This is a genomic window from Botryobacter ruber (assembly GCF_003347595.2).
Classification (GTDB): Bacteria; Bacteroidota; Bacteroidia; order Cytophagales; family Hymenobacteraceae; genus Pontibacter; species Pontibacter ruber_A.
Map to the genome: position 1 here is coordinate 57,672 of NZ_QCZK02000029.1, position 99,109 is coordinate 156,780.

General features: G+C 49.5%; 55 protein-coding genes and 1 pseudogene (1 of these 56 running past the window's edge). 40 read left to right on the forward strand and 16 right to left on the reverse strand.

Annotated elements, in window-relative coordinates; all coding sequences use genetic code 11:
• The 3 genes from DCW36_RS08305 to DCW36_RS08315 all read left to right on the forward strand — a co-directional run.
• A protein-coding gene (locus DCW36_RS08305) for a SusC/RagA family TonB-linked outer membrane protein (protein WP_114781867.1) crosses the window boundary here: on the forward strand, nucleotides 1–2,671 show its 3' portion. The gene continues 440 nt to the left of window position 1, outside the view; only the last 2,671 of its 3,111 coding nucleotides appear in the window; its start codon lies beyond the left edge, outside the window; the stop codon is at nucleotides 2,669–2,671.
• A 15-nt stretch (nucleotides 2,672–2,686) separates the two neighbouring features.
• Entirely contained in the window at nucleotides 2,687–4,414 is a 1,728-nt protein-coding gene (locus DCW36_RS08310) for a RagB/SusD family nutrient uptake outer membrane protein (protein WP_114781868.1), read from the forward strand.
• Nucleotides 4,415–4,553: 139 nt separating this feature from the next.
• Nucleotides 4,554–6,347, forward strand: coding sequence for a c-type cytochrome (locus DCW36_RS08315; protein ID WP_114781869.1), 1,794 nt, complete (start codon nucleotides 4,554–4,556; stop codon nucleotides 6,345–6,347).
• Nucleotides 6,348–6,428: 81 nt separating this feature from the next.
• On the opposite strand, the gene DCW36_RS08320 is transcribed toward DCW36_RS08315, so the two are convergent.
• Together DCW36_RS08320 and DCW36_RS08325 are read right to left on the reverse strand one after the other, a co-directional pair.
• The gene (locus DCW36_RS08320; protein WP_114781870.1) at nucleotides 6,429–9,179 is read right to left on the reverse strand and encodes a TonB-dependent receptor; all 2,751 of its coding nucleotides are present in this window, start codon (nucleotides 9,177–9,179) and stop codon (nucleotides 6,429–6,431) included.
• Between the two features lie 217 nt (nucleotides 9,180–9,396).
• Complete coding sequence (locus tag DCW36_RS08325; RefSeq protein WP_114781871.1) at nucleotides 9,397–11,142, reverse strand: glycoside hydrolase family 28 protein; 1,746 nt, start codon at nucleotides 11,140–11,142, stop codon at nucleotides 9,397–9,399.
• A gap of 305 nt (nucleotides 11,143–11,447) precedes the next feature.
• On the opposite strand from DCW36_RS08325, the gene DCW36_RS08330 reads away from it, so the two are divergent.
• Both DCW36_RS08330 and DCW36_RS08335 read left to right on the forward strand, forming a co-directional pair.
• Nucleotides 11,448–13,376 carry a glycoside hydrolase family 97 protein gene (locus DCW36_RS08330; protein WP_114781872.1) on the forward strand — a complete coding sequence of 643 codons (1,929 nt, stop codon included), beginning with the start codon at nucleotides 11,448–11,450 and terminating at the stop codon, nucleotides 13,374–13,376.
• 54 nt (nucleotides 13,377–13,430) lie between these two features.
• The gene (locus tag DCW36_RS08335; protein ID WP_125185364.1) at nucleotides 13,431–14,465 is read left to right on the forward strand and encodes a glycoside hydrolase family protein; all 1,035 of its coding nucleotides are present in this window, start codon (nucleotides 13,431–13,433) and stop codon (nucleotides 14,463–14,465) included.
• A gap of 142 nt (nucleotides 14,466–14,607) precedes the next feature.
• On the opposite strand, the gene DCW36_RS08340 is transcribed toward DCW36_RS08335, so the two are convergent.
• Nucleotides 14,608–16,764, reverse strand: coding sequence for a discoidin domain-containing protein (locus tag DCW36_RS08340; protein WP_114781874.1), 2,157 nt, complete (start codon nucleotides 16,762–16,764; stop codon nucleotides 14,608–14,610).
• Between the two features lie 439 nt (nucleotides 16,765–17,203).
• Between DCW36_RS08340 and DCW36_RS08345 the strand changes: the two genes are divergently transcribed.
• The 3 genes from DCW36_RS08345 (at nucleotide 17,204) to DCW36_RS08355 (ending at nucleotide 21,544) form a co-directional block, all read left to right on the forward strand.
• Nucleotides 17,204–18,073 (forward strand): AraC family transcriptional regulator, encoded by an 870-nt coding sequence (locus DCW36_RS08345; protein WP_114781875.1) that lies wholly within the window; start codon nucleotides 17,204–17,206, stop codon nucleotides 18,071–18,073.
• 234 nt (nucleotides 18,074–18,307) lie between these two features.
• Entirely contained in the window at nucleotides 18,308–19,963 is a 1,656-nt protein-coding gene (locus DCW36_RS08350) for a UxaA family hydrolase (protein ID WP_114781876.1), read from the forward strand.
• A 228-nt stretch (nucleotides 19,964–20,191) separates the two neighbouring features.
• Entirely contained in the window at nucleotides 20,192–21,544 is a 1,353-nt protein-coding gene (locus DCW36_RS08355) for a polysaccharide lyase 6 family protein (RefSeq protein ID WP_205702894.1), read from the forward strand.
• 165 nt (nucleotides 21,545–21,709) lie between these two features.
• Here DCW36_RS08355 and DCW36_RS08360 read toward each other — a convergent pair whose 3' ends face one another.
• Nucleotides 21,710–23,818, reverse strand: a complete 2,109-nt coding sequence (locus tag DCW36_RS08360) for a hypothetical protein (RefSeq protein WP_114781877.1) — start codon at nucleotides 23,816–23,818, stop codon at nucleotides 21,710–21,712.
• 343 nt (nucleotides 23,819–24,161) lie between these two features.
• Here DCW36_RS08360 and DCW36_RS08365 point away from each other — a divergent pair, with 343 nt between their 5' ends.
• A complete protein-coding gene (locus DCW36_RS08365; protein WP_164891072.1) occupies nucleotides 24,162–25,022 on the forward strand; it encodes a transposase family protein in 861 nt (286 codons plus the stop codon).
• A 222-nt stretch (nucleotides 25,023–25,244) separates the two neighbouring features.
• Here the strand turns inward: DCW36_RS08365 and yabQ are convergent, their stop codons facing one another.
• Nucleotides 25,245–25,691: a spore cortex biosynthesis protein YabQ gene (yabQ, locus tag DCW36_RS08370; protein WP_125185365.1), complete on the reverse strand. Its 447-nt coding sequence runs from the start codon at nucleotides 25,689–25,691 to the stop codon at nucleotides 25,245–25,247.
• A 596-nt stretch (nucleotides 25,692–26,287) separates the two neighbouring features.
• Here yabQ and DCW36_RS08375 point away from each other — a divergent pair.
• The 25 genes and pseudogenes from DCW36_RS08375 (at nucleotide 26,288) to DCW36_RS08490 (ending at nucleotide 71,382) form a co-directional block, all read left to right on the forward strand.
• Nucleotides 26,288–27,742: an alpha-L-fucosidase gene (locus DCW36_RS08375; RefSeq protein ID WP_205702895.1), complete on the forward strand. Its 1,455-nt coding sequence runs from the start codon at nucleotides 26,288–26,290 to the stop codon at nucleotides 27,740–27,742.
• A 14-nt stretch (nucleotides 27,743–27,756) separates the two neighbouring features.
• On the forward strand, nucleotides 27,757–29,388 hold the full coding sequence (locus tag DCW36_RS08380; RefSeq protein ID WP_114781881.1) for an alpha-L-fucosidase: 1,632 nt from the start codon (nucleotides 27,757–27,759) through the stop codon (nucleotides 29,386–29,388).
• A 63-nt stretch (nucleotides 29,389–29,451) separates the two neighbouring features.
• Complete coding sequence (locus tag DCW36_RS08385; RefSeq protein WP_114781882.1) at nucleotides 29,452–30,996, forward strand: putative Ig domain-containing protein; 1,545 nt, start codon at nucleotides 29,452–29,454, stop codon at nucleotides 30,994–30,996.
• Nucleotides 30,997–31,051: 55 nt separating this feature from the next.
• Nucleotides 31,052–32,614, forward strand: a complete 1,563-nt coding sequence (locus tag DCW36_RS08390) for a glycoside hydrolase family 28 protein (protein ID WP_114781883.1) — start codon at nucleotides 31,052–31,054, stop codon at nucleotides 32,612–32,614.
• Between the two features lie 47 nt (nucleotides 32,615–32,661).
• The gene (locus DCW36_RS08395) at nucleotides 32,662–34,179 is read left to right on the forward strand and encodes a putative Ig domain-containing protein (RefSeq protein WP_240676099.1); all 1,518 of its coding nucleotides are present in this window, start codon (nucleotides 32,662–32,664) and stop codon (nucleotides 34,177–34,179) included.
• Nucleotides 34,180–34,207: 28 nt separating this feature from the next.
• Nucleotides 34,208–35,626: an alpha-L-fucosidase gene (locus tag DCW36_RS08400; RefSeq protein ID WP_114781885.1), complete on the forward strand. Its 1,419-nt coding sequence runs from the start codon at nucleotides 34,208–34,210 to the stop codon at nucleotides 35,624–35,626.
• A 189-nt stretch (nucleotides 35,627–35,815) separates the two neighbouring features.
• On the forward strand, nucleotides 35,816–36,670 hold the full coding sequence (locus DCW36_RS08405; RefSeq protein WP_394344800.1) for a DUF4998 domain-containing protein: 855 nt from the start codon (nucleotides 35,816–35,818) through the stop codon (nucleotides 36,668–36,670).
• Nucleotides 36,592–37,068 (forward strand): annotated as a pseudogene (locus tag DCW36_RS08410) (polysaccharide lyase family 7 protein); the annotation flags it as partial. The gene DCW36_RS08405 and the pseudogene DCW36_RS08410, both read left to right, overlap by 79 nt.
• A 177-nt stretch (nucleotides 37,069–37,245) precedes the next feature.
• Nucleotides 37,246–38,613, forward strand: coding sequence for a DUF4998 domain-containing protein (locus DCW36_RS08415; RefSeq protein WP_164891073.1), 1,368 nt, complete (start codon nucleotides 37,246–37,248; stop codon nucleotides 38,611–38,613).
• Nucleotides 38,614–39,232: 619 nt separating this feature from the next.
• Complete coding sequence (locus tag DCW36_RS08420; protein WP_114781889.1) at nucleotides 39,233–43,471, forward strand: hybrid sensor histidine kinase/response regulator transcription factor; 4,239 nt, start codon at nucleotides 39,233–39,235, stop codon at nucleotides 43,469–43,471.
• A gap of 1,036 nt (nucleotides 43,472–44,507) precedes the next feature.
• Nucleotides 44,508–47,819: a SusC/RagA family TonB-linked outer membrane protein gene (locus DCW36_RS08425; RefSeq protein WP_114781890.1), complete on the forward strand. Its 3,312-nt coding sequence runs from the start codon at nucleotides 44,508–44,510 to the stop codon at nucleotides 47,817–47,819.
• Between the two features lie 22 nt (nucleotides 47,820–47,841).
• Nucleotides 47,842–49,395: a RagB/SusD family nutrient uptake outer membrane protein gene (locus DCW36_RS08430; protein WP_114781891.1), complete on the forward strand. Its 1,554-nt coding sequence runs from the start codon at nucleotides 47,842–47,844 to the stop codon at nucleotides 49,393–49,395.
• Nucleotides 49,396–49,417: 22 nt separating this feature from the next.
• Entirely contained in the window at nucleotides 49,418–50,107 is a 690-nt protein-coding gene (locus DCW36_RS08435; protein WP_114781892.1) for a fasciclin domain-containing protein, read from the forward strand.
• 21 nt (nucleotides 50,108–50,128) lie between these two features.
• Nucleotides 50,129–51,178, forward strand: coding sequence for a hypothetical protein (locus tag DCW36_RS08440; protein ID WP_114781893.1), 1,050 nt, complete (start codon nucleotides 50,129–50,131; stop codon nucleotides 51,176–51,178).
• 556 nt (nucleotides 51,179–51,734) lie between these two features.
• Entirely contained in the window at nucleotides 51,735–54,224 is a 2,490-nt protein-coding gene (locus DCW36_RS08445; protein WP_114781895.1) for a glycoside hydrolase family 2 protein, read from the forward strand.
• On the forward strand, nucleotides 54,217–56,697 hold the full coding sequence (locus DCW36_RS08450) for a glycoside hydrolase family 95 protein (RefSeq protein ID WP_114781896.1): 2,481 nt from the start codon (nucleotides 54,217–54,219) through the stop codon (nucleotides 56,695–56,697). The genes DCW36_RS08445 and DCW36_RS08450 overlap by 8 nt, the downstream gene beginning before the upstream one ends.
• A 17-nt stretch (nucleotides 56,698–56,714) precedes the next feature.
• Nucleotides 56,715–59,279 (forward strand): glycoside hydrolase family 95 protein, encoded by a 2,565-nt coding sequence (locus DCW36_RS08455; RefSeq protein WP_114781897.1) that lies wholly within the window; start codon nucleotides 56,715–56,717, stop codon nucleotides 59,277–59,279.
• Between the two features lie 24 nt (nucleotides 59,280–59,303).
• Nucleotides 59,304–61,463, forward strand: a complete 2,160-nt coding sequence (locus tag DCW36_RS08460) for a glycoside hydrolase family 31 protein (protein ID WP_114781898.1) — start codon at nucleotides 59,304–59,306, stop codon at nucleotides 61,461–61,463.
• Nucleotides 61,464–61,579: 116 nt separating this feature from the next.
• Nucleotides 61,580–62,770, forward strand: a complete 1,191-nt coding sequence (locus DCW36_RS08465) for an alginate lyase family protein (protein WP_240676098.1) — start codon at nucleotides 61,580–61,582, stop codon at nucleotides 62,768–62,770.
• Between the two features lie 151 nt (nucleotides 62,771–62,921).
• Nucleotides 62,922–64,799 (forward strand): alpha-L-fucosidase, encoded by a 1,878-nt coding sequence (locus tag DCW36_RS08470; RefSeq protein ID WP_205702897.1) that lies wholly within the window; start codon nucleotides 62,922–62,924, stop codon nucleotides 64,797–64,799.
• Nucleotides 64,800–64,819: 20 nt separating this feature from the next.
• Nucleotides 64,820–66,073, forward strand: coding sequence for a glycoside hydrolase family 88 protein (locus DCW36_RS08475; protein WP_114781900.1), 1,254 nt, complete (start codon nucleotides 64,820–64,822; stop codon nucleotides 66,071–66,073).
• Nucleotides 66,074–66,258: 185 nt separating this feature from the next.
• Nucleotides 66,259–67,464 carry a DUF4861 domain-containing protein gene (locus DCW36_RS08480; RefSeq protein WP_114781901.1) on the forward strand — a complete coding sequence of 402 codons (1,206 nt, stop codon included), beginning with the start codon at nucleotides 66,259–66,261 and terminating at the stop codon, nucleotides 67,462–67,464.
• 191 nt (nucleotides 67,465–67,655) lie between these two features.
• A complete protein-coding gene (locus tag DCW36_RS22690; RefSeq protein WP_170312508.1) occupies nucleotides 67,656–67,952 on the forward strand; it encodes a hypothetical protein in 297 nt (98 codons plus the stop codon).
• Entirely contained in the window at nucleotides 67,882–70,293 is a 2,412-nt protein-coding gene (locus tag DCW36_RS08485; protein WP_170312509.1) for a glycoside hydrolase family 3 N-terminal domain-containing protein, read from the forward strand. The genes DCW36_RS22690 and DCW36_RS08485 overlap by 71 nt, the downstream gene beginning before the upstream one ends.
• Before the next feature lie 18 nt (nucleotides 70,294–70,311).
• Nucleotides 70,312–71,382, forward strand: coding sequence for an aldo/keto reductase (locus tag DCW36_RS08490; protein WP_114781903.1), 1,071 nt, complete (start codon nucleotides 70,312–70,314; stop codon nucleotides 71,380–71,382).
• 203 nt (nucleotides 71,383–71,585) lie between these two features.
• Here DCW36_RS08490 and DCW36_RS08495 read toward each other — a convergent pair whose 3' ends face one another.
• The 11 genes from DCW36_RS08495 to DCW36_RS08545 form a co-directional block, all read right to left on the reverse strand.
• Entirely contained in the window at nucleotides 71,586–72,734 is a 1,149-nt protein-coding gene (locus DCW36_RS08495; RefSeq protein ID WP_114781904.1) for a glycoside hydrolase family 88/105 protein, read from the reverse strand.
• 62 nt (nucleotides 72,735–72,796) lie between these two features.
• Nucleotides 72,797–74,359 (reverse strand): polysaccharide lyase 6 family protein, encoded by a 1,563-nt coding sequence (locus DCW36_RS08500; protein WP_114781905.1) that lies wholly within the window; start codon nucleotides 74,357–74,359, stop codon nucleotides 72,797–72,799.
• A 90-nt stretch (nucleotides 74,360–74,449) separates the two neighbouring features.
• Entirely contained in the window at nucleotides 74,450–75,886 is a 1,437-nt protein-coding gene (locus tag DCW36_RS08505; RefSeq protein ID WP_205702898.1) for a hypothetical protein, read from the reverse strand.
• Nucleotides 75,887–76,419: 533 nt separating this feature from the next.
• A complete protein-coding gene (locus DCW36_RS08510) occupies nucleotides 76,420–76,836 on the reverse strand; it encodes a hypothetical protein (protein WP_125185367.1) in 417 nt (138 codons plus the stop codon).
• Between the two features lie 163 nt (nucleotides 76,837–76,999).
• On the reverse strand, nucleotides 77,000–78,625 hold the full coding sequence (locus DCW36_RS08515; RefSeq protein WP_128396961.1) for a peptidoglycan-binding protein: 1,626 nt from the start codon (nucleotides 78,623–78,625) through the stop codon (nucleotides 77,000–77,002).
• A gap of 74 nt (nucleotides 78,626–78,699) precedes the next feature.
• Nucleotides 78,700–80,241, reverse strand: a complete 1,542-nt coding sequence (locus DCW36_RS08520) for a polysaccharide lyase 6 family protein (RefSeq protein ID WP_114781908.1) — start codon at nucleotides 80,239–80,241, stop codon at nucleotides 78,700–78,702.
• A 129-nt stretch (nucleotides 80,242–80,370) separates the two neighbouring features.
• Nucleotides 80,371–82,506, reverse strand: coding sequence for a discoidin domain-containing protein (locus DCW36_RS08525; protein WP_114781909.1), 2,136 nt, complete (start codon nucleotides 82,504–82,506; stop codon nucleotides 80,371–80,373).
• A gap of 390 nt (nucleotides 82,507–82,896) precedes the next feature.
• The gene (locus DCW36_RS08530) at nucleotides 82,897–85,926 is read right to left on the reverse strand and encodes a hypothetical protein (RefSeq protein WP_205702899.1); all 3,030 of its coding nucleotides are present in this window, start codon (nucleotides 85,924–85,926) and stop codon (nucleotides 82,897–82,899) included.
• Between the two features lie 128 nt (nucleotides 85,927–86,054).
• Nucleotides 86,055–87,485, reverse strand: a complete 1,431-nt coding sequence (locus DCW36_RS08535; RefSeq protein WP_114781910.1) for an alpha-L-fucosidase — start codon at nucleotides 87,483–87,485, stop codon at nucleotides 86,055–86,057.
• Between the two features lie 5 nt (nucleotides 87,486–87,490).
• On the reverse strand, nucleotides 87,491–89,680 hold the full coding sequence (locus DCW36_RS08540) for an alpha-galactosidase (RefSeq protein ID WP_114781911.1): 2,190 nt from the start codon (nucleotides 89,678–89,680) through the stop codon (nucleotides 87,491–87,493).
• Between the two features lie 340 nt (nucleotides 89,681–90,020).
• On the reverse strand, nucleotides 90,021–92,060 hold the full coding sequence (locus DCW36_RS08545; protein ID WP_114781912.1) for a glucosidase family protein: 2,040 nt from the start codon (nucleotides 92,058–92,060) through the stop codon (nucleotides 90,021–90,023).
• A 215-nt stretch (nucleotides 92,061–92,275) separates the two neighbouring features.
• Here DCW36_RS08545 and DCW36_RS08550 point away from each other — a divergent pair, with 215 nt between their 5' ends.
• The 6 genes from DCW36_RS08550 to DCW36_RS08575 all read left to right on the forward strand — a co-directional run.
• Nucleotides 92,276–92,605, forward strand: coding sequence for an L-rhamnose mutarotase (locus DCW36_RS08550; protein ID WP_114781913.1), 330 nt, complete (start codon nucleotides 92,276–92,278; stop codon nucleotides 92,603–92,605).
• A gap of 314 nt (nucleotides 92,606–92,919) precedes the next feature.
• Nucleotides 92,920–94,269 (forward strand): BNR-4 repeat-containing protein, encoded by a 1,350-nt coding sequence (locus DCW36_RS08555; protein ID WP_114781914.1) that lies wholly within the window; start codon nucleotides 92,920–92,922, stop codon nucleotides 94,267–94,269.
• 42 nt (nucleotides 94,270–94,311) lie between these two features.
• The gene (locus tag DCW36_RS08560; RefSeq protein ID WP_114781915.1) at nucleotides 94,312–95,910 is read left to right on the forward strand and encodes a glycoside hydrolase family 28 protein; all 1,599 of its coding nucleotides are present in this window, start codon (nucleotides 94,312–94,314) and stop codon (nucleotides 95,908–95,910) included.
• A gap of 52 nt (nucleotides 95,911–95,962) precedes the next feature.
• The gene (locus DCW36_RS08565; RefSeq protein ID WP_114781916.1) at nucleotides 95,963–96,496 is read left to right on the forward strand and encodes a hypothetical protein; all 534 of its coding nucleotides are present in this window, start codon (nucleotides 95,963–95,965) and stop codon (nucleotides 96,494–96,496) included.
• A 454-nt stretch (nucleotides 96,497–96,950) separates the two neighbouring features.
• The gene (locus DCW36_RS08570; protein WP_114781917.1) at nucleotides 96,951–98,489 is read left to right on the forward strand and encodes a DUF4955 domain-containing protein; all 1,539 of its coding nucleotides are present in this window, start codon (nucleotides 96,951–96,953) and stop codon (nucleotides 98,487–98,489) included.
• Between the two features lie 41 nt (nucleotides 98,490–98,530).
• Nucleotides 98,531–99,109, forward strand: a 579-nt coding sequence (locus tag DCW36_RS08575; RefSeq protein ID WP_394344799.1) for an MFS transporter, incomplete at its 3' end; no start/stop codon positions are given.

A 99,109-nucleotide genomic window follows, 5' to 3' on the forward strand; every position in this document is an offset into this window, starting at 1 on the left:
CAATGCGCTGGCAGGCAGGTTATCCGGAGTGACAATAACACAGGGTGCCGGTACACCTGGCATGGAATCCTCAATCCGTGTCCGAGCCCAGGGTACTTTCAATAATGCTGACCCTTTATATGTGATTGACGGCATTGTGAGCGATAAGTTTGCTTTTGACGCGTTGAGTCCGAATGTGGTCGAAAACATCTCAGTACTGAAAGACGGAGCTTCTGCTGCAATATATGGTTCACGGGCAGCCAATGGCGTTGTACTTGTAACCACAAAAAGAGGAGCTGACGGAGCTCCAAGATTTTCTTACAGCGGTACAGTAGGGGTACAGACACCAACGAAAATCCCCGAAACACTGAATGCTTATGAGCATGCCTCTCAGATAAACCATCAGTTGCGCTATAATAATATACCTGAGTCTAATTCGAAATATTATACGCAGGACGAGCTGGAATATTTTAAGAACAACTCCTGGAATTGGGTGGACGAGATGTGGCGGGATCCAATATCTACGCAGCATACTTTGGATGTAAGAGGCGGTTCCGACAAGGTGCGTTATTTTATGGGTGGCTCTTATAATTACGCTACCGGCTCTTTCGATAACTTAGATTATAAGAAGCTTACCTTAAGAGGGAACATAGATGTTTCTGTAACAAAGAATCTGAAAGTTTCGCTCGATTTTAATGCTGACAGACGAAATACCAATGGCCCTAGCTGGCAGGCAGGTAACTGGCGGCAGGAAGACCTGTACAAGGCTTTGTTAGTAAGGCCTAGCCTAGTGCCTCCTTACATAAATGGGCAACCGGTGGGTAACTGGGTAGAATGGCATCCGGGTGTAGTGATCGACAGAAGCAAGGCAGGATATATTGAGAACGAGTGGACCGGGATGAACGCTATTGTTTCCTTAAATTATAAGGTTCCTTTTGTTGAGGGGTTAGGATTGAAGACATCAATAAACGGGTATAAGCGTGATAGGTACAATAAGCAGTTCAACCTGCCGTATGATATGACCGTTTTTAATACGCTTGGCGAGCATAACCATATTGTGGGAGATGTGCCGGTAGATTCCAAAACACGTGCAGCTCAGGAATTCCTGCAGTCACGCTACGACAAAATGGAGCGCTACCAGTTTAATACGCAACTTAATTATCAGCGAAGCTTTGGTGACCATAATCTGGATGGATTGCTGGTATACGAGCAGGCAGAACAGGATGATACCTGGTTTAATGGCCGTAGAGACGAATTCCTATCTCCTGCCGTAGACCAATTTGTAGCAGGCGGTACTGTGAATTCCCAGGTAGATGGTAGGCAGTCACAATCAGCACGAATTTCCTATGTAGGTTTAGTTGGCTATAACTATGCTCAGAAATACCTGCTTGAAGCATCCTTCCGCTACGATGGGTCGGTGATTTTTGCACCTGAAAGGCGATGGGGCTTCTTCCCTTCTGCATCAGCCGGTTGGAGAGTTTCTGAAGAATCATTTTTTAGAGACAATGTAGGCTTTATCAACGATCTGAAACTAAGAGCATCTGTAGGCATGCTGGGTAACGACAACGTTGGTGATTTTCAATGGCAGCAGTCTTTCTCTATACCGGACGGGGCAATTTTCGATAATCCAACCCGCGGACTGCAACCTGGAGTTCTTGCTAACAGAAATATTACCTGGGAAAAATCGCTCTCCTATAATGCCGGTATAGATACCCGGTTCCTGAACAACAAATTGAATCTGAAACTGGATGCTTTCTACCGTAATACCTATGATATCCTCGGATCCAGACAACTGAGTATTCCAAGTACTTTTGGAGCAAATATGCCTGATGAAAACTACCAAGAAGTAGATTCTCGTGGATTTGAAATTGAATTAGGGTATAACAACAAATTTGGAGCTGGTAAAAATACAGTTAACTACTTTGTGCGAGGCAACTTTGGCTATGCCACAAACGAAGTTATCAAATATGATCAGGGCGAGAATACAAGACCTTATCAGTCTGTAATCGGCCGTCCTATTGGCGGCATCAGGGGGTATGTTGCCACTGATATTATCCGAACACAAGATGACCTGGATGCCCTCCCAAGCGGGTACACGATTTTAGGGGCGCAGCCTCAGTTAGGGATGCTGAATTACAAAGATCTCCGCGGACCAAACTCTGATGAGCCTGATGGCAGAATTACCTCCGATGATATGGAGTTTATCGCTGATTATAGAGTCCCTCCTATGAATTTTGGTTTTTCCCTTGGTGCATCCTGGAGGTCGCTCAGCATTGATGCACTGTTCCAGGGCGTGGCAGGAAGCTATGCCATGCTCTCCACTGTAGGAAGAGATATACAAGCCAGAACAGAAGAGTCTTCTATGGCCTACTGGGCCGATAGCTGGTCGCCGGAAAACCCGGATGGTCAATATCCTGGCTACAGGGGGGGCGGCTACCGCACACGTTTTCCTGAATCTACCTTCTGGCTGCAGGACCTCTCGTTTATGCGATTGAAAAACCTGACTATTTCTTACAGTCTGCCGAAAAAGCTCACCCAGGGTCTCAAGATAGAGAATACCAGAGTGTTCTTTAATGGAACAAACCTGCTTACGTTGTATAGCGGTACCAAGCTCTATGATCCGGAAATAAATACTATTAATTCATACCCAATGATGAAAAATTATTCCATTGGATTGAATATTGTTCTATAACTAAAAGTTTGTATCATGAAATTTTCAAAGTTTATAGCGATTGTTCTCTTAGGCTGCACGTTGGGCAGTTGTGAAGATATATTAGATAAAAATAACCTGGGTGCTGTAAATGAAGGGTTAGTGTGGAATGACCTTGATTTGGCTACAGCCTATGTAAATAGAATATATGCCCAAAACTTGCCCGAGTGGAGCACGGAGTGGACTAATTATTCCGATGAATCTGACGGAGGAGGAAGTTTTATGTATGGGCAATTAACGGAAAACTCAGTTAACTATTGGCCATACGACGATATCAGAAATATCAATATTTTGTTGGCTAATATTGATCAGGGTAGTCTGAAAGATGTTGAAAAAAAGAAGCTGAAAGGTGAGGCGCTTTTCTTCCGGGCGTGGCGTTACTTTGAGCTGGTAAAGCGCTATGGAGGTGTACCTCTAATTCTGGAACCCCAGCAATTAACAGATGATCTGTTGGTGAAGAGAAGTTCTACATCGGCCTGTATCCAGCAGATTATCGCTGATCTGGATAATGCGATTGATTATTTGCCGGAAGTTGCTGTTGGAACCAAAGGAAATGACGGGCATGTACATAAAGGAACGGCCATGGCAGTAAAAGGACGGGTGTTATTATATTATGCCAGTCCGCAGTTTGATCCGAGTCAGAATACAAGTGGCCGCTGGCAGGCAGCCTACGATGCCAATAAGGCCGCAAAAGAATTCCTAGAGTCGCAAGGCTTTGGTCTGAACCCGAATTTTGCCAACATCTGGTTCAATGAGATGAATAAAGAAGCTATCTTTGTTCGGCGATACCAGTTTGCGCCCGGTAACTCAGTTAGCTCTAATAATTGGGCTGCTGCCACGCGTCCTCTGGACGAATCCCAAAACGCTACGGGAGGGAACCGTCCTGTTCTGGAGATGGTTAATGCTTTTCCTATGAAAGATGGCAAACCGATCGGAGACCCCAATTCAGCTTATCAGTATGATGCTGATTACTTGTGGAAGAACAGGGATCCACGTTTAACCCAGACTATAGCGTATAATGGGGCACTATGGGAATTGAGTGGTAAAACGGGTCGAATACAATGGACTTATGTTGGAGGTGAGCAGAACAACCCTACGCAAACCGGATTTTATACCCGAAAGGCTATCGATGAAAGCCAAAAACCAAGCGATGCCCTCAATAGCAGCACCGATTGGATAGAACTTCGCTTTGCGGAGGTATTGCTGAATTATGCTGAGGCAGCCAACGAGATCGGTAAGACTGATGAGGCCTATCAGGCATTAACAGCTATCAGAAGCCGGGCCGGTATTGATCCGGGTGCTAATAACCTTTATGGTTTGGAGCCGGGCATGAATAAGAGTCAAATGCGTGAAGCTATCATGTTGGAGCGTAAGCTAGAATTGGCTTTCGAAGGCAAGCGCTTCTGGGACCTTCGCAGACGCAGGATGTTTGAAAGCGAACTGAATGGAACACGGCGGCACGGCTATACCATTGAGTTAAAAGTTCCGGTAGATGAATGGAATAAAAAGAGAGCCTCCATGAATTCACAGGACCTGATTAACCACCTGAATGAAAATTATTCAAATTACTTCGAGCATCAGGAGAGAGTAGTGGATACACAATTTGACATCAACTGGAAGGATAATTATTACTTTTTTGCTATTCCTTCAAGCCATCTGCAGTTAAACAGTAATTTAGAGCAGACCCAGGGCTGGGCTGGAGGTAGCTTTGATCCATTAAAGTGATAAACCGGATCAGGTAACTCACAGGAGCCTAGTAACCAAACAAAGGCCATATATTCTTAAAGCAATTGCTTCAGGAATGTATGGCCTTTCGTTTTTAAGCATTAAATTGTCATGAATAAAGTATGTACTTCTACACCCTATGAAAATAAAGAATTCATTACTCCTAAAGGTTTTAACGGTAGCTGCTGGACTTGCCCTGGTGCTGCCAGCCCTGCAGGCGCAGACGGGCACAGATGCTCCTAAGCCCAATGCCGGCTTACTGCTGCCTGAAAATTTCCAGGCTACCATGTTGGCTGATAATCTGGGAAGAACACGCCACCTAGTCGTTACCCCGAATAACATGATCTATGTTCGGTTGGCGAGACTGAAAGATGGAAAAGGAACCCTGCTGCTGGAGCAGTACAACAATACAGCCACCGTAAAATCAAGCTTTGGTGATTTTGGCGGAACAGGTATTTTCCTGCAGGATGATTATTTATATACATCCTCCAACAGTGAAATTTTCCGGTATAAACTCAACAAAAGCTATGAGGTAATTTCGCCGGATGCACCCGAAAAGATCGTTACCGGTCTGGTGGACAAAGGTACCCACAATACCAAATCCATCATGATGGATAACAAGGGCAATATGTATATACCGATTGGAGCTCCATCCAACTCCTGCCAGGTGGAAGACCGTAAAAAAGGTTCTCCGGGTATTGAAGATTGTCCATTGCTGGAAACATCGGGAGGCGTATGGCAATTTAAACCGGATAAACTGAACCAGACGTATCAGGATGGCATCCGGTATGCCACCGGTTTAAGAAATGTTGTAGCTGTTGACTGGAACGCACAAACAGACCAGCTTTATGTGATGCAGCACGGCCGCGATCAGCTACATAGTATTTTCCCGGATTTATATACCGTTAAAGAATCGGCAGAACTTCCGGCGGAATGTATGTATGCGTTGAACAAAGGAGATGATGCCGGCTGGCCCTACATCTATTATGATGGATTCCGGAATAAGAAAATGCTGGCGCCGGAGTATGGCGGAGATGGAAAGAAAGAAGGCAGCAATAAGTTTATCGACCCGGTTGCTGCTTACCCGGCGCACACGGCTCCAAACGGATTGCTTTTCTATACCGGAAACCAGTTTCCGGAAAAGTACAGAAACGGAGCCTTTATTGCTTTTCATGGTTCCTGGAACAGGGCTCCGGAGCCACAGGCCGGGTATTATGTCGTATTCCAGCCCTTTAAGAATGGGAAGCCTTCCGGAGAGTGGGAAGTATTTGCAGACGGTTTTTCAGGCTCTCCGGAAAAAACTGCTGCAGGCAAACCCGACCGCCGCCCCTGTGGTTTGGCGCAGGGACCAGACGGATCCCTTTATATTACTGATGATGTGAAAGGAGCCATTTTTAAAGTGACGTATAATCCTGGCGATTTAGCCAAGGCCGCTACTCCGGTTAAAACTGCTCCGGCCAGTAAAGCTCCCACTACAAATGCGGTAACCGGTAAAAGTAATGCCGCTGCGCCTGCTTCAGCGAAAACCACGCCAGCGAAACCGGCAAAGAAACCGGCAAAGAAACCGGCAGCATCCAAAACTACTCCTGCTCCAACAGTCTCTAAAACAACACTGGAGGCGGGCAAGTTGGTGTATATGCAGTATTGTGCTGCCTGCCATATGGTGGACGGCAGCGGCGTGCAGAGCTTAAATCCACCTCTTAGCAAAACTAGTTATGTGCTGGGCACTAAGCCACGCCTGATAAACGTGATACTGAAGGGTATGAGCCAACAGGAAGTGGACGGTGAAAAGTACAGCAATGCAATGCCGCCATTTAATTTTTTGAGCGATAAGGAAATTGCTGATGTGCTTACCTATATCCGGAACGACTTTGGCAATAAAGCAAGTGCCGTTACTGCTGCAGAAGTAAAGGCAGAAAGAGGGAAAAAGTAGCTTGTACTGCTAAACCTGCTGCAGTGGGTATGGTAGCATGAGCAGTGGCTATGGTGACTGCAGCAGCAAATCTTTTTGCTGTTAATTTTGGTTGCTTTTGCGGTTGTTTTTGGAGGAGGGAGCTTTCCCTCCATAATTGCGAAGGTTGTAGGCAACAGTCAGCATAAAGAAGCGCTGCAGTACCGTCGATTGTGAGTCCTGGATGTACTGTTCCGATACAGAACGCCGGATACTGTTATTCTGTCCCATCAGGTCGTTCACGCTCAGGCTTACTTCACCTTTATTCTTTTCCAGAAACTTCCTGCTGAGACTCATGTTCCAGAGCAGAAAATTATTATTAAACCCACCAGACAGGCCTTTGTTGAGCTGGTGATTAAGCTCGGTCCGGTACACCATCTTTTTAAGGAAGGTGATGTTGGCACGTACCTGTGTGGTCTGGTTAAAGAAATTATTGTTCTGCTGCGGGCGCAGGGTATTTTTCACGATGTTGTACCTGGAGTGGGTAGACACCTGAAAATCGATTTCCTTGCTGATGTTGCTGTTTAAGGAAGTGCCCAGCCTGAAGTAGTTGGAGTTCGTGAAGTTGAGCATGCTGTTGAGCATCGAAGGCCTTCTGTTGTGCCCCAGGGAGCCATTAAGGTTAACTTTCAGGGGCACGAAGCCCAGTGGCTGTCCATAGTTAAAATTGGAGTTAATACTCATATCCCCGTTCACGTTTACCGGAATAATAAACTGTTGCCCGGCGCTTAACTCCCTGTCACCGTATACAATGGGGGTTTTTGCATCGTAGCGTAAGGTTTTGTTTGTAATGCTGTTCTGGTTAAGGCTGCCGTTCAGGGTGAACGAGAAAACACGGTTTGTTTCTTTGTTAAACGTCCGGAAGCGGATAGAAACATTGTTGTTATATGTTTGCTTCAGGTTTGGATTACCGCTCCTGATGCGGAAGGGGTCAGAAATATCAATAACCTCCTGCAGCTGGTAAAGGGAGGGAGCGTTGGTGTTGGTGCGGTACTCAATCCGCAGGTTTTTGGTTCTGGTGAAGCGATACTCCAGTTGTGCCGAGGGTAACACACTGTAAAAGCTGCGGTCCATCCCATTAATGAACGGAAACTCCTGCTGGTTCTGCATACGGGCAATCTGGTACTCGGCCCCCAGCTGTAGCCGCAGCTTTTTGGTGTTGTATCGGTACACCGACTCGAACTCCTGCGTTAGGTATTGGCTTACAAAAATGTTGCTCTGTGCCGTGTCGAGTGCATCGTACCCCAGCTCTACAAAATCAAAGGTGCGCCTGTCGGAATCGTTCTTCCGGTCTCCGATCTTGTAGACCAGCTGCACCACGGCACTGTCGCCAACCGGCTCCGAGAAGGAAGTATTGGCGCGCCACGAGTAGCCGTTGCCAGATTGCCTGATATACTGGTTTACATTCTGATTTTTAGAGCTGTTCTTATAAAAGATGTTTTCCTGCTGCCGGTAACTCTCTCCTCCGCTTGTGCTTATACCAGTGTAGAAACTGGTGGAGAAAACTCGCCCCTTTTTGAAGAAGCGGTGGCTGTAATGGATGTTGTTGCCAATGTTAAAGGAGCCGTTTTCAGAACGGTTTTCGTTCTCGCTCTGATTTAAGGGGCCTTCGTCGTTAATGGTTCTTCCAAAGCGGTAGCCGAATGAGCTGTTTGCGGATGTGGAGAAGTTGGGGGTAATCAGGAGCCTGTTGGTTTCATTTATGTTGTACTCCAGGCGCAGGTTCATCCGGTGATCAGAATTCCGGTTTGTGTTGTTGCTCGTTTGGGTATATTGCTGACCCAGATCATCAGGAGAGATAAAGTCTCTGAAAATAGAACGGAAGTCTACTGTTTTCCTGCTAAAGAAGTGATAGTCGCCGCTAACAGTTATTTTTTCGCCCCACTTGTCGTTGTAGTTCATTGCGAAGTTGTGGTTGGTCATATTCCCGTTTCCACCGCCCCTGCGCCCGCGCATGCCGCCACCCGGTACCTCCCCGGCAGAATAATCCTGCAGGTTGATGTTGTTGGTGATGCCTGTAAAGGTAAACCGTCTTTCGCCTTCGTAGGCGTTGATGCTGGCGCCAACCATGTAGCGGTTGTCGTTGCCATAGCCCCCCGACATCCTGCCAAACTGGCCTTTTCTGCGATCCGGTTTTGTTACAACGTTGATGGTTTTACGGCGGTTGCCGTCGTCCACGCCGCTGAACTCTGCCTGGTCGCTCAGCTTGTCAAAGATCTGGATGTTCTGCACAATCTCTGCCGGCAGGTTGCGGAGCGCTGCCTCTGCATCACTACCGAAAAACCGTTTGCCGTCTACCAAAACCTCCAGTACTTCTTCTCCCTGTGCCTGTATCTTGCCATCTTCCACTACTATACCGGGCATTTTCTGAATCAGGTCCTCTACACTGGCATCTTCGGCTACTTTAAAGGCTGCTGCATTAAACTGGGTGGTATCGCCAAGCTGCTCGCCCATAGATACCTCCGCGATAACCTCTACTTCGCCAATGGTGTTTGCTTCGTGCTCAAGTTGAAGATTGCCCATGTTAATGGCCTTGTCCTGCACCCTGAAAAGTTTAACCAGTGTCCGGTGCCCCACATAGCTTACCTCGATCGTGTACTGGTCCGGAATTACTCTTGAAAAGATAAAGTTGCCCTGCAGGTCGGTGCCGGTGGTCGTTTTTACCGAATCGGCAAGCCTGGTAAGCATGACACGGGCGCTGGGAAGAGACACGCTGTCGTGCTTGCTCAACACGGTGCCGTTTACGATAACACCCTGCGCATTAGCGTTGTACAGGAAGAGCGATATGGTAAAAAGCAGTAGCAGTTTCTTCATGAGCAGGACTTAAGGCGGTGGGTAACAATGTTTAGACTTCAACCTTGTTCAAAAGTTTAGTTCAGTTACTTATATTTATAATGCTTTAACTCAATAAAAATCAACTTAAGTCAGAATGTATGCTTTCAACCGAAAGCGGTAGTCAGCAGTATAGAGGGCTCCGTTACTCCTGGCGTGGATATCCTTGCCAGGAGTAACGGAAAATATAATGTTCAAACTATACCCGCAGGTTTACCGACTTCTTTGTGGCGCCGCTTTCATACACCACTGGTTTTCCTGCCTTCCGTAAATCTCCGCCATCAACCGGAATACCTTCGTTTCCGGTGCCCTCCAGGCTTAGAAAAGCAGCGGCGGATGTAAGTACTCTGGTAGCAGAAAGCATCACATCTTTTGTGTTTGTAAAGCGCAGCAGCGGCACTTCAGGGCTTCCCTGGGCGCTCAGGCCGTTGATGGAAGCCTCCTGCACATTATCAAACACAACAGCCGGACGCGCGTCGGGTTTCTCGTAATCGAAGCGGACATTCTGTAGGGTCAGGCCCTTCACGTTGCGGGCATACAGGCCATAAGCAGGCGGACCGGCAGGTTCCTGGTCCCATACTCCAAAATACTCACGGGCAATTTTGGGGATGTCGCGCTTGGCGGCCTGTGCCGCTGTGCCGCCGCCTGCGTAGGTGACATGCACATCCGTGAAGCTGATGTTCTCCAGGTAAGCCTCGCCCATGCCGTTGAGCGTGATGCAGGAGTTTTGCTCGCCGTTCTTGATATAAACTTCAAACGGAATATCAGGGTGGTTGACAGGCAGCGGCACCACAGTAGCCCGGATGCCATTAAACACAATGTTGCGCACAAAGGGTTTGGCAGTATCAGCTGCAGCGTTTGACGAATTCTGGCTTGCGCCGCTGAACCCGATACCGATGGGCCCGGTAACATTGCGCATGATGATGTTGGAGAAGGTCAGGTTTTCGAGCTGTGCCCGCCCGGAGCTTATCTTGATGGGGCAGCCGTAGGTTTCGTAAATGAGACAGTTCGAAACGGCAATGTGCTGGGCCGCACCGCTGCCAAACCTGAAAATAGACCAACGCGTGCTGAAAGAGCAGTTGGTGACAGTCACAAACTGATTGCTCCCAAACAAAGCGCAGGCATCGTCCTGGCACCTGACGTCGCAATTGGAAATGTGCACATACTGGCAACTGTTAAAGTGGAAGCCGTCGTTGTTTTTGTTGATGCGGTTGTAGATGCGTATGCCATCGATGTTTATCTGCTGGCAGTGCAGGATGCGGAAGCAGTGGTAAGCGCTCTGGGTAAAGAAAGTGTCCCGCATCAGGAGGTTGGTGCATTTATAGAAAATGGCCAGGTGCGGACGATCCATATAGCCGCGTTCTGTATTGCCCGGACCGGTATTGTCTCCATGGCCGGTATAGAAGGCTTTGCCGTTACCATCCAGCGTTCCCCTTCCTTCAATCGCAATGTTATCAGCCTCAACCGCATAAAGCAGTACGATATTGCCGTTCCCTTCCGGAACGCCCTTGCCGGCACGGTAGTCTTCGCGCCTGGGGCTGCCCAGCAGGCGGCCCTGGTTAGCCAGGTGGAGCGTTACGTTGCTTTTCAGCTCAATGGTGCCGATAACGAAGTCGCCCGCAGGAACCAGTACAGTGCCACCATTATCACGGTGGCAGGCATCGATAGCAGCCTGTACGGGAGCTGTGTCGAGCATTTTGCCATCGCCTTTTGCGCCGAAATCCCGGATGTTATATGTGCCTGCACCCGCCATGCCGTCTTTAATGGCGCCGGGGTTTACAGGCTCCGCCGCCAGCGCCTGCGTACCGATCATGCTGGTGCCGGCAACGGCTAATGCGCCCGCCGAAATGCGCCCGAGCCACTTGCGCCGCGACAAGGATACGTACGCTTGGTTGGATGTGGCGATACCGCTTGGCTCTTCTTGTAAAAGGGGTGTTTCTATCATGGCTGAAATGTTTGAATACTAACTAATATTATTAAGCTAATTAATATCAAAGCTTCAATTTGTCAAAGCTGAGGAAGGGGCGTTGGCTCCTTTGAACGATAATCACCCTTAATAGAACTAACTGCCCTCCAACAACAAACCGCTTAAATTTTATATTTGATCAACCAGACTCACATGATGAAACAAGAACAATCTGCCTGTAATTAATATGCGCAGCAGAAAGAAAAAGCATCCGGATAGTTCGTGCGATAAATGGTAGTATAAAGCTTCAGAAAAATCAACTTCAACCTAAAATCAACATGCTTATGATCAACTTAAAAAGTTTTCAAAGTCTTGCCCTTTGGGTGGGTATAACCATAGGCTTTTCAGCCTGCGCTCTGACAGATGACACTACCATAATCAGTAGCCCGGATGGCAATGTCAGGTTCCGTCTGAACCAGGTGGACAGCCAGTTAGTCTATACCATCACTTTTAAAGACCAGCCGGTAATAGAAGCGTCGCCACTGGTGATGACCATTGATAACAAGGAGATAACCAACAATGTGCAGCCCGGCAAAACGGAGCAGTACGAGGCAGACGAAACATATGCCTGGCATGGAGCGCATGCAGAAGCTGTAAACAAGTACAAGGGAGCCAGAATTGCCCTGAAGCAGAATGACGGTTTGGAGTATACCCTGGACGTGCGGGTGTTTAACGATGCTGCTTCTTTCCGGCTGATTGTGCCGGGTGCTGAAAACGAGCAACGGGTGCCCGACGAAACAACCGCATTTAAATTACCTGAAGGCAGCACCATCTGGTACCACGACCTGCACATGCACTACGAGAGTGTGCATACCAAAAACGATATCGCCCAGGTGAAGCCGGGTGAGTGGATGGCGCCTCCGGTTACGTTTAAACTGCCTGAAGGTCGTGGCTATGCTGCCATCACCGAAGCAGATTTGAAGAACTACAGCGGCATGGCCCTGCAGAGCGACAGTAGCCGTCAGCTGGTTACGCGCCTTGCCCATCATCAGCCTACCTCTTACCCGTACGAGCTGCGCTACAGCAAAGAAGATGTGGAAAGGTTAATTAAGCCTGCTGCCGTGACAGGCACCATCACCACTCCCTGGCGTGTGGTAATGGTTGGTGCTGACCTGAACGCTATGGCGAACAACGATGCAGTAGCCAACCTTAATCCTGCCCCTGATAAAGAGCTTTTCCCGCAGGGCATTCATACCGACTGGATCAGACCTGGCCGTGCTGTCTGGAAGTACCTGGATGGTGGCGGCGACGGCACTCTGGCCGTGATGAAAGAGTTTTCGAAGCAGGCAGGCGAACTGGGGTACGAGCATAATATCCTGGAAGGCTTCTGGTCGAGGTGGACCGACGAAGAGATAAGAGAACTGGTAGATTATTCGAACCAGCAGAAGGTGGGTGTCTGGCTGTGGAAGCACTCCAAATCGCTCCGCGACGACCATGAGCGCCTTGCCTTTTTTAAGCGCTGCCAGGACCTGGGCATTACAGGCGTGAAGCTGGATTTTTTCGATCACGAAGCCAAGGAAGTAATTGACCTGTACCGGAATATACTCCGGGAAACAGCAGAGCATAAATTGCTGGTAGATTTCCATGGGGCCAATAAACCTACCGGTGAGGCACGTACCTGGCCAAATGAAGTAACCCGCGAAGCCGTGAAAGGCATGGAAGCCAGTAAGCTAGAAGACAGGGCAACCCATAACACCACGGTTCCTTTTACCCGCTGGCTGGCCGGGCATGCCGAGTACACGCCTGTGCACTTCGGGGAGCGCCGCAAAAATACCACCTGGGCACACCAGGTAGCCAGCGCGGCCATAATGAGCACACCACTGCTTACCTATGCCGCTACGCCTGCCAACATCCTGGCCAACCCAAGCGTGGAAATGATGAAGAGCATCCCCTCTACCTGGGACGAAACCATTGTGTTGCCGGCATCAGAAATCGGTGAGGTGGCAGCTTTTGCCAGGCGCAAAGGCGACACCTGGTTCCTGGCCATTATGAATGGTGTAAACCCAAAGACTATCAGCATCCCGCTTTCTTTCCTGGGGCAGGGCAATTATGAAACACTGGTGGTGAAAGACGATCAGCAGGAATCGGGCGCCCTGCGGGTCGAAAATGTAAGCCAGAAAAAAGACGATACCCTGCAGCTTGATTTGGTAGCAGGCGGCGGTTATGTTGCCCGCTACACCAGCGGAAGCACCAGGCTTAGTTCATTAAAATAAACATGTTAAGCGGCTGTTTCGGCATTACGGGCAGCCGCTTGTAAAGTAAAGTTTATGAGAAAAATAAATACCAATGTACCCTTCAGGTTTCTGGCGATGTGCTGCCTGTTGGTGAGTTTAAGCTGTGAGTCTGCTGTAGCAGATCCGCCAGCCAAAGAGGAACCGCTGGCTGCAGCAGCACCCCAGACCATAAAGGATTATCTGAAGCCAGCCATGAAAAACGCCGGCTTTAGCATGGAGGGATACATCCTCTGGTGCCCGACGGTTATAAAAGTTGGCGATACCTACCACATGTTTGCCTCCCGCTGGCCCGAGCAATATGGCCTCGCCGGCTGGACAACCTATTCCGAAATTGTAAGGGCAACAGCTGATAATATCTATGGTCCGTACACTTTCCAGGAAGTGGTATTGCAGAAGCGTAGCGGGTTCTGGGACAACGAGCGGGCGCACAATCCTAAGATTGTTAAAAGCGGCGATACGTACGTGCTGTATTACATTTCTACAGCCAACGAAACAGGGTATGCATATTCCAGATCCATTACCGGCCCCTGGACCCGCTCCGATAAAATAGCCATGCCTTTCTCTAATCCTGCGCCACTGGTTAAAGCCGACGGAAGCATTTATGTTTTCGGACGCAAAGCGGTAAACGATATCCGGATTTCGCAGGGTTATACCGCTCCTGCTTATAATGGAGCTTATTCTATTCTCAATAGCGGCAATAACTTATTTCCGGGAAAGAACCAGCTGGAAGATCCTACCATTTGGTGGGCGGCAAACCAGTACAACGTTATCTGCAGTGATTTCAGAGGCGATGTAACAGGAGTGAATAAAGACGGGGTACAATACTACTCTACGGATGGTGTTACATTTCTGCCCGTCTCATCGGAGTCGATCTATTCCAAAACCGTTACCTACGACGATAACACAACCGAAAAATTTTCGAGGCGCGAAAGGCCGTTTGTCTATGAAAATGAGAAAGGCCAGATTACAGCCTTTTTCACAGCCTGCTTGCCTGAAAAAGGACCTGCCCGCATCGTGGTACAGCCTGTAGCTAATTATGTGCCTCAGCGTTTTGCGGCTAATAAATAAAGCTAACCACCAGGTACTGAGGGAATGGTGGCTGGTACAGCAGATTTCTGATAGCTGTGTAGTTAACTAGGTAAGTATTCATGACACGGCCTCTCTCTTTTCTACCACTGAGCAGAAAGGGGAGAGGCCGTGTCATATAAATCTAATTTATTTCAGCGCCTGAAACAGGTTTTGCAGTGGCAGCCGTTTTATCCCGGTACAGGCTGAACTGACTGATTGCCGGAGAATCACTTGCTTGCAGGATGATGAGGCGCACCTTCCAGGCCAGCACGGTTGGGAAATGAGCTACCTTCTGGTTGCCAATCGTTGTCCCTTCGGCGAGTAGTTTCCAGTCGCTATCCACCTGGGCCTCTACCTTATAGGCCTGCACACGCGGCCCGGGTTTGGTTGCTTCCCTGAGTTCCACCACACCGATGTACTGCGGTTCCTCCAGGTCTATTTCTAGTTTGCCGGTAGTAATGCCGTCGTCAGTAGACCAGTACGTGTTTACATCACCATCTATAGCCCGCTCGCCTCCGAATTTCAGTTCGCCGCCCCGCACGTTGCTGGTGTTGGCATACTTATAAGCGGCCACATCCCGGCCGTAAACTTTATCCAGCAACTGTTTGTGCTCTGTAGGTCCCTTGGGTAATTTATAGGAGAAAATGCCGGGATCATTTCCGCCGTAGCCAATGTTCTTCACCGCCTGCGGGCCCAGGCGCTCCTCCAGCTGCGCCAGGTACAGGCTCTGCGGAACTACCGGCACACCAGGCGAATCGGAAATGCCTAAAGGCAGCAACGGGCCTGTGTTGAACGGGCGCGGCGTCGGAATGTTGGGGCCGATGCAGCCTATCATCCAGTTGTAGGCACCCGGCGGCTGCTGCACCACATACGATTTAGCCAGGCAGTTCCAGGCCACGGACCAGCCCGTACCCCAGCCATGGCCGGAGCCCATGGAGCCGCGGTTCTTGAAGTCGATGCCGCCTTCGGGTACTTTGCAATTGTCGAGCAGCATGCCGGTAGTCCAGCGCTGGTGCCCCTCGATATGGCCGTTGCCGGCAAAAGAACAGTTCAGCATTACGATAGGGCCAGCCTGACCGCCACCGGTGGCTGCATGCCAGATGTTATCGCCTATACTGGAGCAACGGTCCAGCAGGAGCTGACTGGCGTTTGGCGCGAACTCGGCAGGCTTTGAGGCGCCCAGGTTCGGCACGGTGCGGATAATGGCAATGCGTTCCAGCGTAATGCGGCTGCCGTTCACGCTCACACTGTTCATGGTTTCTTCTATCTGCACATCACGCACCCAGCAGTCTTTCCCCCTGATCTGCATGGCTTTGTAAGGCGCCTGCTGGTAGCTCATCTCCAGCGGAGGGGCCTGTATGTGCAGCTGCTCTACCCCGGCCTGCTCCACCAGCCGGGGCGGCTGTACCTTTACAACAGCAGCCTGGAGTGGTTGTATCAGTTTCGAGTCGATGTTGTCGCTAAGGGGAACATCCAGCGTTATTTTTTTGCCTGAAATGGCTGCAATGGTGCGTTGCGTGGTGAGGGTACTGCCTGCGCGCATCCACGTCTGGGGTTTGCCGTCGCGCACCATGTCGTGCATCTGCATAAACTTCACCCAGGCATCCGTCACCGGCTTCCTGATCTCTATGACATCGCCTTTTGCAAAACCGGTCACATCCGATACCGTGAAGGAGGTCGTGCCGGAAGGAACATAGGCATCTGTAATAGTGGTCTCTGCAGATTTGAAGTCTTTGCTGTTAGCAGCACTTTCGGTTTGGGCAGAAGCGTTTCGGGAATTATTTCCGCTGCTTAACACAATAGCAACGTGGCGGTCGCCTATCATTTTAATCACAGAGCCGTCTCTGCCGCTGCCGCTACCGCGCAGCACCACCCCGTCTGCTGAAATAGTGATTGCGCCCTCGCAAGGATATGTGCCAGCCGCCAGCTCCACCGCTCCCCGGAAGCCGTCTTTCAAGGGCATAGCAGCAACTTCATCGATGGCAGCCTGGATGAGTTTGGTGTCGTCCGGGCCACCCGACGGCTTTACTCTTTTCTGAACGGGCACCACAGGTAAAGCAACCCCGCCGCCCATGTACCCGGCATGGGAGTAGTCCATTATTTTATCACCTGCAGGAGTCTTTTTATAAACCAGTTTGCCCTTCTTGTCCTGGTACACCCATTCGCTTTTTCCTGTTGCGGCTGCAGGTTGCTTTTGTTCCGCCTGCAGGACTTCCGGCGATTTTAATGTTAGCGAAATCAGGCTAACAGACACCAGCAGCGTCAGGATGAAGGCAATAACGAGCGATACTCTTTTCATAAGGATACTATAAATAGCTTTTGTAATCTGTACTTGTGTTTGAACCGACAAAAACGGCTAACAGTAGGTGGGAATACCCTCTTCTTTAAGCCGGAGTGAAATCTTAGCCCTTTTTGAACGATTCAGCCTTCCGGTAAAATAAATTTAAACCTTATTATTGATTCGCAGCTAACGGCTACACCTGTTTTGGCTGGTTCCATGGAAATCTGTTTCTGCTTGCAAAGTCAGATGCAGCGCTATGGCAGTTCAGCCTGTACCAGTGTGGCATTAGCTTACGGCCAGCCGATACTAACAGGAAGGGAGCGATGCTGTATGCAATTTGAATAAAAAATTGCCGGTAACGGTCATTAGCGTTAGCCATTGACTAAACTTTATTGGCATGTTGAAGGCGAACCTGCTGGTGGTATTGGATTCTAACATTTAATAATGAGTACACAAAATGAAACCGCAGCTTTTAAAAGTTTCTCCAGGACCCAGCCATTCCTTCAGCATCCGGCAGGACAGAATCCCCTGCCTTAATAACCGCTGGCATTATCATCCGGAGGTAGAGTTGATTCATATTAACACAGGGACAGGCATGCAGTTTGTCGGGGACAGTATCAGGCGCTTTGAGTCCGGGGATATCGTGCTGATCGGAGCCAGCCTCCCGCATTACTGGCGCTTCGACGACCATTATTTGCAGGAAAAAACGGACGAGACTGCGGATATCAGGGTAGCGCATTTCTGCGAAAACTTCTGGGGAGACCATTTCCTCGAATTGCCTGAAAACAAGCTTATAAAAACAACGCTGGAAAAAGCAAAGGGAGGTATTCAGGTAAGAGGAAGCGCCAGGCAGGCAGTAGGCAGTCTGCTGGAGGAGGCGCTGCAAGTGGAAGGCCCAAAGCGCATCATTCTGTTGATGGAAATCCTGGACGAAATATCCCGTGACGAGAGGCTTACGGTTCTCTCCTCTGTCGCTTTTAAGCAGGAGTATAATGACCTGGAGGGTGAACGGATGAACAGAATATACGACTTTTCGTTGGCTAACTTCCGCAACACCATCTGCCTGAAAGAAATTGCCGCTGTCGCCAACATGAGCCACAATTCCTTCTGCCGTTATTTTAAGTCCAGAACCCAAAAAACATACTCGCAGTTCGTGACCGAGATAAGGGTTGGCCACGCCTGCAGGCTTCTGATTGAGAACAGGATGAGTATTAAGCAAATCTGCTACGAAAGCGGTTTCCATAACGTGACGAGCTTTCATAAATATTTCAAATCCATTACGGGTAAAAGCCCACTCGTTTACCAGAAAGAATTCCTGAAGAAATAAAGCAGTTGGGTTGCAGCGTCTTTTACCTGTTTTATGCCCGACCATAAGCAGGCCTGTGCCCCTCCATGAAGCAGCAGGCGCTTTTGCCAAAATAGCTTAGTAGGTAGCCTATATTGCCCACAATTCGGACACGGTAATTTTCTTACTTTGTAAGAGGCAATAACCGGCTGCTCCTGCTATTTAACCGCTTCGTGAAGGTGCAGCATCAGCCGCTTTTTTATACAAAAAGAACCAATGGAAATTCAAACTAAACCAACCTATCTGCAGATACATGCCAAGGACAATGTGCTGGTAGCGTTACAGGACCTGGCGGAAGGGCAATTCATTAGCTTTAACCACAAGAGCTTTATGCTGGCAGACAACGTGGCTGCCAAGCATAAATTTACCATTCAGGATTTAGAAACCGGAGAAGAGGTGTACATGTATGGCGTGCTGGTGGGTAAAACGACCTGCCGGTTACCTGCCGGGAGTCTGGTAACAACAGAAAACCTGAAACATGCGGCCGGAGATTTCTCCCGGAAGAATGGCGAGTACCAATGGCAGGCACCAGATGTAAGTAAGTGGCTGAACAGAACCTTCCGGGGCTATCACCGCAAGGATGGTCAGGTAGGAACACGCAACTACTGGCTGGTGCTGCCACTGGTGTTCTGCGAAAACCGGAACGTAGAAGCGCTGAAGGAGGCATTTCTGAAGGAGCTGGGATATGCTTCGTCTGATAAGTACCAGGCACAGGTGCGTGAACTGGTTAACCTGTACCGGCAGGGGAAAGACATCAGTTCATTTCAGGTAGAGGAAGGGCCTGAAAAAGCATCAGCAAACCGTTTATTCCCTAACCTGGACGGGATTAAGTTTATTGTGCACGACGGTGGCTGCGGCGGAACCCGCGAAGACGCCGAAAACCTATGTGCCATCTTGGCGGGCTATTGTGTTAACCCGAATGTGGCAGGTGTTACGGTGCTGAGCCTGGGATGCCAGCATGCGCAGGCGTCCATTTTGCAGGAGAAGATAAAAGAGCGGGACCCTGCTTTTGCCAAGCCGCTTCTGGTGTTCGAGCAACAGCAGGCTGCCTCAGAAACCAGTATGTTGTCAGCTGCTATTGTGCAGACTTTTATGGGCATGGCCGAAGCCAACCGCTGCGAAAGACAGCCAGCCACTTTAGATAAATTGGTGGTAGGCGTAGAGTGTGGAGGTTCAGACGGTTTTTCTGGAATATCGGCCAATCCGGCAGTGGGCTATGCTGCCGACCTGGTGGTAGCGCTGGGCGGCAAAGTGGTGCTAAGCGAGTTCCCGGAGCTTTGCGGCGTAGAGCAGGATATGATTAACCGTTGTGTAGATGAACAAACGGCGGAGCGCTTTGTGAGACTCATGCGGGAATATGCGGCACGCGCGGAAGCAGTAGGCTCCGGTTTCGACATGAATCCTTCTCCGGGCAACATCAAAGACGGCCTGATAACGGATGCCATCAAGTCGGCGGGAGCGGCCAAAAAAGGTGGTACCTCACCTGTAGTGGATGTGCTGGGTTACGGCCAGTACGTGCGCAGAAGCGGCCTTACACTTTTATGCACGCCCGGCAACGATGTGGAAAGTACCACAGGCATGGCGGGAGCCGGGTGCAATGTGCAGCTCTTTACCACGGGGCTGGGCACGCCAACCGGCAATCCTATTTCGCCGGTTGTTAAAGTCTCCTCGAGCACCAGCCTGGCGCAGCGCTTGCCTGATATCATCGATATAGATGCCGGTCCGGTTATAAGCGGTGAGGCAACCATACAGGAACTAGGGGAGGATATGCTGGAGTACATCATCGGTTTAGCCAGCGGTGCGTACGATACCAAAGCCATGAAACTGGGGCAGGATGATTTTATCTTCTGGAAACGCGGGGTATCGCTGTAAGGTGCCTGCAGTGAAACCAGTTTAAGTTTATTATCGGGAGCAGAGGCTATGGTGGGTGGTGCTGCAGAATAATTTAGGGTATAGAAGGAGTCGTGACGGGCAGAGCTTGACGAAATGGACATGGAAACGAAAAGAAAAGATATGAAAAGAGCGGTTAATACTTGTAAGGAAGCATGCTGGGTCTACACCCGTACTTTTCGGTTGTTTTTATGCTGCTGCTGCTGTTTGTTGGCTTTCGGCACACTGTCAGCAGCCACCATCAAAGTCTCTTCCCTGGCTGCCCTGCAAAAAGCTGTTGACAAGGCGAAGGCCGGCGATAATATTGTACTGGCGGATGGCACTTACGCGACCACTGCGCCCATCATCATTACACGGCAGGGAACAGCTGCCAAACCAATCACCGTTGCTGCTGCTACCGTAGGCGGCGTTACCATCACCGGTAAATCAGGCTTCAGTGTGGACAGCCCCGCCCGGTACGTCACCGTGAAAGGCTTTGTTTTTAAGCATGCCGCAGACAGTACCACCAGGATTCAGTATGGCGCCAGCCATTGCCGCTTTACCCGGAACGTGTTCGAACTGACAGGCGTAGGGAGCTACCTTATAGTGGCTGGAGACCATGCCGAGATAGATTTCAACACCTTTCAAAACAAGTCCACCGAAGGACGGATGATCCTGGTGGAGGGGCCGGGCGGGGAGCCGATGGCGCAGCATACCTGGATTCACCATAACTACTTTACCAACTTCCAAAACTCAGGACGCAACAACTCCTCCGCCATCCAGTTCGGGCGAAGCTGGAGCAGCCTGACCCCGGCGTACGGTATTGTAGAGTACAACCTGTTTGTCGACTGCCGCGGAGAAAATGAGAATATCTCGCACAAAGCATCCAACTGCGTGTACCGCTACAACACCTTCGGCCCCGGCAGTACCGAGCTATCGCTGCGCCACGGAAACCACACGAAAGTATATGGTAATTTTTTCTTCAACACCGAAGGAATCCGGATTTTCGGGGACGACCACCGCATTTACAGCAACTACTTTGAAGGAAACAGCCGGGCTATTCATCTCGGAAATGGCGGTGCCGAAGTGGCCGACGGGGCAGACCTGAAATCACATGACCGTCCGGACCGTTGCGAAATTGTCTACAATACCCTGGTAAACAACAAGCAGAACTTCTTTATGGCAGGCCGGAAAGACGGCCTTGGCGCCACCCACACCACAATAGCCAACAACATCATCCAGGGCGGAGGCCAGGCAGCAGAATTCAACGGTCCCGCGGCCAACACTACCTGGAAAGGCAATATCATCTGGAACACGGCTGGTACCGGTGCTATCCCTGCCGGTGGTTACAAGGCTGCAAACCCGCAGCTTTTCAAGAATGCTTCTTCAGCTATTTTTCATCTTCAGGCTGGCAGCCCGGCGATTGATGCCGGGGAAGGTACTTTCCCCTATGTACAGCTGGATATGGACGGACAGAAACGCAGTAACAAGCCGGATGTAGGTGCTGATGAATTTTCTTCCGCTAGAATGTTAAACATGCCGTTAACAGTGGCGGATGTGGGGCCTGCTGCTAATCCGAGGTAGTAAGGTTGTATTCTACCTATTAGAAGGCATTCGAACAACTTTAAAACGTGATACCGCGGCGGAACAGAAGTATAAATTCCTTGTTCCAGCCATACCCCTGCCTGTGCAAAGGCCAGGAATAGGAGACATGGCTGGAACAAAGGAATCTCACACGGTCATGATTTTTTATTCCGAAGTATACACAACCCGGTACGTTTTGACTATTCCATTATAATCAAATTTCACAACAGCCGTTCCGGACGAGGATTCTGCTTGCGTAACATCCTCCTTTACTTTTGAATTGTTCGAAGATGCCGTTACTTTGGGCACTCCTGTGGTGCCGGCAGGAAGTTTATAGGTTGTTTCATAAATATCGTAACCAACAATGCCGTTGGCATTAGTGGAGCGAACCGGAGTAGCCGGTATAGGTATCGCCTGGTTATTAACAGCAATACTTACCGTAGGTACAACCGGACGATTAATTTTCTTGTTCTTCGAGCTGAACCCAAGCCCGGATAAATCAAAAAGTACGTCCGATTCCCCACCTTCTGCTACAAGAAAAATCGCATGCTTCTTATCCAGATTGTCGACAAACTGCGAAACATCTGCTGTAAACTGTGTTACTTCCTGTTTGGAATTAGCAGGTACAACGATCTCAGCTATTTTTTTCCCTTTCCAGGTAGCAGTATCCCATGGTCCATCCAACCAAACATTTACCTTAAAGGCTTTTGCCGTTTTTGGTGTCAGGAAGAGGTTAAACGCGGTTTTATTTCCTTTTTTAGTTCCCTCAAAGGCCTTCAATCCATTCTGGTTTTTCTTAAGCCCGCCAAAACCAAAATACTTATAACCTATGATGTGGCCATTCTTCACCTTCTCAATAGGCATGTGGTTGTCCCAGATATCCCACGAATCTTGCTGAATGCTGATATCCGATAGGTAAGATGCATACCCGGCTGAATAATATTGGTAAGGATCGAGTCCATAAAAATGGAAGCCTTCCGAGGTAACTTCCGCACCCTTGTATTCTCTTCCCTGGCTGTCTTTTGCCGTCCACAGGTTATCCTTGGCATAGGGATCATAGGCCCTGATCGAGACAGTTCCGCCTTCTGCGACCGGTTTTTCATCCCATTTAACGCTTACCGGAGCTACCACGGCCTGGCGTGCATACCCAAAACCTCTTGGGGGTCTGTGGTAAAACACATACCATTGCCCGTTGATTAACTCGATGCTGCCGTGTGTATTGTGTCCTGCATAGGTGGTCTGCAATGCGGTTCCATCCTGGTTTGGCACCGGGGCACGTGAATCGACCACAACACCCCCGCTTTTCCATGGCCCTAAGGGTGAATCGCCAAAAGCGTAGCGCAAGGTAGAGTTGGAACTACCAACGCCATATTCAGGACCTGAATATCCGCTAAAAACCGTAACGTATTTATTTCCCACTTTTCGAATGGAGGAAGCTTCAAAAAAATTGAATGTTCCCAAATCCTCATTCGGATAGATGTTGGGATACTGGGTACCTGCCGGTTCCCGTATCACGCCGTATCTCGAACTGGCGGGTAAAAGGTAGCTAATGACCTGGGTTCCGGGCCTGAGCGAATACATCGTATTCTGGTCTAGCTGTGCCGCGGAGGACCTTTGAAATCCCCAAAATCCATACGCCCTGAACCCGATCTCATAATCCGGGTCTTTCGGATCGGTAACATATTCAATATACACAGCCGGATCGAATCCTAAAATGCTTCCTTGAACAGTACGTTTTCCGTCTTCAGTTAAATTAACGGGCGTAAAAGGCCCATCCGGACGGCTTCCCTTGCAAACCATTGCTTCTCTGTTTGGCCCGCGGCTGTGTGGATACAGATAATACTCTTTTTTACCGTCTTTCCGTTTTACCTCAACCAAATCCGGCGCATACATCACATCCCATTGACCGTCAGCCTGGTAAGTAAAGATGGGACCTTCATCACGCCAACTGGATAAATCTTCTACAGGCGCCGACCACGCCCTAATGTCCGGACCACAATAACTCGTATATCTTAAATCATGCGATCCTATGATATAAGCACGGTATTTACCCGGATTATCGGGGTCTTCAAAAACGCGGGGCTCCCCGTCAGGCAAATGCTCCCAAAGCGGCAAATAGGGATTCCCTGCACCTTTATGAATAAATTTCTTTTCCGGCTTGCTTGTTTGGAGGGGCGTTTTCTGACCTTGTACCTGTGTTACAGAAAACAGTAACAAACTTGCCAAAAATAAAATAACCTTTTGTCTTTTTAATTTGAATTCGTGTCTCTTCATAAATGATTATAAATCTGGTATGTTATTTCGATGTATCGTTAGATTTTAGTTTTTACAAATCTTAAGAGAAGGTGAATGCCTAACTCCTTTTTTACATTTCAGCTTCAATATCTGAATTTTTCTTTTGGCACTATCAGGTAAAAAAATTCCGGATCCTAATACCCATAAAATCCAGGCGGGTCTGCTTAAAAATTATGGAGTGCATGAGATGCAAATCTATAGGTCTTTTTAATAAAGGCTATTACGATAAATTCTGTATGAGTTAAAAACGAACTAAAGCGGCCCCGGCACAGCTTTTAAGGTTATGCAATACCTGAAAAAAAACCAAACCGATGACCGCTCTATGATGAGTTTAACGTCTTTGAACGTACAGGAGTTTTTTATTTTACTGGAGGAATTTGATGTTTTATGGCGGCAATACCATGCCCGGTATGACCTGAAAGGTAAGCCACGTGTGATAGAGAAACTCTCAGAACACGCATCCATGAGTCTGAAGGGCAGTGCAGACAAGCTCTTTTTTGTGCTCTTTTATCTGAAGCAAAACACACTGCAATCCTGTCATGGCTTCACCTTTAACATGAGCCAGGGCAAAGTAAGCCAGTGGCTCGGGGTGCTGATGCCTTTGCTGGCAAAGGCGCTGCAACGCCTGCAGATGCTGCCAGCCAGAGATCCTGGAGCTCTTTACCTGACACTGCAACTGCTGGCCGGGCAGCTGGCTACAGAACGGGCTGTGCCACGTTCTGTGGACTGGGAGCGGCAAAAGCACGAATACAGTGGCAAGAAGGGCTGCCACACCAACAAGAACCTGCTGGTAAGCGATGAGCACAATCGGGTGCTTTATCTGAGCCCGACGGTGGAGGGGAGTCTGCACGACAAGGCGCTGGCCGATGAGGTGGAGCTCGAGTTCGTTCCTGACAAGGATCTGCTGGCAGACCTGGGGTTTGTGGGCTATAAGCCGCAGGGTACGCAACCTTGCCTGCCGGTGAAGAGGCTGCCCAACCAGGAACTCTCAGAACTTGATAAGCAGTATAACCAGCTATTGGCAAGTATACGGGTAAAGGTCGAGCATGTAATGGCCGGTGTCAAGAGAGTAAAGATTGTAAAAGATAAAATACGACTTAAGGGCCAACAGCTACGAGATCAGGTAATGCTTATTGCCTGCGGACTGCAGAACCTCAGAGTCAGCAATAGAAATTTATCGTAATAACCTTTAATATAATAGTTTGTGTTTGCAGCTAATGGGGTAGAACAGGTTATGGACAAGACGGGGCCGAGACTTAAGCCTGTTTAGGGTTAGCAGACAATATACATTATTCCCCAAAAATATTTCAAATACATTTTCCGCTGGCATGCAGTGATAACATGTTAAAGTATGTACTTGGCTCCTATAGCTTTTGTATTGAAACTACTGCATTTCTACCTATAGCTAACGGTTAACTTTTTCTTGCGAGTCTTTTTCAATAACCATGCTGGTTAAATTGTAGGTGAAACTAAGCATTGTCCCTGCCAATGGTAACCCGATTGCTAAGAAATAAACCCAAATATTGCCCTCTGTATATTTAAGTGAAACAAAAAATACTAAAAAGCCCAACACAAATCCGAGTAAGCTGTGAAGAAATAGTATCATGAAGTCACCTTGTCTACCATTCTTCTTTAAATATCTATACCCATCAAATCCAACTCCTGTCACCATCCCGATATAGCCACCAATCGAGGCGTACATTAGGCTACCAAAAAGGCTGCTTTTTTCGCCTATCAAACTCCACAAAATTAAATAGTCTATGAGAAGTGTGATAATAAATCCTAATACCCCAAAACCAAGTCCAATAAAAACTTGTCCAACTATTAAACCAAATATCTTATAATTCTTCATATTAGACTTGTATAGTTCATGCATGCTAACGTTAGTATAAACAGAGTTATTCGGCTTTTTGCACTATGTGTATAAGTAGTTTTGCCTTTCAATAGCTTTTTGAGTATTCCATGTATGGCAAGAGCCACAGAGGAACTTGCCTCATTCTTTACTGAAGAATTAGAATCGCTGTTAAGAATTCTAATGAAATTAAATTAAATATTTATATTTATCCTAGCGACCATTATTAAAACATAATCATTAGTTCCACCGGGACCTTATGCTTAAACCTCTCCTGTCGTAAAAAGCAAAATCATTCCCGTACTATGGTGGAAGCACTCCACTGAACCCGGGTATTCCAAAGTTTAGCATAGCCACTACCCAAACTGCCTCTCCAAAAGTTCTACTAACAGCTGTTATGTGCTTCTTTAGAGTTTGTCAGCCTAAATGAACGATTATTACCCCCCTCAAGATAAGAAGATTAACTAACATTGGTTCGGGTATTCCATTGGGTATCCATCAGTAGTTAAGTCATTAAAATCTGAATGCTTTTGGAGAAAGCAATGAGCAAATTTTGTAGAATGAAATTTTCCTGCAGCTTTTTAGCATGCGCTCTTGTGTTGGTTAGCTTACAGGGCTTAGCGCAGCATAAGGAAAATGAGGCAGCCCTGGCCGAACACAGCATGATAAATGTGAATGAGGCTGCGGCTAAAAGCGCGCATACGCTTCACCCGGATGCGCAGTGGTACCCGGAGGCGGGGCTGGGTTTGTTCATTCACTGGGGGCTCTCCTCCGTCAAAGACCTGGATGCGTCGTGGCCCATGATAACCGGATGGGGACTGGCTTCCATCAAGCTGGACTCGGCAGAGATGGCGCGCGTCATCCGGGAGCGGCATTACAACATTAACAACGAAAGGCCGGTGCTCACGCCGAATGAATACTGGGCTATGGCCAAAGAGTTTAAGCCCACAAACTACGACCCGGATAAATGGTTAAATGCAGCGAAGGAGGCCGGTTTTACTTATGCTGTTCTCACCACCAAGCACCACGAAGGCTTTGCCATGTGGCCCAGTAACTATGGTGACTTCAGCACCAAAAATTATATGGGCGGGAAAGACCTGGTGAAGCCCTTTATCGAAGCCTGCCGCAAACACGGGTTGAAAGTGGGCCTATACTTTTCGCCGCCCGACTGGTATTTCGAACGCGACTACAAGAGCTTCCGCCGCCCCAGTCCCAACAACCCCGACTTCCCGGAACTGGACGCCGACCTGAACCCCAGAACCACCAAACCTGACCCTGAAGCGCTGAAGCAGCACAAGGCGGCCTATGCAGCCCTGGTAAGAGGGCAAATTCTGGAACTGCTGACCAATTACGGCAAGATAGATTTGCTCTGGTTCGATGGCAAGGCGCCGATTGAGAACGCCACCCGTGTGGTGACGCCCGAAGAGATACGAAAGCTGCAGCCCGGTATCGTGATGAACCCGCGCATGCACGGCACCGGCGACTTCCGGACTTTTGAACGTACGCCGCCTGCTGCCGACCCGGGTGATGTGTGGGCCGAGTTCTGCAACCCCTGGACCAACAGCTGGGCCAACAGCAATACCATTCCTTTCCGTTCCAACGCCTTTATACTGGGGCAGTTTGTCAGCATGCGCGCCTGGGGCGTAAACTACCTGCCCAGCGTTGGCCCTAAAGCAGACGGCTCTATGCCGGATGCGGTGTACGAAAACATGAAGGTGGTGGAAAAGTGGATGCAGGTGAACGGTCGTGCAGTGAAGGGCACTGGTCAGTTACCTGCAGGCGAGTTGGCTTCGGTACCGGCTACTGCCCAAGGCAATTACCGTTACCTGTTCGCAATTCCGGAGTTTAAAAGCAACGGCATGTATGAGAAAGACCGGCTTCCGGCAAAAGATACGGTGCTGACGCTAAAAGTACCTGTCAAGCCTAAATCGGTAACACTATTAGGTTCAAAAAAAGCACTTTCTTATAAATATGCCAACAAAGAGGTGACTGTTACGCTTCCGGCAAGTATGCGGAGCAATTTAGTGGATGTTGTCCAGGTGGAGCTTTAACCAGGTATAATATAATGAGGAAGATATTAATTTTTGTGTTCCTGCTTGTATATCAGCTGAGCTTTGCGCAGAAGGAAGAAAATGACAACCGTTTTGCAGGAAACCTAAATAAATCTGAGAGGCAGGAGTGGCTGCGTGATTTGGGCTTCGGAATGTTCATTCATTTCAACGTTGATGCACAGTTAGGTATCACCATTAGCCACTCCCTTGTCGGTGCATCAGATGATTACCTGAACCGGTACTTTCAGGAACTGCCCCAAACATTCGACCCTTATAAATTTAATGCTTTTGAAATAGCAAAGCTGGCAAAGCTTGCGGGAATGAAATACATTGTTTTCACCGCCAAGCACCATTCCGGGTTTTGTTTCTGGGATACAAGAACTACAGACTTTAAAATTACCAACACACCCTATAAAAAAGATTTACTGAAAGAGTATGTGACAGGTGTAAGGAAAGCCGGTCTGGCTGTCGGGCTTTATTATTCTCCAGAGGACTTTAAATTTCTTAACGACCATAATATTCTTATAAAACGAGGGGATATGGAGTTTGATGAGAAAACAACATCGGCCTACAATGAACTGGTAAGACGGCAAACGACTGAGCTGTTTTCTAAATTCGGTAAAATTGATGTGCTTTTTATTGATGGAGAGCCTAAAGAGCCCTGTAAGGAAGTGGCCTGGAAACTACAGCCGGATGTGGTTATTACCCGTGGAGCAGTAAACACACCAGAGCAAACTCTCCCGGGTGTGGCCATGGATGAACTGTGGGAATCTTGTGTTACGATGGGAACCCAGTGGAATTACAAACCTACACACGACGACATCAAAAAAGGGGAACGCCTGATTGAATTACTTATTGAAGCAAGAGCCAAAGGGGGAAACTTCTTGTTGAATGTGGGACCGCACCCTGATGGCTATATTCCTTATGAACAGGAAACAGAATTAAGAGAAATGGCGGCATGGAATTTTATCAACCACGAAGCTATAGCGTCTGTACGTCCCTGGATAATCACGAACGAGGAAAATATATGGTTCACAGCTTCAAAAGATAAGAAAACAGTCTTTGCCATTATTACCGGAATTGAGGATTGGGCGAAGGGGGACCGGAAAGAATTTCTGTTGGGCTCGGTAAAAGCCACTCCGCAAACAAAGATTAGTGTATTGGGGCAAAATGATAAAGTAACAGAATATAAAAACCAGTTAGATGTTACTTCGCAATTTGAGCAAAAGAATGATGGGCTGCACATCTCGGTAGTTAGAGCACAACGCGTGTACGATAACTATAAATGGCCTAATCCTATTATTGTAAAACTGGAGAATATAATCCCGGCGCTTGATCCGCCTGTTTTAGAAACACAGGCGCCAGAGATTGCAGATGGTGCTACACAGGTCAGGGGAAGGCTGATAAAAAAAGGGAATGCTTCTAAAGTGCAGGTGGGTTTTGAGTACAGACCGTATGCGGGCTTCGCTGAAAATCTGTACAGCAAAGACTGGCAAAGAACTGAGTTTGTGGAAGTCGATAAAGAAGGCAGCTTTGCTGTTGCCATTCCAAACCCTGAAAAAGGTAAAGAATATCAATATCGGGCTGTTGTAGTACATCCTGCCTTAAGTGTTCGGGGAGATATAAAACGGTTTGTTGCAAAGTAAAAAGTACAGGTACAAGCAGAGCTAACATTTATTTTTAAGATTAAACCAATGCATGTTTTTCCAATGAAGCATTTTAAAATAAAGTTATTCCTGTTGCTGTGGTGTTGCCTGGCGTGTGGAACTACCGTAAACGCGCAGGAGGATTTGTCGAAATACATTCTCACGCCCAAGCCTGGTCCCGAACCCCGTATCAACGGACCTAAAGTGTTTGGTGTGCGCCCGAACCATCCGATTGTTTTTACCATCCCGGCATCGGGCGAAAGGCCCATGACTTTCTCGGCGAAGAAGCTGCCGAAAGGGGTAAAGCTCGACCCGAAAACAGGGTGGCTTTCAGGCGCAATTGCTGCTCCGGGTACGTACGTTGTGCAACTGGAAGCGAAAAACGCTTCGGGAAAAGTTAGTCGCGATTTCAAAATAATAGTGGGAGAGGATATTGCCTTGACGCCTCCCATGGGCTGGAACCACTACAACATCTACGGCACCAGAATCACGCAGGAACAGGTACTCACGCAGGCCAAAGCCATGGCTGGTACCGGTCTGATAAATTATGGCTGGACCTACCTGAACATCGACGATGGCTGGCAGGGCAAGCGCGGCGGGAAACATTTTGCCATCCTTCCGGACAGCACCCGCTTCCCCGATATGCAGGCCATGGTGGATGAGGTACATGGGATGGGCCTGAAAATCGGTACTTACTCTACGCCTTGGGTAGAGTCGTATGGGCACCGCATTGGCGGCTCGGCCATGAACCCCGAAGGAACCTTTGAGCGCACGAAAGAAAATATTGCCCGGAACAAGAAGCTGCTGCCTTACGCTATTGGGACCTACCACTTCTGGGAAAACGATGCGAAGCAGATTGCCGAGTGGGGCTTCGATTACCTGAAGTACGACTGGAACCCGGCAGAGCTGCCAGAAACGAAGGAGATGTACGACGCCCTCCGGAACAGCGGGCGCGATGTGGTCTACAGCCTCTCAAACAGCATTCCGTTTGCCACCATTGGCGAGCTGTCTGCGGTGTCCAATGCCTGGCGCACGGGCGGTGACATCAAAGACAACTGGAAAAGCTTAAAGAGCCGCATTTTTACCCAGGACAAATGGGCTCCCTATGCCCGTCCCGGCCACTGGAACGACCCCGACATGATGATTGTGGGCGTGGTAGGCTGGAACTCCGCCGAAAAATGGCCTTCCAAGTTAACGCCCGATGAGCAGTACACGCACATGAGCGCCTGGTGCCTGATGTCGGTGCCGTTGCTCCTGGGCAACGATATTTCCAGACTCGATGATTTTACCTTCAGCCTTTTAACCAACCACGAAGTGCTGGCCGTGAACCAGGACCCGCTGGGAAAACAGGCAACGGTGATTGCCCGGAACGGCGACATCGGGGTGATGGCAAAGGACATGGAGGATGGTTCCAAAGCGGCCGGCTTATTCAACCTGGCCGATAACGGTACGCAGCAGGTAGTGATGAAGTGGTCAGACTTGGGCATCAAAGGCAAATACATCGTGCGGGACCTGTGGCGGCAAAAGGACCTCGGAACATTTGAGGGCGAGTTTAAAGCCGATGTGCCGGAGCATGGGGTGGTGATGGTGAGTGTCCGAAAGAAATAAATACAATAACAGTCCTGCAGGCGGTAAAAGTCTTGCAGGCTTAAAGAATCTCCTTATGCTAGTCATCCGAAAACTGCTCGTACTGCTTGTTGCTTTCCTTAGTCTTGCTGCGAAAGCCGGTGATGTGGTGGTCACGCAGTTTGGTGCTGTAGGCGATGGAACAACCTTAAACACAGACGCTATTCAACGTGCCATAGATGCCTGCAGCAGGCAGGGCGGCGGGAAAGTATTTATTCCGGAAGGCACCTGGCTGAGTGGTACCATCCTGTTGAAGGATGGTGTTACACTTCACCTGCATGAAAAGGCTGTCCTTTCCGGCAGTACCGATATTAACCATTACCAGTTGGTGGATGGTTTTAAGGACGGAAGAGGCTCCAGCATGGGCTATAGTTTTATCGGGGCAAAGGATGTGAAGAATGTCGGGATTACCGGTAAAGGCCGGATTAACGGGAACGGTAAAGAGATTCTCGAAAAGCACGGACGCAGCAAACGCCCTTTCCTGGTCAGGTTTGTCCGCTCCGAAAATGTAACGGTTTCTGATGTGTACCTGGAAGGCCCGGCAGCCTGGACCATGCACTTCTTTGAATGCAAAAATGTGCTGGCGGAAAGCGTCATTATCAGGAGCAGAGGCCTGAGCAACAACGACGGCATCGACATTGATTGCTGCGAACAGGTAGTTATCCGGGACTGTGACATCGACAGTGGCGACGATGCCATCTGTTTAAAAACCACCGGTCCGAAGCCTTGCAAAGAGATAGAGGTGAGCGGGTGCACCATCAACACAGGGCAGGGAGCCTTTAAATTAGGCACCGAGTCGATGGGTAACTTCGAGGATATCAACATTCATGATTGCACCGTCAAAGAAACGAAAGGCATCAAACTGTATTCCGTAGATGGGGCACATCTGAAGAACCTCCGTATCCGGAACATCACGATAGAGAAAACCACCCTGCCCATTCTCTTACGCCTGGGCTCCAGGTTAAAGACCTTCCGCGAAGGCGATGCCAAAAAGCCGGTTGGGATAATCGATGGTGTTACTATCAGCAACATCCGTGTAAAGCAGGCTTCACAAATGGCCATGATTATCAGCGGTATTCCCGGTCACCTGATTAAGAATGTCAGCATTTCTGATGTTTCGGTTCACTTACCGGGCGGAGGCTCCGAGGCAGATGCAAAATTGCAGTTGCCCGAAGTGGAGGCTGATTATCCGGAGGTAACGATGTTTGGTAAAATAATGCCTACCTACGGACTATACATCCGGCATGCACAGGGGATAAGGGTGAAGGATGTGCAGGTCTCGCTGGCGAAAGCTGATGCCCGTCCGGCTATTACCGGAATTGATGTAGCCGATGTAAGCCTGACGAACATGGCGATGCCGGCAACTGCTTTTGATGAACCTTATGTCAGGCTGGAGGCGGCACGAAACGTAACGCTGGGCATGGTCAGCCCGGAGAATAAGCCTGCTGTCTTTCTGGAAGTAGCAGGCGCAGCGAGTAAAAACATTGCAGTACATGCCGACCGTCCACAAATTAAACTGGCAGCTGGTGTGGCTAAAAGTGCTGTACAAATCAAAAAAGTAAATAATAAACCTTCTTCGAAAAAATCAGATATCCTATGAATCTACGAATGTTAGCGCAAACTAACAGAAAATTACTTTTGGCGGTAATGATGATAGCCGGTAGTGTGGTGGCAGGTAACAGTACAGTTTATGCCCAGGACTCGCTGGCAAAATACATCCTCACGCCCAAACCCGGTCCCGAACCCCGCATCAACGGAGCTAAAGTGTTTGGTGTGCGTCCCGGGCATCCTATCGTTTTTACGGTTCCGGCTACTGGAAACAGGCCAATTACTTTTTCGGCTACCAATCTTCCGGCAGGGGTAAAGCTGGATGCCAAAACAGGAAAGCTTTCCGGTTCGGTTGCCAAGCCTGGCACCTATGTTATTAACCTGCAGGCAAAGAATAACACAGGCACAGCCACCAGGCCATTCAAACTGGTGGTGGGAGAGGAGATAGCGCTGACGCCCCCCATGGGCTGGAACAGCTGGAACATCTACGGCGATAAAATTTCGCAGGAAGCGGTATTGGCGAATGCGAAGGCCATGGTAAGCTCCGGGCTGATAAACCACGGCTGGTCTTACATCAACATCGACGATGCCTGGCAGGGCAAACGCGGCGGCGAATTCAAGGCCATACAACCCGACCCTGCTACCTTCCCGGACATGCAAGGCCTGGTAAACGAGGTGCACGACATGGGCCTGAAAATCGGCATCTATTCCTCGCCCTGGATAGAAACCTACGCCCACCGTGTCGGCAGTTCGGCCATGAACCCGGAGGGTACCTTTGAGCCGGTGAAGGTGAATGTACCGCGGCGGGAAAAGAAGATGCCTTACGCCATCGGGAAGTATGTGTTTGTTGAGAATGACGTGAAGCAGTGGGCAAAGTGGGGCTTCGATTACCTCAAGTACGACTGGAACCCGAACGAGTACCCCGAAACGAAACGGATGCACGATGCGCTGCGCAAAAGCGGCCGCGACATTGTTTTCAGCTTATCCAACAGCACCCCGTACCGCTCCGTCAAGGAATTGTCTTCCGTGTCGAATGCCTGGCGTACCGGCGGCGATATCCGCGATACCTGGGAGAGCCTGCGGGCCCGTTTGTTTACCCAGGACCGCTGGGCGCCCTACGCCCGTCCCGGTCACTGGAACGACCCGGACATGATGATTGTAGGCTACGTAGGCTGGGGCAAAACGCCAAAACCAACCCGCCTCACACCCGACGAGCAGTACACCCACGTTACCGCCTGGGCGCTGATGTCGGTGCCCCTGCTACTGGGCAACGACCTGACCAAGCTGGACGAATTCACCATCAGCCTGCTCACCAACGACGAAGTACTGGCCGTGAACCAGGACCCGCTCGGGCTGCAGGCTACCACCATCTCTACCAAAGGCGAGACAGGCATCATGGCCAAAGAACTCGAAGACGGAACCATTGCAGCTGGTCTGTTCAATACCGGCGACAGTACCGCTCCCGTAACCCTGCGCTGGCCCGACCTCAACATTGTAGGCAAGTATATCGTGCGGGACCTGTGGCGGCAAAAGGACCTGGGCACTTTCGAGAATTCATTTCCGATGGATGTAAACAGCCATGGTGTGGTGATGATAAGCCTGCGGAAGGCGGAATAGCCTGTTCAATAATTAAAAGAACATAATCATGATAAAATTATTACTGACAGTTGCTGCGGTATTCTTCCTGTTAAGCAACGTATCAGCGCAAAAAATGCTCAGCCAGAAGGAACGCATGGAATGGTGGGAAGAGGCCAGCTTCGGGATGTTTATCCATTGGGGTGTATATGCCGTGCCGGCAGGAACCTACAACGGGCACCAGATAAAAGGGATTGGGGAATGGATTATGAACTTCGCTAAAATCCCGGTGGCCGACTACAAAGCATATGCAAAAGAATTCAACCCCACGAAATACGATGCCGATGCATGGGTACGCATGGCAAAAGATGCCGGCATGAAATACATCGTCATCACCGCCAAACACCACGATGGCTTTGCTTTATTCGATTCAAAAGCAAGCGACTGGGATGTGGTGGATGCAACTCCTTACGGGAAAGATTTGATAAAGCCATTGGCAGAAGCCTGCAAGAAGCACGGCATCAAACTTGGCCTGTATTACTCGCAGGCGCAGGACTGGGTACACCCGGGTGGAACGGCTTATTTCAGGGCAGCAAACAGAGGCTATGATCATATGCCGAATGCAGCAGCAATGGATGCTTATACAAAGGCAAACGACGGACACTGGGACCCGGTACAGACCTCAAAAACAGTATCGCAATACGTGGATGAGGTGGCAGTGCCGCAGGTGCGGGAAATCCTGACGAAGTACGGCGAAATTGCAGTGCTCTGGTGGGACACGCCAAACGGTTTTGACAAACAGAACGCCGAAAAACTCCATGCTTTGCTGACGCTGCAGCCCAACATCATCACCAACGACCGCTTAATGAAGCCCGATTTTCCGGGCGACCTGACCACGCCGGAGCAAAAGATACCCAAAGCAGGCGAAATGGAGGGTAAATACTGGGAAACCTGCATGACTATGAACGATACCTGGGGTTACAAAAGCTTCGACCACAAATGGAAAAGCACCGAAACCCTCATCCACAACCTGGTGGACATTGCCTCTAAAGGTGGGAATTACCTGCTGAACATTGGTCCCAAAGCCGATGGTACTTTCCCCCAGGAAAGTGTAGACAGGCTAAAAGAGGTAGGTGCCTGGATGAAGGTAAACGGTGAAGCCATTTATGGTACAAAGCAAAACCCTTTAACGCCGGTAGAATGGGGCCGCATTACCAGAAAAGAGGATGCCAAAGGCAGCACCCTTTACCTCACAGTATTTAACTGGCCAGCAGATGGAAAATTACTGGTGCCGGGCTTAAGCAACAATGTAAAGTCTGCCGGTTTGCTTGCCGGTGGAAAGAAAGTAAAAACAAAAAAGACGGCAGCGGGAACCGTTATCGAGCTACCTGCTCAGGCTCCGGATGCGATAGCGTCTGTAATTAAAGTTCAGGTAAAAGGCCAACTGCCAGCCACAGCCAGCGAAGCCCACGCTACAGGTATGAAATAAGCTTCTACTGACCGGTGGAAGAGTTCTGAAATATAGCAGCGGGTATCGTGACGGGTGCAGCAGATATTTATCTACAACAGTAGAAATGGTGGCAGGAGCAGTGCGGTTTTGTGGTTGTAAGAAGCTGGTTGCCTTTTTTTAACAATGTTATTTTATAAACTTTAGCTATTGATGAAGTCAGAAAACATGATGTCTTACATTGCCATAGGCCTGTCTGTAATTCTTCTCAACGCCGGGTGCCAGAAAGAAATTGAACCACCGGTAGTAGTAGAAAAAGAGATAGAAAAAGTTACATCAGTTAAGACATATCCGGGCAGGAACCGCGTGAAGCTGTGGTGGAAGCTGCCAGCCGATGAGCGTGTCGTGAAAAGTAAGGTAACCTGGAACGACGAAACCCAATCCAGGGAGATACCGGTTGTGGCAGGTAAAGACACTCTGAGTGTGCTGATCGAAAACCTGGAAGAAGGTAACTACACTTTCGCCCTCTATGCACTCGATAAAGAGGGCAAACAATCTGGTATGGTAATCGTGAATGCCAAAGCTTATGGCAACGAATTTGAGACCGCACTGCAGAACCGGGCTATCAAAAAAGTAAACTTCGACGCATCGTCTTCAGCTGCAGAAATTGAATGGGAATCTGCCGGGCTGGGTGTTGTGGGGGCTGAAGTAAAATATACCGATGCCGCAGCAACTACGCACACACTTTCCGTAACTCCGTTTACACGAAACACCACGCTTTCCAATTTTACGGCAGGAGAAAGCTTCAGGTACCGCACCCTGCATTTGCCCAATTCCTCCGCTATAGATACCTTCTTCACTGCCTTTGAAACGGTAATTATTGAGCAGGCGTCCGCAGAGGAGGAGCCTTCTCCAACAAAAGCTGGACCCAGACCGCCTATACCTATAACCTTCAAACTCCCTGGACTTTACCACAATCCGACCGGTATAGTTTTTCTAATGAGGAGCACCGGTTCTGGATTTATAAAGGTGATGATTGCCAGTATGAGGGTTGTGGTACAGGGCCACGCTCTGAACTCCGGATGAAGAATGATTATCTGCTGGGCAAGCATCAGTTTGAAGGGGATGTATATATCGTTGCCGGCACCGCTGGGACTGATATTATGCAGGTATTCGGAGGGGTGCAGCATTCAACTTCTATCATGCTCAAAGTACATGCAGCTAACAATGGAACAATAAAGCGCTATGATAACGAAATCTTATTGACAAATGCCTACGAGAGATGGATACATGTAAATGTACAGCACGACGCGGATAACGGCAAAATTTACGTGTACCTGGACAACCAGCTTAAAGGAGTGTTTGACGACCGTGGTCAGAAAACCCACTATTTTAAATGCGGCGTTTATAACATTACAGGCACCAGGTCCGAATCGCGCTGGAAGAATATAAAATACTGGAAAAACGGACCAGTTGGGAAATAAGGGGATAAAAAGAAGTCTTGTAAGGGAAACTAACGGGAATCAGGTTTATTTCACCTGCCGAAAGCTACGTTGGAGGCAGAAGCTCATTAGAGTATGTTTAAATTTTCGCTTGCAAAGGCAAAGTTTAAACATGCTCTTTAACTGATATTACGCTTAATGGTGCTAAGTTCTACATTAATGAAGACAGTAAACCTAAAGTTCTACGCTACCATTGCCCTGTCACTGGTTTTTCTGCTTGCTGGCTGTGAGAAAGAAGATGAGGCAGCAGTTGTAGTTGAGAAAGAGATAGACAGAGTAACATCAGTTAAAAGTTGTCCGGGCAGGAACCGCGTGAAGCTGTGGTGGAAGCTGCCAGCCGATGAGCGTGTCGTGAAAAGCAAGGTAACCTGGAACGACGAAACCCTATCCAGGGAGATACCGGTTGTGGCAGGTAAAGACACCCTGAGCATTATTATCGATAACCTGATAGAAGGCAACCACACCTTCACCATCTATGTACTCGATAAAGGAGGCAAATTGTCGGAGAAGGTTAACGTGAATGCGCAGGCATATGGCAGCCAGTACGAAGCCGCGCTGCAGAACCGTGCTATTAAAAAATTAAATTATAACGCAGAGACTTCAGCCGCAGAAATAGATTGGGAATCTGCTGCGCTGGGTGTAGTGGGGGCTGAACTTGAATATACCGATGCAGCTGCAGTTGCACATACCCTTTTCATATCTCCGTTTTCACGCAGTACTACGCTTGATGGTTTTAAGACAGGAGAAAGTTTTCGGTACCGCACCCTGCACATGCCCAACTCATCAGCCATCGATACTTTCTATACTGCCTACGAAACAGTAGAAGTCCTGCATCTGGACTATTCTCCACCTGTTGATGATGATGGAAATATTACGCCCCCGTCTATTCTTGCTGCTGATCCTGCCAAAGGCGCTTCTGCTACATTCGGGCTTATTGGTAGCGGAAATGTAGAGGCGCCATCTTCCATCACTACCGACCACGATCCGGTACGGGGCCTGGTTTGGCGCTTTCAGAAGCCTGTCAGCAGTAACCGCTGCGAGAACCATGGCATTAAGGTAAATGGGGCAAAGTATGAATTCAAAAACAACAACACCTACTACTTCGGCTGGTGGTCTAAGCTGACAGATAATTCTAACAACAATGCCAATTTTCAGTGGAAGTCCTATGGCGACCATATCCAGAACTTTCCAATTGTTCTGAAAATGAGAGACGGGAATATGATACTACAGCAACGCCAGCCCGGTGGTATCGAAACCATTCTGTGGTCTGCCCCCTGGAAGGCCAACACCTGGTACAAATTAGCCTTAGGCATACACGTAAGCGATGCGTTGCGTGGCGGCTGGATTGAGCTTTGGTTCAACGGGGTAAAGCAGACATTCAGCGATGACTCCCAAAGGTACTATTGCCGCACCTTCGATGGTGGCCACAACTGCCCCAAATGGGGAATTTATGGCAGAAGCGATCTCGCCATCTCAAATTATATTGATAACATCAAAGTTGGGACCTCCTACGAGGAAGTAGACTAACTCAACACCCGGAACGGCTTTGCGGACAGCAGAATATTAATTTGTCAGGGTCGTTCATGGCCTGATAGTGCAACACAGGCTGTAGGTAGAGTTGTTCCTAAACACAGCCATATCCTCTTTCTAGATTATTTCAGCAACCAAAGCGAAATATGCGGTTTCGTTCACAATTGTAGCAGGTAAAAAAGCTAAACAACACCTTCATAAACGAGACCCCCTTTCTTACTTTCATAATGTTTACTCTGCTGGCAGGCGATATCTGTTAGAAATGGGGGTGTCTTAGAAATTAGTTATTAAAAATTTGATTTATATATTGAAGTCAAGGCTTTCTGAACCATACTTCCGGTACTATTTGTTTCTGATAATACGGGAAATAAAATATGCGGAATATCCACTGAAAGTGTAGCCTTTACCGTCAGATTTTTTACAAAGGCTGCTGTCTACGAATATTATTAAAGTGTGTTACGTTTGGAAGTAACAAATTTGTTTTATCTTAAACTTATGTTTGTTAGTTTTGCTATCTTTACTACTAAATAGATAATCCCTGTGGAATGTCTACTAAAGAATTTTGAATGTTTAATCGAAAGTGTATCCATTATTAGTATAATTTTTACTTAATGTAATGATTTTTTCAGTGTTTTTTAATATTTCTTTACAACTTCTCAATAGGGTAGCATTAATTGTGCTGCTCTACTTTTTTATTTCCCCAGTTCTTGCTCAAAATTCTACTATTAAATTTAATCATCTTTCCGTTGATGAAGGCCTGTCGCAGAGTACGGTTTTCTCCATCACAAAAGATAAGGATGGGTATATGTGGTTTGGTACCCGCGACGGATTAAATAAGTATGATGCCAGCAAGGTAAAAGTGTATAAAAATAATCCTGAGGATAGCACAAGTTTGTCTAATAATGCTATCATGAGTCTGCTGTCCGACTCTAAAGGTAATTTGTGGGTAGGCAGTAGTCTGGGTTTAAATCTTTATAATCCGGTAAAAGATAATTTTACCAGAATAAAATTAGATACTGGCCTACCGGCTTCTTTATCGGGAAATCACATCCTGACCATTTTTGAAGACCGATCTGCTAACATCTGGGTCGGAACCCGGGATGGGCTGGTGCTGATTTCAAAAGGTAACCTGAAGCAGCTTAAACGTTTTCAGCATGAGGATTCAGATAAAAACAGTCTTGTAAATAATGAGGTGCGCCAGGTTTTTCAGGATAAAGAAGGTATTATCTGGATAGGTACTTCTAATGGATTTTCGCGATTGACGTGCAAAGGTGCTGATAATTACCAGTTTACAAACTACTCCTTGTCGAAAGGAAATGCCGGTCACAAAAACTATAACTGGATAAATGCCATAGCGGAAGACGACAAGGGCATACTCTGGTTAGGGACAGAGAAAACAGGGCTTAAGTTTTTTAATAAGAAAGAAGGTAAGTTGCTGGCAGGACCAGGTTATCCGCACGAAGAGCTGAATTCAGGCAAAATAAGAGTTATCAGGCGGGATAAAGACAGCAATTTCTGGGTTGGGTCTATCGGCGGATTGTATGTTATTAACCAGAAAACGCAGCATGTTGTTAAACTCAACAGTAATACCCATAGCCAGGGAGCATTAAGCGACCACTCTATCCGCTCCATGTTCATCGATAATGAAGGGATTTACTGGGTGGGTACTTTCTATGGTGGTATAAATTATTATAGTCCGCTGGCAAAGCAGTTTGATCAAATCCGGTTGGATAGCTACGATCAGCAATCAAAATTCAAGGTAACCAGTAAGATCCTTACGGATGGCGACAGTAACGTCTGGATAAGTACCGAAGGAAGCGGTTTATACTACCTGGACAGAAAAGCAAATACCCTCACCAACTACAGGCACAGCGCTACCAACAGCAATTCCTTAAGCCATGATAATATCAAAACTATTATGATGGAGAAGGGGGGATTATGGATTGGTACATTGTACGGGCTGAATTATTTCGATATAGCCAGTAAAAAGTTTACGCATTACTTTCACCAGCCCGGCAATAAAAAAACGATTCCGGATGACATTTCCTACAGCATAAAAAGGGACAGCCAGGGAACACTTTGGGTGGCAACGTATAATGGTGGACTCAGCCGCTTTGATGAGCAGGCGAAAACTTTTCAGACGCTGGTTCATAACCCGAATGATCCTACTTCGCTGAGCTCAAATTCTATCACCTACATTTTTGAAGACTCCAATAAAACCCTGTGGTTTGGTACCACCAACGGATTAAACAGGAAAGAACCTGGTCGGGACAAGTTCAGACGCTACCTGAACAGCAAAAAAGAAGAACAGTCATTAAATGGAAACTATATCCTTTGTATCCATGAGGATAAGAAAAAGCGGTTATGGGTTAGTACCCAGAATGGCTTGAATCTTCTGAATCCAAAAACAGGCGATATCCGCCACTTTACCACTGCTGATGGCCTGCCGGATAACACTGTGTATGGAATTCTGGAAGATGACAGGGGGTATCTTTGGTTTAGTACCCAGAATGGTCTTACAAAGTTAGACCCTGATAATTTTACTTTCCAGAACTATAACAGGAATGATGGTCTCTTCAGTAAAGAGTTTAGCTTTAACTCCTTCCACAAGGATGAAAGGGGGTACATGTATTTTGGTGGGTTTAACGGTGTAGTTGTTTTCCATCCGGACAGTATCCAGATTAACACCAAAAAACCAAAACTGATATTTACACAACTGCGCCTGTATAACAAAGAAGTGCAGGTAAATGGCGAAGATGATATACTGCCGGCCTCTCTCGATAAAGTGAAAAAACTGAAGTTCCGGCACAACCAGAACATATTCTCTTTTGAATTTGCAGTCTTAAATTATATCAATTCCAATAAGAACCAGTATGCCTACCAGCTCGCCGGCTTCGATAAAGGCTGGAATTATGTAAAAGAACCCGTAGCTTCTTATATGAACCTGGAGCCCGGCGACTATACGCTTTTAATTAAGGGTTCAAATAACGATGGTATCTGGAGCGAAACCCAGGAACTGGCAATCACCATTCTGCCACCGCCCTGGAAAACGTGGTGGGCCTACACGTTGTATGCTGCTGCGTTTGTTGTTCTGTTGTTAGTATGGTCCGGAATCAATAAGACCAGGATTAAACTGACCCATCAGCTGGAATTAGAGCATCTGGAAAAGATGAGGCAGGAAGAACTGCATCAGACTAAGATTAACTTTTTTGCCAACATAGCCCATGAACTCAGAACGCCCTTAACGCTTATTGTAAGTCCAGTGCAACTAATGGCAGAAAAATACAGGAATGATACATTTTTACAAAGCCAGCTTAAGGTGGTTACTTCTAATACCGACAGACTGCTGCGTTTGCTGAATCAGTTACTGGACTTTAACAAGCAGGAAACCGGTAATATGCAGTTAAAGCGGGTAGACAAGGATATTGTAGGCTGGCTGAAGGAGATCAAGACTTCATTCCAGGAGCATGCCTGGCTTAATCATATCCAGTTGGACTTCCATTCCGATTATCAGCATATTCCGGCAAATTTCGATCCGGAAGAGTTGGAGAAAGTGTTTTATAATCTGATGTCCAACTCATTTAAGTTTACGGCCAATGGTGGTAGAATTGCTCTTGGCGTCAGTTTAGAAAGCAATCCGTTTGGTGTTGCAGCCAACAACTCCGAAAATATTGATTTCAGTGAGCCTTTGCTGAAGATAGTGGTAGAGGATAATGGTATTGGTATTTCTCCTGAGCATATAGACAAGATTTTTGACCGTTTCTACCAGGCCGAAAGCCCGGTAATGTCGGCAAGTGGTTTTGGTATCGGACTGGCCTTTTCTAAAGAAATTGTGCATCTGCATGGTGGTACCATCTCTGTCGAAAGCCAGGAAAGAAATAGTCAACAGCCAGGCTTTACCCGCTTTACAATTATACTGCCTGTTGTAAGCGCTCCTGTTACTGAAAGCCCTGAAACCGTTCAAGTGCCTGCTGTACAGGCTGTAGAGCAAAGCCCTGAGCAGGATTATTTTTACAAAGAGGTTTTTGAGAAAGAGTCAACCGAAAAGGCAGAAGCCTGCGAGCGAGTATCGGTATTAGTAGTAGAAGATAACACGGAGATCAGAAGCTATCTGAAAAACCTTTTATCGCCGCATTACCAGGTATTCGAAGCAACCGATGGAGAAGAGGGCTGGGAAATAGCAACCGAACAACTCCCGAACCTGATCATAAGTGATATTTCGATGCCCCGCATGGATGGACTGGAACTGACGAATAAGCTAAAGACGGATGAGCGTACTAACCATATTCCGGTTATCCTGCTTACCGCCCGCGGCACGATTATTCATCAGGTGGCAGGTTTGGAGAGAGGCGCTGATGAATATATGTGCAAGCCATTTAACATTCAGTTGCTTCTGTTAAAGGTTAAGAACCTGCTGGCTGTTCGTGAAAAGCTGAAAGAAAAGTACGGACGTATAGTAACGCTGCAGCCGCAGTACCAGGAAATTGAGAACCCGGACGATAAATTCCTGCAGCGCCTGATGCAGATTCTGGAAGCAAATATTTCTGATCCGGAGTTTAATGTGTCGGAACTGGTAAACCACATAGGCATGAGCCGGCCAGTGCTTTTCCGGAAAACAAAAATGCTGACAGGCTTATCTGTTATCGACCTGATCAGGTCGGTAAGGTTAAAAAAGGCCGAGATGTTATTAAGACAAAACAGGATGACGATATCGGAGGTGGCCTATGAGGTGGGTTATAATGATCCGAAGTACTTTAGCAAGCTATTCAGGAACCAGTACGGCAAAACGCCTACCGAATATGTAGAACTATCCAGAACAGATGGAGAGGCACAGCAACCGGAACTGACGGTTTAGGTGAAGACACAACCAGCAGGTAAGGGAGTGGTGGCAATGGCTGCAGAATAAATAACTCCCTTTGTGCCTGTTGAAACCAGGTGATGTTTTACCAGGAACCTGGTTGTATAAAATTTCCTGCAGCAGAGGGTATAGTGGCAGGAGCAGTATAAGTTGTAAGTGTCTTGCAGATTGTAAGCACCTGCCACCATACCCTCTGTTAAATGGAATAGCGAATGAAATGGGTACAATAGAGTTTAAAAGTAAGTTGGTGGGATAGGAACCCGAGGGGTAATAACAAACGGATTCCCGATCGGTTAAATATCAAATAACTCTTAAGTCTCCTGTTGTCTGCTGAAAATGAAGCCTGTATGTCTTCACATTTGCTGCCAATCTAACACAGCCTGTAGAACGTTGCAGATGACAACAATACCTCCTCAGGTTTCCTTTCCTGCTCTCGCTACAGTTTAGAGGGAGTTCATGTTGTCGGCAAATATGACAAGTGCAAGTACAAAGAAGACTGTTCCTGTCACAGTCCCTCCCAAGGATGAAATCTACCTGATATAAATAGCTCTACAGCTTGAGCATTTTGTTATCCGCTTACAATTATTTGTTAATGAAAATTACATGTTTAAACAATTGAATGCGCGAATTTACGCTGAAAAAGCCACTTTTTAAGTCAGAACTAATCTTCCTCTTTCTTGAACGAATCTGCTACCTGTTACCAAAGAGTTTCTTCCGAATTTTGGTGACCCAATAAAAAAACGAATAGGTATTTTATGAAAGATTTGATTAGAAGGACAAGGATTTTGGAGGGACTCCTTTTTACGTTGCTACTGGCGATTTTTATATTTTTAATAACATCCTGAATAATACCCCCCTGTGCCTACAGATTATTCCGATGCTTGACCCGATATTCTAATGCTGACAAAGAAAGCTGGTTAATAAAAAGAGGATATGAAGGTAAAAGCGGTTCGCAGGCTGGTAGGTTATGTTGATTGACGAAAACAGAAAGAAGTAAAACCAACTTAAACAGCTCAATAGAATTTAAATTAATATGGGAAAAACATTAACTCATTTTTTAGGCAAGCTTGGGTTACCCCCTTTGCTGTGTTGCCTTTGCCTGTCTGGTAATGCTAGTGGCCATTTAAATTTATACCAGGCACAGCCTGAGCTATTAAAAGCAGTTGAGAAAGAACTGCTGGCCATACATACTGCAGGCACAACCCCTGGAAACGCGGTGCCAGATAAGGTTTTAGCCGGACAGAATAATGAGGTAGTAACTGGTAGAGTAACCTCCGGAGGGGAGCCAATGCCAGGTGTCACCGTTATGCTAAAAGGTTCAAGTACGGGTGCCATTACCGATGGAGATGGAAAATACCAGATTACTGTACCTAATGGTAACGGTACTCTTGTGTTCTCTTTTATTGGTTATATTTCGCAGGAAGTTTCTGTTAACAATCGGTCTAGTGTAGATGTGTCGCTGGCTCTTGATGATAAAACACTGGGTGAAGTAGTGGTGGTTGGTTACGGTACAGAGAAGAAGCGCGATGTAACCGGCGCTATCTCTTCTATTAACGAGAAGGTAATTGAAGAGCGCCAGGCCGTAAACGTTTTTGAAGCCATGCAGGGTACTGCTGCTGGTGTTCAGGTGAGCAGTAACTCTGGTGCTCCAGGGTCCGAATTCAGCATCACCATCCGGGGAGCATCCTCTTTCAGCGATGCCGCCATCCAGCCATTGTTTATTGTAGATGGTATGATTGTGAATAGTATCGACGGTATTAACCCGAACGATATTAAGTCGATGGAAATCCTGAAAGATGGTGCCTCCGCTGCCATATATGGTTCACGCTCAGCTAATGGTGTTGTTATCATCACCACCAAAACCGGGGCAGAAGGCAAACCTAAAGTAGATGTGCGGTATTTGACCAGCTTCAGCAGGATTGCCAACACCGTGCCGCAGGTAAATAAATTTGAACGAGTTCTCAATCATTCCTCAACCAGGGGAACCGTGCTGGAGAAATACAATACAAACGCCGACTCGGTAGGACTGATAGCCAGCACCAGCAACGATTACCAGGACCTGCTTACCCGCACTGCTATCCGGCGTGATCTGGGCTTAAGCGTAAGCGGTGGTACCAACAACCTGAAGTACTTCACCAGCTTGAACTACATCGATGAGAATGGGGTAATCCTGACCAGCTACAACAAAAAAGCCACCATGCGTACCAACGTAGACTTTAAGGCTACCCCACGTCTTACATTTGGTTCGCGCCTGAGCTTAAGCGTTATGGAAACGAACAACATCAGCGAAGGCGATGTGCTGGGCTGGGCGTTAAAGCGCATTACAGATTACATAGTGTGGTATCCTGACGGCAGTCTGGCACCTGTTTATGCCATGGGTGGTCAGCGTAACCCTATCCAGGAAATTGAAGAGCGGAAAAGGCTGACTAACCGCTACGAAGGTAACTTTAACAACTACCTCGAATATAAACTGGCCGACTGGCTGCGCTTCAGAACAAGTGCTACGGGTAACCTGTACCTCAACCGCTTTAACGAATTCAGGGGCAAAGAACTTGACTCTAATGGCAACGAAGATCTGCGTCAGAGTGCAGGTATCGACAGAACATCTCTTAACTATACCGTCCTGAGCGACGCATACCTGTCTGCCGATAAAACGTTTGCAAATGATCACACAGTTACAGCCATGGTGGGTGGTAGTATCGAGAGCGGCAGGTTTGACAGGTTCCACTTTCAAGGAAATGACTTTGTTACCGAAAGTGGCCTGAGTACGATGAACCTGCTAACCTTACAGGCTTCCGGAAACCCGGATAATGGCTCCGGTACGTTTACATTTGCCGAAGATTATGCTATTGCAGGTTTGTTTAGCCGTGTGGGCTATAACTACAAAGGCAAGTATATTTTTAATGCAACAGCCCGTATGGACGGATCATCAAAATTTGGTCCTAACAACCGCTGGGGATTGTTCCCATCAGCCTCGGTTGGATGGAGATTCTCTGATGAAGGTTTCATGAGCTGGACAAATGATGTGCTGACTGATGGTAAATTGCGATATAGCTTAGGTACAAACGGTAACGACAGGCCTCTGTCTTATTACGAAGCTGAAACACGTTACACGGCCGGTAACTTTTATGGTGGTGTAAACGGTGTTAGTAGCGTGAACACCTATGGCAATCCTGATATTCGTTGGGAACAAACAAAGCAGTCTAACCTTGGCCTTGACCTGAGCTTCCTGAGCGGAAGAGTGAATTTTACGGGCGACTATTATGTTAAGACCACTTCTGACCTGATCGTGCCCATGAATTTGCCTACCCATACCGGGTATAATAACATGAAAGTAAACATGGCTTCTATCGAAAACAGAGGATTGGAGCTATCCGTTTCGGCATATCCCATAAAAGCCACTAAGAACTTCTCCTGGCAAACCAGCTTAAACTTGTCAAAAAACAGGAACAAGATTCTGGACCTGGCAAGAGAAGATTATGTGCAGAGCAACATCTGGTATGTAGCTGCCGGTATGCCAGCAGGCAACTTCTATGGCTACGAGGCTAATGGCATTTACCAATACGATGCCAGCAACGCCTACACAACCGACTATTCTGCCCGCCTTACGCCTGTAGTAAGCCGAGATGCACAAGGTAACGTTATTATCGGGCAGAACGGACAGCCAACTGTTGAGAGTTACCTGTTACCAAACGGGGAAGCTTATACTGGTGATGTAAAACAAATCAAAGTAAATGGGGTTGTGGCACGCGGCGGTGACGTAATCTGGTCGAACCTGCCAAACAGCGAAGGCGCCTACGATGATAAGATAGATGACGCTGACAGAAAGATATTAGGCAACGCTCAGCCTAAATGGGATCTGGGCTGGGGTAATAATGTCAAATACAAAAACTGGAATCTATCCTTTAACTTCTATGCCAGATGGGGCGGCACTATCTACAATAACTTCCTGCGCGGCTATACCTCCTGGGGTGGTAACCTGCACAACCAGCACCCGGATTATGTACGCACCGGCTGGAAATATCCTGGCCAAATTACCGACTGGTACTGGATTGGCAACGACAGGAACTACAACTATCGTGAACTGAGCAGCCTTTACCTCGAAGACGGTTCTTTTATCAGATTAAGAAACGTCAGGCTGACTTACCAGCTCAACAACAGCCTGGCTAACCGTATCTTTATGAATGCAGCAAATATTTATGTTTATGGTAACAACCTGCTTACCTGGACAAACTATTCCGGATTTGATCCTGAAATTGGTGGAGGGGTGCTCACGCCAGGTCGCGATGGTGCTACTTATCCACGCAAGCGAGAGATTGGTGTTGGAGTTAATTTAAATTTCTAATCTGGAAGTTAAATAGAATCACATGAAAAAGTTTTTAAAATCGATAGCTATAGCCTTACCTGTTGTTCTGATGGCAACGACAGGTTGTAAAGACTTCCTTGACAGAGAACCGCTTTCTGAGTTATCGCCTGGCACGTTTTTCGGAACAAAAGGCGATATGGCAACCTGGATGGCCGGGATGTATGATGAAACGCAGACTACCCTGATGGGCTCACAGATTGGAGCCCTGGAATGGGGAGATCTACGCTCCGATAATTACAACACGACCGGTTATGGCGATACCAGGGTATACATGAATGCAATTGATGCTTCTCAGTCGCAATACAACTGGGAGAACCTCTACCGGGTGATCGATCGGAGCAATGTAGCCATTGCCCGCTTCCCTAAAATCCCTAACCTGACGTCGTTCGATTACAACGATAACCTGGGGCAAAGCTACGGCATGCGCGCACTCATGTATTTCTATGCCATAAGAGTATGGGGCGAAGTTCCTTTGATAACCGAACCCTGGGATGGCAGCATCGCTAAGAGCCAGTTGGGAAGAGCACCCATGGAGGAAATAAAAAAACAAATTCAGTCCGATATAGACAAAGCCATTACCTTATTGTCTACTAACGTAACTGCTAACCGCAAATTTGTTTTTAACCTTGGAGCTGCCTACGCTTTAAAAACCGATGTGCACATGTGGTTTAAAGAGTACGATAAGGCTATCCTTGCTTCTAATTACTTCATTGGCAATTCAAACTATGCGCTGGTAACTAATAGTGCGGAATGGAAGGATATGTTTCTGAATCCAACGACGTCAAATGAAACTATTTTTACGCTTAACTGGTCAGACGACCTGATTGATGGCACCAACTCCTGGGCACAAAGAGTAGGCGCATCCAATACGAACAATGGATACCAAGTTTCAAAGGTTATCTTTGATGAGTTTGTAACCAGGCTACGTTCAGGTCAGGGGAAAGACGGGCGATTCTGGAATGTGCTGGATACGCTGAGAATGTCGGCCTCCACTGGTGGAACAGTGCCAATAGGATACAACCACTATTTCCCGAGTTCTACATACTCCGATGGTATCACTAAGAACCACAAGTTCAGTTCTCCTTCAACTGACCCGGCCAGGATGTGGCAAGCCTTATCAACTACCCTGAGCTTTGTGAAATTGCCGGTTTACCGTTTAGCAGATGTCCTGACATTAAGAGCCGAAGCACTTAATCAGGTAAATCGTGGAGATGAAGCTCTTACCATCGTCAATAACATCAGAAAAAGGGTAGGGTATATGGCAGATGCAAAAGCAGAGGTGAGCACGACAGACAAAGCTGCTATCGAAAATCTTATTCTGAAAGAACGCCAGCTGGAATTTATGGCTGAAGGTAAGCGTTGGTTCGACCTGCTGCGCACCGATAAAGTGATGGAGGTAATGGACCCCGTGATGCGCCAGCGCCAGGAAGCGGCCAATGTTGTTCCGATTGGGTTTGGTGATCCACGCAGAGCAAAATTCCCTATCTACTACAAGGAGTTTGAGGCAAATCCAGCCTTAAAAGGAAAGCAAAATCCGCCCTATACAGAAGGTTAGTCCGTTAAAAAAAACATTTAAAATGAAAGCTATAAAGAGATTAATCATAGCTGCCCTTGCGCCTGTATTCCTGTTAACAGGATGTGAACTGGCTGGGCTTGAGCTACAACAAAAGTACGATTATGACAAGAATGCCGGCATGTTAAGCAATGAGCTTAACATGACGGTGTGGGAGTTTGTTAATTCCAGGCCTGACCTTTTCAGTACGTTTATCGAAGCGGTGAAGCATGCCGGTCTGGAAGGTATGTATAATCAGCCAAACAGCACGTATCTTGTACTTACGAACGCGGCCTTTAATACGGCAGTAACCGGCTATTTAAACAGGAACCCGTTGCCGAACCCGAATTATGATCCCAACGATCCTTCCACTGGTCAGCCAACAGCTCCGGCTTTCAGTATCGATCAGCTGCCTAAGGAAAAGGTAAAGCAAATGCTGCTGTATCATATTGTGAAAGGAACATGGAGCTGGAACAATTTGCCTCCGGTGCCCACCTGGTACGATACCAATGCCGCAGCCGATACGGCTAAAGTAAACCTGTACCTGATGAAGAACGACCGCTCGCCAACTATTGGTTTTAACAGCTTCCCCACGCATTATGAGCCGGTAGTAAGAGCCCGCACCACCAATTTAAAAGCGAAGAATGGCTCTTTTGTACATGTGATGGATTTTTATCTGGAGTATCCTACCAGAGTGGCTTTACAGGAAAAATAGGCTAACGTTAACCTGATTAAAATGAAAAATATTAAATTATTTACCCTGTTTCTTCTTGCCAGCCTGCTTTTTAGCGGGTGCCAGAAGGAAGATTTTGTTGAAATTGACTCCCTGAGCGCTATGGGCGATGAGTTTTTCTTTGGCCAGAAAGTGAAGGTGTGGATGGCGGTAAAAACAAGCGACCTTCCGGCTGCGCGCTATACCTGGAGCTGTGAAGGCGGCAGATTAACGCAGCCACAAACCCTGGACGAGAACACCTGGCAAGCTCCCCGTGCAGCAGGTACTTATAAGATTTCCTGTACCGTGGATGTAAACGGCGTTAAACAGACCAGAACCCGCGAAATGTATGTGTCGTCATACTTCTTCGAAAAATTTGAGCGGACATCACAAAACTCCTTTACCTTTAACAGCAGTGCCAACTCTCTGAAAGAAGGCCGTCTGGAGGTAAGGGTAAGCTCTGCTACTGCCACCAAAGGCTATATTCAGCGTGCTTTCGGCGATGCAGATCTCAAGGTGCCTTTCAGTACACAAATGGAATCTGCCATCATGTCCAATTTTCCGGCTAATCCTATAACCATAGGCTCCAGTAAAGCTGAAAACACGCTCTGGCACGAATGGCTGCTAAACCGTGATCCGGACAAGGAGGATAATCTCTTTATAGATAACATCCGCTTTGAGTGGTATCCTGTAGGAAGAGCAACGGCCGGTTTACCTGTTGATCCTAACGGACAGCCATACAATGGGCATTTCAGAATACAGCAACGCAACGTAACTACTAACGGAACATCACTTGTCAATGTATATGTAAACCATCCGGCACTGAACTTTGCGCTGAACCAGTATAAAAAAGTTTCCATGACACTTGATGCGAATTATACGGCCCACGTGTATGTAGACGGAACCGAAGTGCTGAAAACTGATGCCATTAAAGACTGGAGAGCCACCAACAACAGCAAGGATGATATTTACCTGAACCAGTGGCGTTTCAACTACGTGAGCAACAGCGGCCAAGCGCCCATCTACAGAGTAGACAATGCTTACACAACAACTGACGGTACAATTTTAAAATAGGGTTTTACCTGTTACTTGTCAGTTAAAACTGAGCCGGCTGGTGCCTCTGGGGTTAATAAGCTTCAAACGCGTCAGCCGGTTTCTTTTGTGCTCTCCCTTTACTAAAAATGATAATGCAGCTGAACAATAATTTTCTGTCAGCATGAAGCAGGAGCAAAGGGAGTGGTGACTGGTGCAGCATAAAGACACATGCTAAGCGCATGTTCTGCTTGTGCCGGAGGTATACTGCCAGAGAAAATACCACTCCAATACCTGAAAAAGTTTGCTGCTCCAGCCACCACTCCCTTTGCTCCTGCCTACTGTTCTTTCCGGGTGATCAGAAAAATGTACTATTTGGAAAAAGACATTGATGATCAGGTAGTAATTGAATGTGAAAAAATAGCAAAGTATGGAATTGCTGAAAATACATTGTTTTATTCATTGTAGAAGCGTTCTTTCAGCTTAAATGAACGATTATTACCCCCTTGTACAATCTTTATTAATTAAAATTGCTTCTGTAATCGAGCGAATAAGTGTGTTTGTAAATTAATATTTAACTGGGTCCGGATTGATTAAGATGAATAGGCTGTATAATTTCTTTTTTGTTTTTGTTCTTTTCGTTTCGTACCAGCAGAGCCAGGCGCAGAATGCTGAGCTGAAGGTACGACTAAACAAAGGCTGGCAATATGTGAAAGGTGATTTGGGTGGCGTTTGGGAAGCCGTACGTCCGGTAAAAGAAGGTAACCCGGAGAGTGTGCCGGCTTGGGAGCAGGTAACCTTGCCACATAGTTTTAACGCCAAAGATGCCGTAGACCCCGATGTAAACTACTACCAGGGCCCCGGCTGGTACCGCACTGACCTGAACATCAGCAACCCCCATAAAAATGGTCGCACGCTGCTCCACTTCGAAGGGGCTGGCCAGAAAACAGATGTATACGTTTATACCACCAAAGTAGGCAGCCATGTGGGTGGCTACGACGAGTGGACCATTGATATAACAGAGGCCGTAGAAGCCTTTAAAAAAACAGCTGCCTTCAGGGAGCAGTACAAGGGCCAGGTGCCCTTGTCCATCCGCTGTGACAATTCCCGCGACCTGGAACTGATTCCTTCCGACCTGTCGGACTTTAACCTGTACGGCGGCATTTACCGTTACCTGAACCTGGTGTACGTGCCGGCTGTTTCGGTAGACAAAATATTTGCAGCAGCGCAGGTAGATAAGAAAGGAGCTGCAGGGCAACTGGATGTGCGGGCGAGGCTGTACAATCCTGCCAATGCCAAAGCAGCCGATGTAGAGGTGCGGGTGTTTGACCCCAAAGGCAAAGCCGTAGCACAGCACAAAACCCGCCTCACCGACTTCTCAGGGAGTAACTCCTTCTGGAGCACCAGCATTAAAAAACCGCAGCTCTGGTCACCAACCACACCTGCTTTGTATACCGTAGAAGTGCGCCTGCACACGCCCGAAGGTACACACCTGCAGCGGGAGAAAATAGGATTCCGCCACTTTGAGTTCGAAGAGAAAGGACCTTTCCTGCTGAACGGCAAGCGCCTGTTGCTGCGGGGCACACACCGCCACGAAGACCATGCCGGAGTAGCTTCCGCTATGACCGAAAACCAGATTCGCACCGAGATGAAAATGATGAAGGAGATGGGCGTAAACTTTATCCGCCTGGGCCACTACCAGCAGTCGCGCATTGTGCTGGAGCAGTGCGACAGCCTGGGCATCCTGGTGTGGGAAGAAATTCCGTGGTGCCGTGGCGGCCTGGGGGGCGATGTATACAAGCAGCAGGCCCGCCGCATGCTTACCAACATGATTGAGCAGCACTACAACCACCCGTCGGTTATCATCTGGGGCCTGGGCAACGAGAACGACTGGCCCGGTGACTTCTCCGAGTTCGACAAAGAGAAAATCCGCGCTTTCATGAAAGAGCTGAACGACCTGTCGCATAAGCTGGACATCTCCCGCAAAACCGCCATCCGTCGCTGCGATTTCTGTAAAGATATTGTAGATGTGTATTCGCCCTCCATCTGGGCCGGCTGGTACCGCGGCGTCTACACCGAGTACAAGCAGGTATCGGAAGAAGAGATGAACAAGGTAAAACACTTCCTGCACGTAGAATGGGGCGGCGACAGCCACGCCCGCCGTCATTCTGAAAACCCGGACAATGCCCTGGCGAAAGTAGAACGTGGGGTAGGAGCTGACGAGCGTGCCGGCGATGCTTCGCTTTTCGGCGGTAGCGCACGCGTGTCGAAAGACGGTGACTGGAGCGAAAGCTATATCGCCAACCTGATAGACTGGCACCTGAAAGAGCAGGAAACCATGCCTTGGCTGACAGGCGCTGCCTACTGGCCCTTCAAGGATTTCTCCACACCGGTGCGACCCGACAACCCTGTTCCTTACATGAACCAGAAAGGCGTGATAGAGCGGGACTTCACCAGGAAGGAAGCCTACTACATTTTCCAGTCTTACTGGACCGACCAGCCGATGGCGCACATTTACGGGCACTCCTGGCCGGTACGCTGGGGCGATGCCGGTGAGGATAAAATGGTGAAAGTATACTCTAACTGCGACGAGGCGGAGCTGTTTGTGAACGGCAAAAGCTACGGCAAGCGCAAGCGCGACAGCCAGGATTTCCCGGCAGCCGGTCTGCGCTGGATGGTGCCTTTCAACGCCGGAAGCAACCAGATAAAAGTAGTCGCCCGCAAAGGAAAAACAGTAGTAACGGACCAGATAGAGCAGGAGTACCAGACCGCCAAATGGGGTAAGCCTGCCAGAATGGTGCTGGAGAAGATAAGCCAGGAAGATAATGTGGCAACGGTACAGGTAAAAGTGCTGGACGATAAGAATATTCAATGCCTCGATGCCCGTGAATATGTAAACTTCGGCCACATCGGAGACGGGGAATTAATCGACAACCAGGGAACCTCAACAGGAGCCCGTAAAGTGCAGCTGTACAATGGCCGCGCCATTATCCGGGTAGATACCAAAGGCGGTAAAAATGTAATCAGTGTGAAGTCTGATGGCTTGCCAACTTCCATGCTTAACTTAAACGGAAACGGATATGAGTAAACTGAAGCCATTCCTTCTTCTCTTCTGCTGCGTATGGAGCTGGTCTGTTTTTGCCCAAAGTAAAAAGCAGGACGCCACGCTCAAGCTCTGGTACGACAGCCCCGCTGAGAACTGGAACGAAGCATTGCCTATAGGTAACGGTCGTCTGGGTGCGATGGTATTCGGGCAGCCGGGAGCCGAGCAATTGCAGCTGAACGAGGAGACGGTGTGGTCAGGAGGTCCTAACAGCAACATCACTGCCGAATCAGGAGCAGCTGTCCCAGAACTGCGGAAACTGCTGTTCGAGGGCAAGTTCCTGGAAGCGCAGGCGCTGGCCGATGTGGAGATGATGCCGAAGAAAAACAGCGGCATGGTGTACCAGACGGTAGGCGACCTGTTCCTGAAATTCGACGGGCACGAGAACGCCAAAAACTACTACCGCGACCTGAACATCGAAAAAGCTGTGGCTACGGTAAGCTACCAGGTAGACGGGGTGAATTACAAGCGCGAAATCTTTTCGTCCTTCCCCGACCAAGTGCTGGTGGTGCGGCTGACGGCAGACAAGCCGGGAAAAATTTCCTTTGAGGCTTCCCTGGCAAGTCCGCAGAATAGCGACATCAGAACAGAAAATTCAAAGCTGGTGCTTTCCGGCATCACCGCCGACCACGAAGGGGAGAAGGGGCAGGTAAAGTTCGAGGCGCAGGTAAAAGCACTGGCAGAGGGTGGGAAGGTAACTACAGCAGATAAAACCCTGCAGATAAAGAACGCAGATGCTGCTACGGTTTATGTGTCTATTGCCACGAATTACAAAAACTACAAGGATATTTCTGCTGTACCGGCCACCATTGCCTCTGCTCATTTAGAGAAAGCCCTGAAGCAAAAATACAGCACTGCCCTGGCTGCCCACATAGCAGCCTACCAGAAATATTTTAACCGGGTGAAGCTGAATTTAGGTGTAACGGAGGCAGTGAATGCACCAACAGACGAGCGAATCTATAATTTTGCGAAAGCCAACGACCCGCACCTGGCGGCCCTGTACTTCCAGTTCGGACGTTACCTGCTCATTTCCAGTTCGCAGCCGGGCACGCAGCCGCCCAACCTGCAGGGCATCTGGAACGACAAAATGCTTCCGCCCTGGGACAGTAAGTACACCATCAACATCAATACCGAGATGAACTACTGGCCGGCAGAAGTCACCAACCTATCGGAGCTGCATGAGCCGCTGTTTAAGATGCTGAAAGATTTAGCCGTAACGGGCCGCGAAACGGCAAAGACGATGTACGGCGCCGATGGCTGGGTAACACACCACAACACCGACCTCTGGCGTATTACCGGTCCGGTAGACCGTCCGTACGCGGGTTTGTGGCCGATGGGCGGCAACTGGCTGAGCCAGCACCTGTGGGATCACTACCAGTTCACCGGCGATAAAAAGTTTCTGAAGGAGTATTACCCGGTGCTGAAGGAAGCCTGCGAATTTTACCTGGATGTGCTGCAGGAAGAGCCTGTGCACAAGTGGCTGGTGGTGGCGCCTTCCAATTCTCCCGAAAATACTTATGTGGAGGGAAAGCGTGTTTCCATTGCGGCCGGTACTACCATGGACAACCAGCTGCTCTTCGACCTGTTCACCAAAACCACGAAGGCAGCCGAAATCCTGAACACCGACCAGGCTTTCCGGAAAACACTGCTGGCAACACGCGAGCGCCTGGCGCCGATGCAGATTGGCAAGCACAGCCAGCTGCAGGAGTGGATGCACGATTCGGACCGTCCGGATGACAAGCACCGGCACGTGTCGCACCTGTACGGGCTCTATCCGAGTAACCAGATATCTCCAACGCGCACGCCGGAACTGTTCGATGCAGCCCGCACCTCATTGCTCCACCGCGGCGACCCAGCCACCGGCTGGTCGATGGGCTGGAAAGTAAACCTGTGGGCCCGGTTCCTGGATGGTAACCACGCCTACAAACTCATCACCGATCAGCTGAAATTAGTCGGCGGCCGCCAGGACGATGTCAGCACGAAAGGCGGAGGAACTTACCCGAACATGCTGGACGCGCATCCGCCTTTCCAGATTGATGGTAACTTTGGATGTACCGCCGGTATTGCCGAAATGCTGGTGCAGTCGCACGATGGCGCCATCCACATCCTTCCCGCCCTGCCCGATAACTGGGCCGATGGTGAAGTGAGTGGCCTGGTAACACGGGGTGGATTTGAGATAGCAGTTACCTGGAAGAACAGGCAGATCAGCCAACTGCAAGTAACATCTAAATTGGGAGGAAACTGCCGCTTACGCCTTCATGAGGATGTGACGAAGCTAAACGGGTCAGTAAAGCTAACAGAAGCTAAAGGCAGCAATCCGAATCCGTTTTTTGAAGTACCTGAAGTGAAAGCCCCTGTTATTTCACCGGCAGCAAAATTGAATCCTGTTGCAGTGAAGCCTTCGAAAGAGGTGGAGTTTAATACGACAGCAGGTAAAACATATACTTTTAAACTTTAAGATAATTAACTCCAGCTATGGCTAAGTTTAATTTCCTGTTTTTACTTTTCTGGTTAGCAGCCACCAGGCTGTCGGCTCAGCAGGGTAAAAGCAACTCAGATTTAAAATTGTGGTACGACAAACCGGCTTTTGCCTGGGAAGAAGCCTTACCTTTGGGTAATGGCAAAACCGGGGCAATGGTATTCGGCAGAGTAAACAAAGAACTGTACCAACTCAACGACAACACCCTCTGGTCAGGTGCTCCCGTACCGGGCAACAACCCGAACGGACAGGAGCTGTTGCCCCAGGTGCGTCAGGCTGTGTTTGCAGGTGACTACGAAAAAGCAGCGGCTCTCTGGAAAAAGATGCAGGGCCCTTATTCTGCCCGCTATTTACCGTTGGCCGACCTGAGTCTGAACTTCGGCTTGAAAGATTCTGCCGCCACTTCCTACCACCGTGAGCTAGACCTGAACAACGCTATCAGCACGGTAACTTATAAAGCAGGCGGCATCACCTACAAGCGCGAAACCCTGACCAGCTTTCCGGACCAGGTGCTGGTGATACGCATAACAGCCGATAAAAAGAAAGCGATTAACCTGAACACCGCCCTCTCCAGCAAACTCCGGTTTGCTACTGCAGCACCAGGACAAAACCAGCTGGTGCTGAAAGGCAAAGCGCCGAAATACATCGCGCACCGCAACACCGAGCCAAAGCAGGTGGAGTACGACGAAAACCCGAATGGCGAGGGCATGACTTTCGAAGTGCACGTGCAGGTAAAAGCAGAAGGCGGTACCACCAAAGCCGTAAGGAATAACATTCAGGTGAACGGGGCAGATGCCGTTACGATTTACCTGACGGAAGGCACCAGCTTTAACGGGTTCGACAAATCACCTGGGCTGCAAGGCAAAGACCCTTCAGTAGAGCCAAAGGCTAACATGAAGAAAGCGGTTGCCAAATCTTACGAGCAAATTAAAGCAGCCCATGTTAAAGATTACCAGCAGCTGTTTAACCGCGTGGACTTTAAGTTGCAGACTGACCCTGCGCTTGTCAAACTGCCTACCGATGAGCGGCTGAAGCGCCAGGGGGCAGAGGGACGCGACAACGGCTTACAGGTGCTGTACTACCAGTTCGGCCGCTACCTGCTGATTGCCAGCTCACGCCCCGGTGCACCGGCAACCAACCTGCAAGGCATCTGGAACCACCATGTGCAGCCGCCCTGGGGCAGTAACTACACCGTGAACATCAACACCGAAATGAACTACTGGCTGGCCGAGAATACGAACCTCTCCGAATTGCACCAGCCGCTCTTTGACTTTATCGGGAACCTGGCCGTAAACGGAGCCCAGACAGCCAGGACAAATTACAACATCCAGGAAGGTTGGACCCTGCACCACAACTCCGACATCTGGGCCAAAACCTCCCCAACCGGCGGCTACGACTGGGACCCGAAAGGAGCAGCGCGCTGGGCCTGCTGGCCAATGGGTGGCGCCTGGCTGAGTACGCACCTGTGGGAGCACTACCTGTACACTGCCGATAAAAAGTTCCTGCAGGAAAAAGGCTATCCGCTTATGAAAGGAGCTGCGCAATTCCTGCTCAACTGGCTGGTGGAAGATGAAAACGGCTACCTGGTTACCAATCCGTCTACTTCACCTGAAAACGTATTCAGGCTGAATGGAAAGGATTATGAAATCAGCATGGCGACTACCATGGACATGGCCATTATCCGAGAGCTGTTCACCGGTTGCATAGAGGCGGCCAAGGTACTGGGAACAGATAAGGAATTTATGACACGCCTGGAGCAGGCAAAAGCAAAGCTGTATCCGTACCACATCGGCCAGTACGGGCAGCTGCAGGAGTGGTTTAAAGACTGGGACAACCCCAAAGACAGCCACCGGCATTTGTCGCACCTGTTCGGCCTGCACCCGGGCAACCACATCACGGTAAGCACCACGCCCGAACTGGCAGCCGCCGCCAAGCAATCCCTGATTCACCGGGGTGATGTGAGCACAGGCTGGTCCATGGCCTGGAAGATAAACTGGTGGGCGCGCCTGCATGATGGCAACCATGCCTTGAAAATTCTGAAAGAAGGCTTAACTTATATCGACCCCACCGAATCGAAAGAGCAGATGGGCGGGGGCGGCACCTATCCAAACCTGTTCGATGCGCACCCGCCTTTCCAGATAGATGGTAACTTCGGTGCCACAGCTGGCATGACGGAGATGCTGCTGCAAAGCCACGACGGGCGCGTAAGCGTATTGCCGGCATTGCCCAAAGACTGGTCAACCGGTTCCATCAGAGGCATCAAAGCCCGAGGCAATTTCCAGGTTGATATGGACTGGAAAGACGGTAAGCTGACGCAGGCGAAAATACTTTCAGGCTCCGGCGGAAAATTAAGACTCCACACCCTCACACCGGTTAAAGTAGTGGAGGTGAAAGCACAGCAGGCACAGGGGCCGAACAACAGTGTGTTAACCAAAACACCGGAAGTTCCGGCTTACAAAAACAACAGCAAAGTTCCTTTGCAGCCGCTGAATACGGAACAAGGGTATGTTGTTGATATCGAAACAGAAAAAGGAAAAACTTATACCATACTGGCTAATTAACGAATCAAACTGTTGCATAATCATATGAACTATTTCAAGTTATTATTCTTATTTATCGCACTCTGGACTGGCACAACCCTTGTGCAGGCGCAGGGATTCAACTGGCAGGAAGTAGAGCCGGGCGTATGGAAAGGCGTAGTTGGCAAACCGGAAAGCTACGACCTGTTAAAAGCATCAGGCGCTACTCCTAACAAAGCAGGTTTAGCCAACATCGGAAAAGCAGATTTTCCGCTGCCGCAGTCCGAAATTTCAGCAGTGGTACGTGACGGTAAAACCTACCTGCGTTTCCCGCTGGAGAAAAAAGAACAACTTTACGGTTTCGGGCTGAACTTCCAGACCGTACACCAGCGAGGCAAGATATTACAACTGCACGTAGACCACTACGGCGGCAAAGACAATGGCCGTACACACGCGCCAGTGCCTTTCTATGTATCGTCTAACGGCTATGGCGTATTCGTAAACTCCGCCCGTTACCTGAATGTGTATGCCGGTTCCGGTGTAAGAGTAGACAGCAAGAATCCGCCGGTTGCCAAAGACCGCAATACCGACAAAAGCTGGACTTCACGCCCTTATTCCGATGCTGTAGAAATTCTGGTACCTGCTGAGGGTGTGGAAGTATACGTATTTGGCGGTCCGCGCCCGCTGGATGCCGTGAAGCGCTATAACCTGTTCAATGGAGGTGGCTATCTTCCGCCGCGCTGGGGCCTGGGCTTTACGCAGCGTGTACGTACGCTTTATAACGAAGAACAGGTAAAAGAGGAAGCTAAGTTATTTGCTGACAAAGGTTACCCGCTGGACTTCATCGGACTGGAGCCGGGCTGGCAGAGCAAAGCCTATCCCTGCACTTTCGAATGGGACAAAGGCCGCTTCCCGGACCCTGCCCGTTTTGTAAAAGACATGAAAAACGTGGGCATCCGGGTGAACCTCTGGACCAATCCCTATGTGTCTCCCGAAGCCTCTATCTTCAAGTCCATCAAACCTTTTACCGGTTCGCATTCGGTATGGGTGGGCGCAGTGCCGGACCTGACCATGCCGGAGGCTCAGAAAATATTCTGGAATCAGTTTGAGAAGGACCATGTGAACATCGGTGTGAGCGGCTATAAAATTGACGAAGTAGATGGCTACGACCATTACCTGTGGCCGGATATTGCGACTTTCCCATCAGGCATCAGTGCCGAACAGATGCGCCAGACTTACGGGCTGCTGGTACAGAAGCAAAGTGCCGAGCTGTTCAAAAAGAACAATACCCGTACGTTTGGCCTGGTGAGAGCTTCTAACGGAGGCGGTACTTCTTTCCCTTACGTTATCTACAACGATTACTACAACCACGAAGACTTCATTACCGCCCTTATCAACAGCGGCTTTGCCGGCGTGCTCTGGACTCCGGAAGTACGTGCCTCCAAAACAGGAGAAGAATGGCTGCGCCGCTTCCAGTCGAACGTGTTCTCGCCTATGGCAATGATTAATGCCTGGGCCAGCGGCACCAAGCCCTGGACCTATCCGGAAGTAGCAGACCAGGTAAAGGAAATGGCGCTGCTCCGCATGCAGATGATGCCGTACTGGTACACCGAGTTTGCCAAATATCATTTCGAAGGAACACCACCTTTCCGTGCCATGAACCTGGAAGATGGTTTCATGATGGAAAACAAACAGGAAGTGGCCTATGCCAGCAACGTTAACCTGGAAGAAAACCCTTATGCTGAAGCTGTTGCCAAAGAAGTGAAAGACCAGTACATGGCCGGCGAATACCTGCTGGTGGCGCCTATGTTTGCAGGACAAACCACTCGTAAAGTTATCCTTCCGAAAGGCCGCTGGTACGATTTCTACACAGGTGAATTCGTAGGAGATGGCCAGGTGCTGACCGTAACGCCTGGGCTGGATAAGATTCCGGTGTATGTAAAAGATGGCGGTATTATCCCGATGATGCCACCAATGCTGCACGCTCCGAAAGCAGGAGAGAAGGTAAACCTCGAAATCCGTCATTACGGCGAGAAGCCCGGAACTTATAAATTGTATGACGACGATGGCGAAACCTTCGATTACGAAAAAGGAAAATTCTCCTGGCGCGAAGTGAAAGTGGAACGTCAGAAGAACGGAAAAATGAAAGGTACCATCGCTAAAGCACAGGCCGGCAAGCCCAACAATTTTGAGAATGTGACCTGGAAGTTCATGACCCAAAAATAAGCGCAGGCTCTCTTGTCATAACAGCTTGACGGGATTTAAAATCCCGTCTTAACGGAGCCGTCGGGTTTGCAATCCGACTCATTACAAAAAGCTTTTTGAATTTCAATTCAAGCTAAATGAAAGTAAAAGTTTTTCTTTTAATTCTGGTGTTCTTTATGGCTGGCGCAGCAACCTCCTGGTCTGCTGGTCCAGCCAAACAGGACAAAAAGCTGACACGACAGGCCATTCAGGTACTGCGGGAGCACGTGCTGTCACAGGCCGAGTGGGCCCTGAAGGAGCAGCCAGTAACCGTAACCAGCAGCGCATCGTCCCGCAGTTCCGGTACCAAACATGACTTTTTTTCAGAAGGCGATTACTGGTGGCCAGACCCGCAGAACCCGGAGGGGCCCTACATCCAGCGCGACGGCATGACGAATCCCGAGAACTTTGTGGCGCACCGCCTGGCCATGATACGGTTCAGCCGCATTGTGGGAGCCCTGGCCTCCGCCTACAAAATTACCGGCGACGAAAAATACGTGCGCCACGCGCTGGTCCATCTGAAGGCCTGGTTCACCGACCCTGCTACCCGCATGAACCCATCGCTGCTGTATGCGCAGGCCATCCAGGGCAGGCACACGGGCAGGGGCATCGGCATCATCGATACTATTCACCTAATGGAAGTGGCCCAGGGCGTGCTGGTGATGCAAAAAGCAAAAGCGTTTAACCAACAGGACCTGGCGGGAATTAAAAATTGGTTCGCGGATTACCTAACGTGGCTGACCACCCACCAGTACGGCAAAGACGAAATGAACGCCACCAACAACCACGGTACCTGCTGGGTGATGCAGGTGGCTTCTTTTGCCAAACTCACCGGTAACGAGGAACTGCTGCAATTCTGCCGGGAACGCTACAAAACGGTTCTGCTGCCAAACCAGATGGCCCAGGACGGCAGCTTCCCACAGGAAATTCGCCGCACAAAACCATATGGTTATTCGCTGTTCAACCTTGATGCCATGACCATGGTATGCCACATCCTGTCGGACAAAAAAGAGAACCTGTGGGAGTACCAGACCGCCGATGGGCGCTCCATTAAAAAAGCAATCGAGTACCTGTACCCTTACACCGCAGAGAAAAGCAAATGGCCTTTCCAGCAGGATGTGATGTACTGGGAAAACTGGCCGGTGGCACACCCTTTCCTGGTGCTGGGCGCCGTGCAGTTCTCGCAAAAAGACTGGCTCAAAACCTGGCAGGCACTGGAGCATAACCCGGAAGTGGAGGAGGTAGTGCGGAATTTACCGGTACGTAATCCGGTGATTTGGCTGAACTAAAAGAACGCTGGCGCGGGCGTCCTCGCCCGTGTCTACTATTTCGCGGCCTCTGGCCGCCGTGAACCAGCAGAAGTGTTACCAATTACAAAATCTTTACCCCAGCCTAACAGCTAAAACGAAGTAGAAAATGAACCAAAAGAATCACACTTTTTTGAACACTCTGCTGCTATCCGTACTGCTGTTAGTTAGTGCGCCAGTCTGGGCACAGGTAGCCGGCGACGAAGACGCCAACATGTTCAACCAGGCGAAAGCCCGTGACCAGAAAGCCATAGACGAAGCGGTAAACGGCTGGAATGCCGAAGCCATGAAAACGCACGACAGCCGCATCCAGTGGTGGCGCGATGCCAAATTCGGCATGTTCATCCACTGGGGTGTCTACTCCCTGCCCGGCGGCGAGTACAAAGGCAAGAAGGTGAGCGGCTATGCGGAGCACCTGATGCGTAAAGAGAAGATAACGCGTGCCGATTACCTGGAGTTGGCGAGTCAGTTCAACCCGGTAAAGTTCAATGCCGAAGAGTGGGTAAAAGCAGCGCAGCAGGCGGGTATGAAATATTTTATCGTAACGGCCAAGCACCACGACGGCTTTGCCATGTACGACTCCAAAGTTTCAGATTTCGACATCATCGACAAAACGCCTTTCAAGCGTGACCCCATGGCTGAGCTGGCAGCAGCCTGCCGCAAACACGGCATGAAGTTCGGTTTCTATTACTCCCACGCCTTCGACTGGGAACATCCCGATGCACCCGGCAACGATTGGGAATACAAAAATCCAGGTGGCGATTTGCTGCTGCACGGTGGCGCCAACTGGTTCGATGCTTCGCCACACCTGCTGCCCAAGGCCGTGAAATATGTAAATGAAAAAGCCATTCCGCAGATTCATGAATTGATAACGAAATACCAGCCGGACATTCTCTGGTTTGATACGCCACATAAACTGCCGCTCTCGGAGAACCTCCGGATTCTGAAGTTCATCCGCGAAACAGCGCCTAATGTGGTGGTAAACGGAAGGCTGGCCCGCAGCGGCTCCTACATGTTCGGAGATTACAAAAACACCGCCGACCGCCCCGCCGAGTTCTACCCGGTTGAAGGCGATTGGGAAGCGATACCAACGACAAATGAATCGTACGGGTACTCGAAATTTGATTTGAGCCACAAACCAGCCAGCTTTTTTATTCAGCTATTGGCTAAATCAGCATCACGTGGCGGAAACCTGCTCATGAACATTGGACCAAAAGGCGACGGCGCTTTTGATGAGAAAGACAAAGAAATACTGAAGCGCATCGGGGATTGGACAAAGAAAAACGGCGCCAGTGTTTACCAGGTAAAAGCATCGCCGTTGCCGCTGCAAAGCTGGGGCGTTACCACCCAAAAAGATAACAAGCTGTACCTGCACGTGTTCAACTGGCCAGCCGGTGGCAAAGTGGTAGTAGGTGGCCTGAAGGGGAAAATTACAAAAGCTTATCTGCTAACCGATGCCGGTAAAAAAGGACTGGCGGTTTCAAAAGTAAATGCTTCGGATGTAGCGGTGCAGGGGCCGGTAAAGGCGCCTGATGCAAGTAACACGGTTATCGTGTTGGAAACCAGCGGGGAAATTGAAGCAGACCCGGTACGGCTTTTAGCAAGCAAGAGCCAGAACGACCTGCTGGCGTTCGATGCGCTGCTCAACGGGAAAGGCTTTGGTTTTGGCGACGGCAAAACCAACCGCTATTACGTGCAGGGCTGGAAGTCGAAAGAGCAGTCGGTTATCTGGAAGTTCCGGTTAAACGAACCGGCCACTTATAAACTGGTGCTAAAGTACGCCGGCTCTCCGGATGCGGAAGGCAGTTACCAGGTGCGGGTAGGGGATTTCCGGATGCAGGAGCAGATTCCGGCTAACCAGAAAAACGGGGAGCTGATTACAAAGGAACTGGGAACGGTGAAGCTCGACAAAGGCACCCATGAACTGAAAATCAATCCGCTTGAAATAAAAAAAGCAGAATTAATGAAGCTGCTCGAAGTAGAATTAATACCGGTCACAACCAGGAAATAATAGTAGTACCAATATAAATCATGAAAAAGAAACACTTAGTAATAGCCGCTCTCATAGGCTTATACACCACAGGTTGCGCTACGCAGGAGAATGGCGTGAAAGTAAAAGAAGTGCTTCCATTTGCTGAGAAGCAAACGGAAGTAATGCTGAAGGAAGTGGAGGCAAAAACACAGCAAAGCGGGAAGCCGGAGCTGGTTTCGCCCCGCACCCTCAATGCAGAAGGGGAACTGGTGCTCGTGCCGTCCCGCGACTGGACCAGCGGTTTTTTCCCGGGCGTTTTGTGGTTCCTGTATGAAGGTACCGGCAAGCAGGAATGGTTGGAGCAGGCAAAAGAAGCTACCGCTAAAATTGAGCAGGAGAAGTACAACGGCAAAACCCACGACATGGGCTTTAAAGTTTATTGCAGCTTCGGTACCGGTTACCGCCTCACCAACGACCCTGCATACCGCGATGTCATTCTGCAATCCGCCAAAACCCTGAGCACACGTTTCTATCCGAAAGTAGGCACGCTGCTGTCGTGGGACCACAGTCGCGATAAGTGGAAGTTTCCGGTAATCATCGATAACATGATGAACCTGGAGCTGCTGTTTGCCGCCACCCGCCTGAGCGGCGATTCCACGTACTACAACATTGCCGTGAGCCACGCCAACACCACCATGAAAAACCATTTCCGTCCGGATTACAGCTCTTACCATGTGCTGGATTATGATTCCACTAACGGAAATGTTTTACAGAAGCACACCCACCAGGGTTACGCCCACGAATCGGCCTGGGCACGCGGACAGGGCTGGGGCCTCTATGGCTACACCATGTGTTACCGCGAAACAAAGAACCCTGCTTACCTGAAGCAGGCGGAGAATATTGCCGCATACATTTTAAATCACCCGAATCTACCCGACGACCTGGTGCCTTACTGGGATTTTAATGCACCCAACATCCCGAATGAACCACGCGATGCTTCTGCAGCCGCCCTTATTGCCTCTGGTCTTTATGAGCTAAGCCTCTACAGCAGCAATGGCAAAATGTACCGCGAAAAAGCAGATAAGATTCTGGAAAGCCTGGCAAAAAATTATACCCCAAAAACAGGGGAGGCAAAAGGTTTCCTGTTGTTGAGCAGCACCGGCTCCAAACCAAGCAACAGCGAAGTAGACGTGCCGCTTACCTATGCCGATTATTACTTCCTGGAAGCCCTGCTGCGTAAACAGGAACTGGCAAAGAACAACAACCTGGACAAGTTCTTTAACATCCAGGCCAATACCATGACGGCTAAATAAGCCGGATATCAGCTATAATTCGCCTGATTCTTTTCTGAACAATATAAACACATAGTACTACACCTGCTACACAGACCTCGCAGCGTCTTCTGGACCTGCGAGCGTCTTTGCAGAAAGCTGCTGCAGCTGTCACCAAACCCACTGCTCTTGCGGTAAGTTAAACCACCTAAATAGTACCTGAAATTATGAACGCACCCGCATTCGCCACCGGTATTCTGGCCGGCCTGTTCTGGTTACAGGCTGCTTTATCCCCGGCCCCGGCCCAGAAAACCATCACCGTTAAAAACCAGCTGGGCATAAACCGTACTTCCGAAACCGTATCAGTTACCGGTCCTGCCTTAACCGCAATGGTAAAGCAATACGGAGCAGACAACATCATCATAAAAGAAGCTGCAAGCGGAAAAGTGCTGCTAAGCCAGGCCATCGACAACAACAGCGATGGCACAGTAGACGAGCTCATTTTCCAGACCACGATACCAGCCAGGGCTACACAAAAGTTCTTCCTGACCGGCGACAAAAATGCAGCAAACCTGAAGCCACAGGCAAAGCGCACCACCTTTGGCCGCTTCGTTCCGGAGCGCATCGACGACTACGCCTGGGAAAACGACCGCGTTGCTTTCCGCACTTACGGGCCGGTAGCGCAACAGCTCACAGAAGCACGTAAGCCCGGTGGCACATTAACCAGTGGCATGGATGCCTGGCTGAAGCGGGTAGAGTATCCCGTGATAGATAAGTGGTACAAAAAGAACACCGACAAAACCGGCTCTTACCACGAAGATACCGGCGAAGGCTACGACCCTTACCACGTGGGCGATAGTCGCGGCATTGGCGGCATCGGCATCTGGGACAATGGTAAACTCTATGTTTCCAAAAACTTCACCTCTCATAAAACCATTGCCACCGGCCCCATCCGCACCATCGTAGAACTCACCTACGCTCCCTGGAATGCCAACGGCAGCACGGTAACGGAAAAGAAGCGCATCTCGCTGGACCTGGGCAGCAACCTGAGCAAATACGAAGTGGAGCTGAAAAGCGATAAGCCATTGCCAAACGTGGTCATCGGCATCACGGAGCACGACAAGAAAGGCAAAGCCGCTGCCGACCAGAAAACAGGCTGGTTCCGCTATTGGGAACCCATGGACGACTCGGAGCTGGGGCTGGGCGTGGTGCTCGACCCGAAGCAGGTAACGAAGTACGAAGACCACCAGGTGCCGGAAAAGGACCAGAGCCATGTATATGTGTTTGTAAAACCACAGCCTAAAGCCCTGACGTATTATGCCGGTTTCGGCTGGAAGAAAAGCGACCAGTTTAGTTCGGTGCAGGAGTGGGATGCTTACCTGAAAAACTTCGCTCAGCGGCTGGCTTCCCCGTTGGTGGTGCAGGTAAATTAAGTGCTGAGGCTAACAGGGCATGTCCTCTTTTGAAGGCTAATCTTACAGGGGAAAATTTAGCGGCGTCTGTTACCATTGCCTTTGCTCCTAAAAGACAAAACTGCTTCAAAGGGGGACAAGAGTACCCTTGTGTTCCGCTGATGGAACGCGATGCAGGTCACAAAAAAAGAAATATGTTAAAATGAAGTAATATGAAAGCGAAAGCACCTACAGGTAAATCAGTGAAGAAAGCAACTTCGCAACCTGGAACAGAAGGAACATCGGGGGCGGATGCTCCCCGTTTCACTAACGAAGCAGCTGAGCGGATGTCCCGTCTTCATAGCCTCTTTAAAAAACTGCAACAAAAATATCCATCAGAATTATTGTATGTTGAATCACAAGTATCTAACTCCCGCTCTTTTAGCTATTACAATACTAATGGCGCCGGCCCTGCATCCTACAGCCAATGGCCAGAGCAAAAAGAACATCTACCACAAAGGCTGGATTGATTTTAACAAGAACGGAAAAAAAGACGTTTTTGAAGATGCCTCCCAACCGGTAGAAAAACGGATAGCCGACCTGCTGGCGCAGATGACGGTGGAGGAGAAGACCTGCCAGACCGCCACGCTGTACGGTTACGGGCGTGTACTGAAAGATGAGTTGCCTACCCCGGAGTGGAAAAACCAGATCTGGAAAGACGGCATCGCCAACATCGACGAGCACCTGAACAGTGTGCACAATAATTCTAAAACCAAAACCCAGTATTCCTTTCCTTACAGCAAACATGCCGAGGCCATCAACACCGTACAGCGCTGGTTTGTGGAGGAAACAAGAATGGGTATACCGGTAGATTTTACGAACGAAGGAATTCATGGTCTTACCCATGAGCGGGCTACGCCGTTGCCTGCCCCCATCGCTACCGGCAGCACCTGGAACAAGCACCTGGTTTACCAGGCCGGTCAGATTGTAGGCCGCGAAGCCAAAGTGTTGGGATATACCAACGTGTACGCCCCCATTCTTGATTTAGCCCGTGACCCGCGGTGGGGGAGGGTAGTTGAAACCTACGGCGAAGACCCTTTCCTGGTGGCGGAATTAGGCAAGCAGATGGCGCAGGGCATACAGGACCAGCATGTAGCAGTTACCCTGAAACATTTCGCCGTGTACAGCATCCCCAAAGGCGGCCGCGACGGCAACGTGCGCACCGACCCCCATGTGGCGCCGCGCGAACTGCACCAGATACACCTTTACCCCTTCCGCCGTGTAATACAGGAAGTAGGCGTGCAGGGGGTAATGAGCAGCTACAACGACTGGGATGGAGTGCCGGTTACGGGCAGCCACTATTTCCTGACGGAGCTGCTGCGGCAAAAGTATGGCTTCACGGGCTATGTGGTGTCCGACAGCGATGCAGTGGAGCATGTGCACCGCAAGCACCATGTGGCAGGAGATTACAAAGAAGCTGTCAGGCAGGTAATCGAAGCTGGCCTGAATGTGCGCACCAACTTTACCGCGCCCGAGAATTTTATACTCCCGCTGCGGGAGCTGGTGCAGGAAGGCAAAGTATCCATGAAAACGCTCGACGAGCGGGTGGCGGATGTGCTGCGGGTAAAGTTTGAGCTGGGCCTGTTCGACCAGCCCTACGTGCAGAATCCGAAGCAGGCAGACAAGGTGGTGAATTCACAGGATGCCAATGATTTTATCAAACAGCTTTCCCGCGAGGCGCTGGTGCTGCTCAAAAACCAGGACAACACCCTGCCGCTGGATAAAACCAAAATCAAAAGCATCCTGGTTACAGGTCCCCTGGCTGCGGAAGTAAACCACTCCATCAGCCGCTATGGCCCCTCCAATATCAAGGTAGTATCGGTACTGGAAGGCATAAAAGCACAGGCCGGCAAGAATAATATAGCGGTAAAATATGCCAAAGGCTGTAACATCACAGACGCCAACTGGCCCGAAAGCGAAGTCCTGCCTGAGCCTGTTAATGCCGGAGAGCAGGCACAGATAAACGAAGCTGTTGCCTTAGCGCGTGAATCGGATGCGGTGGTAGTGGCCCTGGGCGAAGATGAGCAGATTGTAGGCGAAAGCCGCTCCCGCACCAGTCTCGACTTGCCAGGCCGTCAGCTGCAATTGCTGCAGGCGTTGCAGGCAACCGGGAAGCCGGTTGTGCTGGTGCTGGTAAACGGCAGGGCGCTTACCATTAACTGGGCTGATAAACATGTTCCTGCCATTCTGGAAGCCTGGTTTCCGGGTGCGCCGGGCGGTACCGCTGTTGCTGAAGCTATTTTCGGCGACTATAATCCGGGAGGTAAGCTACCGGTTACATTTCCACGGTCTGTCGGACAATTGGAGTACAACTTTCCGTTTAAGCAGGCATCGCAGGCGGGGCAGCCGGGCAAAGGGCCTAACGGTAGCGGTAAAACGCGTGTGCTGGGAGCGCTCTATCCTTTTGGCCATGGCCTCAGCTACACCACGTTTGAATACAGTAACCTGAAAGTGAGTCCTGAAACGCAGCGGCCGCAGGGAAATATAACTGTGTCGGTGCAGGTGAAGAACACCGGTGCCCGCAAAGGAGACGAAGTGGTGCAGCTGTACCTGAAGGACATTGTAAGCAGTGTCATCACCTACGAATCGCAGCTTCGCGGATTTGAACGCATCACACTCGCGCCAGGCGAGAGCAAGGAAGTGCAGTTTACCCTGAAACCGGATGACCTGGCTTTGCTGGACAGCAACATGAACTGGACCGTAGAACCGGGCGAATTTGAGGTGCTGATTGGCAGTTCTTCTGAAGACATCCGCCTGCGGAAAAAGTTCGCAATAGAGGCTGATAATACGGTAACACGAGTTATTAACTAACTAGGAAAAGAAACGATTATGCATACCTTAACAGATAAAAAAGTTGCCGCACCACAGACGGGTATTCCCGGGCTGCATATTCCTCCTGTAATTTTTGGGACCAGCGGGTTAGGTAACTTGTATGTTGCGTTGACAGAAGACCAGAAATGCGAGATTGTCAGGCAATGCTTTGTGCATGCGAAAGGCGCTGTCGTATTCGACTCAGCAGGAAAGTATGGCGCCGGTCTGGCGTTGGAAGCACTGGGGAAATGCCTGAGAAGATTAGGTGTAAAACAGGAGGATGTTATCATCAGCAACAAGCTGGGATGGGTAAGGACAGAGCTGAAAGCACCGGAGCCGACATTCGAACCGGGGGTGTGGCGGGACCTGAAACATGACGCCGTGCAGCATATCAGCTACGACGGTATTCTGGAATGTTTTGAGCAGGGCAACGAGCTGCTGGGCGGCTATATTCCGCAACTGGTTTCGGTACACGACCCGGACGAGTACCTGGCAACGGCAAAAACCAAGGAAGAAGAAGAAAAACTCTACCAGGACATCCTGGACGCTTACCGGGCGCTGGCCGACCTGAAAGCACAGGGCAAAGTAGTGGCCATCGGCGTAGGCGCCAAAGACTGGAAAGCGGTCGAGAAAATTTCGAAAGATGTGCAGCTGGACTGGGTGATGATTGCCAACAGCATGACCATCCGAGAGCATCCGCAGGACTTGCTGGACTTTATGCAGTCGCTGCACGACAAGGGGGTGCAGATTATCAATTCCGCCGTCTTCCATGGCGGCTTCCTAATCGGCGGCGACTACTACGATTATCAGCTCCTCAATCCTGACAACGAAGAACATAAAGCTATCTTTAAGTGGCGTGAGGATTTCTTTGCCCTCTGCAAGGAATTCAACATCAAACCTGCCGTAGCCTGCACGCAGTTTGCCCTGCATGCGCCCGGAGTTGTCAGCCTTGCCCTCAGCTCCACTAACCCGAAGCGGGTAAAGGAAAATATGGAGATGCCTTATGTGCAGATACCGGATGCTTTCTGGAAAGCGATGATAGAAAAAGAGCTTATCAGCTCCAGCGTACTACAGTATCTGGTGAAATAGACTGTTGGCGAAGTCAGTTTTACCCTTAACAAGGTTTTTCCGCTGCCATTGGACGCGCTATTTTAAAGTCTGCTGCACCTGCCACCACAGCCTCTGCTCCTCTATTTTGGACTAAGGTTTAGGTGAGATGTTAAAAGTTTAGGAAAAAGAAAACGCCGGGCTGAACCCGGCGTTTTCTTTTGGAATAGATGAGGAAAGAGCTTTTACCGCAGCAACGCTGATGCACACCACAGGATAGGAGCTTGTCCGTGGTTATCGCCGGTGATGCGCTCGCGGTCGAGGTAGTACTGGCGGTCGTTCTTTTTATTGGTGCCCTGGCATACTTCGCGTACATCCGAATTTTCGTCCAGGTAGGATATCAGTGCCAGCCAGCCTTTTCGTGCCGCAGGGCCATAGGTATTTTTATCGAGCCAGCCATTTTTCACGCCGGTAATCATGGCAAAGGTAAACATGCCGGTGCTGGAAGTTTCCGGCCAGGATTCCGGGTCGTCAATCAGCTGGCGCCACATGCCGTCCTCTGCCTGGTATTTCAGCAAAGAAGCCATCATGGTTTTGTAGCCTTTCATAATACGGTCGTAGTTCGGGTTGTTTTTAGGCAGGGAGCGCAGCAGTTCCGCCATGCCGGCCGCCATCCAGCCATCGCCGCGGCCCCAGAAGAATGGAACATCCGGCGCATGGTAAAAGAGGCCGTTGGGTTGCTGCAGCTCGTCGAGGTACACCACCATTTCTTTGGCAGCACGATCGATGTAGGTGCGGTCGCCGGTGGCGCGGTAAGCTTGTGCCTGCACGGCGGTAATCATAAACATGTCGTCAATCCACATGCGGGTTTGCCAGGTCAGGCCTTTGTTATAAAACTCATGCGATTCCGGTTTTACCCGTGGTCCTTCCGGCGGTCCCCACTGCTTGTCGGCTATGCCTTTTCCTAAATCGAGGTACTTCTTCTCTTTGGTCTGGATGTAGAGTTCCAATGGAACTGCTCCAAACACCGTGTAGTCTACGTGGTCTGGCACCGGAATCATCTTGGCTTCCTCTTCGAATAGTGGCTCAAACCGTTTGGCAAGCTGCTTGGTCAGGTCATTGTTTTTGGTTTCCTTGGCAAAGGTCAGCGCACCATACCACACGCAGGTTTCGGGGTAGGTAATTACTTTTGGTGGAGTAGGCCTTCCGAAGTTGGAATGCGGCAACGATAAGAACCGGTTAGCTACACGCTGTCCGATTTCCTGTGGAGTAGCGCCTTTCGGGAAGTTTTTCAGGTCGGCACTTTCTTTCTTTGCCTGTGCATAGCCGGCTCCCATGTTTGCCAGGAACAACGAAAGGGTTATCACAAAACATTTTCTGGTGATTTTTCTCATGTTACAATCAAGATAAATTTAAGCTGGTGTTATTGTTTTATTTCGTTAGATAATAGCTGGTGTTACCGCATCCAAGCAGGACCTACATCTTTAGGCGTCAGAGGGCGTTGTATACCTGCTTGCGGGGTGCCGGTATCGTATTTCCTGTTAGTAGCTGTAGCTGTCACCACACGCACACCTGCATCTGCTGCCGGGCTGTTTGTTGCAGGACGGAAAATGTTATAGGCATCGGCAGTAAGCTGCGGGTCGGCATACCGGAAGCCGGATGGTTCTGGCGAAATAGCTACCGTGCCACGGTAAATAACATTACCTTCGTAGGTGTTCGGTTCAAAGCGGAAGATGTCCAGCGGGGCAGTCTTGTCCTGGGTGGGTGTGGTAACGGCAATACCGCCACCTGGTGCCGCTTTTACTACCAGGTTGTTGGCCACTGTGTTGCTCTCTGGAATCAGGATGCGTTGGGAAGTATTCCAGGAGGCTTTGTAGCTCGACCCGATAATCATGTCCGTTCCGCTCACATTCAAAAAGGTGTTATGGGCAAACATGCCATTGCGCACATGCCCGTAGCTGGGCACACGTCCGAGAGGCGTTCCTTCCCGCAGGATGGGTTTGTAGTTGCCGGTCAGGTCTTTCTCGATGTATTCGCCTGTCATGAGGGTAAGGCCGTCGCCGGTTACGTCGGCAATGTAGTTGTTGAGGACCTTGTGCCCCTGGCCCGCCATGCGAATGCCCGAGGTTCCCTGTTCTTTTTGGCCTAGGATAAAGTTGCCCTCTACGGTATTGTAGTTGCCGCTGCGCCCCGTAATGCCCCCGCGTGTAGCGATGATGGTATTGTAGCGGGCTACGTTGTGGTTCGATTTAAAAGAAATGATTTCGGTGCCTTCGCCGTGCGCACGCTCAAACAGGTTGTACTCGATGGTAAAGAAGCCACCATCGTCGCCCAGTTCTTCGCTGCGACCATAGCCCCAGATGCGGAAAATCTCGCGTCCGTTTACGTTGCTGTACGGGATGTCTTTGAAGTAGCAGTGGTTTACCTTGTTGTAGCGGGAGTCGTCCTGGTCGTTGCCAATCAAAGGCTGGTTGTTATTCTTGCCTTTAAAGTAGCAGTTCTCCACCTGGTTATGGCTGCCGCTGAAAAAGACCCAATAATAGCCCTGCGTGGAAACAGGCGGGTTATAATCAACAACAGCTGTATTGGTCAGGCGGCAGTGGTTGGTTTTAAAGTCGATAACATTGCCGGAGGCCGGTATTCCATTTTGGAACAGCAGACCATCGGCAATCAGGTAAGGTTTGGAAAAAGTGAGCTTGGAGGAGCCGGTTAAAATTACTTTACCGGGCGTCTGTGCTTTTAGGGTAATGGGAGCCGCCTCAGTGGCTGTTGCATTAAAGTCAATAACTGCATCCTGCCAGGTACCGTCGGCCATCACGAGCTGGTCGCCGGGCTGTGCTGCAGCCATGGCGGCTGTTAATTCGGAGATGTTTTTTACATGGACGGTATTCCCGTGCCGGTTGGTGCCCGTCCTGCTGCAGGAAACAAAAGTGCCAATTACGAGAAGCTGTATGCTGGTGATTAGCAGCAAGGCTACGAAACGGCTTATATTAAGTCTTTGAGTTTTATAAAACGGCATGAGCAATTGGTTTTACTAATTTTGTCGTTCATCCTAATTTACTTCTGTTAATGCTTTTCAATTAGAAGTCATATATTGGAATATTTCCGGTTAGTTCAGCTTCTTCTGGCGGGCCTGTAACTGGGCCAGGTAAAGCGATTTTGGCTGTATGTTTTTATCGTTCAGTCCTTCCCACTCGCCATCCGGTTTGCCGGGAAGGCGTCCTTCGTACTTCTCACCCTGCAGCCCGATAGCATAGTTTTTACCGCTAACCCATGGATTCTGCACAGCTGCTTTTCTGGCAGTACAGTTCCAGAGCACCTGTGTTACACCGGACCATCCGTGGCCGCTGCCCCAGTTGCCCCGGTCCTGTATATTGATGTCGCCGTCGGTTACAATGTTATCATAGAGGGTGCCCGATGCCCAGCGGTGGTGCGGACCTATGTCGGCGTGGGTTCTGGTAGCTGTGCAGTTGTAGAAAACATTAGGGCCATTTACCCGGGCTCCGGTTACATAATCATGACGGCCTTCGGTAGCGGTGAGGTTCATGAACAGGTTCAGCTGTCCGTCGTTGTTAAAGGAGTAGCGACGCCCGCCGGTAATAACGGATTTGGCATCGAGGCATTTGGAATCGGTAACGGTAATCTGCTTCGCATCTTTCCCTGCATTCACACAGGAATAGCCAAAGTAGCGTGACGTTACGTTGCGTACCCAGCAGTTTTCAACCTTGTTAATGGAAATGGCATTCCAGCCATGGTCTTCGTCGGTGTCGCTGGCGTACTCCGATTCAAACAAAATATTTTCAACACCCACTTCAGTAATGCGGCCTTCAAAAGTATATTTATATACTTCGCCGCCTCGGTACTTTTCTTCCATCGGCATCACCACCGGGTTGTCGATAAAAATACGATTCCCTTCGATGCGTGTAATCACCCGCTCAAACTGCAGGTTATATTCCTCGGGCTGCCATTGTTTGGTACCTTCGCGGGCGACAATCTGGTCCATTTTTAGGTCGCTAATCCAGTTTTGCGTGCCTGGCCGGTAAAGGATGATATTATCCCCAGCTTTCAGGCCCGCTACGGATTGCAGCTGAAACGATGTGGCGCCTGCCGGTACTTTACTGTCTGCTATCTTTCTTCTCGTGCCCTGCACCTCACGGATAGAGCCAGTACCTGCAATATTGATTAAGGTGCGCTGTCCTTTTCCTGCCGCCACGAGTCTGGTGCCATTGCTGCCATCTCCTTCGCCGCGCAACACGATGCCGCTCTTTTTAATTTCTATGGTGCCCGGTATCAGGTAGGCGCCTTTTTTCAGCAGGATGGTCCCGCGGAACCCGTTCTTGTCCGGCTTGCGGGCTGCTACCTCGTCTATCGCTTTCTGTATTATTTCCTGGCTGCTCCCTTTGGCCACCGGGCTAATGGTTTTCTGCACTGGCACCTGGGGTATGGCTTTATCACCCTGATGATAGCCAACCCTGCTGAAGTCAGGTATGGTGTTGCCATCGGCATCGGGTATGTATTGGATGGTGCCGTCCTTATGTACGGTCACATGCCTGGAGTTCCAGAGAGGTTGTTCAGGCAATCGAAAGGCCAGGAGGGAGAGGGCGAGCCCCCCCACTAAAAAGGTGTTTTTTAGAATAGGAAATTTCATTACAAACGAACAGTAGTTATAGCAAAATTAAAGGCATGTCCGTGTTGAGCTGAAAAGATGCTAACAGCTTCAGGACTAGCTACAGTAAAGTAATCTGATTATTTCCGGACAGAGGGGTAAAAATCGTTCTGTTAGCGGCGATAAATTGCTTGCATAGCGAAAGCAGGGGAAATACAGGCTGTAAAGGCAGAATAAGAGGCGTTTTAAGGCAATGGCCGGTTAATCGCTAATGCATCAGCCGCAGAGGGAATGGAGACAGGTGCTGCTGAATTTCTGGGTGTAAGTGTTGTTCATGATTTCAAAATTTATTCTCATGTTTAGCATTAATAACTGATGTTCCTTGCAAGTTCCAATAGCTTGAAAGGGATAGCAAAAATGCTGTATGCGTAACATCAGTTATTAATTAAAATACCCACCAGTTTTGCAAAACACTAACGAATAAGTTTATCATCAAAAATATGTCCCAGATCAGAACTGCATGCCTGGCAGTTGTACCGGCCATTATCCCGCACTGCTGAAACAAGTGTTACATTTTTTGTTGAGCCAGTGCATCCGGCCAGTTCTTTACAATCATACTGCACATGAAAAATATCTGAGTAGATATCATCACAAATATAGACGCGGTTTTTATAGATTTCTGGTGTTAAGACATAAAAGTCTGGTGCAGGCCGACGGGCAGCGAGCCGTACAGAGTCAACAGGTGCTTCTTCGGGTTCTTTCATGGCTGCTGCCTCCGTTTTTTCAGGACCCTGGCACGCTACCAGCGATAAGAAGAACAGCATCACACATGTTGTCAGAGAGCTGGATGTCATTTTTATTATACCGCCCTGGCTGTTTTTGTTAATCATAATCAATTGTAAGAATAAGGTTGATTAAATAGATTTTTATTGGTCTTGTTTCCTGTAAAGGGAGTTATACTATCTCCCTCTAGCCTTTATTCCACTGTGCCTCATTTTTTATTTTACTGCACCGGCCACCATTGCCACTGCTGTGCTGCCGGCGTTCGAAATGTTATTTCGAAGCTTTACCAACTGGTTGAGCCGCACGCAGGCGCTCGCACAGTTGCGCTTCGTAAAGCGACTCCGGCACCAGCTTGCCTTTTTTCACTTCGATGCTGCCCCAGGGGCCGGGCTGGAAAGGCTTGTTGCGCAATGTGCCTTCGGTAGAAACAACATAGTTCTGGGCTGTAGGCGGTTTCTGCACGACAATCTCTTTGTTGAACCCCCAGATAACGGAGTGCGCGGCACCCCAACCGTGCGAGCTGCCCATGTCGCCGCGGTTAATCAGTTTGGCCTGGCTGTTGGCGCTGCTTACGTCCTTCAGATTATCGAGCAGCAGGGCCTGGCTCCAGTGGCGGTGCGCTTCAAAATCGCCGCCTTCCATGGTGCACCTGTGGAAGACGACGCCCGAAACAGTGGTAGTGCCATTCGATACAAAGCTGTGGCGCCCTTTGGTGGCGTGGCACCCGGTAAACAGGATGAGCTGCGAAAAGCCATCTACCGAAAAGTTGTACATGCGCCCGCCTGTCCTTATAGCTACCGGGTCTGTTGCCGTAACATGCTTAACGGTAATGCGCATGGCACCGGCGGTCCGTACGCCGGCATATCCGAAGTAACGGGCGCTGGCCTGCTGCACCCAGCAGTTTTCCGCTCCCACAAACCCAATGGCGCTCCAGGCATGATTCTCATCTTCACCGCCTGCGGTTTCTATGTCCACGCGCAGGTTTTCAACGCCCGCCTCCGAAACAAGAGAACGTTCAATGACAGGTGCTACCGTAGCCTGTGTCAGTTTGCGGTCCAGGTGGTTGTATACAGGAGCATTCAGGTACAACCGCGTGCCTTCCTTTTTCACGACCTTGCGCACCCACCGCAGGTCCTTGCTGCCTGCTTCCCAACGCGGGTCCTTGCTGACACCCCCGCCTTCCACCGCCTCAATCCAGGGCTGGTCTGACGGGTGCCTGATAATAACTTCCTGCCCGACGCTGAAACTAGCCGGATTCTCCACATGAAAACTCAGAGAGCCTACCTGCACAAACTGGTCTGTAATATTTACAGCTGCACCGGTTGTCCAGGGGTTGCCCTTTCCGCTGCCTACTGTTACGACGGTGCGCTGGTGCGGAACATCGCCGCGCGCATACAGGATGGTGCTGGTGGCGGGGTCGGTGCCCTGGCCGGAACCCCGCAACACAACGCCATTGTGCCGGATCTGGATGGTCCCCTGGATTTCGTAGGTGCCTGGCTTTAGCAGCAACGCTCCCCGGTGACCGGAAGCATCTGGTTTTCTGGCGCCAATGGCATCCAATGCTTTTTGAATGTGTGCTGTATTATCACCTTTTACAGGTCCTATCGTACTAACCACCGCAACAGTAGGCAGGCTTTTTTCACCGTAGTGATAGCCGGCATAGCTAAAGTCCGGAATACGATTTCCTTCGCTGTCGGATTTGTAGGTGAGGGTGCCGGAAGAAGACATGTTTACGTATTCTGACTGCCATTGTCCGGGAGCCGGTGGAGGTGGATAGGCATTGCAAATATCCTGCGCCTGTGTAAACCGTCCGGGGAAAAACAGTGTTATCCACAAGGCGACGCCTGCTATCTGCTTAAAGGTGATTGGCGGATTCGGTCTTTTTTCGTTCATCATAAGTTTGTTCGTCGTTTAGCACTACAGCGTATTTTATACAGGAAAGCATTAGCAGCATGATCTTCTAGAACAGGTTACCATGGAGCTCCTACAAAAGCCGGATCGTTGGCATCCATCTTAACCTTCACCCATGCCGGTACTATATCTGTTTGATAAACCGGATTGATAGTATTCTCCTGTACTCCGGCGGTTATACTCTTGTCTGCTGGCCAGAACAAACCGTGTTTGCCTCCTTCCATTTTCAGGTTTTCTATGAACTGAATACCGGCGGGTAATTTGCTTTTGTCAGGATTGGTGTTCTCTTTCCCGCTGATAACGTTGTTGCTAAAGCGGAATAAGTTTTTGGCAAATACTTCATCTTCAATTTCAAGTGACGGATGTGTGCCCTTATCGCTTACGATGAGGTTGTTCCGGAAAATACCGTAAGGTGCCATAGTCCTGGGAGGGTCCATGCGCGGGTTTTTACTGGCGCCTATGCGGATGCCTTTATCGCAGTTGTACACGGTGTTATTTTCGATGACGGCATCCTTTACCTGGTCGTAAAAAGTAAGTTTATGCGGCACTTCATTCCCGTATTCTATCTGTATGGCCTGGGAGTTTACGGGTAAGTTGAAGAAGTAATTATTCCGGACGACCTGCCTTTCGCCGATCACCCGTACGCCATTGCATCGGTTGCTGGTGCTGTTGCGGGTGTTGATAAAAAAGTTGCCTTCAACCAGTGCGTCGTGGCCGTGGCGGAGGGTGAGGGCGCCGTCGGAGTTCAGAAAGGTATTGTTGCGGAAGGTGTTGTGCCCGCTCTTGCTCGAGATAATTTCTGATTCTCCGTCGCAGCGCTCGAACACGCAATTTTCCAGGGTGGTATAACTGCTGGAAAGGGAATGGCCGCTGGTGCTGATGCGCACTGTTTCGAACCCATTTCCGGAGCCGGGGTCTTTGAAATAGCCGAAGTAGACATGGTGGATACGGTGGTCGTTCCGCATGGCTGACTCCCGTACCACTTCCAGCATCATGCCCGGCGTATTTTTACCGCGGAGGAAGCAATGTCCTACTTCGTTGTTAGCGCCTCTTAGTGTTATCAGGCGGGTGTCACTTCCGCCCAGGTTCCAGTCGATGATGGCGCTGTTGATAAAGCGGCTATACCGCGAGGCAACTGCAAACGTAACAGGCCGCGTGCTGGTGCCACGGGTAAAATAGAAGCCATCAACAGTGATGTAGCTGCCGTTAATTTCCCATTGCGAATTGCCGTTAATCAGAACCTTTCCACGGCTTTCAGGAATAATAGTGATGGGCTTTTCTGCGGTGCCGCTCTTCGTGAATTTGATATTGCCGGCGTAGGTGCCGTTCTTTAACTGAATAACATCGCCTGGCTCCGCCCCCTCTGCCGCAGCTACGAACTCCTGCCAGTTGGCGCAGGTTTTCAGGTTGCCGTCTTTCGGGATTAGGTTCTGGTCTATAGCAGCATGAACAACTGGTGCTTCATCAGGTAGAGTGGCGGGTGTTTTGTTTGTGCCACAGGCTGTCAGTAACAAGCAGGAGAGGAGCAAGGGTAACAGACCAGTATTTTTGGCTTTTAGCAGCGTTGTTTTTCGGGTATGTGGAGCAGGTACTATGTTCATAGAAATATTTTATTTTATAATTCGCTATCAGATGTGCATTTTTATAAGGTTGATCAAAATGACAAAAACTGATCTAAGCCTTACATCAAAAGTTTATGGAAAATGCCAGGCAATCATTTTGTTGACTGATTATTTGCCGGTCTGTAAACCCATCGCCTTAGACAGCTTATCGAGGTACAGTCCCATCTTGCTGATAGCAGGAGAGGAACTTGCTTTTTGAATAGTCAACTTCACCTTCCAGGCTACTACCGGCTCGAATTGATGGACTTTGCGTTTCCCGATAGTTGTTCCTTCTGCCAGTAGTTTCCAGTCGCTGTCTACCTGCGCTTCAACTTTATAGGCCTGTACCCGCTGCCCCAGTGGCATAAATTCAGCCAGTTCCACGGCGCTTATTTCTACCGGGTTTTCCATGTCTGCTTCCAGTGTTGCCTGAGTTATTCCATCGTTGGTGGTCCAGTAGGTTTTATCGTTTCCGTCTACTGCTTTTTCGCCGCCGAATTCTCTTGTGTCGCCTTTAACATTGCTGGTGTTGACAGGCCGGTGCAGCGCCAGGTTTTCGCCCAGCACCGGGTCTGTCTGCTGAAGCTGTGGCGGTGTTGGCTTAACCGATTTGTTGGTAAACATATTTTCGGTGTTGGCGATATAGCCGATGTTTTTCAGGGCCTGCGGGCCTAAGCGGTCAATCAGCTGGGCGAGGTAGAGGCTTTGGGGAGCAACCGGTGTTCCATGTGAATCAAAATAACCTTCAGGCTCTATAGGCCCGGTGTCGAATAGCCTGGCCGTTTGCTCGCGCCTGCCTATGTTGCCGATGGCCCAGTTGGCGGAGCCGGGAGGGTTCTGGATGATGTATGTCCTGGCAATGCAGTTCCAGGCCACGCCCCAGCCCATGGTCCAGCCGTGCCCGGAACCGGCCACGCCACGGTTCAGAAAATCAATGCCGCCGTCGGGCACAGAACAGTTATCTACCAGCATGGCGGTTGCCCAGCGCTGGTGCGGCTGTATGCGGCTGCCATGCCCTCTAAAGGTGCTGTTAAGCACGACGTTTGGTCCGGGTGTGAGGCTGCTTGTCCAGACGAAGTAGGTGTTGCCGCCGGTGCTCTCGCACCTGTCGAGCAGGTTCTGGCTGCCTTCGAAGCTGAAATCGGCTGGCTTGGAGGCGCCCAGGTTGGTGTAGGTATGGTGAATTTTAACCTGCTGCATGGTAATACGGTCGCCGGCCAGTACAGTGGTGTTCATGGTTTCCTCAAAAAATACATCCCGAACCCAGCAATCGTCGCCGTTAATCCGGATGCCGGAGTAGGGGGCACGCCCGTACGCAATCTCAAGGGGAGGGCACTGGATGTGCAGCTGTTCCACACCAACCTGGGTGATGCGTTGGGGCGCTTTTACTTTACTGACGGTGGCTCCTGAAGGCAGAAACTTCTTGTCGAAAGAATCGGCAACCGGTATGTCTACCGTTACATTATTTCCTGTCACGGCAGTGATCCTCCGGTTCATGATAAGGCTTCTGTTGGTGCCGATCCAGGTCTGGGGTTTGCCATCGCGCACCAGGTTGTGCATCTGCATGAATTCTATCCAGGCTGCGGTTACAGGTTTCCGGATCTCGATTAAGTCCCCTGTTTTAAAACCAGCGGCATTGGCTACGGTAAAAGATGAAACGCCGAATGGTACATAGCTATCGGTGATTGTAGTCTGCGCAGAACCGGAACCTGCAGCCCCGGTGTCGCCAGTTGCAGGCCTGTTTTCTCCTCTTGCTGCTATCGTAATGGCTGTGTGTTTGTCGCCTGTCATTTTAATGGTAGTTCCACCCTTTCCGCTGCCATTGCCGCGCAGTACGACACCACCAACTGGTATCGTAAGTGTGCCGGAACAGGTAAACGTGCCGGGAGCTAACTCGACTGCTCCACGGAAACCGTTCACCAGTGGCATGGCTGCCACTTCATCGATGGCCGCCTGTATCTGTTTGGTATCGTCGGGGCCGCCGGATGGCTGTACGGTCCGCTTCACCGGCACGGTGGGTAGAGCTACTCCGCCACCCATGTAACCGGCATGCGAAAAGTCCATGATCCTGTCACCTGCGGGTGTCTTTTTATAAGCCAGCTTGCCATCCTTGCCCGTATACACCCATTCGCTCTTGCCCTTTTTAACCCGTGCGCTCTCCTGTGATGGGGCAGTGGTTGTGTCCTGCCGGGGCGTGAGTGCCAGTACGCCGCTGATTAGCAGGGAAGTTATCAGTACAGCTATCACGGTTGATGGTTTTTTCATATCAGGCGTTTCGTATTTGTTGTTTCGTTACTCAAGAATACTACAAGTGAAATAAGTCCCCCTTTGATGTGGGTAAGGGGGATGATGCACGGGCTGAGGAAATATTCTGGTAGTTCTAATGAAAACTTTCTAGCTTGCCTGTGCTTTTATTCTCAGGTGTAAATCATCCCCCAGCCCCCTTTAAAGGGGGACAAAAGATTCCAGTTATCTCTGCTCATACCTACTTCTTACCCAAGCTGCAGAGGGTGTGGTGACAATGGCTGAGAAAAATTTCAGGCATAATGCCGGGTGAGCTTCCGGAAAAATTCCCGATTTTAACTACAGCCATTGTCTCCATACCTTTACCTGCTCGCTTTATTCTCTGAAGCAGGTATCGTAGGTTTTCTGTTGTTATTGCTTCGACAGATTTACCGTTGCTCCTTCCGTTTTAGCCGGAATGCTTACGACAGCGGTGCCATCCTTGTGCTGTATGCGGGGTAGTTCGGCGGGTGCTTTGTTCCATTCATCCTGGAAGTAAACGGCTTTCTCTATGGTTACATCGGGTGAATTTTTTAGTTTGATGACGGCTTTGTTATCTTTTGCTTTCACCATTTTAACCGAAGAGATATGGGCGCCCACTACATCATCCAGGAAAAAGGCATACCGGCTGTCGCGTTTCTCATAGTTGAACGTGCTTTCCTTCACCGTGAGCCCTTTGACGTGCCGTGCCCATATGCCATAAGAGGGCTGCACCTTCAGGTTAGCCACATTATATTGCCCTACGCCCAGCTCCGGCGGCGATTGCGCAGTATCGGCAAGCGGATTGCCGCCCTTCACCAGCACGTGTACATCATTGAAGGATATATTCTGAATGTAACCGGTATGTTTGCCATTGGGAAGCGTGAAATTTAACCCGCCTTCCACCACTTCCGGATCCGGAAGCTTGTAGCCTGCTATAATCGGAGTTGCTTTATCCTGAGAACCATCATATTCTTTCCAGCGGGTATTCTTGTTGCTGAAGGAGCTTCCGCGGTATACTTCAAAAATATCAATACCTTTGATGATGATGTTTTCTACCTGGCCGATATTCACGTTCGTAACAAGCAGCTCATCATGCTTCACGCCTTCTTCATCGAACTTGAATCTGCTCACATTAGCGCCTAAGATGCGGCCACGGTTAGAGATGGAGATGAAAAAGGGCGTTCTGGTTCTGTACATTTTGGAGCGGGAATGAAGCGTACCGGTATGGCCGCAGTTCAGGTGAATATCCTTAATATGCCCGCCGTCGTTGGTGGAGATGGAGAAGCCTGCCTTGTTAGCCCCCAGCACATAGAGATTGTCCACATGCACATCCATAATGTCGTCGGCAGTTTCGGAACCAATCTGGAAGATGTTGCAGTTGGTATCGCCTATGATGTTGCGCACTTTGTAGTTGCTTACAGGGCGGGTAAAGCCCAGCGAGCAGTCAGAGCCGGGTTTTACCAGGTCGTCGGAGCTTACTTTTGAATAGATGTTGGTAACGGTCACATTGTTGCAGGCCATGAAATCGTAGATGTCGCGCACGTTGGAGGTGTTGTGCTTGGCGAAGTAGGTGTTGTGCACGTTGATGTTATCGGTACCGGTAGCCAGCAATACAAAGTGCCCGCCCCGGTCGATATGCAGCATGTTGTTTGCTTCAAAATCTTTGGAGCCGTCTTTCATAATGTAGTAAGGCTCGTCTTTGTCCGGGTCGTACCAGAGGTCTTCTTCGCGGTAGAGGCCGCCTATTTCGAGATTGGTGCAGAGCTTCAGGGTAAACATTTTGTCGGCACGGTTGTCGGGCTCGTTGTTCATCACCTTGTCGCCGGTAACCAGATTGCCGTCGCCGGTGATGCGTCCGTTGCCTATGATTTTCACATTGTCCAGTCTTTCGCCGAAGAACATGGTGTTCCGGAAGTAAGTGTGGCCAACGTCCTGCTTGGTAAGCCAGTTTTCGGGGTTCACATAGGGGCCTGTGGAAGTAGGGGAGAGGCCGGAGCGGTACTTTTTATCGCTGAACCAGGTAGATTCCGGAGCGTCGGCCCCTTTCAGGGCTTTAATGGTGGCGTCTTTGTCTACATACAGGTACACATTGCTTTTCAGGTGCACCGTGCGTACCGGGTAGGTGCCTTTGCTGAACAGCAAGGTGCCGCCGCCCAGTTTTTCCAGGTAGGCTATTGCTTCGTTTATTTTATCAGTATCATCCTGGCCATTGCCTGTCACGCCAAAACGTTTGATGTCCATTTTACCGGAGAAGAAACGGGCTACATTGGAGGCGCCTTTGTTATCGCCTTTTTTAACCTGCAACCGGAACGTGTACAGCTTGTCTGGCTGCAGCCCGGAAACAGTTGCTGTACCGTTTTTGGCATCAACCTTTCCTGTGGACGGCTGCCAGCTTTTGCCTTGGTCCAATGACTGCATCAGTTGCACATCGGAAGCATTGCCGCCGGTGCTCCACTTAAAGCTGGCTTTGGTATAAGTGTCAGGTGTTTCTCTGTACTGCAGGCTCCTGTCCAGTACCCGTTCAAAATCAGCAATGGTTTTGGTGGCGGTAAGAGTGGTTGTTTCTGTCCCGGTGCCTGCACTACTCAGGACTTCCGGTTCTTTGGTGGTATAGGTGGCCCTGAATGGGTAGTTTCCGGTTTTGCTGAGCTTTACATTCCGGAAAACAAGCTTCAGGTCGGCGCCATTGGCGGGTCTGAAGTCAAGGTTCGTGAAAGTAAGGATGGCGCCTCCGTCTTTTGCCTTGCTGATAGCTACATTTCCAACTTTAGAGTAGGAGTAGTTAGTGCCTACCCGCCCGATGGACTGGGTGGGTAGGTCTTTTAACTTCACATCGCCACGTCCGATAACATTCACGGTAGTGTTATCCAGGGTGGGTGTGATGCCAGACGGTACAAAAATTTTAACTGTGGCATTTGGGGTGCGCTGACCGGCAGTGAAATAAAGGGTCAGGTCGCGGGTGGTATTCACAGTTAGCTCTTCCTGTTCCAGGCGCAGTTGTCCGCTCAGCGCCATTGGCTTTACCAGCAGATAATAGCTTTTACTCGCTTTACCGTCCTGTGCAGTTACCTGAAGACGGTCGCCGGTTGTAATAGCGCCTTCCTTTTTTTTGTTGCCATCCTTGCCGATAACCTGGTACTGCAGAGGGGAACCATCTTTGGAGGTTAGCTGGAGTGGGAGCTGTGCTACCTTGATTCCCGTTGAAACCAGCCCCTTGTCTTCCGGGGTGTCAACGGTAAAAGAGTAGGTGCTGCCGGTAATGACCACTACCGTGTCTTTGCTAATACGGGCAATGTTTGGCGCATTTTTTCCGAAAGTAATTTCTGCACCTGGTTTGGGGTTGCTTCCGGTAACTCCAGCCATGGCAGGCATTATGATGCCAATCAGGGCGGAAAGGGTCAGTGTTATGAAGTTTTTCATATTAGTTTAAGTATTGGAGTAGCGTGTATTCCACTTTCAGTAACTGAAATAGAAACACACGCTTTTTTTTGTTTTACCAGCCCCAACCACGGGCAATGGGATTCCGGAAGTAGAGATATAGCTTTAAATTAATCCAGCTCGCCGGTATGCATTTTGTCTTTAGCGATAGGTGCCTGTGGTGCTAGCTGTCCTTTTACCTGTACTTTAATAACAGAAGCGATGGCATCAGGCGCCTTTGCAGGAAGTTGAATGACAGTTCCTTCTGCAGATTGCGTTGCTTTTAATTTTTTGCCACCGGCGAGAAGGCTGGTGGAAGAAATTTTATTGTCCAAGCCCGGTACCACCAGCTTCCCATCTTTTGGCCAATCGAAAACTGTGAGATACAGGATAGTTTCTTTTGCTTCCGGTTTCATGGTGACACGGCCCCAGTTAACGGAGGAAATCGGATTTGCCTTAGTGGCATAGATGGCCTCGCTGTTCACTTTCATCCATTCGCCTACTCCTTTGAGCCTGTCGATGCTTTCCTGCGGGAAAGTGCCGTCCGGTTTTGGTCCCACATTCAGCAGGTAATTACCGCCTTTGGAGGCAATGTCCACCAGGTTGCGGATGAGGGTTTCGGTTGATTTCCAGTTGTTGTCGGAGGTTCTGTAGCCCCAGGTGCCGTTCATGGTCATGCAGGTTTCCCAGTCGCTGCCATCGCCCTGGGCCGGAATTTTCTGTTCGGGCGTGCGGGTGTCGCCTGGGAAGTTGGGGCGCTTCAGGCGGTCGTTGGTGATAATGTGGGGCTGCAGTTTAAGCACTTCCTGCAGTTTCAGCGCCGCTTCGTCGGTCATGTTCGTTGGCGTGTCCCACCATAGCACTGCTATTTCGCCGTAGTTGCTCAGTATTTCCTTTACCTGCGGCACCGCCACCCGGTCGATGTACTGGTCGAAAGTGGCTGTTTCCTGGGCATGGTCCCAGTGGCCTTTGTGTGCTTTGGTGTAGGCGTCGATGCGGGCAGAGTCCGGGTTAGGCCAGCCTTCGGCCATCACCTTGCGGGCTACGGAGCCGCCGGGGTTGCCCCAGTCCTGTGCCTGAGAGTAGTAGAAGCCTAACTTCACGCCGTGCTTTTTGCAGGCTTCCGCCAGCGGCTTCAGCAGGTCTTTTCCGTAGGGAGTGGCATCGGTAACATCCCAGTCGCTGGCTTTGGAGTCGAATAAGGCAAAGCCGTCGTGGTGCTTAGCTGTGATGATGATGTATTTCATACCGGCATCTTTTGCCATTCGCACCCAGGCATCTGCGTCGTATTTGGTCGGGTTGAACTGTCTGGCGACTGCTTTGTATTCTGCCACAGGCACTTTCATGCGGTTCATAATCCATTCGGCACCACCTCTGGCCTGTTCGTGGCCGCGGTAAACACCTGCCATCTGGGCATAAACACCCCAATGAATAAACATGCCGAACCGGGCCTCGCGCCACCATTCCATCCGTTCATCTTTGGTCAATACTTTTTGAGCCGAGGTAATAGTGGTGTTGCCAAGCAGCACCAGCAGCAACAACGTTGTGAGTATTTTTTTCATGGGGTTTATTTTTCTGATAAATGCTTCTCTTCTGTTATCTCAAAAATATTGCTTGTAACCGGCGTCAGGCGGCCGGGCGACAGGTTCATACCTACCTTCATGAGGTATTCGCCGCTGTAGGTTTTGCCGTGTGCCGGGTTCTGCGACTGTGTGCCTGGCAGCATATTTACTTCCTGCACAATGTAGCGTTTGGCGGGGTCCAGTCCCTGCAGTTTCACAGGTGCCAGTTTCTCTTTGTGGCGTGTGTTCAGGATGTAGTTGAACAGCACGGCTTTGTTTTTGTCTTCAGAGGTGTACATCAGCACAGCCCGGTTCTCCTCGTAAGGCGAAACCAGCCGGAAGAGGTCGCCGGTCCAGATAACAGGGCTGAGCTTTTTGTAGGTTTTTACTGCTTCCCGGCTGAACTCTATTTCCTGCGGCGTCATGCTGCTTACTTTGATGTCGTAGCCCATCTTGCCCATCATGGCCACATCGGTCCTGAACTTAATGGGTTGCTTGCCCATGGAGGTCACGTGGCTCGACACGGTAACGGAAGGGAAGAAGTTGAGGTAACCCCACTGGATAAACACCCGCTCAAAACCATTGGTGTTGTCGCTCGGCCAGAACTCGGAGAAATATTGGAGGGCGCCGTAATCGGTGCGACCGCCACCTCCGGCACAAAGCATGATGGGCAGGTGCGGGTACTTGTTGCGGAGCCTTTCCATCACGGCGTAAAGGCTGCGGGTGTAGTCGATGTACAGGTGCGATTGCTTGTCTTTGAGGTAAGGTGAGAAGGCATTCGTCATCATGCGGTTGCAGTCCCATTTGATGAAGGAAATACCCGGGTTCTGGGTCATCAAATCATCAACAGTCTTGTAGACAAAGTCCTGTACTTTGGGATTGGTCAGGTCCAGCACCAACTGGTGACGGGAATAGTGCTCCTCACGGTTCGGTAGCTTCAGAATCCACTCAGGGTGCTTCTCATACAGCGCACTTTTCGGGCTCACCATCTCCGGCTCGAGCCAGATACCGAATTTAATGTCCTTGGCATGTGCCTGCGAAACCAGATAGCCAATGCCGCTGGGTAGTTTCTTTTTGTCCGTCATCCAGTCGCCCAGAGCCGTGCGGTCGTTGTCGCGGGGAAATTTCTCGCCGAACCAGCCGTCGTCGAGCAGGAACAGGTCTACACCCAGCTTTTTAGCGCCGTCGAATAACTCCACCAGTTGCTTCTCGTCGAAGTCCATGTGAGTAGCTTCCCAGTTGTTGAGCAGCGTGAGGCGTGGCTTGTCACCGTCCAGCACACCATACTTGCGCGCCCATTTGTGCAGGTTGCGGCTGGCCTGGCCTTTGCCCTGACCGGAGTATGTAAAGATGAAAGGCGGTGTGGTAAAGGTTTTACCTTTTTCCAGCTGATATTCAGAGTTGTAAGGGTTCATGCCCGACAGCACCCGCAGCGAGTTCGCCTGGTCAATCTCAAAAGAAATCTGGAAATTGCCCGACCAAGCCAGTGTACCGGCTACCACATTGCCGGTAGTTTCGGTAGACTTGCCGCCGGTAGAGAGGAAGAAGACAGGGGTGCGGTACATGTGCGCCCGGGTGCCCAGCTTGCTGTCGAGGGTTTTGATGCCATTGGTCAGCTGCGATTCCTTCATGCCCATCTCAATCATGTAATCGCCGTCGAACTGGCTTAACCAGTAGCTGGAAGCATCGAAGTGCATCATCGACGAAGCAAAGTTGTGCAGCGTAACCGGCTTCTTCTCCTGGTGCTTTATCTCGGTCCAGGTTTTGAAAATATCTTCATTGAAATGCGCCACATAGTGCAGCACCACTTCCATGGGGTATTTCGGGTCTTTTAACGTGATAGAAGTAGTGGTCACATTCTCGTCCTGCTTCTTCACGGTCGTGTTCACATGTTTCAGCTCCAGCGATGGGTTTCCATCGGCATGTGTTACGCGGATTGCAGGTTCAAATAGGTTTTCCATGCCAGCTGGCACGTAGGCTTCGTGGCGTGTGGCCATGAGGTGGCTATAGTCGGAGTGGTCGCTGAGTTTTTCACCGAAATAGCTTTGGTAGAGGCGCTGGTTGCTCCCAACGGTCAGGATGAGAGCGGTGTTTTTTGTTTCAATCAATACTTGCTTTTCCTGCTGCTGTGCAAGTAGCGGCAGCGAGAAAAGCAGCATCAATAGGCCAAGAAACGGCGATGTATTTTTGTGCATAAACGGTTTTAGTTAACAGGATTATGTTTGCTGATTGACTTATATCTGATATTAAGAACTGCAGTAAAAGCCCCCTTTAATGCTAATCATCTAGAGAAAAAGAAATGGTGCTTTATCGTTTTTGCTAGTGCGAGCTTGTAGCTCGTACTTACATACCACGATATAACGCATAATGTCTATTATTTCGTAAAGCTGATTTTTTTATGAAGTATATAGATAGGAAGCAATTCAGCCGGGGAAATGAAAGTACGAGCTACAAGCTCGCACTAGCGCACCCGTTTCAGATTTTTCCTTAAAAGATTAGCTTCAAAGGGGGCAAAACCGCATTGCGTAGTATTAGTTACAGTTTAATCTCTACCGATTGCCCGTCTTTTATCAGGGAGTTGTACACCCGTTTGTTGCCGTTGTAGGCCGTTAACCGGATTTTGTCTTTCTCCCGCTTCACCTGGATATCAAGCTCGGCATCAAACGCATGCACTTTCTTCAGCGCCATCTGGTTCCACTGGTCGGGGAGGTGTGGCGTGATGCGGAACGATTTTAAACCGGTAGGGCGGATGCCGAACAGACCTTCGGTGAAGATACGGCAGTAAAGACCGCTCTCGGCTGACAGGTGGCGCTGGTTCCCTTCGGGGTAAGCCTCCACGGGGTAAGGCACGTGGTCGCCCAGCAGGCGGCGGTTCGAATAGTATTTCAGGAACTCAAGTGCTTTCTCTTTTTCACCGGCGGCAAATACGCCACGCAGAGCATAGAGGGTAGAGCGGTCCCAGAAGGTTTCTTTACCGGCCTGTGTGGACAGACCGTCTGCTGTCCAGAGGCGGGGCGAGAAGAGGGCATCGATGGTGCCTTTCTTGCGGTCGTAGATGTCCATGGTGAGTGGAATGCAAATCCAGGCCCGGAGCACGTCGTTGGTTTCGTAGTATTTGTAGGTGTCGAAGCCTTCTACCTTGCCGCCAAAGTATTTTTCCATGTTGGTTTTCAGTTCCTGCGCCTGGGTTCTGTAGGCGGCTAACTTCCTGGCAGGAACGCCCAGGTCTTTGCCTAAGTAGCTGGCAGATAACAGGGCATCATAGTAAAGCGAAGAGGTGGAGAGGTTGGCCTTCCCGGCAGGGAAACGGTTTTCCAGCTCATCAGAGTCGGAGGCAACCACGCCTTCCGGCGTCAGTTTGCGGCGGCAGAATTCCAGCGTCCATTCAATCAGCGGCCAGAGCTCTTCGGCTTCTTTTTTGTTTCCGGAGGCCAGGGCATAGCGGGCGGCTCCGTAGGCAATCATAGCGCCATCGCCGCGGTCTTTGGCGCCATGCCAGATACCTTCTCCTTCGGCAATGATAGAGCTTGGGATGGCTTTGTAGTCGGGGTTCATAAAGCGGGCAAAGTGCTTGTAAGCATTCATAGAAGCTTCGTTGCCGATGTTATAGCCCAGGAAGGGGAAGAAAGGGCCAATGTATTCAGCCTGGTCGTTTGCCCAGACAGCTGCGTAATAGGCGCCGCCACCCGGACCATGCATCAGGCCGCCTTTGGTTCTGTAGATACTTTCGGAGCCTCTGATCTTGGCAAAGGCAAAAGCCTGGTTGAGCGTCTGGTCCGGTGTTTCCAGCACCAGGTTGTTCTTCCACTGGCTAACTAAGGCAATGCGCTGCTTTTCTTCCTCGTCCAGCTGCACGTTGGCGATGCTTTCTCCTGACTTTGTAGCACCGAACAGCGCCCCAAACAAAACCGACTTGCCCGGCTCCAGCGTAAAGCTGCCGCCGCCGATGCTCTTATAAGTAACCGTATAGGCACCGTAGATAGCGTTGCCTGACTCCGTGGTAAAGGAGTTCTGGTATTGTGGTATCTCCACGGAAAGCGGTTTGTCGGAAGTGTTGGTTAGGGTATATTTCTCCAGGAACACAGGCTGTGTAGGCGAAGGGTAAAGGGTGCGGGTAAATTCCAGCCCTTGCTTTACTTTGCTTTTCACCTGCATCAGCCCGTTCAGGGTTACTTCCGATACCTTCTCATCCGAAAGCGGGGCGCCGTTGGCATGTATGGTAGTTAAAATATTCCAGTCGGATGTGCGGGCCAGGTGGTTACGGGTTTTATTGGGCATAAAGCGCAGCATCGGCCACACAAAATTGCGGGTCACGGTAAAGGAGCCGTCAGCATTCACGCCATACCGCACAATAGTCGACATACGTTCGCCGCTCATTTCAATATGGTCGTTGTGCGGAATGCGCTTATCGATGGCCCAGGTGATGGAGCCGTCGGGGTTTATTTTCCAGCGGTTGTCGGTGGCAGGAGACTGGGCTGCTGCATCAGACACTATAAAGGAGTTGATGCCGATAAAGAAAAATAAGAATAAATGGCTACACCAGCCTGAAATGTTTTTGCTTTTTGTGGTAGTCATGAGCTTTTGTTGTTTTAACAGTAGCAAGATGGCTTAAAGCCTTGTGAAACAGGGGGCACAAAATGTTCTTAGATGGGGGAGGTTCTGTTCTGGCTGCCGAAAGGTGGTTTTATTGCATTTTATTTTTGTTAATTGAGTGCGATTTAAACAAATGTTTGTTCTTTTTGTGGTGCAGAAGTTTTCTGCACCTGTCACCATTCACACACCTGTTGCTTATGCAGAAATATTGTTTTGCACTCGATTTAAAAGACGACCCTGCGCTGATAGCCGATTATGAAAAGTGGCACCGGCAGGTATGGCCGGAGATTATCAGCAGTATCCGCGAAGCCGGTATCACCAACCTGGAGATTTACCGTTTCGGGAATCGGCTGTTCATGATTCTGGAAGCCGACGACACCTTCAGCCTCGAACGGAAAGCAGCTATGGATGCCGCTAATCCGAAAGTACAGGAGTGGGAAACGCTGATGTGGAAGTACCAGCAGGCTGTGCCGGGTGCCAAGCCGGGCCAGAAGTGGGTATTGATGGAAAAAATCTTTCAGCTATAGGGAAAGGAATGGTGACTGTGGCAGCAGAATTTTTAGTGCCGGTTATACCTGTTTTTATTCTGCTGCTCCTGTCACCACTCCCTCTGCACATCTGCTTATGTTGCCGCCGCATGCTCCCTGTCAGCTGGAATAAATAGAGTTAGATTCTCGGTTTTCTTTCTGAATGCGTGTTAGTCTACTTGATAGAACTAAATGTAATACCTCACTCCAAACTAAAAATGGAAAATTTGGAGTATCGCTTCGGGCCGCATGGCAGGTGCCTTAGTCGCCTCACCGGAACGTGGAACAGAAGGAACAACAGGTATATATAAATAATGAGAAAAATCTTACTCCTCGGGTTGTTGGCTGTGTGTGGTATGGCAGAAGCTGTTGCCCAGCAGACTTTCAGTATCTCTAAACTCAGCGAAGATGCCAACACCCGCTCTGACCAGCGGCCTATCCAGGTTGGCTTCTACGATGCCGGTGCGCACAAAACCTTTGTCAGCTGGATGGGAGCCAACAGCACAGCCGTGGTAAAAGCCCTCGACCACAAAACCAATACCTGGAGCGCCGATAAAGTAGTCGGTAATTCGCCGTTTGTGGACAAGCACAACTATCCGGGATTGCTCAAAGGAGCCGACAACCGCCTATACGCTTTTTACGGATGCCATAACTCCACCATGAAGCTGACTATTTCGCCAAAGCCGCTGAGCATAGAAGGTACTTGGGAAGATAAGTATATCGAGGAAGCTAAAAATGCTTCTTACCCGGCACCGGTGGTAACAACAGACGGTACCTTTTATGTATTCTACCGCGACACCCGCAAAACAAACGGCTATGCCGACGACCGCCCTTACCAGGTAGTGAAATCCACGGACAACGGCATAACCTGGAAGCGTCAGCTGGTGATAGACCCGTACCCGCGCAGCACCGATAACATGCTGGAAATCTACAACGGCAAAGTAACCTACCAACCTGCCTTCGGCGACCAGAAAGCGAAAATCCATATCGCCTGGACCATTGCCGGCGAAAAATTAGGAAAGCATGCCCATGCCACCTACGGCCGTAACCTGTACTACGCCTACCTCGACCCGAGCAACGACCATATGTACAGCATCAGTGGCAAAGACCTTGGCACTACCATCGATAACAACGAAGCCGACGCGGAATGCATGGTCATCGATACCGGTATTCCGGAAAAAGGCCACATGTCGGGCCTGCAGGTGTCGGCCCACTACCGCGATAACGGGTTTCCTATCATTCATTTCGATAATGTAAAACAAGGCGGCTCCAGCTCTGCCACCTGGAACGGCAAAGCCTGGGTGGTGTCGCAGATAACACCGGCAGGCGGCGACCCGCGCGAGATAGAAAAGTTTGGTCCTGATTCGTTCCGGGTGTACCGGCCAAAAGGCAAAGAGATTGCCGTTTATAAAACCACCAACGGCGGGTTAAGCTGGGAACTGGAAACCACGGCTCATGTAGGGCAGCAGGTAGACAGGGTGCATGTAATCGAAAATGCGCACCCGGACGCCAAACTGCTCATTACAGAAGCAGGCGACGGAGAGATAAGGCAGGCCAACCGGGATGTATTTATCGGGAAAGTAACCGCTAATTATGAGCCTCCTTACAAACCAGGCTCTGCCAAAGCCTCCGGAGCGAGCACAGGTGCCAAAGCAAAGAAGTAATCAAAATAAGTAGACCGATAATATATACCTGACTAACTATTTATGAAGCGATTAAAATTATGGAGTTTTCTTCCTGCCTTTCTGGCTGCTATCACCCTGCAGGCTGCTGATTTGGATATTACTAAATATGGGGCAAAAGGCGACGGAACTACCTTGAACACCGAAGCCATTCAGCGGGCTATCGATGCGTGTCACCAGAAGGGTGGTGGCAAGGTGATTGTACCGGCTGGTAATTTCCTGTCGGGAACAGTGGTGCTGAAAGATAACGTGACCCTGCACCTGCAGAAAGACGCAGTACTTCTGGGCAGCATCGACCTGGAGCACTACAAAAACCTGGACCCCTTCACCGAAGGATTAGGCATTGACGTAGGCTGGGCTTTACTTGTGGCTGTGGATGCCAAAAACATCGGTATAGAAGGCGAAGGAGCCATAGACGGACAAGGACCTGCCCTGAAAGCAAAACACATCCTGACCGACACCCGTGCCGAAGGTCAGCGCTGGGGCCTACGTCCGTTTTTGGTGCGGATTGTGCGTTGCGATGGAGTGCGGGTAAACGGCGTTACGCTCAAATATGCCGGCGCCTGGACTTCGCACTACTTTCAGAGCCGTAACATCGACATCGAAAACGTTAAAATCCACAGCTTTGGCGTGGCCCACAACGACGGCATCGGGATAGACGGCAGCCAGGATGTGCGCATCAAAAACTGCGACATCGTTAGCGGCGACGATGCGTTGGTGTTCAAGACCACCTCCAGCAAAATGGCCTGCAAAAACATTGAGGTGTCGGGGCTGCGGCTCAAGAGCAACCAGGCAGGCATTAAGATGGGTACCGAATCGATGGCGCCATTCGAGAACATTAAAATCACCAACTGCCACATCTACGACACCAAAAACGGCGGCATCAAACTGCTGACCGTGGATGGCGCTCATCTTCGAAACGTGGAAATTTCAGACATCACCATGGACGAGGTCAGAACACCCATGTTGTTCAGGCTGGGCTCCAGGCTGAGTGTCTTCCGGAAAAACAGCGACACCAAACAACAAACCGGTACCTTCGAAAACGTGGTTATCCGCAACGTAAAAGCAAAAGCCGCTGCCGATGCCCAGTTAAAACCACCATCCGGCATCCTTATTACAGGAGTGCCAGGCCATTACATCACGAACCTGACCTTAGAGAACATCCACATCGACCTGGCCGGTGGCGGTAGCGCCAAAGATGCACGGGAGGTAGTGCCCGAAGCTATAGACCAGTACCCGGAGGTGAAGACTTTCGGTCCGAAAATACCGGCTTATGGCGTATGGGCCAGGCATGTAAAGGGGCTGAAACTGAAGAACGTTTCATTTACGCTTGCATCTAATGACCTGCGTCCAGCCCTGATTTGTGAGGACGGAATTGCGCTTGAAGTGAACAACTGGAAAGTTCCGCAGACGACAGGTGCACAGGCTATTATCCGGTTAGAGGATGTGGCAGGCGCTCAAATCAACAAAGTAGAAGTGGCTGGAAAGGCAGAAGCATTTGTGCGTGTAGAAGGAGAGAAGAGCAAAGCTATTAAACTTCAGAGCAACAAAATTTCCGGCATGAAAAAGCTGGTGAAAGGCAAAGCGGAAGTAAAGCCTGAGGCAGCAGCTGCGCTGAAATAAATTGGCTGTATGCTGTAGTTATGTTCTGTAATGCTTATCTTAAGGAAACACAATGAAGACGATAAAATGCAACGCCACGTGCCTCCCGCTGAGCCCAAAGGATGTATTGGAGCTGGAAGGTAATTACCTTGCCGTATCAACGAATTGGGGAAGAAGGGTGTACAACGCACTCCGTTCTGTTTCAGACCTGCTGCAGAAGTATGAAAAACTGGTGTTGGTTCTCCCCGCCAAAGTGTATTATCCGCTTGAGTACGTGCAGGGCTTTCTGCAGTATTGCCATTTTTGTCAGGTAAACTATGCTGTTATGGAAAGCACCGAGACTGAATATCCTGTTCCGGAAACGGCTTACTTTACGCTTACCGATACCGACCTGGCATCGCTGATAAAAGTGGCTGAAAAGCTTGGTCACAAATTGGGCGAGGAATGGGGGGTGCTTTCGCTGGGTGATAGTCCAATTAAAAAGCTGATGGGGCTCACGGTGATTACGACGGGCACGGATGAACAGCAAATCCCTTTATATTATTCCCATCCCAGCTCTAGCAAAAGCGTTCCTGATGTGGAGGTTATCAGGAGAACCTCCTTGTAGGCGAATTTGGTTAAGAGATAACAACAGATAGGAGAATAGAATGGGCACATGGTGATAATAAGTAATTAAATAATACTCATTAGTATTTTCAACCTTCCATACTTATATTCTCCTCTTGTCATCCTGAAAGGAACTTGTGGGCAAGGAGCATAGGCAATAGCTATTGGTAAATTAATTTTTGTTCTCATAGCAGTTGGTAAGGCTTTAGTAGCTTTTGCAGCTGTTTCATTGCCGGAGTCTTTGTTCTTTTTGCCTTGATGCAAAAAGAACCAAAAAAATCAAGACCCTCCAAACTCACTGAACGCTCGAACAGTGGAGTGTCGAAAAGTGCACCTGGCAAAAGCTGGTGCCCAGGAGGTACTTTCTTCTTTACTTTTCATAGCAAAAGCTAAGGCAGTTATGGAAGGCAATTAATTCGATTTGGTATAGTCTCTTGATTAAATAAAATCAGATAATGAAAAACTTTGTAACGCTTTTAATAACTGGTGCCCTCGCCTTTTCGGCACAGGCGCAGACTGTTTCGCCTTTGTGGCAGGATTTTGTGGAAGCCAAACGTACCGGTAAAACTCCCGTGCTGCCTGACTTCTCCTATGCCGGTTACCACTTTTCTGAGAAGCCCATACCGGATGTGCTGAAAACAAAAAAGGTGTTTAAGGTAACCGATTATGGCGCCCTACCCAACGACGATAAGTTTGACGATGCAGGCATACAGGCAGCCATTAATGCTGCAGAGAAAGTGGTGGGTGGTGGAGTAGTGTTTTTCTCGGCAGGTAAATACCTGATTGCCCCCGACGAAGACAAAGAAAAACATATCCGTATATCGAAGAGCGGTATCGTTCTGAAAGGCAGCGGAAGCGGCGCCGGAGGTACGCAGATTCACCAGGTAAATATGCGGGTGAACGGACGGCAGATTATTTTCAAACCCGAAGACCTTAAAACATCCAGACTAACTGCTATCACCAAAGATGCTCCGCGTGAAAGTTTTTGGGTGGAAGTGGCTGATGCGTCAAAGCTGAAGGTAGGGCAGGATGTCGTGGTACAGCACAGAAGCGAAGAATACACACGCTGGTATTTCGCTCCCCTCGACCTGAAACCTCAGTGGACCCGCCTCGTTGGCGAGGATGGTGGCATGCAGATAAAAGAGATTCATAGCATCGAGAAGATTGAAGGCAAAAAGGTAAAGTTCAAAAACCCGCTGCACCTGGACATCAAGCTGGTAAAGTCTGCTCCGTTTGAGCTGCACACTTTTGCCAGCATGGAAGAATGCGGTGTGGAAGATATCCTATTTACCAGCAATTGGGAAAACTACCCGGAGGATTTTGTACATCATAAAAATGCCATCCACGATAATGCCTATATGGCGCTGGGCATGGAGTACGCCAAAAACAGCTGGGTTCGCAACTGCGAATTCCACCACTGGAACGACGGCATCTTCTTCCGGGCCGGCTACGGCGTAAGCGTGCTGAACATAGCCTTCAGGGGCAAAAAAGGCCACACCTCCGTACACGCCCGCACCGGGTATGGCGTGCTTATCAAGAACTGCTCTTTTAACGAGTCGCAGCATCACGGTGCCGGTACCGGCTACAGTGCTGCTGGTACCGTAGTAACACAATGCACCCAGGGAGTAGACCAGAACATTGACATTCACTCGGGGCAGCCCTATGCCACTTTGTATGATAACATCAAAGGCGGTATATTTTCTAATCTCGGAGGTCCTGAGCCTGGTCACCCGAACCATGGAAAGCACCTGGTGCTCTGGAACTTTGAGCATGCCTCAACAAAAGACTTTAATTACAACTTCTGGGACATGACCCGCCGCCGGAACTTTACGATAGCACAGCCCATTCTGGTAGGCTTCAAAGCCAACAAGAAAATTACCTTTGAAAATGCCGGCATTCTTCAGCAGCAGGGTGAAGAGGTACTACCGGAATCGCTGTTCGAAGCGCAGTTGGAACTGAGATTAACCGGTAAGAACAGCACTGCAAAAAAATAACCTACTGTCCCCGCAAGACAAAACGCAAACCCAAATATTTTATGAGCAATACAGCCCCAAAAGCGTCGCTTTTCAGAGCCGGCACGGCCTGGCCCTTTATTCTTATTACCACCCTTTTCTTTCTGTGGGGCCTGGCCAACAACATGACCGATACGCTGCTGGCTGCTTTCAAGCGCATCATGAGCATGAGCGACTTCCAGACCTCCTGGATTCAGATTGCCTTCTACGGCTCTTACTTCTGCCTGGCGCTGCCTGCTGCTATTATTATTAAGAAGTATACTTACAAAACAGGCGTACTGCTCGGGCTGGGCCTTTTCATCCTGGGGTCGCTGCTCTTTTACCCGGCCAGTATCACCATGGCATACGGGCACTTCCTGGCAGCGCTCTTTATCCTGGCAGGAGGTTTGTCTATCCTGGAAACAGCGGCCAATCCTTACATTGTAGCCATGGGGCCGGATGCTTCCGGTACACGGCGGCTCAACCTGGCGCAGTCGTTCAAACCGATTGGCTCTATTACCGGGGTGTTGCTCAGCAAGCTTTTTATTCTTTCGCACCTCAACCAGTCGAGTGCCGAAGAGCGGGCCGCGATGGATGATGCGCAGTTGGCTGCTATTCAGTCG

What these genes read in the sequence shown, in the direction of transcription:
- DCW36_RS08475 (WP_114781900.1), top strand. Translation starts at nt 64,820, where the DNA reads ATGAAAAAGAAACACTTAGTAATAGCCGCTCTCATAGGCTTATACACC.
- DCW36_RS08320 (WP_114781870.1), bottom strand. Translation starts at nt 9,179, where the DNA reads ATGAAGAAACTGCTACTGCTTTTTACCATATCGCTCTTCCTGTACAAC.
- DCW36_RS08565 (WP_114781916.1), top strand. Translation starts at nt 95,963, where the DNA reads ATGAAGACGATAAAATGCAACGCCACGTGCCTCCCGCTGAGCCCAAAG.
- DCW36_RS08545 (WP_114781912.1), bottom strand. Translation starts at nt 92,060, where the DNA reads ATGACTACCACAAAAAGCAAAAACATTTCAGGCTGGTGTAGCCATTTA.
- DCW36_RS08430 (WP_114781891.1), top strand. Translation starts at nt 47,842, where the DNA reads ATGAAAAAGTTTTTAAAATCGATAGCTATAGCCTTACCTGTTGTTCTG.
- DCW36_RS08465 (WP_240676098.1), top strand. Translation starts at nt 61,580, where the DNA reads ATGAAAGTAAAAGTTTTTCTTTTAATTCTGGTGTTCTTTATGGCTGGC.
- DCW36_RS08560 (WP_114781915.1), top strand. Translation starts at nt 94,312, where the DNA reads ATGAAGCGATTAAAATTATGGAGTTTTCTTCCTGCCTTTCTGGCTGCT.
- DCW36_RS08480 (WP_114781901.1), top strand. Translation starts at nt 66,259, where the DNA reads ATGAACGCACCCGCATTCGCCACCGGTATTCTGGCCGGCCTGTTCTGG.
- DCW36_RS08500 (WP_114781905.1), bottom strand. Translation starts at nt 74,359, where the DNA reads ATGCCGTTTTATAAAACTCAAAGACTTAATATAAGCCGTTTCGTAGCC.
- DCW36_RS08360 (WP_114781877.1), bottom strand. Translation starts at nt 23,818, where the DNA reads ATGAAGAGACACGAATTCAAATTAAAAAGACAAAAGGTTATTTTATTT.
- DCW36_RS08555 (WP_114781914.1), top strand. Translation starts at nt 92,920, where the DNA reads ATGAGAAAAATCTTACTCCTCGGGTTGTTGGCTGTGTGTGGTATGGCA.
- DCW36_RS08425 (WP_114781890.1), top strand. Translation starts at nt 44,508, where the DNA reads ATGGGAAAAACATTAACTCATTTTTTAGGCAAGCTTGGGTTACCCCCT.
- DCW36_RS08420 (WP_114781889.1), top strand. Translation starts at nt 39,233, where the DNA reads ATGATTTTTTCAGTGTTTTTTAATATTTCTTTACAACTTCTCAATAGG.
- DCW36_RS08570 (WP_114781917.1), top strand. Translation starts at nt 96,951, where the DNA reads ATGAAAAACTTTGTAACGCTTTTAATAACTGGTGCCCTCGCCTTTTCG.
- DCW36_RS08435 (WP_114781892.1), top strand. Translation starts at nt 49,418, where the DNA reads ATGAAAGCTATAAAGAGATTAATCATAGCTGCCCTTGCGCCTGTATTC.
- DCW36_RS08340 (WP_114781874.1), bottom strand. Translation starts at nt 16,764, where the DNA reads ATGAAAAGAGTATCGCTCGTTATTGCCTTCATCCTGACGCTGCTGGTG.
- DCW36_RS08515 (WP_128396961.1), bottom strand. Translation starts at nt 78,625, where the DNA reads ATGATGAACGAAAAAAGACCGAATCCGCCAATCACCTTTAAGCAGATA.
- DCW36_RS08495 (WP_114781904.1), bottom strand. Translation starts at nt 72,734, where the DNA reads ATGAGAAAAATCACCAGAAAATGTTTTGTGATAACCCTTTCGTTGTTC.
- DCW36_RS08325 (WP_114781871.1), bottom strand. Translation starts at nt 11,142, where the DNA reads ATGATAGAAACACCCCTTTTACAAGAAGAGCCAAGCGGTATCGCCACA.
- DCW36_RS08405 (WP_394344800.1), top strand. Translation starts at nt 35,816, where the DNA reads ATGTCTTACATTGCCATAGGCCTGTCTGTAATTCTTCTCAACGCCGGG.
- DCW36_RS08415 (WP_164891073.1), top strand. Translation starts at nt 37,246, where the DNA reads ATGAAGACAGTAAACCTAAAGTTCTACGCTACCATTGCCCTGTCACTG.
- DCW36_RS08525 (WP_114781909.1), bottom strand. Translation starts at nt 82,506, where the DNA reads ATGAAAAAACCATCAACCGTGATAGCTGTACTGATAACTTCCCTGCTA.
- DCW36_RS08395 (WP_240676099.1), top strand. Translation starts at nt 32,662, where the DNA reads ATGATGATAGCCGGTAGTGTGGTGGCAGGTAACAGTACAGTTTATGCC.
- DCW36_RS08530 (WP_205702899.1), bottom strand. Translation starts at nt 85,926, where the DNA reads ATGAAAAACTTCATAACACTGACCCTTTCCGCCCTGATTGGCATCATA.
- DCW36_RS08400 (WP_114781885.1), top strand. Translation starts at nt 34,208, where the DNA reads ATGATAAAATTATTACTGACAGTTGCTGCGGTATTCTTCCTGTTAAGC.
- DCW36_RS22690 (WP_170312508.1), top strand. Translation starts at nt 67,656, where the DNA reads ATGAAAGCGAAAGCACCTACAGGTAAATCAGTGAAGAAAGCAACTTCG.
- DCW36_RS08330 (WP_114781872.1), top strand. Translation starts at nt 11,448, where the DNA reads ATGATCAACTTAAAAAGTTTTCAAAGTCTTGCCCTTTGGGTGGGTATA.
- DCW36_RS08445 (WP_114781895.1), top strand. Translation starts at nt 51,735, where the DNA reads ATGAATAGGCTGTATAATTTCTTTTTTGTTTTTGTTCTTTTCGTTTCG.
- DCW36_RS08485 (WP_170312509.1), top strand. Translation starts at nt 67,882, where the DNA reads ATGGCGCCGGCCCTGCATCCTACAGCCAATGGCCAGAGCAAAAAGAAC.
- DCW36_RS08510 (WP_125185367.1), bottom strand. Translation starts at nt 76,836, where the DNA reads ATGATTAACAAAAACAGCCAGGGCGGTATAATAAAAATGACATCCAGC.
- DCW36_RS08310 (WP_114781868.1), top strand. Translation starts at nt 2,687, where the DNA reads ATGAAATTTTCAAAGTTTATAGCGATTGTTCTCTTAGGCTGCACGTTG.
- DCW36_RS08440 (WP_114781893.1), top strand. Translation starts at nt 50,129, where the DNA reads ATGAAAAATATTAAATTATTTACCCTGTTTCTTCTTGCCAGCCTGCTT.
- DCW36_RS08385 (WP_114781882.1), top strand. Translation starts at nt 29,452, where the DNA reads ATGAAGCATTTTAAAATAAAGTTATTCCTGTTGCTGTGGTGTTGCCTG.
- DCW36_RS08535 (WP_114781910.1), bottom strand. Translation starts at nt 87,485, where the DNA reads ATGAAAAAAATACTCACAACGTTGTTGCTGCTGGTGCTGCTTGGCAAC.
- DCW36_RS08450 (WP_114781896.1), top strand. Translation starts at nt 54,217, where the DNA reads ATGAGTAAACTGAAGCCATTCCTTCTTCTCTTCTGCTGCGTATGGAGC.
- DCW36_RS08520 (WP_114781908.1), bottom strand. Translation starts at nt 80,241, where the DNA reads ATGAACATAGTACCTGCTCCACATACCCGAAAAACAACGCTGCTAAAA.
- DCW36_RS08540 (WP_114781911.1), bottom strand. Translation starts at nt 89,680, where the DNA reads ATGCACAAAAATACATCGCCGTTTCTTGGCCTATTGATGCTGCTTTTC.
- DCW36_RS08315 (WP_114781869.1), top strand. Translation starts at nt 4,554, where the DNA reads ATGAAAATAAAGAATTCATTACTCCTAAAGGTTTTAACGGTAGCTGCT.
- DCW36_RS08455 (WP_114781897.1), top strand. Translation starts at nt 56,715, where the DNA reads ATGGCTAAGTTTAATTTCCTGTTTTTACTTTTCTGGTTAGCAGCCACC.
- DCW36_RS08380 (WP_114781881.1), top strand. Translation starts at nt 27,757, where the DNA reads ATGAGGAAGATATTAATTTTTGTGTTCCTGCTTGTATATCAGCTGAGC.
- DCW36_RS08350 (WP_114781876.1), top strand. Translation starts at nt 18,308, where the DNA reads ATGGAAATTCAAACTAAACCAACCTATCTGCAGATACATGCCAAGGAC.
- DCW36_RS08460 (WP_114781898.1), top strand. Translation starts at nt 59,304, where the DNA reads ATGAACTATTTCAAGTTATTATTCTTATTTATCGCACTCTGGACTGGC.
- DCW36_RS08365 (WP_164891072.1), top strand. Translation starts at nt 24,162, where the DNA reads ATGATGAGTTTAACGTCTTTGAACGTACAGGAGTTTTTTATTTTACTG.
- yabQ (WP_125185365.1), bottom strand. Translation starts at nt 25,691, where the DNA reads ATGAAGAATTATAAGATATTTGGTTTAATAGTTGGACAAGTTTTTATT.
- DCW36_RS08345 (WP_114781875.1), top strand. Translation starts at nt 17,204, where the DNA reads ATGAAACCGCAGCTTTTAAAAGTTTCTCCAGGACCCAGCCATTCCTTC.
- DCW36_RS08490 (WP_114781903.1), top strand. Translation starts at nt 70,312, where the DNA reads ATGCATACCTTAACAGATAAAAAAGTTGCCGCACCACAGACGGGTATT.
- DCW36_RS08390 (WP_114781883.1), top strand. Translation starts at nt 31,052, where the DNA reads ATGCTAGTCATCCGAAAACTGCTCGTACTGCTTGTTGCTTTCCTTAGT.
- DCW36_RS08550 (WP_114781913.1), top strand. Translation starts at nt 92,276, where the DNA reads ATGCAGAAATATTGTTTTGCACTCGATTTAAAAGACGACCCTGCGCTG.
- DCW36_RS08335 (WP_125185364.1), top strand. Translation starts at nt 13,431, where the DNA reads ATGAGAAAAATAAATACCAATGTACCCTTCAGGTTTCTGGCGATGTGC.